Genomic DNA, 113,100 nt, shown 5'->3' on the forward strand with positions numbered 1-113,100 from the left:
CGCTCCTTCGTCCTCGACCTAGAGCATAATCCCGCTTCGATCGCGATCGTGCAGACGATCGTGGAGCTTGCCGCCAAGCTGGGCATGAAGACGGTCGCCGAGGGGGTGGAGACGCACGAACAACTCGAGCAGCTTCGCCGGACCCGATGCGATGCCGTGCAGGGCTATCTGCTCGCCGCGCCGATGCCCGAAGAGGATGTGGTTCGGCTTTTCGGCGCGCACCAATACGACCTCGGGCAAGGTCGTCCCCTGCCCGAGGCCGATTGACTATTTGCCAGCCTTTTCGCGCAACCGGGTCTGCGCGGCGACCAACCGCTCCATTCGTTTCAGGTCCCCATCGGTCAGGCGCAGCGCCGCGTCCGCCCACAGATCGACCACCGCCTCCAATTCATCCAGCGGCAGTGGATTGACCGCTCGCGATGCCTCGTAGATGGCGCAATGCGCGCTATGTCGCCGATCGTTCTGGCGGATGTAATCGGCGACCATGCGACGCCCCTCCCCCGGCTCGGCCAGGCCGTGGACCAGCCCCATCTCGTACAATTCGTCCGCGCTATAGGTCCGGCCGCTGAGGATCATCCGCTCGGCCCGCGCTGCACCCAGCCGCCGCGACAGGAAGCAATGCGCCCCCATGCCGGGGAACAGGCCGAACATCGTCTCGGGCAAGCCGAAGCTGGTGCCGCGCTCGGCGATGACGACGTGGAAGGACAAAAGCGCCTCGAACCCGCCGCCCAGGGCATCGCCTTCGACGAGGCCGATCGTGATGATGGGACGCTCCAGCCCGCGCATGTTGCGATAGAGGATGCGGACGCAGCGGTGGCCGTAACCGGCGAGCGCATCACGGTTGCGGTCGCGGATCGCCCGAGCAAAATGTTCGAGGTCTCCGCCTAGCGAGAAGACGCCCGGAAAGCGCGACCCGAGCACCAGATAGCGGATCGGCAGCATGCCCGTATCGACGGCCTGAACGATCCCGTCCTGCCAGCGTTCGAAATCGCCCAGAAGATCGGGGTTGAAACTGGGCCGCGCCCGCGGCCGCATATCGCTCCAGAGGGTTTGCGCCTTTCCGTCATAGCGCGAGGCGAGCTGGTCAAAGGACAGCGCGCGGCCGGCGTGAGCCAGGGGCATGGTTTGCCCGTCGCGAATGTCGTTCGCCAGGTTGAGGTCATAAGCGGTCATGGATCATACTCTCGACATGCAGCACCATGCTGCATGTCGAGAATAGCCCGGCCGCTTGGCACACCCGTTGCCAAACCGCGCGTCCCGTCGCCTTTTCGCGGCGAATTTCGTCAGTTAGCGGACGGCGGGGCCAGATATTTGCCGAACCAGGCCAGTTGCCGCTTCATCACGTCGGGGGCCTGGGTCGGCACGCAATGCCCGGCATCGGGATAGATGACGAGGCTGGTCGGCACATTCTGGCTCTTCAGGGCATTCCACCATTCGACCGACTGGGTAGGCGGCACCTCGATATCCCGCTCGCCGACATAGATGAAGGTCGGCGTGTGGGCCGACTTGACGTGATAGACCGCCGATACGTCCTCATAGGCCTGGTAATCGTCATAGACCGACTTGCCGAAGAACGGGATCATCCAGGTGTTGATGCCGTTGGTGCCGTAATAGCTGACCCAGTCGGACAGGCCCGCCCCCGCGACGATCGCCTTGAAACGGTCGGTTCGGGTGTTGGCCCACATCGCCATGAAGCCGCCGTAGGAACAGCCGGTCAGGCCCAGCCGCGCATCGTCGACCGGCGCCAGCTTTTCGACCGCATCGATCCCCGCCAGAATATCGCGCAGGTCGCCGCCGCCGAAGTCGCGCTTGTTGGCCGCAGTGAACGCCTCGCCCTGCCCATAGGAGCCACGCGGATTGGGCAGGAATCGGTAATAGCCCGCATCCTCGAACGTGCTGGCCAGCCCCTTTTCGATGAAGCGCGGGGTGCTGGCGGCCGATGGCCCGCCATGAACCTGCACGATCATCGGCGCCTTCCCATCGGGGTTGGCGTTCAGCGGCGACAACAGCCAGCCCTGAACCGTGAAGCCCTCATTGGTCCACGTCACGCTGCGGGCCTGGACGGCGGGTTGCACGCCATCATTGTCGTGGGTGATCTGCCGAAGGGCGGTCGCGCGCCCGGCATAGATGGCAGGCGCGTGGGTGAAGTCCTCGATGACGCTGGCGGCCATGTCGCCCTTCGCGTTCCAGGCGATCCGGCCGTCTCCGGCGGACAGGCCCACGGGACGCTCGAACAGCAGACGCGGGGCCCGGCCGGGCTCGATGGCGACGGCGCCCATCTCGTCGCCCCGCAGCGTCGCAGCGCGCAGGCCGCCCTTCGTCCAGGCCAGCGAGGTGAAGGTGATCGGCTGCCCCCGGGTCTGGTTGGTCGGCGTGCCCCCGGCCAGCGGCACCGTCCAGACGTCGCCACCGATCGACCCAAAATCGCTCATCAGCCCGCCGATATAGGCAACCGTCTTTCCGTCGGGCGACACGCGCGGCATGTTGAGCTGGGTCGATGGCTTGGCGATCGACGTGACTGCGCCGGTCGTCGCATCCACCCGGTCGAGCGTCGCCACCCACCAGTTCGCGTCGCCATTGCCCAGGGCCGAGGTCACGACCAGCGCCGAACCATCCGGCGTCCAGTCATATTCGTAGATGTAGCGGCCCTGCGGCGAGAGCGGCACCGCCTTGGTCGGCGCCCCCTCCCCCACGGGCACGATGGCGAGGCGCTGTTCGTCATTGGCGACGCCGATCTCGCCGACCTGCCGCGCGCCCGCCTGGGTCGCGCCGACATCCTTGGTCGCCCCCAGCGTGATGAGCATCGCCACCCGCTTGCCATCGGGCGAGAAGCGCGGGGTGGAGGCGAGACCGTCGACCGTCGCCACCGGGCGCACCGTGTTGCCCCGCGCGATCATGAGCGTCACGACGCCCTTGTCGCGCGCCAGAAAGGCCAGCCCGTCGCCCTGCGGCGCATAGGTCAGCCCAGAATAACTGCAGGTCGCACACGGATCGATCCGGCGAACGACATGCCCGTCGCGTGCGGAGCGTATCACGATGCCCGGGTGCATGGCCTCGCCTAGTTCGATCGCGGCGATCTCACCGCCCGATGGCGCCAGCGTCAGGGCGCCGTAGCGATGCACCGCCGCCTGAGCCGGAAAGGCGATGGCGGAGGCGAGGAGAAGGGCCAGAGGAAGACGCATCGGACATCCTTGATGAAAAACGATGGGAGGCAGATCGCGCGAGGCGACCGATGCCAAGGGCTTAAGCCACATTCCGACGTGCCGCCAGTCACGGCCCCGGATCGGCAGAGCTACGCCATAATCAGGCGTCTTCGACCACGCGTATGCCGCGCGCATCCAGCTTGGTCAGCCGCGCGGGAAGCGCCTTGCTGATCGCCAGCAGCCGAGGACGCGGTGCCTTTTTCCATTCGCGGCACTCGGGCAGCGTTCGCCCGCATGCGACACACCAGCCGGTGCGGCCGTCGAAGCGGCAGATGCTGATGCACGGGCTTTTCATGCGCACACCGTCCAGGTTTCGACCATCAGGAGTTCGCCTCGCACATCACCGCAGCTTCATGAAGGCGGCCACCGCGTTGCGGACGCCATCGGCCAATCGGTCGTAGATCATCCGCGAAACCTGGGCGATGACCGGCTGGCGATCGCGCCCGCCCCGGGCGAAGACCGCGATCGCGACACGCCGACCGTCGGGCATGGTGATGAACCCGACATCGTTGGTGATCCCGTCAAGCGTCCCCGTCTTGTCCTCGACGAGCGTTCCGACCGGCAGCAGCGCGCGGATTCGGCGGGTGCCCGTCCGGCACTGGCTCATCAGGCCCAGAAGATAGGCGCGGCTTTGCGACGAGAGCGCGGTGCCCCGGTCCAGGATCCGCAGCAGTTCGACCATGGCGACCGGGGTCGCGACATCCTTGATATCCGCCAGATGTCCGCGCTCCCGAAGCAGCTGGGCGATGGTCCGGTCGATCCGCATTCCGCTGATATTGTGCGACCGGACCCATTGCTGGACCTTGGCCGGCCCGCCAAGCGTGGCGAACAGCTGATCGGCGGCCAGATTGTCGCTGTGCACGATCATCGCCTCCATCACCCGGGCGGCGGTACGGCCACCGATGATGTCGTTCAGGCTGCGGCGCCCCTGATCCACTTCCGACAGATAGGCGCCCGCAATCGCCAGCTTGACCGTACTGGCCATCGGAAAGGGGATTTGCCCGTTGACGGCTGCGGTCGAGCCATCGTCCAGATCGATCGCAGCGATGCCATATTCGCCGGGGCGGGTCGCGAGCAGCGCATTCATCTCCCGCTGAAGCTCGACAAGCTCGAAGGACTGGGCGGCAGCCGGAGCCGGGACGGCGCAGCTTGTCGCGATACCCATCAGAAGCAGACGGGCCAGCGGAATCTTACGCATACAGATTACTCGATCACGAACGGAATCAGCGGCTCGACGCTAACCAAAAAAGTCGGGCCCGTCCCGCAGAAATTGCAGCGGTTGCGCCGACCTGTTCGGGCGCGCGACGAAGCGGTGGCTGGCCTGGAGCGGGTCACCCCTGTTACCGTCCGTCATGGCCTCCATGAATTTCGAGCTGCTGGACATTCGGGTGTTCGTCGCGATCGCCGATGGCAAGAGCTTCCTGCGCGCCGCCGAACAACTGAACCTGTCGCAACCCGCGATCAGCCGCCGGGTCCAGAAGCTGGAGGCGACGGTCGGCACGCCGCTCCTTGAGCGGACGACACGGACGGTGCGCCCGACCCCGGCGGGCAAGGAGATATTGCCGCTGCTCCGCCGTCTGCTGGAGGAATTGGACGAATCGCTGCTCGGCATGATGGCCTCGGGCGAGCGGCAGGCGGGGCGGCTGACCATCGCCAGCATCCCCAGCGCGACCGTCCGCTTCCTGCCGGACGTTCTGGAAGCGCTGGGCCGCGACTATCGTAACGTTCGGGTGCGTGTGCTCGACCTGACGGCGACCGAATGCGCGGAGGCGGTGCGGACGGGGCAGGCCGAGTTCGCCATCACCCTGCCCGTCTCGTCGGACGGCGACCTGGTCTATGAACCGCTGACCGACGATCCCTATGGCCTGGTCTGTCGCAAGGACGATCCGCTGGCGGCATTGGTCGATCCCGCCTGGAGCGATCTCGAAGGGCTGCGGCTGGTGACGGTGCATCCGGGCAGCGGCAACCGCACCGCGCTCGATGCCGGGCTGGCGCGCGCGGGGATTGAGCTGCGCTGGTTCTATGAAGTGACGCGGCTCACCTCGGCGCTGGCGCTGGTGCAGGCGGGGCTCGGCCCCTCGGTATTGCCGCGCCTGGCCTGCGAGGGGCCCGACGCGCGCGATCTGGTCTGGCGACCGTTGCGGGGGGCGGCGGTCACCCGGACCCTGGGCGTCTTGCGCCGCCAGTCCGCGACGCTGTCGCCCGCCGCCTCACGATTGATGGGGCTGCTCACCGACGCCTGGGCCGCCGAGCCGGGCACCGCCCCAGCGCGCGACGAGTAGAGACGCCGAGACATTGGCCGTGCCGCTGGTCAGCGCACGGATTTCGGACAGAAAGCGATCGACCGCGATCAGCATCGCCGCCGCACCCACCGGAATATCGGGCAGCAGCGACAAGGTGAGCAACAGCGCCGAGAAACCGCTGCCCGTCACCCCCGCCGCCGCCTTGGAAGTGACGAGCATCACGCCCAGATACACGACGATCCGGCCGGGCGTCAGCGCGATGCCCAGCGCCTCGCCCAGGAACAGCGTGGCGACCACCAGATACACCGCCGTCCCGGCCAGATTGAGCGAATAGCCGAGCGGCACGGTCAGCCCCGCCACGCTGCGCGGAACGCCCAGCGCCTCCAGCTTCAGGATCAGGCGGGGCAAAACGACTTCGGTCGACGAAGTACCCAGCACGATCAGGATTTCGTCGCGGAACACGCGCAGCAGGGTGCCCCCGCCGAGCCCGGTCGTCACCCGCACCAGCAGGACCAGCCCGGCGATCAGCACCCCGCACGCCAGCGCCAACGTGGCGAACAACAGCCCCAGCGAGCCCAGGAAGCCGACGCCATAGGTGCCGACCGTATAGGCGATTGCTCCGAACGCCCCCACGGGCGCAGCACGGATCAGGAAGCCGAAGATGGCGAATTGAAGCCGGGTCAGCGCCTCGATCCCGCGCACGATCGGCGCGCCCGCCTCGCCGATGCGCAGCAGTCCGAAGCCGACCAGCCCGGCGACGAACAACACCGGCAGCACGTCGCCCGCGGTAAAGGCCGAGAACAATGTGTCGGGCACGATCCGCACCAGGAAATCACCCGGCCCGGTGATGTGCCGCCCGGCCAGCTGCCGCTCCACCTCTGCCAACGCTTCACCATAAGGCGGCACGGGAAGGCCGCGCCCCGGCTGCATCAAGGCCGCGACGCCCAGACCGATGGCAAGCGCGGCGATGGTGATGCCCAGGAACACGACCAGGCTGCGCAACACCGTCGCGCCCGTATCGCGCGCGGCACCGTGGCGGACGATGCCCTCGACGATGGTGCAGAACAGGACCGGCGGAACCATCATCCGCATCGCCTTGACGAACGCGATGCCCAGCGGGCCCAGCTCGCGACCGAACGCCGGGGCCAGCACGCCGATCAGCGTCCCGGCGACGATGCCGATCAGCATCTGGACATAGAGGTGCCGCAAGACGCGCAAGACCCGATCCGCTCCCGATATATGCAAATTACGCATCAAGCGACCCGATCATTGCATTTGATCGAAGCGCCCCATGTGAGGCTTAGTGCCGCGCAAGGCACGATGGCTCAAGCCCCTGCCACGACGAGAAACCGTCACAACAAGAACCCGCAAGCGAGCGGGACGGCCAGAAGAGAGGTATGATGGAAGCCCGATCTCCAAGGTTTCGAACCGTGATGCCGCGCCGCGCCGCGCTGGGGCTGGCATTGCTGCTGGGGCTGAATGCCGTTGGCGCCCCCGCGCTCGCCCGCGATACGAAGCCCGCAAAAGTCCGCGAGTTGCATGTCGTCACGTCGGGCGGCTTCACCGCCGCCTTCCATGCGCTGGCGGCGAAATATGAACGCGACACCGGCATCCATATCGTCGCCGAGCACGGCCCCTCGATGGGCGAAACACCGCAGGCGATCCCCAACCGGCTGGCGCGGCATGAGGACGCCGATGTCGTCATCATGGCACGCGGCAGCCTGGACAAACTGGCCGACCAAGGCCTGGTCGCCAAGGGTAGCGAGGTCGATCTCGGCCTGTCCAAGATCGCCATGGCGGTAAAGGCCGGCGCCCCCGCCCCCGACATTTCCACCCCCGACGCGCTGCGCAAGACGCTGGTCCATGCCAAATCGGTCGCATGGTCGGACAGCGCTTCCGGCGTCTATATACAGTCGACCATGCTCGACCGGCTGGGCGTCACCGATCAGGTACGCCCCAAGGGGCGGATGATCCCCGCCACCCCGGTGGGCCAGATCGTCGCCACCGGCCAGGCCGAGATGGGCTTCCAGCAGCTCAGCGAATTGAAGACGGTCAAGGGCATCCGCATCGTCGGGCTGATCCCGGACTCGTTGCAGAAGGTGACGCCCTTCTCGGCGGGCGTCGTCGCTTGGTCGCCACACCAAGCCGAGGCCCGCGCTCTGATCGCCTATCTGTCCTCGCCCAAAGCCTATCCGATCATCCGCGACAGCGGATTGGAACCCGCCTCGCAAAAGGCCAAGCCATGAACGCCTCCACCATTCCCCTCCCCGCCGCCGACGCCGCATCCCCGGTATCGGCCGAGCGCCGCAAGTCCGCCTTCAAGTCGATTTTCATCGTTGCCAGCGGCAACTTTCTGGAGATGTTCGACTTCATGGTGTTCGGCTATTACGCCACCTACATCTCGAAGGCGTTTTTCCCGACCGGCAGCGACTTCGCCTCGCTGATGCTGACCCTGATGACGTTCGGCGCGGGATTCCTGATGCGGCCGGTCGGCGCGCTGGTGCTGGGCGCCTATATTGACAAGCATGGGCGGCGGCAGGGATTGCTCCTCACGCTGGGCCTGATGGCGCTGGGCACGCTCGCGATCGCAGTCACGCCCACCTATGCGCAGATCGGTGTGGCCGCCCCCGTCATCATCCTGATCGGCCGCCTGGTCCAGGGCCTGTCGGCGGGCGTCGAGGTCGGCGGCGTGTCGGTCTATCTGAATGAGATCGCGCCGCCGAACCGAAAGGGCTTCTTCTGCTCGTGGCAGTCGGCGAGCCAGCAGGCTGCGGTGGTCTTCGCCGCGCTGATCGGCCTGATCGTGTCGACCAGCCTCGATCCCGTCACCATGCAGGCCTGGGGCTGGCGCATTCCGTTCATCATCGGCTGCGTGATGATCCCGTTCCTGTTCGTCATCCGGCGCCACATGGAGGAAACCGAAGCCTTCCTGAAGCGCAAGGACCATCCGCCGCTGTCGCAGATCATGCGGACCATCGGCGGCAACTGGGGCGTGGTTCTTCAGGGCGCGCTGATGGCGGTGATGACGACCGTCTTCTTCTACATGATTACCGCCTATACCCCGACCTTCGGCAACAAGGTGCTGTCGCTGACGCCGGGCGCCGCACTGTTCGTCACCGCCTGTGTCGGCGTCACCAACTTCGTGCTGCTGCCGGTGATGGGGGCGCTGTCCGACCGGATCGGGCGTCGGCCGCTGCTCATCGCGGCGACGCTGTTGGGGGCGCTGCTGGCCTATCCGCTGATGAGCTGGCTGGTCGCCGCGCCCAGCTTTGGGCGGCTGCTGACGGTCGAGCTGCTGCTCGCCGCCATCTATGCCACCTATAACGGTGCGTTTATCGTGTACCTGACCGAGGCGATCCCGGCGCATGTCCGCACCGTCGGCTTCAGCCTGGCCTATAGCCTGGCCACCGCCATCTTCGGCGGCTTCACGCCCGCCATCAGCACGGCACTGATCGGGGCGACCGGCGACAAGGCCATCCCCGGTGCCTGGTGCGCCGCCGCCGCGCTGCTTTCGCTGCTCGCCCTGCTGATCGGGTCGCGCATCCGCCGCAGGGCCGACTGACCCCTTGCCCGCCGCGCTGCCGACGAGGTGCGGCGGGCCCCTTTCCTGACATATTTGAGGCGGCGGCCGAGAAGCCTCACGCCCACGCCCTGAGAGGATGCCGTCATGTATCGTAGAGCCTTGCTCGCGATGGGCCTTTGCGCGCCGCTGCCGGTTGCCGCGCAAGCCGCGCCCGCACAGCGCAATGACGATGTGGCGCGTCTGACCCGCCTGGTCGAACGGCAACAGGCGCAGATCGAGCGACTCGAAGCCCGACTGGCGGCGGTCGAAGGCGGCGGGCCGCAGGCCGTGGCTGCCGCCCCACCGCAGATCGCAGGGCAGGCTCCGCAGGCGGCACGCACCCCCGCGCCGCTCGGCCAGTCGCTACCATCCGACGCGCATCCCCCCTCGCTCGACGCGCGGCTGGCCCGGATCGAGAAGGCGCAGAAGGACGGCGTCCATGTCGACTGGTCGAAGGGGACGCCCGAATTTACGAGCGCCGATGGCCGCTTCTCCTTCCGCCCGCGCGGCCGCATCCTGGTCGACGCTGCCACCACGACCGGCAGTGCGCTCCCGACCCGGAACATCATCGCCACCACCGCCCGCTCGCTGCGCCTGGGTTTCGAGGGATCGATCGGCCCGCACCTCTCCTACCTGCTGGAGGGCGATTTCGCCGACAACGACCCGGCGATCAAATCCGCCTATCTTGCCTGGACGACGCGGTTCCTGGGTCAGCAAGCTGAATTCGCGCTCGGCAATCGGTTGAACGATCGTGGGCTGGATGGATCGAGCGGCACCATCTCGGTCCCCTTTCTCGAACGCAACTTCGTCGGGCAGGGTATCATCCCGGTGCGCGGCTTTTTCGGCCTGGGCGCGGCCGCCCGTATCTATGGCGATGGGTGGCATGTCGGGGTGCAGGTGTCGGGCGACGACATCAGCAATCCGGGCACGCAGAGTGATGGCCTGACCATCGCGGGGCGCGCGCACTGGAACCCGGTCAAGACCGCAGACTGGCTGGTCCATCTGGCCATCTGGGGTTTCCACGAACAGATCGCCGCCGATGCGACCCGCCCGACACGCAGCATCGCGGTCGGCGGCTTCTTCAACGACAATCTGCGCATCATGCCGGGCACGTTCACTGGGGCGAAGTCAGGCGACGGCTATGGTTTCGAGTTGGGCACCTTCCACAAGTCGCTCTGGGCTTATGGGGAATATGGCAGGCGGCGGATCGAGAACCGCGCCGGTGCCGCGACCGACCAATCGGCCTGGGCCGTTCAGGCGGGCTGGTTCCTGACCGGCGAGACCCCGCCCTATCTGACACACGGCGGCGTGTGGAGCCGCCCCAAGGTGCTGCGCCCCTTCACCTCGGGCGGACGCGGCGCAATCGAACTCGCCACGCGCTATGAGGAACTCGACTATAGCGACAATCCCACAGCGGGGCGCGGCACCGCGCTGACGCTGGGTATCAACTGGTATCTGAACAACTTCGTCCGGCTCCAGCTGAACGCGATCGACTGGACCCTGACCAATCCCGCCCAGCTTGGCGGGGCGACCGATCATGGTCAAACGCTGATCGGTCGGGTGCAGGTCGCTTTTTAAGCGGCTAAAGCCGTTCGCTATTGGCGAACGGGCAGCTTCGTACCGAGAAGGACCAGATGATCGCCCGTGATCCCGAACCAGTGGGGAACGCCTGCCGGGATCAGGAATACGTCCCCCAGGCCAAGCTGGCGTGTCGTGCCGCCCTCGATCTTCTCACCTTCGATCAGATTGCCCCCGCGCGCGACCGGCGCGATCAGGGTTCCGCCCGATACCAGCGTCCCTGCACCTTCCAGCACGATGACATATTCGGCCTCCGTCGGATGGACCGCTGGGCGGCCGGGCTTCTTCCAGATCTCAATGGCCGCGATACGCGGGCCGTCCTGCACGAGGGGCCGCCAGGTAAAGCCCTGGTCCGGCTTCATTCCCGCGAGCATCGCTTTCACCTGCGCGCGAACCGCATCGCTGCTCGCGAAATCACGGCCGCCCACCGGAGCCTGCGCGCATGCTGGCGACGCCGCTCCCCACAGCGCCACCACGGACGCCGTGACCGCCGCTTTCGATAATAATCCCTGCATCTTATCCCCCTGCGCCGGAACGCCCGTTCTCGCACCGACGGATCCCGGCGGCAACATGCGCCGATCCTATCAAGCCCCAGGCCGTTTTCGCCATGCCGATAGGGCTGCCATCGCGATGACGGCGGCGCCGAACGGACGGCCTCTGCGCAGCAAGGCCAGGCCAGCCGTCGCGATCGCCCCGCTACCCGCCAGCGAGGCCACAATGCCGACCGGCTCGGAGATATTTGTCGGCGACGGCTCCGTCCGCGACGCAACCGGAGAGTCCTTTTTGGGCGATCCCGCAACGGGCGCCTCACCCTCGACCTGCCGTTCCAGCTCGGCATTCAGTTCCGCGCCGAGCAGAAAGACATAGGCGCTCAGCCAGAGCCATGTCAGGGTGACGATGACGGCGCTCAGCGAGCCATAGGTCGCCCCGTAATTGCCGAAACGCGAGACGTAGAAGCCGAACGCCGCCGTCCCGGCCAACCACAACAGGGTTGCACCAACCGACCCGGGCGACAGCCATATCCATCGCGGATGCCGGTGATCGGGGCCATAACGAAACAGCACCGCCGCCGCCGTCACGACGATCAGCGCCAGTGCCAGATAGCCCCCTAACCGAAGCGCCCCCAGCACCAGACCCGGCGCGTCGGGGATCAGCCCGTTCAGGAACGCCAGCGCCATGGTCGTTCCCATGGCCACGAAGATCAGCAGGACCCCACCGGCCACCACGGCGAATTGCAGAAGGTTGAGCCGGACGAAGCCGCGCGTCTCCTCCGTGTCATAGGCGACGTTCAGCCCCGTGATGATGGCCGACGATCCCTTGGTCGCGCCATACCAGGCCAGGACCAGCGCCACGACCAGTCCGATGCCCTGCTTGTCCTTCGCGCTCTCGACCACCGTCAGCAACTGGTCGGTGATGATCGAGGCGGCGTCGCGTGGGAGAGACGCGAAGACCGCCTCGACATTGGCTCGCACCGTCTCCGCATCGGCAAATAGTCCATAGCTCAGCACGACCGCGCCCAGGGTCGGAACGATCGCGGCGAAGACGTAAAAGGCGATGCCCGCCGCGATGATCCCGATATTGTCGGCCCCGACCTCCTCCCAGGTCCGCTTCAGGATGGCGAGCCATCCCCTGGGCGGCACCTGAAGGGGCGAAGGCGCCCCTTCGCCCGCGCGGTGATCCGCCATTCCCTGACGCGTCGTCACACCCTGCCCCATCCCGTCATCCATCTGTTTTCCCTTCGCGAGAGGCAAACTCGCGCTGGACGAGTTCGGTCCCCGGACGAGGCGCAACCCTGGCCCCCTCGACATTGCGCTGCGCTCCGCTGTCGTGGCATGTCGGGCTCGTGGAAAACCGACCCCATATCCTCGTGGATGCCGATGCCTGTCCGGTGAAGGACGAAATCTACCGCGTCGCCTATCGTCTGGACGTCCCCGTGACGGTGGTCAGCAATGCGCCGCTGCGTGTACCCCAGCATCCGCTGATCGCGCGCATCGTGGTCGGCGATGCCTTCGATGCCGCCGACGACTGGATCGCTGAACGCGCCAACCGGATGGCGATCGTCGTTACCGCCGACATCCTGCTCGCCGATCGCTGCCTGAAGGCGGGCGCGACCGTGATCGGGCCCAATGGCAAGCCCTTCACGACGAGTTCGATCGGCAATGCGATCGCGGTGCGCGCGATCATGGCCGATCTTCGCGCGGGAGGCGATCGGATCGGTGGACCGGCCCCCTTCGGAAAGGAGGATCGCTCCCGGTTCCTCTCGGCACTGGACGAAGCGGTGACGCGAGTCTTGCGCCAGGCGAAAGCCTAACGGCCATTTCCCGACCGGAGCGGCTTGATCTATCAGACCAAGGACGATTACGACCGCGGCTATGAAATCCACCGCCCCCGCGCTTCGTCGGCTGCCTCTCGCGATCCTCATGTCCCTGGCGATGATCGCCCCCTCTACCGCCCTGCAGGCACAGGCCGGGAAGACGGTAAAAGCACCCGCCTCGCGGGCGGCCTCGGACGCCACGATCATCCCATTGCCATTGACGCCGATCGTTCCCGCCTCTCAGCGGTCCTGCGACATGCAGACGCCGTCGGGCCTTGGCTACACGATCCTGCGCGCCGCAAACGGCCCCAAGCCGGCGGCCGATGCGACGGTCCTCGTCAACTATATCGGCTATCTCAAGGCGACCGGCGCGGTGTTCGACCAGGCCATGCAGACGCCGATGCCCGTCGGCGGGGTCATTCCCGGATTTTCGGAAGGATTGCAGTTGCTGGCTCGGGGCGGCGTCATCCGGCTCTGCGTTCCTCCCGCGCTGGGCTATGGCGCACAGGCGTCCGGTCCCATCCCGGCCAGCGCCGACCTGGTGTTTCAGATCGAACTGCTGGACTTCAAGACCGCTGCCGAAATCGACGCATTACGCAAGGCAGGCAATGCGGCCCCCACGCCGCCAACCTCCCCCCAGCCTTGAGCCACCGCCGCGCTTCTTAACCGCTGCGAATGCCACTCCTCTATTAGGGCGCGACATGACAACCTCGCGCCCAACGGCGGTCAGACGCGCCGTGCAAACGCCCCCTGCGGCTCGACAACGTCGCGCGCCGACAAGGAGCCTGCAGGCGCGGAGATGCCGTCGTCAGCGCTTGCCGAGCTTCTTTCTGAACCACGCGACGACGTGTTCGATCAGAGCCGGTTGGAACCACGGGTCATCGCCGTGCCCGGCACCGTCGACCACCACATAATCAATATCCGCCTCGCGTTCACGCGATGCCGCGACCATCTGCGCACTCTGCACCGGGGAGACGAGATCGTCCGCGCTGCCATGCATCAGCAACAGTGGCGGCTTGTGCCCTGATAGATAACCGATCGGGCTTGCTGCCATGGCCTTGGCCGGATCGCTGCCGATCGTCGCACCGGCAAATTCCCCGAACGCCACGCCGTGAACCAGCAGCGCCTCCGTCGAGGCGGTCGAGGCATGAACCTCGCCAATCGCTTCGGAAAATCCCGCACCGATGTTTCGCAGGTCGGAGATGCCATAGAGGGACACCGCCGCCTGCACCGCGGCCGACATATCCAGCCAATCGCCCCGGTCATGGTCGGACGTATCGCCGGTCATCGCCAGCATCTGCGCCAGCCAACCCCCGGCGCTATCGCCCAGCACGCCGATCCGGTCGGGATCGATGCCATATTCGTCAGCGTGAGCCCGCAAATAGCGGACTGCGGCCTTGCCGTCCTCAAGCGGGGCCGGGAAGACGTCGGGCACGACGCGATATTCGGCGGCGGCGACGACGAACCCCGCCTGCGCGAGCGCGAGCCGCATCTCGATGAACTTGCGATGCGCGGCCGAGGTGAAGCCGCCGCCCGGTACATAGAGGATCGCCGGTTTCGGATCGCAGGTGCGCGGCACGAGCAGCGTCATGCGCAGCCCGCGCACCGCATCGATCCGCTTCACCTGATGAAAGATCACCTCCCCGACCTCATCGATGCGGGGCCGGTCGGTGGCGATGGTCAGTGTCCTGGCCTCTGCGCGGTCGCCGCTATGCGTGGGTATAGTATCGGAAACCATGCGCGCCCTTTCATCGGCCGCCCCCGTGCCAGGGCGATCGCGCTAAATCGTGGGACCGCGCCGCTGGTTCCGCAGGCCGCGCCTTACCGAAACATACGAAACCTCCACGCCTACCCGCCGTTGAGGCCTCGCCTCGCGATCACGCCGGATCGTGGGGGTGGAGGAAACGAACATGACCGATCTGCCGACCAAGGTGATCCTCGATAACGATGGCATCGATGCCGAGCGGCCGCCGGTGCTGCCGTTCCTCCACCTGTGGACCGGGGCGGATGGCGGCAGCCGGATCGACCTGTCGCGGATGACCGGATTTGGCCAGAAGAGTGTGGGCGGCGGGGCAGACCCGCAATGGATGCGCCCGTTCCCGGGTGAGGTCGCGGCGATCAACTTCGCGATCCTGCCGGTGGGCTGGGTCGGGGACTGGCATGAGAGCCCCAAACCGCAATGGGTCATTCCGCTGCGCGGTCGCTGGTTCATCGAGACGATGGACGGCAACCGGGTGGAGATGGGTCCGGGCGACATTCATTTCGGCCAGGACCAGGACACGACGGACGGCAAAGGACATCGGTCGGGCCAGATCGGCGACGAACCCTGCTTCCAGATCATGATCCAGTTCGCGACGTCGCCCGCCGCTCAGACTCGCGACCCGTTCGGAATATGACGCAGGCTCAGACGCCGCCGCTCGCTCCGCTGCTGATCCCGGCCCGGTTACGGCACCCCGGATCGCCCGAGCCGACCAGCGTGGCGCCACCTCAGATCCACGACGCCGACGCACATACGGTGCTCGGTAACGCGCGGCTCGTCACACTGTACGACCAGGCCAGTTGGAGCGAGGGGCCGACATGGTGGGAGCGCGAGCGGACGCTGGTGTGGAGCGACATCGTTGGGCGCCGTGTGCTGGGCTGGCGCGAGGACGGTGCGGTGGACGTACTGCTCGACGCGACGCCGTTCATCAACGGCAATGCCGTGCTGCCGGATGGGACGCTGGTGCACTGCGAACATGGTCGCCGCGCGATCAGCCGATCCGACGGCAAGGGCGTTGCGACCCCCGTCGCATGGGTCGCAGAGGGCAGCCGACTCAACGCCCCCAACGACCTGATCGTCGCCCCTGACGGGGCGATCTGGTTCAGCGACCCGACCTTCGGACTGGAAAACCCCAGGCAAGGCGTGCCCGGGCATGCGGAAAGCGGGCGCACCGCGATCTGTCGGATCGGCAATGACGGCATGGTTCGGCGGATGGTCGACATGGCCCAGCCCAACGGCCTCGCCTTCTCGCCCGATCAACGGACGTTGTACGCCTCCCAGACCCCGGAGCATGGCGAGGGAGAGGTCGCGATCTATGCATTCGACTGGGACGGCACCATGCTGTCCAATCGGCGCCGGTTCGCGACGGTGGCCGAGGGCGTTCCGGATGGCTTCACGGTCGACCGGCGCGGCTGGCTATGGAGCAGTTCGGCAAAGGGTGTCGAGATTTTCGATCCCGCAGGTACGCATCTCGCCACCGTGCCGACGCCCGAGACATGCAGCAATTGCACCTTCGACAACCGGGAAACACGGCTGTTCGTAACCGGCGGTGCACACCTCTGGATGCTGAATCTGACGTAGCCACTGCCGGATACACCCGATCGTCAGCCAAACTGGGATCGCCGAAAGCCTGACGTCCGACAAAAAGGCGCCATTCCGGCGATCGATGGCACGCCATCCCGTGCCGTTCGTTCACAGGATTCGATGGGAGATGCTCGTGATAGACCTGAATAGCGCGACGGCCGCGGAACTGGATGCCGTGCCCGAGTTGAAGGGCCATGGTTTCGAGATCGTGAGATACCGTGACGAGCGTGGCCGCTTCAGCGACGTCCGCCAGCTCGAGGAAGTGCCGGGCCTTGCTGGCAAGTGGAGCGGGGCCGAGGCCGCCGTATCCATAGAATGACGGCCATCCATCCCGTGAAGACCCGGAATCAGGCATTGGGGCTTGCTATCGAGCTCCCCAAATTCGGCGGCGCGATTGCTACCGCGTCGTGACTGATCTTTAGGGAGCGGGCGACCCAATTCCAAGCTTCATGCCCGGTGCGGTGCCGACGGCTTTGGCGGGGGGCAGTGGTACACGACGAACGGCCGGGCTATGGTGGATCGTAGATGCCGATCCGGCCTCCTCGTAACACAGGACCAGGATCGTACCCAGCGGCGCAGTGGTAAGGATCAGCAGGAAAAGCCCCATCAACCATCCGCTGGTCTCCAGCGGCTGTGAGTAGCTGCCACTGGGCTGCATGGACGGGTTTGGTCGCATCGATCGCCTGCTGGCCTTTCTGGGCTGGACCGGGCGATCTGGGGCAGCCTGATGAGGTGATGGCCCAGGCCGTGAGCGGTCGTAGGCGGCGCGAGCGTCCGCCTTGCCCAGAACGGCATACGCCTCGTTGATCTCTTTCGCGCGAGCAGAGACGTCCACGCCATGATTGGCATCGGGGTGATATTGACGAAGCAGCGCCTTCCACGCGGAGTGGATAGTATCGCGACTTGCCGTTGAGGGCACCCCGAGAACGGCATAATAGTCGGGCGATAGAGTCATCCGGTTTTCACCTGTCGCAAAAACGCCAGAACAAACGTCCACCTGGCGGTCGATCGCAATCGAAACCTCCAGGCACTCCGAAAAGCGGCCTTTGGCACCGACCGTCACATGGCCATCATTGCCATACGCAAATTTGGAGCGTTCGACAAAACTACAATCGCTTCTACGTGCGAAGAGGTGAGTTTCGGGAAGCCTGGGCGGGAAGCCGTTGCCGTCATAAGCTTGCCCCTCGCCCCGCTCGCCAACCGAATAGCGGCCGAAAAAGCAACATTCCCACGATCCTACCATGGTTCTCATGTCCGCGACCTCGAAGGCGATACGATCCGGATTGCGGCCGCGCTACGATACCGCTAGCTGTTGCACATGAGCAATACAGTTAGTGCGATCAAGGCGGCAGTCCGTGGCGGTTTAATGGTGCTGGCACCTTTCGCCTCCGTGGCGGACGCCAGAACGAACGCCGTGCTGCCGGATATGACAGAGGTTCTTCGGGCGCAGCACGTAGAGAGCGCGTCGGTCGCCTTGATCCGTGGCGGGCAGATCGTCTCGACGCAGGCTTGGGGCATGGCTGGCCCCAATCGCAAGGCCACCGACGCCACGCCGTACAATCTCGCCTCGCTGACGAAGCCGCTTACGGCGGAGGTCATCCTGCGACTGGTGTCGGCTGGCAAGCTGTCGCTGGACGAACCGATGGACCGCTACTGGAGCGATCCCGACCTGTCGCGCGATCCCCGGCGGATGAAGCTGACAGTTCGCATGGCGCTCAGCCATCGCACCGGCTTGCCGAACTGGCACGATGCCAAGGGGCTGGCGTTCGATCACGATCCCGGCACGACCACCGGCTATTCGGGCGAGGGATATCAATATGCGGCGCGCTATGCCGAGCACCGCACCGGGCAATCGTTCGAGACGCTGGCCGGGCGCTGGCTGTTCGCTCCGGCTCACATGCGCGCCTCGGGCTATGTTTCGGCGCAAGGCGAGACGGCGCCGATCGCCGTGCCCTATGACGACGCAGGCAAGCCGCTGCCGGTAGAGCGGGTGACGCGATACAATGCCGCCGATCTGGCCCATGCCACCGCGCGGGATTATGCCCGCTTCCTCATCGCTGCCCGCAACGACCGCGGTCTGACCAGGGTCATTGCAGCCGAACGCAGCAGGTCGCAGGCCGATCTGACGCCCGACCTATGTACCGGAACGAAAGCGACCACCTGTCCGCCCTGGACCGGCTTCGGCCTTGGCTGGCAGCTTCTGGGCTTTCCTGGTGGAACGACGATGCTCCACACCGGCAAGGATGCCGGGGCGTTCACCTTCGCCGCGATCGACCGGGCGAGCGGCGATGGCATCGTCATCCTGACCAACAGCGATAATGGTTGGCGGGTGATCCTGCCGATCCTCGAACGCACGGCCAGCGATCCAAAGCTGATCGCCTTCCTCCGTGGCCAGATGAGCTGACGGGACCGCAGCCCTGACGGCCGCGATCGAGGAACGCGAACATCACTTCTACGAACGGATGAAAGGACGATGTGCGGATATCTTTAGCTTTGCGATGGTATCGGCAAGCGGGATGGCGCTTGTCCGATGACCAGCGTCTTCAGTCGCCATGGCGAGACGATGGGTCAACCAGCCGCAGATAGGCGAAAGCGGCGTAGCCAACCGCCAGCATGACCGATGTCAACAACGGGCTTGCAACCTCGCCCAGCGTCGCGCGCATCTGATTGAGCGGGACGAAAGCATGCACCCCCGCCGTCGACGGGATCAGCTGCGCAAAGGCGGCAACGAAGCGCGGCATCTGATCGAGCGGGTAGGTGGCACCCGTCAGGAAGAAGAAGGGAACCGACGTCGGGCCGAGGATGTAGATCGCTCGCTCCGCCTGGTCGAAGGTGCTGCCCGCCAGCAGCCCCAGCGCGGCGACCGCAGTCGCGAAGATCGGCACCACCAGCAGCATGCCGGGCACGTTCCCGTCGATCGGCACCCCCTGGATCCAGAAGATCAGGCCGAACAGGAAATAGCAGCCGAGCATGCCGACCGAGGCGAAGGCGGCGAGCGTGCCGCCAAATTCCGCGCGTCCCATACGCCAGCAGCCCGTCCGCCGCCGGCCGCCCATGAAGGTCGCCGCGCCGAACAGCAGCGTCTGCTGGATGATGATGACGGCCACCGAGGGAAAGACATAGCCCTTGTAACCGCCGGTTCGGTTGAACAGCGGCTCCTCGACGACCGTGACCGGCGGGCCGGTGCGCCCGAACTGCCCGCCCGGCAGAAGGCGGGTCTTCGCGATGTCCTGGACGACAGCGGTCACCGCCTCGCCGATCGTGCTGGCGCGGAGCAGATAGGTGGCGTTGACCCAGACCGCGATTCCCGACCCGGCCGTCCCGGCCTGCAGCTGGCGTTCCAGACCGTCGGAGATCAGGATGATCCCGTCGGCCTTGCCGCTGCGCATGTCGGCGCGCGCGGCCGAGAGGTTACCGGCCACCGCCACGACGTGAATGGCACGGGTGGCATCCAGGTCGCGAATCATGGCGCGGCTCAGCGCACCGGCATCCTGATCGACCACCACCACGGGCAGCTTGCGCGGTGCCTCATGCGCATAGGGGGCGGGATAGTAAAAGGCATAGAGGACGACCGCGAGCAGCATCGTGCTGAGCAATGTGCGCGAGGTGAGGATCGCGCGCCAGGTCGCGAGGAACGCCGCAGAGAAGGTCATGCCCGCCCTGCCCGTGCCCGGATGACGGCGAGCGCACCGCCGCCCGCGATCCCGACATAGGCGATCAGCGCCAGGGTCGGCGGAACCGCTGCGGCGACCGTCTGACCGCTCACCTGCCCCATCTGGAGCGCGATATAATGGGTGAGCGGCAGCACCTCGCTCCAGATCCGAGCAAAGGCATTGCCGCCATTCAGGGGCAACGTCGCGCCCGAATAGGCGAGCGCGGAGCCCGCATAGACGGCGCTGGCCGACAGCGCGGTGGCGGTTTCGCGCGTGACCGCCACCAGCAAAGCGGCGATGGCGGCGGTCGCGACGTAGAATAGCGTCTGACCGCAGGTGATGAGGACAAGACTGCCCTCGACACGCCAGCCGCGCGCCAGGGTCAGGTAGAGAAGCCAGACAAGCCCCCAGCCGCTGATCGCCACGACATAGGGCAGCAACTTGCCCGCCATCGCCGCCCCCACCCCGCCGCTGTCCTTCACCCAGGCCGCAAGCGACTTATCCTCGAGTTCGCGGCCCAGCGCCATCGCGCAGACACAGGCCGCGATCAAATGCAGGACTGCGGGGAAGATCAGCAGCCCCAGAAACCATTCGAAGCTGACCGGCGCATTGCCCAGCGCCGTCGCCTCCACCACCAGACGCCGGACGCGACCCTCCGGCACGGCATGGTTCGGCAATTGGCTGGCGGCGATGGTGGGAAGCGCCGCCGTCACCGCATCTCCGGCCGCGCGCGCGACCTGCCCGCCAGCGGTCAGAAAGCTGCCATTATAGAGGATGCGGACGACCGGCTCGCGATTCCGGGCGATGCTTTCGCCGAGTCCTGCGGGAATGTGCACGAACCCCATGATCGTGCCGGTACGGACGGCGCGCACCGCGGCGGCCTCGTCGCGGAAGCTGCCGCCGGGGCGGATGAGGGGCGATGCGTCCAGAGCGCGGATGATCGCCCGGCTCGCGCCGCTGCCGTCGCTGTCGACGATGCCGAGCGGCAGTTGGCGAAACGGCCCCTGCCAGAACAGCGCGGCGACGATGAATATCAGGATGCCGGGCAGCAGCGTGATCCCCGCCAGATCCCAGCGATCACGGCGAAGGTGCCGCACCTCGCGGGCGAGCGCCCGGCGGAAGGCGGTCATTGCGGCCAGTCGAACAGGACGCTCATGCCTGGGCGCAGCTTGGGTATCGCGGATACGGGACGCAGTCGGATCTCGAAGGTGCGCACGTCATAGCCCGACGCCTCACGCGTCGCACGCCAGGTCGCGAAGTCCCCGCGCGGCGCGACGAGATAGACCCTGAAGGCGGCGTCGCGTTGCAGCGCGGGGATATGGCCGTTCAGCACCAACCCGACGCCGATCGCGTGATACCGATCCTCGCGCAAGTTGAGTGCGACCCAGGGATGGTCGATGTCGATGACCTGATAGGCGGGAATGACGGGGCTGACGACCTCCCCCGGCCGCACCAGCTTGCGCGCGACCTCTCCCGCGATCGGCGACACCAGCCGCGTTTCGCGCCCGAGGGCGTCGGCGGTGCGCAGCGCAGCCTCGGCGATGCGGACCTGCGCGTTGGCGGCCTGCCGGTTCTGCGGCCGCGCACCCGCCAGCGCCTTGGCATATTGCTGGCGGGCAGCCTCCGCATTGCGGGCGCTGCTGTCGCGGGCCGCAGCCGCTTCGTCGCGGCGCTGGGCGGCGACCACACCCTCGGCATAGAGATTGGCGGTACGTCGGCTGGTCACCGCCGCGAGATCCGCCGCCGCCTGCGCCGCCTGCCACGTCGCGCGCAGCGTCGCGATATCCTCCGCCCGGGCCCCCTCGTTGGTTTCGGAGGCGATGGCGCGCGCCGCGTCGAGCGCCCCTTGCGCCTGCGCCTGCCCGCCCGCGATCTCGGGGCTGGACAAGGTGGCAAGCAGCGCCCCCGGCCGGACCCGCTGCCCCTCCTCCGCAATCAGCCGATCGACGCGGGCGAGCGCCTTCGTCCCGACATTGACCTCGTCGGCATCGACCATGCCCTGCAGCTGCTCGGGCACCGGGCGGCTCGCCAGCCACAGGCCCAGCGCGATGACGATCACGACGATCAGCCCCGCGACGATCGCGAACAGCCGCTTGCCACGCGCTGGCGGGGTGGTGGCTTCGTCGGTCACTTCTCGTCCCCCAAACGTCGGTCGGCGCGCGCCAGATAGGTGGTGAAGTCGTCGACCCGGTGGCTGGCCGCGAGCAATCCGGCGAGCGCGAGATCATATTCATAGGCAGCCGCGATCCGCTGGCTTTGCGTCGTCGCCAGCACCGCCCGGGCATCGACGAGCGACGAGGACGGCGCCTCCCCTTCCGCGAAGGAAAGCTGCTGCACCCGCAGATTCTCGCGCGCCGCCGCGAGGTTGCTGTCGAGCAGCAGGAAGGACCGCCGCGCGGCCTCGACCAAATTCCAGGCGCGCACGATCTCGGCCGCGACGTCCTTGCGCGCCTGTGCCGCCGCATCGGCCGCGGCGCGTTCCTGCTCACGCGCCGCATCCAGCGACTTCTTGCGGTCGAAGTTGGACAGCAGCGTGTAACGCAGGCTGACGCCCGCGACCCAATCGGGTTCGGTCGGCAGCGCATGGTCGCGGTTGGCATTGTAGCTGCCGAACGCAAAGGCCTGGGGACGGTATCGCGACTTCGCCAGGTCGACGCCCGCCCGCGCGATGCCGCGTGCAGCGTCGGCACCCTGCGCGCGCGGCGAGGTGTCGATCCCGCCCAGGAAGGTGTCGACCGGCGGCAAGGGCGTCGAATTGACGAACAGCGGCGTCAGCGCCGTTATGCCCTGCGGCTGATCGAGCAGCCGCGCCAACGCATCGGCCGCACTCGATTCCTCGAGCTGCGCGCGCAGATAGGCCCGCTCTGCGGCGTCGCGGGCGACCTGGACCTGAAGCACGCGGGCATGCGGGATGACACCGTTCTGTTCGAGCTTGCGGGCGTCGGACAGATGGCGATCGAACCCCGCCAGCGTCTCGCGGGTCGAGCGCGTCAGCTGCGATGCCACCTGCCGCCCGAAATAGCTGCGGACCAGGCCGACGCGGGCCAGGTCGCGGCCCCCGGCCTGCTTGGCCCGCGCCACGTCGACGGCGGCATCGGCGCCAGCCTGGACCGCCGGGATCGCTCCGCCAGTGTATAAAGGCATGGCTGCGGTCACGGCAGGCCGGAACACCGTGTCGCGCGTCTGATACTGGAGGGTATCGGGAATGGCCCCGAAGATCGTCGGCAGCGCCGCACCGACCCGCTGGACCACCTGCCCGACGATCTGCTGCAGACCGACGGGGAAATTGCCCGGAAGCTGCGACAGGAAGTCGGCGGCCCCGGTCGCCGCATTGTCCCTCGCGCCGGTCAGATCGACGGACAGCGTCTTTTGATAGGCGATGACGCTGGCAGAAGCGCTGACGACCGGGCGGCTAAGACTGCGCGTGGCGTCGGCGATCAATTCGCTTGCGCGGACGGCATGGTCCTCACCCGAGAGACCGGGCGATGCGTCGTCGAGGCTGGCCAGGGCCGCATCGAAGCTGAGCCCCGGCGGCGGCTGCGCCGCATCCGGCGGCGCCACGGTCTGAGCCTCCGCCTGCACGATCCCGGCACAGGCGAATGATGCCAGCAGTGCCAGCCGTGCCGCCGGACGCCGCATCACGCCCTTGCCTTGCCGCCGTGCGGACGGACCCCGCACAGGCCGGTCATCGGGCGATCGCTCCGACAGGATTGCTTCCCGCCTTCGGCCCGCATGCGATCCCCCTCCACCTATCTGCATGACAGAGCACGAAATGTCGCAGATATCGACGGTCGTGACAATAGCGTCACGATCGCAGACCAGCGAACCGAACCGGCCTATTCACCACCGGCCCGGCCAACCGTTCCGGTGGTGGCGTTGTCAACGCCGCGTCAGCAGCACCGGCCCGATACCGACCTTGATGCGGAGTAGTTCATACGGCTTGCGACGCAGGTCGCGGCCGCCATGAAAGCCTGGCTGGCGGTGGAGCTGGTTCGCGGTGAAGTAGAGATAGCCATCGGGGCCGATCGACAGGGTATCGGGCCAGCTGATGCGCGGATCGCTGACCAGCGTCGACCAATGACCGCGATCGAGCACCCGGATCGCATTATGTTCATAGTCACCGGCGAAGATGCGCCCCCGATCATCTTCGGCAATGCCGTCCGACGCGCCTTTGCGCCCCATGCTGCGAACCGCTCGGCCAAGTTGCTCTTCCGATACGGACGGATCGCGCAGCATCGCCGTGGGCACGGCATGCAGGGTGCGGCCCGAGAGCGGCCCGTAATAGAGCATGCTGCCGTCGGCGCTCAGCGCGATGGCGTCGCTGGCGATGGCGACCGGCGTCGCAGGCCCGCTGGCCGGGCGGTTCATCAGCACCTCGCCGTCGACGACCGGCGTGAAGCCCGGCTCCGGGTTGGTCGTCGCGTGGCCCGACAGGCGGCGGATCGCCCGCCCGCTGGCGATGTCGACGACGATGATGCCGCCGACGCCCGCGTTGCTGCTGTCGGTGATATAAGCGGTGCCCTGCTCCCCCTGCCGCAGGTCGAAGCGCACGTCGTTGAGATAGGTCGTCGGCAGCACGACGCTTGGGGGCAGGACGATGGTCTTGACCACCCGGTTGGTCGCGAGGTCGATGGCGACCAGCTTCGCGCCACCGGCCTGGGGCGGCGCGAATTTCGGTGCCGCCGTGTCGAGCACCCAGAGGCGGTTCGCGCCATCGGCGACGACGCTCTGCACCGAGATGAAGTGACCGGCCGGGTCGGCAGGATCAGGGCGATTGGTCGCGGCGTCGGGATAGGGCACCGCCTTGCCGTCGACCAGCTCGGCGACCGTGAACGGTGCCTGGTCGCCCCATTGCGGGAAGTTGACGAAGATGCGGCCGTTGGGCGCGACGGTCACGCCGGTCGGCATCGCGCCGTCGAAGGCGGCGACCCGCTCGATCCGGGGGGCCGGAGCCGCATCGCGGGCCGCCGCGCCCGGCGCGACCGCAGCGACGGCAATCGTCGCGAGGAGCAATTTGGCGGGCCGTTTCATCGCGTCATCTCCTTCAGGATACGGCCCGCCTCATGCGGCTCGGATCGGAGATATTGCGGCGGCGCCTCGACCGAAGCGCCGAGCGCGGCGGCGGCGTGCCAAGGCCAGCGCGGATCCCACAAGACGGTGCGCGCAATGGCGATGGCGTCCGCATCCCCGTTCTGCAGGATCTGTTCGGCCTGCTGCGGATCGGTAATCAGGCCGACCGCGATGACGGGCATCGTGACCGCATCCTTGACCGTCCGCGCCAGCGGCACCTGATAGCCGGGACCGACCGGAATCTGCTGACGCGGATCGAGGCCCCCGCTAGAGACATGAATGGCGGCGCAGCCGCGCTGTTCCAGCGCCTCGGCGAATTGCGCGGTTTCGTCGGCCGTCCAGCCGCCCTCGACCCAATCGGTCCCCGAAACGCGGACGGTCACGGGTCGGTTGGCGGGAAACGCCGCGCGCACCACGTCGAAGATTTCAAGTGGGAACCGCATCCGATTTGCGAGACTGCCGCCATAGGCATCCTCGCGATGATTAGAGAGCGGCGAGAGGAATTCGTGCAGCAGATAGCCGTGCGCGGCATGGATCTGGATCGCCTCGATCCCGAGCCGCGCTGCCCGTCGGGCGGCGTCCGCGAAGGCATCGCGGATCCGCGCCAGTCCCGCCTCGTCGAGGGCGACGGGCGCATAATCGGTTTCGGCATAGGGCATCGCACTCGGCGCGACCGTCTGCCAACCATTTTCCGCATCCGGCGCGATCTGCGCGCCGCCATGCCACGGCTTGGCACAGCTCGCCTTCCGGCCAGCATGTGCCAGCTGGACGACGAGCGGCACGTCCGACCAGCGGCGCACGCTGTCGATCACGCGCCGCATCGCCTCCTCGGTACGGTCGTCGTACAGACCGACATCGCCATAGGTGATCCGCCCGTCCGGGCTGACTGCGGTGGCTTCGATCGTCAGGGCGCCCGCCCCCGCCATGGCGAGCTGGCCCAGATGAATCTGGTGCCAGTCGGTCATCGCGCCGTCTTCGGCGGAATATTGGCACATCGGCGCGATGACGATGCGGTTGGCGAGGCTGAGCCCGCCGACTGTCAGCGGTTCAAATAGTCGGGCCATCACGCGTCTCCCTTGGAGGTCAGCGACGCCGCAGGATCGACGACGCGCAGCATGGTCTGGAGGTTCCGCACGATCATGCCGCCTGATCCTTCAGAGCGTCCATCACGAGCTCCGCCGTACGGGTCGCGCTCGCCGGGTTCTGGCCGGTCACCAGATTGCCTTCGCGCAGGGCGAAGGGGGCGAAGTCCGGGCCTGCCTCATGCTGTCCGCCGAGTTCCTTGAGGCGGGTTTCGAGCAGGAAGGGCACGGCCTGGTCCAGTCCGACCGCGCGCTCCTCACTATCGGTGAAGCCCGCGACACGCCGACCGGCGACGAAGGGCGTGCCGTCCGCCTTCTTGGCCGAAACCAGCCCCGCCGGGCCATGGCACACGGCGGCGACGATCTTGCCCGCGCGGTCGAACCGCTCCACCAGCTGCGCCAATTCCGCGCTGCCGGGATAGTCGAACATCGTGCCGTGGCCGCCGGGCAGGAACAGCGCGTCATAGCCGTCGGGATCGATGTCGGTGAACACCGGCGTATCCGCGACCTCGGCCTTCAGCGCCTCGTCCTTCAGATAGCGCTCGACCGAGGCGTCATTCTCGCCGTCCGCATTGACGCTGCGCTGGTCGACCGGCACCGCGCCGCCTTTGATCGAGGCGAGCGTCACGTCGGCCCCGGCATCGCGAAAGACGTAATAGGGGGTGGTCAGCTCTTCCAGCCAGACGCCGGTCGGTTCGGTCCCCGGGGTCATGCGATCGGCGGACGTGGTCACCATGAGGATACGGGTCATCGTCAAAACTCCTGCTGCGCGGACGTCGCGAACATGGGGTGCCCGCCGCCGCACCCATGACCACGAGGCCGTAGGGTTGTGCGATCCGGCAACGGCGACCGGGCGTTCGCTTCCGTCCTTGTGCCCTTCAGATAGGTCATCGCAGGCATCAGCAAATCCAAGCGGAATGGCGATCGGCCATAATACAGGTTATGGAAACCAAATGTCCCTCTTACAGTTGCGCACCTTTGTCGAAGTCTACCGACGCCGGTCGCTGAGCGAGGCCGCCCGCGCGATCGGCATCACCCAGCCCGCCGCGTCCCAGCATATCGCCTCGCTCGAGGCGCAGCTGGGCCACCCCCTGTTCGATCGCCATTCGCGCGGCGTACGGCCGACGGCGATCGCCGACGACCTGGCGGCATCGATCGGAGGCAGCCTCGACACCGCGGAAGCGGCCCTTGCCTCGGCGCGGGCGCGATCCTCGCGGATGTCCGGCACGGTCCATATCGCGGCACCATCGGACCTTCTGGGCGAGATGATAACGCCCCGGCTGGCGCCGCTGCTGGATATGGGGCTGGACCTGCGCCTCCACATCGGCGGGCGCGACGCCCTGTACAGCCTGTTGCTGGAAGACAAGGTGCATCTGGCCGTGACGGCATCGCAGCCCGACGATGCCCGGCTTGCCTTCCACGAGCTGGGCGAGGAGGATCTGCGCGCCGTCGCCTCGCCTGCGGTGGCCGAGCGGATGGCGGGCCAGCCGCTGGCCGATGCGCTGACACGCATACCGCATCTGGCGTACGACCTCGATCGCCCGCTGATGCGCACCTGGCTAGAAGCCAACGGACTCGAACTGGCCCGTCAGCCCGCCCTGACCGCGCCCGACCTTCGCGTGCTGCGATCTGGGTTGTGCGCGGGGCTCGGCTGGACGGTCCTGCCCGGCTATCTGACCCACGCCGAGCGTGCCGCCTGCACGCTTGTCGAGATAGCCGCGCCGATCAGGGTGCCGCGCAATACCTTCTACCTCGTCTGGGCGCGATCGTCGCTGCGCCACCCGCGCGTCGCGCTGGCCCGTGATGCCTTGATCGCCGCGCTTCGGATGGGAGCCTGATTATCGCCCCCTCAAGTCGCTGACGACTGGTGGCCCACAGAGGCAGATGCGGTGAGGCCGAGACGCGGGCGTCCGCCGGGATGCCGCCCGGCGGAAGCTCCGACGCCTCAAGGCAGGCCGCGTCGGGCGAAGCGCCCCGGCGCATAGGCGCTCGGCTTTGGCGTACGCTGAAATGTCGCCCGGTCTACCGCGACCAGGCCGAATTGGCTCTTGAAGGCCCCCACCCGTAATTGTCGAGCGACATGACCGAGCCACCATCCGTCCAACCCCAACCCGATCGGTAGCCGACCGCGGAAAAAGAGCGAAAGCATACGTCATGTCCGATGAGAAGGACAAATTCGTCCCGGCACGCGCCGGAGAACCGCGATCCGGCGACAATGCAGACCATGCCGAAGCTCCGCAGACTTTAGGCACTCGCACACAGGCTTAGGTCGGATCGACATTCAGCGTAACCATATCATGGCGGCGGCGAGATGTACGAAGCCGGTGAAGTGAGCAGTTCGGCGGTCGTAGCGGGTGGCGAAGCGGCGGAAATGTTTGAGGCGTCCGAAGCATCGCTCAATCTGGTTGCGGTGCCTGTAGATGTCGGCGTCGTGCGGGATTGCGACCTTGCGATTGCGTTTTGACGGGATGACAGCGGTGGCGTTCATGCCTGCGATCCGGTCACGCAAGTCGTTGCCGTCATAGGCTTTGTCGGCCAGCACCGCCACGGCGTGCTGACCTTCGAGCAGATCAGATGCGGAGGCGATGTCGCTGGCTTGCCCCGGCGTGATGCGGAACCGCACAGGGCGACCGAACGTGTCGGCGAGCATGTGAATCTTGGTTGTCAATCCACCTCGGGAACGCCCCAGCGCCTGATCCTTGGCCCCCCTTTTCCGGTCGCAGCCTGCTGGTGTGCTCGAACGATGGTGCTGTCGATCATCAGATACTGGTTGTCCCGGTCGGCCGTCAGCGCCTCGAACACCTGCTCCCAGACGCCGGCGTGGCACCAGCGGCTGAAACGCCGATGCACCGTCTTCCACTTGCCGTAGCGTTCCGGCAGGTCGCACCAGTGCGCTCCCGAGCGCAGCACCCACAAACATCCGTTTACGAACAATCGGTTATCTGAACCCGTTCGGCCGGGATCAGTCGTCTTGCCCGGAACCAGCGACGCAATCCGCGACCACTGCGCCTCGCTCAACTCGTAACGCTTGATCCCCATCACTCCCTCCGCGCTTTGACACGGAGGCCTATGAATCAGCCTGCAGCGGCTTTGGGAAGCCTGAATGTCGATCCGGCCTAGGATAATTCCTTCAGCGCTTTGGCGAAGAGATCAATGTCGTTCATCGAGGTAAACAGGGAGGGCGTCACTCTTACGCAAGCGCCCTTGGCTGCCCCCACGCGATGAACAGTGAAGACGCGGTGCCGTTCGATCAGTCGCTGAGCAAGCGCGGCGTTGGCCTTTGCGGTAGTTTCGCCTTTGACCCGGAAGGACGTGATGCCCCCATGCAAGGTGGGATCGTCTGGCGTCAGTATTTCAATGCCGGGGAGCGCCCGTGCCTTCCGTACCCAGCCATCGCGAAGGGCGCGCAGCCGGGCGGCGCGCGCGGCCCGATCGACCTTGTGCTGGAATGCGAGCGCGGCGGGGACGGTCAGCCAGGAAGCGTAATCGAGCGTCCCGGTATGGACACGGGCCATGACGGTGTCGAGACCGTCGGCGTCTTCGGCGGGATCACGGTCGATCCGGGCGAGCGCGCCTTTGCGAATATGAAGAATGCCTGTGCCGAGCGGCGCGCCGAGCCATTTATGCCCGTTCAGGCCGACAAAATCGCAATCCAGATCGGGCAGAGCGAAGTCGAGCTGTTGCCAGCTATGTGCCGCATCGACGATGACATCGATACCACGCATACGCGCCATCGCCGCGATCTCCCTGACCGGGATCACCAGGCCGGTACGGTGGCTCATATGGGTGAGCAGGATCAGCTTCAGCCGGGGTTCGTCGGCCATGACCTGCGCATAGGCGTCGATCAGGCTGGCACGGGTCGCCGGTTCGGGCAGCGCGATGCGGCGGACCCGGACGCCGCGACGTTTCGCCAGGCTCTCCATGCACGCCTGCATGCTGTCATAGTCGAGGTCGGCATGGAGGATCGCGTCGCCTGGGCTCAGCCGGTTATAGCCGAGGATCAGCGCTTTCAGCGCTTCGGTGGCGTTGCGGGTGAAGGCGATCTCGTCCGCAGGCACCCCGAGCTCGGCGGCGACGGCGGCACGGGCGGCGGCAAGGTCGGCCAGCATCCCACGGCGGGCGTAATAGCTGGTGTCGCGGTTCACGCGCGCAACCGTCTGTTCGTACGCGGCGCGAACCGGGCGAGGCATGGCGCCCCAATTGCCGTTTTCGAGCTGGATGACGTCCCGCGGCACATCATAATCCGCCGCGACCGTCGCCCAGAACGCTTCGTCGTCCGGGGCGGGGCGTGCCGGACGGCCGGCACGCACGGGCAGCGGAAGGGTCGCGGCCATCCCGCCAGCCAATAGTGCACGCCGGTCGATCATCAGAAGCTCAACCCCAGCCGGACATAGTAACGACCGCCATCGGTGTCGTAGGGGGCGTTGCGCGAATAGATCAGGCCGCGATTGGCCTGGTTGGTCGCCTCGGCCGGATAGGTGCCGAAGACGTTCTCGGCCCCGCCACGAACCGAGATGTTCGGCGTCACGCGATAGGTAAGTGACGCATCGAATAGCGCCAGGCCGCCGAAGCGCTGGAACAGTTCGCCGGTCGCGTTGCCCGTCACGTCGGTCCACGGCCCGTAATAACGACCGCGCAGCATCACGCCGATGCGGCCTATATCATAACCGAGCGTGCCGGTCGCATTGTGCTGCGGCAGGCGTTCCTGGAAGATGCGGCGCTGCGTGTCGTTGGCGATCGCCGCGCTCGTGCCGCTGCGCACGGTGGTGCGGTTATAGTTATAGGCCAGCGTCGCGCTCGCCCGGCCGTTGCCCAGGGTGCGGGCATAGCTGACCACGACGTCGACGCCGCGCGTGCGGGTGTTGAAGTCGTTGGTGAAGTAGCTGATCGAGGTGAAGCGGTTGGGATTGGCGAAGCCCGCCGGGATGGGTATGGTTGCCGACTGGCTGAAACGGTCGTCGACATCGATCTGGTAGAGATCGACCGTCGCGCCCAGCCCGATATGCGTCTGCGCGACGAGCCCGGCGCTGATGTTGCGCGAGGTTTCGGGGCGCAGCGGCTTGGCGCCGAGCGCGACCGCGAGCGGATCGGTGGGGGCTAGGCGTCCCTGGTTGAAGACCTGCAGCGTCCGGGTGTCGAGGCCCTGGCTCACTACCCGCGTGTTGAGCTGCGCCGGGGTCGGCGCACGGAAGCCGGTGGAATAGGTGCCGCGCAGCGCCAGCCATTCGACCGGCTGCACCCGGCCGGAGAATTTATAGGTGAATTTGTCGCCGAAGCTGGAGAAATCCTCGTAACGCCCCGCCGCGCCGAGGGTGAGCATCGTGATCGGGTGCCATGCCAGGTCGACGTAACCGGCGTTGCTGATCTGCTGGAAACGGCCCGCCTGTTGCGGGCCGAAGCCGGGGAAGCCGTTGGAATTGGGAGCCAGGCCGGTCGCAGCGCCCGCACCGATCGCATAGGAGGCCGGATCGCCGACGCCGACCGCATAGCGTTCGATCCGCCGCTCGCCGCCAAAGGCGATGTTGAGCGGTTCGATGCCGCCGACGGGCAGGCGATAGACGAAGTCGGCGTTGAAGTTGGTCTCCCGCTGGGTCAGGCGACCCAGATAGAAGCTGGTCGGGCTGGCAGGCCCGAGCGAGGCGTTGAGCGTCTGGGCCAGCGTATAGTCGATGCGGCTGCGCCCCGCTGACGCGCTGAGGTCGTAGCTCAGCGCGTCCGACAAATTGCCGCGCAGGCCGCTGACGAGTTGCAGGTCGGCGAATTGCGTACCGAAGCGCGGCGTGAAGCCCGCCGGGTAGAGGCTGCGGAAGCCGAACCCCGGAAAGGCGCTGCTGGCATTGTAGACGCTGCCGGTATTGCTGGGGTTGCGCCAGTTGAAGTCGGTCACCCCTTCGCCCTGCTGCACCGTGCCGAAGGCATAGATGGTGGCGGCGTCCGCGAGGTCATAGTGCATGTCGAGCGCACCGCGCAGACGCTCTTCGTCGGGCTTGCCCCAGCGCTGCACGGGGTTGGGCACGGCCAGGGTCGGGTTCGCGGCCTGGAAGGCGATCGCATCGGGGCGCTGGCGGGTGCGCGAGGTCGCCTCGGCATGTTCGAACTGGCCGGTGAAGACGATGGCGCCCCTGTCGTCGAGGGCGATGCCGCCGCGCGCGCCGGACTGATAGTTGTTGCCGTCGCCCGCATAATATTGGCTGAACTGGCCGTAAGCCTCCATCCCGGGCTGGTCCTCCAGGATGATGTTGATGACGCCGGCGATCGCATCAGAGCCATATTGCGCCGAGGCGCCGTCGCGTAGCACCTCGATCCGCTTGATCGCCAGGCTGGGTATGCTGGCGAGATCGGGCGCTTGTGCGCCACGCGTCCCGAGCAGCGCCGACCGATGGTAGCGTTTGCCGTTGACGAGGACGAGGGTCTGGTCGGCAGAGAGGCCACGGAGCGTAGCCGGTCGGACGAAGGCCTGGCCGTCTGCGGCGGGGAGGCGCTGCACGTTGAACGAAGGCAGAAGCTGCGCCAGCACGTTATTGAGATCACCCGAGACACTGGACCGGACAAGGGCTTCCGGCAGTACGTCAACAGGTGCCAGGGTATCGAATTGCGTGCGACCACGCTCCCGCGTTCCGGTAACGACAACGTCGTCACTGCCAGCGACATCCGGTGCAGGCTGGCCGATAGCCGATTGGGCCTGGGATGGGTCAGACTGCGCCAATACAGCAGGAGCCAACAGAGCGTTTAGCACCACAACGGCGCCTGCGGTAACGAGTTTCATGGTGAAGCAATCCCTGCAGAGCGGCTCTTTCGGCCTCTGGGAAATGGGCGCTAGAGGCCCTTTGTTTCACCGCAATTGAGGTCCAGCGGCAAAGGCATGTCGTATCAATGAAGCTTTTATGTCAGCTCGCCTAATATTGGCAATTCGATGGAAGCAGCCCCCCTGCCCCATCCTCACGAAGACCCAGAAGCGGTTATTCGGACGAATGCGGCAGTCTCCCGGAAGCGGACGCTCGTTAATCGTCGCCTGATAACTCCCGAAGTTGCCAAGAAGGTCGTGCAACGCCGCCAAGGGGAAGATCACATTAACCCCGTCCCCCGTTTTGAGTTATACAGCCTTGGAAAGCACATCACGATGAACGGCAGCCATCAGCGAACGTGACAGCGCTACGATCCCGTTATCGACGGTGTGATAGTGGACCGTCGCCAGTCCGATGGCAGCCGCGAGCGAAGCAAGAATTATGAAGTCAATGATCGACAAATCGACACCTGGCTCAATGATCCAGAAATCAGTATTCGATACTACCTGTCGACAAGGCAGCTTGGTAAAAGCATTCTGTTTCTGTTTTGACTCGATCGCTTAATCGGGCCAAGATCGAATTCGCAGCATCAGAAAACCCCGGCATATCGTTGGCAATACAATCTTCGGTCCAATGGTCCAGGAAACCACTCCAATCGGCCTTGAGCTGCAGGAGAGCCGCCTCACCGTCGACCCAGGTCTCTCGCCATGCATCGGGTAATATTTCCAGGCGTGTATGCTGGATGACATCGGACTCTTCACGCAGATGCTTGCGGATGACGATGGCCAGGGCATCGAGCTGGACAGCGATGTCGTGAGGCGATGCGGGCTCTTCCTTCAAATCGTCCAACAGGGTCGAGATGCTCGACTCGATATGAACATGGTCTTCGACCAGCCGGGCAAATCCAACGCGCTGCGAATTGGAATATCGCTTAGAGCCCGACCGATAATTAGGTTGAGCGATTTCGGTCAGTTGTGATTCACCGGGGTTTGCGAAGACCTTGGAGGCCACATGGGCTGGACCGAAACCGCTCGTCGCGAGCATGACAGAAGAAGGCTGCGTTACACAAGCGACTGTACCGACGAGGAATGGGCGATCATCGCGCCGCTGCTGGCTCGAACGACGAAGGTGGGCCGCCCACGCCTGCACCGGGCACGGGATCTGTGGAACGCGATCCAGTACCTTGCCGCGACGGGATGCCAGTGGGCGCAACTGCCCCGCGACTTTCCGCCCTTCACGACTGTACAGTACCATTTCTACCGAATGCGCGACAGCGGCCTACTCGATGCGATCAACGCGGTGCTGGTAGCCGGAGTGCGGGTCGCGGAGGGGCGCGAGGCCGAACCGACCGCAGGCATCATCGACAGCCAGTCGGTGAAAACCACTGAAGCGGGTGGGCCGCGCGGCTATGACGCCGGCAAGAAGGTCAAGGGGCGCAAGCGCCACATCGCGACCGACACGACCGGCAACCTGCTCGACGGACTGGTTCTGGCCGCCGATATCCAGGACCGTGACGGCGCACCGAACCTCATCGAGCGCTGTCGCGACGCCTATCCCGCGCTTGACCGTTTCTTCGCCGATGGCGGCTATGCCGGGCAGAAACTGGCCGATGCCATCGCGCATATCGACCGCCTCGTCATCGAGATCGTCCGGCGTTCCGACGCCCACCGCTTCGTCGTCCTGCCCCGGCGCTGGGTCGTCGAACGCACCATCGCCTGGCTCAACCGATGCCGCCGTCTCGCCAAAGACTGGGAGGCATCCGTCGCCTCCGCAGAAGCATGGCTTGTCATCGCCTCCATCAGGCGGATGACACGCCGTATCGCTAAACTCGAATTATGAGTCGGGCTCTTAGAAAACATTGAGCATGTTTCCGTATGCCATGGTGATTTCCTTGCCTGGGGAAAGGGAGGATCTGCTGAGACATGGGCTTGCCGTCGCCATTCGTGGCAAGCCCCATGCCCTATTGGGTCACCCCGGAAAATGAATGCCGCAAAGCTTGTTGCCGTCCGGATCGCGAACATAGGCCAGTTCGATCGTTCCCATGGATGCCGTATGACGGGGTCCGGGCGGCGCTTCGATAGACGTACCCCCCGCTGCCACGGCGATGTCGTGGAATTTCTTGACCTGCTCGGGCGAGTCGCACTGGAAGGCGACGGTTCCGCCGTTCGAAACGGTCGCCGGTTCATCATTGATCGGCTGCGTGACGATGAAGGCGGTTCCGCTCTCGCCCCGATAGATCAGGCGCGTGTGGCCGCTATCGGCCACGTTCCGCATCGGCTCCCCAATGCCGAGCGCTCCCAGCACAGTGTCGTAAAAGCGCTTCGACCGTTCAATGTCGTTCGAACCAATCATCGTGTGAAACAGCACTTTTCGTCTCCTACCGGGGTGCCAGGGGCCTGCGCGACAGATTCCCCCCATTGCGTGGATGGAGCGACTACCTGCCGCCCCATCCCATGTCATGATCCGCCGTCGTTTATGGCATCATCACCGTATCGATAACATGCACGACGCCATTTGACTGCATGACATCGGCGGTGGTGATACGGCCGGTATCGCCCTTGCCGTCCATGATGGCCCAGCCGCCCATCGCCTTCTTGAACATGATCGGCTCGCCCTGAACGGTGGTGTAGGTCGCCGTCCCGCCGTTCGCCTTTGCCTTGGCGGCAATATCCCGGGCGGTGATCCGGCCCGGTATGACGTGATAGGTGAGGATCGACGTCAACTTATCCTTGTTCTCGGGCTGTACCAGAGTGTCGACGGTGCCAGCGGGAAGTTTTGCAAACGCCGCATTGGTCGGCGCGAACACGGTGAACGGGCCCGGGCCGGAAAGCGTGTCGACGAGGCCGGCCGCCTTCACCGCGGCGACCAAGGTGGTATGGTCTTTCGACTGCGACGCGTTCTCCACAATCGTCTTGGTGGGGTACATCGCCGCACCACCGACCATCGGGTTGCGCGGGGCAGCACCGGCGGCGCCGCCGACGGTGAGCGCGACAGCCATCATTGCACCACGGATCATCAGGGTCATCAGATCTCTCCAGCCGCATGAAGCGCGGCTTCCGGATTACGTCGCCAACAGCCCTTTGGACGCAGTGACGCGACACGACACCTTAAATTTCGGCAAGTTTACCCGCAGCCACCACCGGCCCCGTCGGTGTCGACTTGGGCGATCCCCCTAGCGGCTCGATGGATATCGCCAAGGTGGTCCCGGGAACGACCGTGACCTGCGGAGCGATCTTCAGGGGAGCCCCGCCTTCATGACGGATCAGACCTGCGGCGTGGGGGACGCCGTCGCTTCCGATCGCCCATAGCTGTGCGTCCTGCCCGCTCTTTACGGACGGCGCGTCACGCAGCTTCAACGTGCGGCTGGCAGGATCGAAGAACGCTGTGATCGGCGCGGCACGCTCGGGGGTAAGGACGGCAAAGAGCAAGGGGGCAGACTTGGCAGCACGCGGTGCAACGGCTGGCATATCGGGACGAATTACTACGACCGTCAGCAGGATCGCGGCCGCCAGACCGGCCATACCCGCAATCGCTCGCCAAGGTGCCGTACGGTGATTATCGTTGCCACCGACTGCCAGGATCCGGCGTTCCTGATCGGCGCTTGGCGCGATCGGCTCGACCTCGACATACAAGGCAGTCAGATGCCGCCTCCACCAAGCGACGCTGCGTGCAAAAGCGGGATCATCCAGCATCCGCCGCATCGCAGCGGTGCGCTCGTCGCCATCGAGGACCCCAAGTGCCAGTTCGGCGGCAGTCAGATCGGTCTCGTCAGATGTCATCGTCGAGACACTCCTTGAGCCGTTCGAGGCCACGCCGAATCCGGCTCTTCATGGTACTCGTCGGAACCCCGCGGACATCGGCGAGCTCGGCATAGGTAATGCCTTCGAAAAAGGCCGTCCGGATGGCGTCGCGCTGCGTTTCGCTGAGGCGGTCCATGCAGCCGTGAAGTTTGCGCTCCTCTTCGTCCAGCAGCATGCTTTCCAGTGCCAAGCGCTCCGAAGCGGCGGGTTCGGCGACATTGTCCAGCGGCGCGGTCGGGCGCCGACCCAGGGCGCGGTGATAATCGATGGCGCGGTTCCGGGCTATCGTGGCCAGCCAGGCGAATGGACTGGTCTGCCCCGGTTCATAGGCACCGGCGCGCCGCCAGATGATCGCGTAGACCTCTTGCAGAACGTCCTCCGCCGCTTGCCGCTCGCGACATATACGAAGGCAGATCCCAAAAAGCTTCGCAGACGTCAGGGCATAAAGTTGGCGGAAGGCGGCACGATCCTCACGCCCGGTCGCGACCAGGGCTTTGACAAGCTCCTGCCGAGCGTCAGGTTGGTTCATTGTCACCGTTGACGGGATACCGAAGCGCTCATCGGCACGCAACGGGGTGGGTCGGAACGGCGATGCGGTTCGGGGTCCGATCTGCGCGATGCCATTCGCCTTTTTGCTGACGCCCGTCGACGCCAAACCAAAACGCCCCGTATCCCAGCCGGTCGGGTAGCAGAATGACCCAATTACGCCCATTTCATACCGCTATTCTAAATTGCTGTCCCCCGCTGTCAGTTCATGGGAGCTATCTGCCGATCCCTTGAATTTGTGTTGCTAAAATGCGGAAGAATGGGAGTCACTAGGTGGGTTGGCCACCGGGCCTGTCTCCGCAAATCGAACGCGCGGCCATCACATGCCACCTTCTTCTGCGGCGCATCGTACTTATCCGCCAGGATCGGCCGGTCAGATCGAGAAAGCGTTGCTGTATCCCGGCTGCGTGCTGCACAAAGTCATAATAGTCGACTTGATGATGGGCGAGCACCAGTCGTCCGCCGGGGCGTAGCGCCTGGGCGACGCACTTGGCGACGTCCCTCATCGCCTGCGGGGGTAGATAATAGAGCAGTTCTGCGATCACGATCGCATCATACTCTCTTTGCGGGAGTCGCGCAGGCAAAGCCAAGCGGATGGCACGCGCGCGAGGCCAGTCCACGATGGCTCGGGCAGTCAGCGCCGTACCTTCGGGCGTTCCCTCTGTCGCGTGAAGACGCAAGGCACGAGCGGCCATGGCTCGGCTATTCGATCCGTTGCCGCTTCCCAGTTCCAGAACGCGGCCAAGGGGGCCTGGCCCCAAGGCATGCAGGATCGCCGCACGCTTCACGGCTTCGTCCCGGTCGGAGCAAGTCCGCCAAGGGTCATCATTCGCCGCGAATTTGTCGGCAAAATCGGTGAGGTCGATAGGCCTCATCGCGCGTCCTGGGCGAACTGTTCGACCGGGTGGGCGAAGACCACGAGTTCATGGCGTGCGATCGCAAAGCCATGAGGATCGTCGGTGATCGCGCCCAATTGGGTGCGATGCATCCGGATCAGCGATCGCTTCGCCGCCGCCCCGCCCGCCAGCGAAACGGTTCGGCATCGGGCAACCCTCGCACGATGTGGCGGCCAGACCTGATAGGTCATGCGTCGTCCGGCGAACCGAGTATCCCGAAGCACCGCCGCGACAGCCCGGTGATCGGGATGTGCGTCGGTCATGGCGGGTCCGACGAGCATATCCAAACCACGGCACTGACGGATCGCCCGGCCCAGCCGCTGACGACATAGCACCGCTTGAGCGGAAAGGCCGCCATCGGGCAGGTCCAGAAAGGTCACGTGATGACGCGACACGCCCAGACGACGGAGCGCCGACAGGCTTTCCTGCTGGCGCGCGGCAATCAACCGTTCAGGGGGCCATGCCCCACTGTTCGGATGCGAGGCAGCGCCGTTGCTGACCACGATGACCCGAACCGCGCTGCCCTGCCTTCGCAGGGCCTGTATCAAGCCAGCGGCACCAATGATCTCGTCATCGGGATGGGGCGCTACGACGACCGCGCGGCAAACGGCTTTGATATCCAACTTCACAAGCCGGGTACCAACAAACCCTGTCGAACCGCATGACCGACGCGGAGCCTTTGGGCGTCGGGGGCGGGCTGGCGGAGATAGACTGCCAAATCGCTGAGCATGGCCGAGAGAGGATGGCTGTGGAACTGGCCAGCCAGCCCCACCGCCTCGCGCGCAACGACCATCGCTCGTTCGGCTACATCGGCCACCGCCAATCGGGCCGCTGCCACCCGTGACAGCCGCGGCTCGTCCCCTCCTTCGGCATCCTCGAACCACAGCCGCGCCGTCCGCCGGACGATGGCGGCCGCGCCATCGGCCAATGCGAACAATTCGGCCATTCGGGCGGCCTGGAAGGTATCATCGGCCCGCCCCGTCTTAATCAGATGATCGCGACTGAGGTCACAAATACCTGCCATCCCGCCCGCATGAACCGCCACGAAACGCAGCGCGCCGCCGCTGAAAAAGGGTTCACGTGCATAGCTGCCGGGCTGGCCGATCCGATCGGCATCGGTGACGGGGGCATGATCCCAGCGCACCTGATGCGTTTCGGATCGCTGCATGCCGATCACCCGCCACCAATCGGCGTCGATCATCGGCGGCACGCGGGAAAGGTCGAGTAGGAGCAGTTGCACGCCTGCGGACGTGTCCGCCGTGACCAGCGCATGGCTCAGCACACCCGCCCCCGAGGCATAGCTCTTGCCACCGCTCAGCCGCCCGCCGTCCAACCGCAGCGCATCGCCCCGCAGCCCGGCATTCCACACCCCCAGCGTCGCGCCTTGTGCTAAGGCATGGCCCAGTCGGTCGAGCTGCGCGGCCGAGCCATAGCGCCGAACGATCTGCACGGCGTCGACATGCCCCTCGACCAGGCGGGCAAGCGGAAGGTCGCGGCGGCCAAGCTTATACAGACCCGACAACAATGCGATCAGTTCGTCCGCCGTCTGCGGATCGCCCGGAGGATCATCGGCCCTACCAAGACCAGCGATCGCGCCTTTCAGTAGATCGGCCATCATCGTCATGCCGCGACCTCGCACCACTGGCTTTCCAGTTCACGCAGAATATCTTCCGCTGCCGCTAGCGACACCATGACGTCTTGGCGCATGGGTGCGGGGACGATTCGCATGGCGAACGCCTCGCCATTGGGACAATCGCGCGCAACGCCAAGCACATGGTCCGCCGTCAGACCCAGACTTCGCCCCAGCGTCATGCGAACATCGATCTGATCTATCATCACGAAGCTGCGTCGCGCGGCCGCCTGTGCGCGCCATTGCCATGCCGATCCGCGCGGGTCAGCCATGGATGGCAATTCGCCTTGATCCAGCGCCCGCAACACATCGGCCAGGCCCCCCGCGGCCCGTCCGTCGCGCCGAGAGGATGTGTCGACCACCATCGCCCCGTCGCGGCGGACCCGAAAACCGGCCCGCGCCGCGTCATCGAGAAACCGGGCATCTTCGCCGGACGGCAGCGGCAGGAACCCGCCGATCGCGCGATAGGCAGAGGCGTGGACCGCGATGTTGGCGCCACCGCCGAAATGCTGGGTATCCCGCGCCTCCCAAGGCACCGGGTCGACAAGGCGCCGATAGTGGTGGAGCCGATCATAATAGCGCTCGATGCGGCACTGCCGGGGATCGCGGGCGGCATCGAGGCGAAGGATACGCCCGGACACCACATCCGCCTCTTGCAGGGCCCGGCGGCCCGCCGCGATCCAATCCCGATGCGGCATGCTGTCGGCGTCGGTCGAGAATAGCAGCCCTTTGCCGCCCGCCAGACGCTCCAGGCCCATGGCCAGCGCCGTGCGGCGGGCCGCGCCTGCGTTGGGCTCGGTATCCATGGGGCCCCGCGACAGGGTCAGTCCGAAAGGCAAAGCGGCGCGCATCCCCTCGAGCATAGCCAAGCTGCCATCCCGGCAATCATCGAGATAGAGACACAGGTGCAGACCATTTCCGTCAACCGCTTGTTTGGTGATCGCCGCCAGCAACCGAGGCAACAAGGCCGCCTCGTTCCGTGCCGGAACACAGACGATCACGGGGATGTCATCGTCCAGAATCAATCTCCCATGTGTGCGGCCTGCCACCACCGATCCAGATCAATTACGCATGCATACGACAGCCGCGTTCAATAAGACTTGATTAATATCAATCATTTAGCGGGCGGACGATTGCGTTAGCCGTGCGTTGGGAGGCGTGATATCTCTCAACGACGGAAGGCAACATCATGGCCGACAAGACCAAATCCTGCGCGGGGCAGACAAAGGGAGAGACACCCGCCAACGCCTCTGCTCTTCCTGCCGGATCGGACGCGCCGACCCATTATGCCGAGCCCCAGGGCCATGGCGGCGAAACCCACCAGACCACTCAGGATGCCGACCGCACGATGACGACCCAACAGGGCGTCCCGATTGCCGATGACCAGAACAGCCTTCGCGCGGGCGAGCGCGGACCGACGCTGCTGGAAGACTTCATCCTGCGCGAGAAGATTTTCCATTTCGACCATGAGCGCATTCCCGAGCGCGTCGTCCATGCGCGCGGTTATGGCGCGCATGGCGTGTTCGAGCTGACGGACAGTCTGGCCGACTATACCCGCGCCGACGTCCTCAGCGAGGTCGGACAACAGACCGAGGTGTTCGTCCGCTTCTCGACGGTGGCGGGCAACAAGGGGTCGATGGATTTGGCGCGCGACGTGCGCGGCTTCGCGGTCAAATTCTATACCAAGCAGGGCAATTGGGACATTGTCGGCAACAACATTCCCGTCTTCTTCATCCAAGACCCGATCAAGTTCCCCGATCTGGTTCATGCCGTAAAGCAGGAACCCGACCGCGCCTTTCCCCAGGCTCAGTCGGCGCACGACAATTACTGGGACTTCGCGTCCTTAAGCCCCGAAGCATGGCACATGGTCATGTGGCAGATGTCCGACCGGACGATCCCGCGATCGTTCCGCACCATGGAGGGTTTCGGCGTACACAGCTTCCGGCTGGTCAATGCCGAGGGCAAGTCGACCTTCGTCAAATTCCACTGGAAGCCGCGCCAGGGCCTGCAATCGGTGCTGTGGAACGAAGCGGTCAAGATCAACGGCGCCGATCCGGATTTCCACCGCCGCGACCTGTGGACCGCGATCGAGGGCGGCGACTTTCCGCAATGGGATCTGGGCGTCCAGCTGTTCGACCAGGAAACAGCCGATCGCCTGTCCTTCGACCATCTCGATTCGACCAAGCTGATCCCCGAGGAAGAGGTGCCCGTCCGTATCGTCGGTACGCTGACCCTGAACCGCAATGTCGACAATTTCTTCGCCGCCACCGAACAGGTCGCCTTCTGCACCCAGAATGTCGTGCCCGGCATCGACTTCTCCGACGACCCGCTGCTCCACGGGCGCAACTTCTCGTATCTGGACACGCAGTTGAAGCGGCTGGGCGGGCCGAACTTCACGCATATCCCGGTCAACGCGCCGCGCTGCCCGGTGATGAATTTCCAGCAGGACGGCCATATGGCGATGCGCAATCCTAAGGGGCGCGCCAATTATGAGCCGAACAGCTGGGGTCCCGATGGCGGGCCGCGCGAAAACCCGACCATCGGCTATCGCAGCTTTCCCGCCGAGGTGCAGGGTACCAAGCAGCGGATTCGCGCGGAAACCTTTGCCGATCATTACAGCCAGGCGCGACAGTTCTTCATCAGCCAGCAGCCCATCGAGCAGAAGCATATCGGTGACGCGCTAGTGTTCGAGCTGTCCAAGGTCGAACGGGTCGACATCCGCGCGCGCGCCGTGTCCCATCTGCGCCTGATCGACGGAGGACTGGCCGCGACGGTCGCGGATGGGTTGGGTCTCGATCTGCCGGAACCGGCAAAGGCCGCAAAGCCGACGCTCGACCTGCCGCCCTCGGCCAAGCTGAGCATCCTGTCCAACGGCCCAAAGGACTTCAAGGGGCGCAAGATGGGCATCCTGCTGACGGGCGGCAGCAGTGCCGATTTGTTTGCCGCATTGACCAAGGCGCTGGAGGCAGAAGGCGCCTTGTGGGAGATCGTCGCGCCGAAGATCGGCGGCGTGACGCTCGACGACGGCACGAAGGTCGCCGCCAAGCAGAAGATCGATGGCGGCCCATCGGTGCTATATGATGCGGTGGCGGTCCTGCCATCGCAAACCGGCGCAGCCATGCTCACCCGGGATGCGACGGCCAAGGACTTCGTCGCCGATGCTTTCGCCCATTGCAAATTCATCGGCCACAGCGACGCCGCCACCGACCTGTTCCACGCCGCAGGTGTGACGGATCGGGACGATGGGTTTGTCAGCCTCGCCAAGGCGAAGGATGCCAAGACCTTCGTTAGTCAATGCCGCGCGCTACGCGTCTGGTCGCGAGAGCTAAACGTAGATCTAGATGCAGCCTCGCTTCAGTCGGCGTTATAGCACTGCAGGGAACGGGCAGGTCTACTGCACCTTCCCGTTCATCACATCGTTCAGACAGGCGACTGCGCTCCGGGGGTCGATGAGGAGGACGCTTTGAAGTTGGCCGACCGAACGGACGTCCAACCCGACCCAGTATCCGACGTTCAAGGCGCTCTGCTCGCTTACCAGCATTCGCCATTCGTTAAGGTCGCATTTTTGGTCAACCGCTGGTCGACGTACCGCCGACGGGTCGGGCATTCTTTCGCCCATCGGCGAGTTCGACGCCGTATCACTAACAAGCGGCATCATATCAGGCGAACTGGAAGCTGGTGTGTGGCACCCGCCCAGGCAAGCAGGTGCCACACATCCTCGTCAGTACAGTATGCTATTCTGATCCGTGCGCGCACCGGTGCGGCGTGCTTCGGCCATGGCGTCGCCCGCGCGTTCGGCGATGATGACCTGGTTCACCGCGACCATCTGGTGTGTGTTGCTCCGGTCGTCGCGCGTATCGTTGCCGAAATCGCGAGAGCTATCGAGCCGCGATTCGAGTGGGGTGCAGCAATGGCCGTCGACGGAATAATACCCCGTACCCGGCTGCCCATTACGCCCGTAATGCTCGACCTGCGGGGAAAATCCGCCGATCGGCACCCCTGAAAAGGCCAGTACGGAGTCGAGCTTGAGCAACGGCCCATCGAAATACACGCCGCTCAAGTTGGAGCCCGAGGTGTTGCCGCACATCATCTTGTTGCGCAGCTCGAAATAGACAAAGCCCGCCGTGTGGGCATAGTCCATGGCATAGGCGCCGACACGCTCTGCAGGCGTGCTCTTTTCCTGGTGATAATGGTCGGCGATGGTATCCAGACTACCCGTCCCGATCACCGGCACGAAATACAGGCCGCCGGTCAGCGATCGAACATAGCTAGGGCTGGTGAGTGTGCTGTTGAACTTCAGGATCGAGCGGTCCTGGATGCCCAGCCGTCGGATCATGTCGGCCGTCTTGGAAATGCCGCTCGCCGTCTTGATATCAAAAATATAGACCAAGTTGCGATTCAACTGGTCCACCTTGTGCATCATAATTTCCAGCGGCAGAAACGCATAGTCGGTGACAGCCCCGAGCGGGTCGCGCAGTTTGAGCTTTTCCAACAGGGCGTCGCGTACCCGGCTGATCGCGGGATTGTTGTATTCATTTTCCTGCGACGTGGAATAGGTATCGAAAAGCCGACCGTTGAAACTGTAGTTGGTCATCCGGCCGAGCGTGGTATCGTGGATCGGCCACAGCGTTCCGTCTCCGGATTCCCGGACGTCAATCTCGACCGCTTCGACATTTTCGCGGGTCGTCTCCTCGATCGAGCAAATCGAGTTCTCGGGGCAATCCTGGTGGAAATAGCCGCGATGCTCGGCGATGATGCGCAGGCGCTTATTGTCCTTCTTCATCGCCTGAATGACCTTGGCGGGCTAATAATTGGTGGCGGCCATCGCGGCGGAGGTCATGGCCGTGGCGGCGAACAGGACGGCAAGCCGGAACTTCAAGAAACGCATCATACATTCCTTCCCTATTGGACAATCGGTGCCGGTGCCGGTGCCGTCAGTCGGCGCGGGCGATATATTGGGTGAAGGTCAGGTTGCCGCTGTCGTCGGCATTGATCGTCCCCAAACCCAATTTCGTCATGCCCGCATCGCCATAGCCATGGTCGAGCGGGCCGTTCTTGAGGAGCGCGACGGCCTGGTCGCGAGGGCGCGCAGGGGAAGCCGCAAGCCGCCCCTCGATGACGCAGAGGCGATCGGCGCAGGTGACGCCCGTGATCGAAAGTCCGTCCGCCAGCCCGGACAGGCGCTGGCGCAGCGCCGCCTCCTTGGCGCTTGCCCAGGCTTCGTCGCGCGGGTGGCTGGCGAAGATTGCCTGACGCTCGGGGTCGGACAGCCGATCGAAATCGGGGAGTGTCCCTGGGGAGGCGGGGGCCGTGGAAACCCCGGTGACGGGCGCTGCCGGAGCCGGTGCTTCCGGTGATGTACCCGCGACGACGGTGATCGCCTGCCCGCCTGTATCCGAACGGCTATGGTGCCACAGCGCCGCCGACAGGCCGAGTAATGCGAACAGTATCAGCACGGCGATCAGCGGCCATCGGCCGGACGAAAAGAAAATACGGGAGGACATGATGGACTCCAGATCAGTCGGCGGGGGGAACTGAGGGCGCGGGGGGCGGCGGCGCGACGGGCGACAGCAATTCGCCATTGTCGGTCGCGTAGCGGAAGGTCTCCACGACCCGGCCGGTGGTCACGGTCAGCACACCCCGCGCCAGATCGTCGCGCACGGTGATCGGCGCATCGGGCATCCCCGGACAGCGGACATGCGCGCCATCGGCAAAGCCGCGTGGCCCCATCGGCGCGATCACGCATGGCGCCTCGCCCGGTCGGCCAATCTCCAGCCAGCCCTGTTCGGTGATGCGGTGGCTATAGACCGGATGGTTGTCCGCACCGATGGTCACGAAGGTCTGTCCGCGATCGAAGCGCCGATCGGGCGCGCCCATCCCCTTGATGCCGACCATATTATGGGTCAGCAGCCCGTCCGCGCCGATATAATAATGGCCGATCTGCGTACCCGCATCGCCGGGCCAGCGCAGGTGCATGTGTATATGCGGCGGCGCGTCGACATGGCCGTGCGGGGCGTTGGTGTCGAAACCCATGATCTGGATGCGCCCGATCCCGCGCCGCTCGACCTCCTCCCCCAGTTTCAGGCGACGCACCACCTCGCGCTGCGCAAATTCCAGCGTGTTGGCGGCCTCGCGCTGGAGCGTGGGAAAGGCCCCGCTGGCATAGGCCCCCGCCCGCCGCGCCGGATCGGCATGTTCGAACCGCAACACCATGCCCGGCTCGACGATATGGGTCGCGACCTCGCCCGCCGTAATCGCGTCATGGTCGAGCGGCGGGAGTGCGACGATCAAGCGACCGTCTTCGCGGCGGAAACCGATTTCCCCGCTTTCCAATAGGACGCGCCGCACATTCGCCACCGCACCATCGAACCCCAGTTCCAGCGTCCGGCGGCGCGGCACCGTAAGCGCCACGACCGTTTCCAGGCGGTTGTCGGCATTCCAATAGGCATCGGTAACCGGCGCGCAGACCGGACAGGTCGCTGGGTCGAACCGCACGCCTTCGCCACCGTCGCGCTTCACGAATTTCAGGACGCCGCGCACCATATCACCGTCGCGCGGCGCGGCGATAGCCGGGACGGCGGCGAGCATGATGCCCGCCGCCGCCGTAAGGGTAAGCCACCTCACAGGAGCGGCTTCCACGAGAGGCCCAGCCAGAAGGTACGGCCAACCGGGAAGAAATAGTTCACATATTGCTGACGGACGCCTTGGCGGACGATGAACGGCTCCTTGGTCAGGTTCTGCAACTGCCCGACCAGTTCCAGGTCGGGCCGCACTGCAACGCGCGCCTGAAGGTCGAGCTGCTGGCGAGGCTGCTGATACAGGTCACGCGTCGGCGTATCGCCATCGGCCGACTGAAGCGCGCGGCCGATGCGGTTATAGGACGCGCGCAGCTCGACCGGGCCGGTGACGTAGAACACGGTCATGTTGGCGATATAGTCGGGCTGCTGGATCAGCCCCGACGTCGCCCGTGTCGCGGAAAGCCCGGCGGCCTGGCCCGCCGCACTAACCGGCTGGTCGAACGATCCGTCGAGCAGGGTGAAGTTCGCATTCACCCCCAGCCCCGGCACCACGGGAATCTTGACGAGCGTATAGCTGACCTCCAGCCCCTTCACCTTGGCCTTGGCCGAGTTCATCGGCGTGCTGATGAAGACGTCCTGATAGGTGACGCCCTGAAATGTTGTAGGCGACCCCTGCCGGGTCGAGGTGAAAATCTCGTTGCGGATGTCCTTCACGAATCCGGCGACTGAGATCATGCCCGTACTGCCCATATACCATTCATAGGACAGGTCGTAATTCCAGGCCTCGCGCGGGCGCAGATTGGGGTTGCCAGTGTTGATGGTCAGCACATTGTTCGTGCCGACGCCGAAGCTCGTGCGCGCGGCATATTGGTTATAGTCGGGCCGGCCGATCGTCTTGGAGACACCCGCCCGCAACCGCATCCCGTCGCCCAGTTCATAGGTGGCGAGCGCGGAGGGCAACCAGAAGCCATATTCGGCTCGACGGCGCACCAGCGTATAAGCGGTTGCCCCGCTGGTGGTCGGCGCCTGGTTGGTGTCGACGATCAGGTTCGTCTGGTCGTACCGGACGCCCGCCTGCATGTTGAAGCGGTCAGCGCGGAACAGCCCCTGGATATAGGCGGCGCGCACCGTCTCTAGATCGTGAAAATCGTCGGCGAAATTGTTGGCTATCTGGTTGGTGGTGGTGAAGGACGACCGCAGCGCGTTGAACCGCTGCCACGCGGCATCGCGGTTGATGAGCATGTAAGGGATGCCCGGCGTCTCATAGGTGGAGGGCATCTGCGGATAGGTCAGCCCGGACAGACCACCGATCCGGTTCTGGTCCGCCGCGCTCGCCGCGACATATTCGACGTAACTCTGATTGTAGCTCAAATCGGTGCGCGTCACCGCCGCGCCGACATTGACGCCGAAACCCAGGTCGTCGGCCCCGGCGTTATAGCCCAGATTGACCTTGGCATAGTCGACCGTCGAGTCTAGGTCGCGCTCAATGTTGCGGAAATACAGCGGACGATAACTGTTCGGATCGGCCGCGACGGCGGGGTTGTTGAAGGTCAGCCGCGGTCGCCCGTCGACGATCCGATAGCTGTAGCCGAAGGCGGGCAGATAGCCGACCGACGAACTGCCCGGCTTGGGGTTGGAGTCCCATTTGATCATCTGCCGGTTCTCGCGATAGGTCGCCATCGACCGCGCCAGCGTCGCGTCGAGGACCAGCCCGCCGCCGAAATCGTGATGCCCCTTGGCATCGACCAGATAGGTGTCGCGCTTCACGGGCTGGAAGGTCAGGCCCTGCTGGAAGTCACCGAGCGCGAATTGACCGCTATCGCGTGTGACATTGAACGGCGCTCCCGTCGGCAGTGCGAGCGTCTCGTACCGGGTTTCCGTGTCGGTATCGTGATAATAGCCCCCGAACAGCGACATTTGGGTGGCATCATCGGGCCGCCATTCGAGCTTCAGATTACCCGACAGGCGGGTCCGCATATTTTCGAAGAAATAATCCTGATTGCGGATCGGCACGAGATAGCCGGTCGACAGGTTCGGAAACGGTGTCGCCTTGCCCCCCGGCGTGTAATAACTCCACCCCGCCCCCAACGTGTCGCCGGGCAGTTCGGCCCGCGCGGTCGAGGGCAGCCGCTGATACTCGACCGAGGCGACCACGCCCAAGGTCCGATCCACACCGAACAGCGTCGAGGCGGTGGCATCGGCCCGAACCGATGGTCCGCCGCTGCGCACTAGCTTGCCGGCCGTGTCGTTATAGCCGCCATTGGCGTTCATCACGAAGAAGCGTTCGCCATGCTGATCGAAGGCGCTTTTCGACACGATGTTGATCTGTCCGCCCAGCGCGTGCGGGTTATATTGCGCCGTGACGCTCTTGATCGCCTCGATCCGCGAGACGAGCGAGGCGGGCAGCATGTCCAGCCGCGCGCCGCGATAGATCCAATCGGGCGAGGCGAGCGGAATACCGTCGAGGGTGACGAGATTGTAGCGCGGGTCGAGGCCCCTGATCGTCGCTCGCTGATAGATATCACGGTTCTTCGTCGGGTCCGCGCCGCCCACCACCGAGACACCCGCGATCCGGCGGCTCGCTTCGACGATGTTCAGATCCGGCAGGCGGCCGACATCGTCCTGCGCCACCGCGTCCAGAATGACGTCGGACTTCTTCTTCGCCTGTACGGCGGAACGCTGCGACGCGCGAAAGCCGGTCACGACGATGTCGCCCTGAGGGCTGGACTGCGTCTCGGACTGCGGCGTCGCCATGGCTTGCTGCGCGAGCGCGCTTCCAGGCCACAATCCGATGGCCGCCGTTCCCAGCGACGCCACTATCCGCCGCCCCATAAACCTTGTCACCACAGCTAACGCCCCTCTGCAAATTATTCGTTACATTCTGTATGCAATTAATTTGACAGTTTGACGATGGTTGGCGACAAGACCCGAGACGAGGTTAGAAGGACGACATGATGAAAGAGGCGCTGACCTCGCGCGCGCGCATGATCCTGGGAATGATCCGCCGCCACGGTGCCGTGTCGCGCGCCACGCTGGTGCGTGACACCGGTCTGTCGGGCACGGCCGTCTTTCGTGCGACCGAGGAGCTGGCCGCCGCCGGACTGGTGCGGATCGGCGATACCGTTGCGGCGGGGCGCGGCGCTCCCAGCGCGACCGTCCATATCGTTCCCGATGCGGCGTTCAGCCTGGGACTGTCGGTGATGACCGACCGCGCCGACATCATATTGGTCGATCTGGCAGGACAGATCCGCGCGCGCCGGGAACTCACCAGGCCCGATATGCCGCGCGACGCGATCCTGTCTGGGGCCGCGACGTTCGGCGAACAAGCGCTGGCGGACGCGGGCGCGAACCGCGACCAGCTGTGCGGGATCGGCGTGGCGGTGGCGGGTTACTTCGTCGCACCCGATATGCTCAACCCAGCCGACGAGATCGCGGAATGGGGTCTAGTCGATCTGCGCAAGACCATCGAGCAAAGGCTGGGCATGGCCTGCCAGGTCGAGAATATCGCCAGTGCTGGGGCCGTCGGCGAAAGGCTGCTGGGGGCCGGAGCGGGATTCGACAGCTTCTGCTACGTCAACATCGCGGCGGGCTTTGGCGCCGGGCTCGTGCTGGATGGACGGCTGTGGCGCGGGTGCCATGGCAATGCCGGGGAGATCGCCGGGCTGTTCCCGCTGTCGGGTCGCACCACGCCGAACCTGACCAACCTGCGCATGACGCTGGCCGAGCACGGCGTTGCCACCGAAAGCGTCGCCGATCTGGTCGCGCGCTTCGACCTCGACTGGCCGGGTGTGGCGCAATGGCTTACGGCCCATCGTGCGGATTTCGATTACTTCTTCAACGCGATGCGGTTCATGATCGACTGCGAGGCGATCATCGTGGGCGGCCGCATCCCCCGGGCGCTGGCGCAGGCCATCGTAGATGGCGCACGCTGGCCCGAAGAATCGCTGCCTGCCCGCCGAGGGCGCCGCGCCCCCGCTACCCAGCTGATTGTGGCCGATCTGGAACCGGAATGGAGTGCGCCGGTCGGTGCCGCTTCGCTGTTGTTCCAACAGACGCTGTTCGGGTGATCCCGCGCCGATATACGGCAAGTCCGATCGCCACCCCCGCCGTCGCGACCAACGCCGTCATCATTAACCGCGAGGGCGGTGAGGCGGGATTGGCCAAGGTCTGACTATACGGTGTCCTCGCCAATATCCGGCCAACGAGCAGCATGGCAGCGCCCTGCGCCAGTTTCGACATGCATGTGAAGGTACCGACGTAACGCAACGCCCGGCTAGATACGGCCCGCTGCGTCATCACGGCCCACAGGACCAGCCACAGACCACTGGTTCCCGCGCCGAAAAGCATGCCGATAGCCATCCCACCGATAGCGGACACCCGGATCGGATCGGTGAGGAGTAGCGCTGCCACCAGCAGGGTTGCTGCCATCCCGAGCAGAACGCGCGCCATGCCATGGCGGCCGATCCAGAGCACCCAAAGCGGCTGGCTGATCGGCGCACCGATCGCGGCCCATAGCATCAGCTCGATCCCGTGGCTGGCGAACGCCGTGAAATAGGGCTCCAACGTGCGGAATAACGTCACCATGAACATCATCGCCGCCAAAGCCAGCAGGATAATCGGCAAGTCGACGGGCCTTGCGCCCTCCTGCTGCGGTGGGTTCGGAGTCGGCCTTGCAGGCCAGGGCGCCCCCGCCGTCCACGCCGAAGTCCACCACATGGCCCCGGCGACGATGGCGGCCCAGAACGGATAGATCATAGCACTCCGCCCCGCTATCAACAGCGGGGCCGCGAAGGCGACGACCGCCAGAGCGGCCAAGCTCGACACGACGTTCCGAGCCGCCAGCCACCGGCGCTGCACGGCAGTATCCAGCGTCATCAGCGGCACCAGGGCGTTTTGCGCCACGTCGACCAGCGGATAGAGGAGCCGAAACCCGCTTAGCGTCACAAGCGCCCATATCACCCGCCAATCGGCCGGGATGAGAGGCGTGATCGCGAACAGCAGAAAGCAGGCCGCCACGGCAGGCGCGGCCCGCGCCTGCAAGGTCGCTGCGGTCGCCGCATCCGCAATCCGACCGTCGAGCTTTGTCCCAAGCGCGAGGTCCGCCAATCCGTTAAGGAACAGCGTCAGCCCCAGAACCCATCCCATGGCCTGCGGCGTCAAACCACAGGCTTCTGTCAGAAAAAACGCAAAGAGAAGGCCACTGGTGTGCCATAGCTGGCTCTTGGAGAAATGGGCACAAAGATACCGCAGCATGCAGCCCATTCGCTGCGGCGATCTGATCACTGCCAGGGCTCCATCCTGACATTCGTTGCACGTTCGAGCGAAAATTTTATGACGCCAGCCCCCCATTTGCATGTCCTGGAGGACCCAGATGCGGTCATTCGCGGCCTCTTTTTGGCTAGCCACCTTCTGCCATTCATGCATGTAGACAGCGGAGGAGGTGCCGAGCCTCAGCCCTGGCCGCGCCAAGTGTAATCGGAAGCGTCGCGACGATCGTGTTCAATTTCCCCGGTAGGTTGAATAGCCGTAAGGGCTGACAACTACCGGAACGTGATAGTGACCCGACTTGTCGGTGACGCGGAACGTCAGCGTGATCTCGGGGAAGAACGGCGAGGCCGATGCGTCCGGGTAGTGCGACATGTCGAACTGGAGCTGGTAGATGCCGGTGTCGTAGGCCTTCGCGTCTCCGAAGCTCCGAACGCGCCCGTCGCCGTCGGTCGCTGCCGATCCGACCTTCTGCCAGCTCCCGTCCGCGCTGCGCTTCGAGAGCGTGACGGGCACGGCTTTGCCGCCCACGCCGCGGGCAAGATCGAGCACATGGGTCGAGATGTCGGCAGCAGCGGCAGGCGTGGCGACGGCGCCGATCAGCAATGCGAGTGCTATGGTCTTCATGAGCGGGATCCTGACTTGTCGAAGGAGGAAAGAAGGGTCTCGAACCGGGATGTCGGCGCGGCGATGATCTCCCCGCGTTGTACGAGACGACGATTGCAGGGCGGCGCGGCGACGGCTGCGGAGGCATTGTCGGCATCAACGAGAACGAACGTCGCCTCATCTCCCGGTTCCATGCCGTAGTGTTCGCGACCCAGAACGGCAGCGGCGTCCGTGGTCGCCATGTTGAGAGCGATTGCGAGGTCGGCATCGGTGAAGAAGCCGGATCGGTAGCCGATCATCATCGCGCGGCCGAGCATGTCGGCATCACCATACGGCCACCAAGCATCACGGATGTTGTCGTTACCGGCGAACACTCGGACCCCGGCGCGGCGAAGTAGCGAGATGGGCGGGAAGGCGCGATTGCCTGGAGCGTTGGTCATGATCGCCACGCCAGCATCAGCCAGCAAATCGGCAGTACGGGCCGCTTCGTCCCGCTCCACATCGCCCAGCGCATAGGCATGGCTTACCGCAACCTTCCCCTGCATCGCTGCCGCTCTGGTGCGTAAAGCGATGCGGCGAAGCTGTTCGATCCCTTGCTGTCCGGGTTCGTGGAGATGAATGTCGATCTTGACGCCGTGGCGCTCGGCGACCCCGAACACCACGTCAAGGTGCGCATCGGCGTCGCCGTCAAATGCCGATGGGTCGAGTCCGCCCACGACACTTGCACCTTCCCTGACGGCCGCGTCGAGGAGATCGGCAGTGCCGGGGGAAGCGAGGATGCCTGCCTGAGGGAATGCGACGATCTCGACGTCCACTTTTCCGCGCCACGGCTCGCATGCGGCCATGACCGCGTGGAGATGGTCGAGCTTCAGCGAGGCATCGACATCGACGTGGCTGCGCATCGCGACGGTGCCGAGGCGATGGGCCTGTGCCAGCAAGGCATCGGCTCGATCCTGGACGGGTAACGCTCCCGCCAGAAGCTGCTTTTCGATGGTCAGCCGCTGACCAAGGTCATCTGCGGGCCGGTGCGGACGCCAGTTGTCCCCGACGAAGCTCTTGTCGAGGTGGATATGACCTTCGATGAAGGCGGGGAGCGCCAGCAGACCGTCCAGATCGATCATCTCGGCGTCGTTGTTCAGTTCATTCGGGTCCACGAAGCAGCCATCACGGACGGCGAGGTCCCGTGTCCTGCCATCCTTACAAAGGACGTTGCGGAACAGGCGGGTGTTAGCAGGATCGGGCACCGGGAAACCTCGTGATTACCGAGACCGCGATCTGGCTATCACCGGCCGCATTTACGAATGATATGTTTGAATGACTATCATTCAGAGTTAGAATGCAGCCGTGCTTGATCTGAAACTTCTTCGCACGTTCATCGCGGTGGCAGACACGGCGAGCTTCACGGATGCTGCCATGCGCCTGAACTCGACTCAATCCACGGTGAGTCAGCAGCTTGGGCGTCTGGAAGCGATGCTCGGTCAGTCGCTGATCGATCGTTCATCACGGCCGATATCACCATCACCGGCAGGCGAGCGCTTGTTGGGTTATGCCCGCCGGCTTCTCGTCCTTCAGGATGAGGCACAGGCCTTGCTCGCCGATCCGGCAGGGACGAGTACGATCCGGATCGGCGTTCCGGACGACATGGTGACATCTGCCATGAGTGCGTGCTTCGCACGGTTCGCGGGGCGCCATCGCCAAATCCGACTGGACGTTACGACCGGCCTCAGCCGCGATCTGAAGAGGCGATTTCGGGAAGGAGAGTTCGACATCGTCATCGTCAAGGAGGCGGTGACCGATGGGGACGCCCGGGCGAATTTTTCTGAGCCGCTGGCCTGGTTCGAGGCTGAGGGTAGCCAAGTTTGGCAGGATCCTATCCCGCTTGTCACGTTCCCACCAGGCGGCCTGTATCGCGACCTGATGATCGATCGGATCGAGCGCGAGCAGCGTCGATGGTACATCGCCTTTACCGGCAACAGCCTTGGCAGTGTCTTGTCGGCAGTCGAGGCGGGGCTTGGAGTGTCAGTTTTGCCGGTAAGCACCACCAAGGTGCATGCCGTCCGCGCCAGCACAATTTTTCCCCCGGAAACCGCGCTTTCGTTGTCGATTTATGCGTGGGAAGTCCGCGGCCCGGCTAGTGAGCTTTTACAGGATATGGTGGGTGTCACAGCTGCCCGATCAGATAGCGGAGGCACTGCCTGACGGGAACGCCAGCGTAGGCTTCTTTGGCATTCGCGCACGCCGTGCCGTTTCGCAACCGCCCGGTCGTGACCCAACGCCGATAGCCAACGCCTGGCCGCCCTGACCCATTCCCGGACGTTCAGGCGGCGTAGAGCGCTCCCAACTTCTGACGTTCATTCAAGTTTGGCTCCGGACCCGGATGTGCAGTGCAAGCGCCTTCCCTGCGCTGGTTGCAACGCGATCATTCCCTGTCAGCCTTTCGGCATCGGCAAGAGAATACGAAATAGAGATCGGTCGTTGGTTCTTTGATAGCTGGCATCTCCGCCATGTGCACGGGCGATAGCCTGAACGACGGAAAGGCCCAGTCCCGATCCCCCGGAGTTCTTTGTACCGCGTACAAATTGGTGAAAAGCGCTTCTCTCAAACTCGGGTGGCAACCCCGGCCCTTTGTCCGCAACGGTGATGACCGCCTCACTCCTCGTGAATTCAACCACGAGCCGCAAAGTACAAGGCGACGCATGGCGACACGCGTTGTCGACGAGGGCGACCACCGCCTGTCGGATACGCGCCGCATCGGCCCGGACGACGCCAGCCTCCAACGTCATCTCCAGTTCGAAACCCGCTGGCGACAGCATGGATGACAGGATCGGTCGCATATCCTCCAACTCGGCAGCCAGATCGACGTCCCCGATCACCAGCTCCAGTCGCCCGCTCTCAGCCAGGCTGACGCTACGCAGATCCTCGACCAGCCGGGTCAGGCCCTCGACCTGTTTCATCAGGCCGACGACCAGTGCGTCATCGAGCGGAAAGACGCCGTCCTTCGCGCCTTGCAGCCGCCCGCGCAATATGGTCAGGGGGGTGCGCAGTTCGTGCGCGATCTGGGCATTCCACAGCTTCACATCGTCCGACATGCGTTGCAGCCGGTCAGCCATGCCGTTGAAATCGGCAATCAGCAGCGCCGCCTCGCCATGCGCGGCGCGAACCGGCGCGATGCGGGTAGTCAGGTCGCCGTCGGCGATCCGACGCGCCGCCTCGCCCACTGCGCCGAGCGGCTGCACAATACGCCGCGCCAGCCGGATCGCAACTGCCAGCGCCAGCGCCACCCCGACGACGCAGGCCGCGAGGGTGATGCCGACATCCAGACCAGTGGTGTCCGCCACCCCAGGCGGCAGCGGCGCAACGATACGGAGCCGCTCCAGCACGGCATAGACGATGTAAAAAGCGGCCGTGCTGACCGCGACCGCGACGAAGGCCAGCGCCGCCATCGCGATCGACAATTGCTGGGTCAGGCTGTTCCGGTTCCTCATCCGCGCGACCACAGCCGGTATCCGACACCTCGAACGCCTTCGGGCATATCGGGCACGCCTGCCTGATCCAGTTTGCGGCGCAGCTTGCTGACATGACTGTCGACCGTTCGGTCGAGGGCATCCGATCCGGGCAGGCAGGCGTCGAGCAGTTCGCTGCGGCTGAACACCCGGCTCGGCGTGCGGGCCATATGGGCGAGCAGGCGGAACTCAGTCAGGGTCAGCGCCACGTCGCCGCTTTCCGTGCGGACCATGTGCGCGGTCGTGTCGATCTCGACCGGGCCGACACGCAGCACGCCGTTCGCCCCGTCGCCGCCCGCGCGCCGCAACACCGCCTTGACCCGCGCGACCACCTCGACCGGGTTGAACGGCTTGACGACATAATCGTCGGCCCCGATGCGCAGCGCCTGGAGCTTGTCGATGTCCTGGTCGAGCGCGGTGGTGACGACGACCGGCGTATGGCCCCGCCGTCGCACCTCGGACAGCACGCCCCAGCCGTCGACCAGCGGCATCGAGATATCGAGCAGCAGGATGTCGGGCTTCAACGCGAGATGCAGGTCGAGCGCGGTGCGCCCGTCACCGGCATGGACGGTTCGAAACCCTTCGCGCTCCAGATAGGCGCGGACGATTTCGGCGATATCGCAATCATCCTCGGCGATCAGGACGAGCGGGTTCATGCGGCGAGTCCATTGAGCATAACGCCGTTCCTATCAGCGGCGCAGCGCCCGCCGCCAGCCCGCCTCCACAAAGCCTCCACACAATCTCGACGCAGGCGCAACGACCTGCGCGGATAGGTGGCGGCATGATGGGTCGATCTCTTTCTTGCCGCGCGCTCCCCGCCCTGCCGATCGTCATGGTGATGACGGCCTCGCTCAGCGGCTGCTCCGCCGAAGCCCCCGCCGCCCCGGCGGACCCGGTTACGGTGCTGACCATGCGTGTCGCGCCGACCGAAGTCACCGCCGCTGATGAGTTGCCCGGCCGCGTCGTGGCTTTTCGCACCGCCGAAATCCGCCCGCAGGTCGGCGGCATCGTCCAGCGTCGCCTGTTCGAGCAGGGCGCGGCGGTACGCGCCGGGCAGATGTTGTTCCAGATCAGCCCCGCCCCCTATCGCGCCGATGCCGACACCGCGCAGGCGACCGTGCAAAAGGCCAGCGCCGCCTATGCCCGCGCCCGCGCCCAGGCCGATCGTCTGAAGCCGCTGGTCGCCGCCGATGCGATCAGCCGTCAAAGCTATGACGATGCCGTTGCCGCACGCGAGCAGGCGGCCGCCGAACTGGCCGAAGCACGCGCCACCCTTCGCCGCCGCCGGATCGACCTGGACTTTTCGCGCGTCACCGCACCGATCGCCGGACGCATCGGATCGGCCAATGTCACCGAGGGGGCGCTGGTGACGGCGGCCGATGCTACCCCGCTGGCGACGATCCAGCAGATCGACCGGGTCTATGTGGATGTCCGGCAACCGGCCGAACGCTATGCCGAATTGCGCGCGCAGAGTGCGGCGGCTGGGCCGGTCGAGATCCTCACCCCTTCGGGACGGCACCATCCGGTGCAGGGGCGCATCCTGTTTTCCGGGATCGCCGTCGATCCGGGCACTGGCGATGTGCTGGTCCGGGTCGAGGTGCCCAATCCCGGCGAGCGCCTCCTGCCCGGCATGTTCGTCCGCGCTCGCCTGCCGCGTCCCAGAATGGCCGCCGCGCTGACCGTGCCGCAACAGGCCGTGACCCGCGCGGGTGACGGCTCGGCGCAGGTCAGTGTGGTCGGTGGACAGGACCGGGTGCATCTGCGCCGCGTCACGCTCGGCCCGTTGGTCGATGGCCGCTATATCATCCAATCGGGGCTGCGCGCGGGCGAGACCGTGATCGTCGAGGGGCAGGACCGCGTCCAGCCCGGCACCCCGGTCAACCAACGCCCCTGGCGTGGCGGGGCGGCGAGCTGAGCCGTGGCGCAATTCTTCATCAACCGCCCGATCTTCGCCTGGGTGATCGCCATCGCGATCGTCCTGATGGGCGTCATCGCCATCCCGCAAATGCCGGTCGCCCGCTTCCCCAGCGTCGCGCCGCCGACGGTCAGCATCTTCGCCACCTACCCCGGCGCCACGCCGCAGACGCTGAACGACAGCGTCGTCTCGCTGGTGCAGCGCGAGCTGTCGAGCGTGAAGAACCTGCTCTATTTTGAAAGTTCGGCCGACACTTCGGGCTCGGCAACGATCACCGCGACCTTCCGTCCCGGCACCGACCCGGAAATGGCGCAGGTCGATGTGCAGAACCGGCTGAAGACGATCGAGCCCCGCCTGCCGCAGGTGGTGCGCCAGACCGGCGTCACGGTCGAGTCCGCCTCCTCTGGCTTTCTGATGATCGTCAGCCTGTTGTCGGACGGGCGTCAGGATGAGGTCGAACTGGCCGATTACATGACCCGCAACATCGTCGACGAGTTGAAGCGCATTCCCGGTGTCGGGCGCGTCCAGAACTTCTCTGCCGAGCGGGCGATGCGCATCTGGATCGATCCGGCCAAGCTGGCGGGATATGGCCTGACCGCAACCGACGTGACTGCGGCGATCGCCGAACAGAATGTCCAGATCGCCCCCGGCTCGCTTGGCGCCGAACCGACCGCCAATGGCCAGCGCGTGCTGGTCCCGCTGACCGCCGACGGACAGCTCAAGACGCCCGAGGATTTCGCCGGTATCATCCTGAAGGCCAATAGCGACGGGTCGTCGGTGACGCTGGACAAGGTCGCCCGCATCGAGCTCGGGCGACAGAGCTTCGGCAACGACACGCGCGAGAACGGCAAGGCGGCGGCTTCGGTCGGAATCCAGCTCACGCCCGGTGCCAACGCCGTCGCGGCGTCGAAGGCGGTACGCGCACGGATGACCGAGCTGGCCCGCGCGCTACCGTCGGGGATGAGCTGGTCCGCGCCGTTCGATACCGCACCGTTCGTCCGAATCTCGATCGAGAAAGTTCTGCACACCCTGGCCGAGGCGATGCTGCTGGTCCTCCTCGTCATGTACCTGTTCCTGCAAAAGGTCCGCTACACGCTGATCCCTGCGATCGTCGCGCCGATCGCGCTGCTCGGCACGATCGCGGTCATGCTGGCGAGCGGTTATTCGATCAACGTGCTGACCATGTTCGGCATGGTGCTGGCGATCGGCATCATCGTCGACGACGCCATCGTCGTCGTCGAGAATGTCGAGCGGCTGATGCATGAGGAAAAGCTCTCTCCCGCCGACGCCACGCGCAAGGCGATGAAGGAGATCACGCCCGCCATCATCGGGATCACGCTGGTCCTGTCCGCGGTGTTCATTCCCATGGCGCTGGCGGCCGGGTCGGTCGGCACCATCTATCGCCAGTTTTCGATGGCGATGGCCGTGTCCATCCTATTCTCGGCCTTCCTCGCCCTTACCCTTACCCCGGCTCTGTGCGCGACGCTGCTCAAGCCGCTGGACGCTGAACGACCCAAGAACCGCTTTTTCACCTGGTTTGATCGCCAGTTCGAGCAGGCGACGCGCGGCTATCAGGGCTGGGTCGCACGCCTGCTGAAGGCGAGCGGGCGGATGATGCTGGTCTTCGTCGCGATCGTTGGGATGCTGGCCATCGCCTTCGTCAACCTGCCGTCGTCCTTCATGCCCGAAGAGGATCAGGGCTATTTCATGACCAGCTTCCAGCTGCCCGCCGATGCCACCGCCTCCCGCACGCTGACGGCGGTCAAGGCGCTCGAGCGGCACATGGCCACTCGCCCCGGCGTCGAGACCACCGAGGCGATCCTGGGCTTCGGCTTCTCCGGCTCCGGTCCCAATGCCGCGATGGTCTATACGATGCTGAAGGACTGGAAGGACCGCGACGGCACCGATGTGCGCAAGGAAGTCGCCGCCGCCGATGCCGCAATGGGCAGGGACGTGCATGAGGGACTGGTAATGAACGTCATGCCGCCCGCGATCGACGAACTCGGCACGTCATCGGGCTTCGCGCTGCGGCTGGAGGATCGGTCGGGCAAGGGCCGCCACGCGCTGTTCACCGCCCGCGACATGCTGGTCGCCTATGCCCAGCGCAGCCCCAAGCTGACCGGCGTCTATGCCGAGGGGCTGCCGTCTGGGACCAGCGTTAGGCTCGACATCGACCGGGCCAAGGCGCGTGCACTCGGCGTGGCGTTCAGCGCGATCAGCGACATGATCGGCACCGCGCTCGGCAGTAGCTATGTCAACGACTTCCCCAACAAGGGCCGGTTGCAGCAGGTGATCGTGCAGGCCGAGCCGGCGCACCGCATGAACCTGGACGACGTCATGAAACTTCGCGTCAAGAACGCGACCGGGGGCACCGTCGCGCTGGCCGAGTTGGTCACGCCGGTATGGAGCAATAGTCCGCTTCAGCTCTCCACGTATAATGGCTACCCTTCCGTCAGCATCACCGGAACCGCCGCCCCCGCGGTTTCCAGCGGCGATGCGATGCGCGAGATGGAGCGGCTGGCCGCCGAACTGCCGCCCGGCTTCGAAATCGAATGGACCGGACAGTCGCGACAGGAACGTGAGGCGGGGGCGCAGGCGCCGATGCTGCTTGCCCTGTCGATGCTGGTCGTCTTCCTGGTGCTGGCGGCGCTCTATGAAAGCTGGTCGATCCCGATGTCGGTGATGCTTGTCGTGCCGCTCGGCCTGATCGGCGCGGTGTCGGCGGTGATGCTGCGGGGCATGTCGAACGACATCTTCTTCAAGGTCGGCCTGATCACCATCATCGGCCTCAGTGCCAAGAACGCGATCCTGATCGTCGAATTCGCCAAGCAGTATCGCGAGGCGGGAAGCAGCCTGGTCGACGCCGCCATCACAGCCGCGCGGGTGCGCCTGCGCCCGATCGTGATGACCAGCCTGGCCTTCACGCTGGGCGTGGTGCCGCTGATGCTGGCGGGAGGTGCAAGCGCCGAAACGCAGCATGCGATCGGGACCGGCGTGTTCGGAGGGATGATCACCGGCACCGTGCTGGCACTGATCTTCGTGCCGACCTTCTTCGTGGTCGTGGTGGGGTTGGCCGAGCGCTGGCGCGCACGCCGGGTGAAGGAGGCATGACGATGCGATACCTGCCCCTCACCCTGTTGCTGGCGACCACCGCCTGTTCGATGACGCCCCGCCTCGCCCTGCCGCCCCCGCCGGTCGCCGAAGCCTATCCGGCGCCGAGCGGCACCGAAGCCTTGCCCGAATGGCGCGGTATGTTCGGCGATCCCCGGCTGGAAAGCCTGATCGCACTGTCGCTCGACGCCAATCGCGACCTGCGTATCGCTGCATTGAACGCCGAAGCGGCGCGAGCCCAGGTACGGGTGCAACGCGCCCAGTCGCTGCCGGGCGTCAATGTCGACGCGGGTTATACCCGACAGCGTCAGCCCTCGAGTGTCGCTGGTGCTGGCGTCGGCCTGTCCCCCGGAGGCGGAGCGACCGGTTTCGAATTCGGCCAGTTCAGCGCACAAGCCGCGCTGACCAGTTTTGAGATCGATCTGTTCGGCCGCCTGCGCGCGATGAACGAAGCGGCGTTCCACCGCTGGCTTGCCTCGGCCGAGGCCCGGCGCGCGGTGCGTCTGGCCGTGATTGGCGCGGTCGCCGATGCCTATTGGAACGAGCGACTGGCGGACGAGCAACTGGCCTTGACCCGCTCGACGCTGGCCGACTGGCGCGCCTCACGCGACATCACCCGGCTGCGCAGGCAATCGGGCCATGCGAGTGGTGCCGATCTGGCTCAAGCTGAAGGGCTGGTTCGGCAGGCGCAGGCCGATCTGGCACAGCGCGAGCGCGAACTGGCGCAGGCGACCAATGCCTTGACGCTGGCGGTCGGTGCGCCCCTGCCAAGCGAGCTGTTGCCCCCCACCCCGCTGATGGAGCAGCCGATCCGCACCGCGCTGGCGGCGGGGACGCCGTCCGACCTGCTGACCCGCCGCCCCGACATCGCGCAGGCCGAACAGGAACTGCGTGCCGCCAATGCCGATATCGGCGCAGCGCGTGCAGCCTTCTTCCCGCGCGTGTCGCTGACCGCCGCTTTCGGTTTCGCCAGTCTGGCGCTAGAGAGTCTGTTCCGGGGGGAGAACCGGTCCTGGTCCTATTCGCCCGCGATCAGCCTGCCGATCTTTCGCGGCGGTGAGTTGCGCGGCAATCTCGACCTCGCCCGACTGCGTACCTCGACCGCCGTCGCCACCTATGAAAAGGCGATCCAGACGGGCTTTCGCGAAGTCGCCGACGGGCTTGCAGCGCAGCAAACCTATGGAAAGCAGCTGACCGAGCAGCGTGCCGTCGTCACCGAGGCGGAGCATCGCGCCACGCTGACCGACCTCGCCTATCGCGCGGGGCAGACCAGCCGCCTGGAATTGCTCGACGCCCAGCGCGCAATCTACGCCGCGCGCCAGACCACCCTGATCGTTCGGCGCGATCAATTGACCGCCGCCGCCGCGCTCTACTGCGCGCTCGGCGGCGATACTGAAACCCAAGGGACGCTGCGATGAATCGCCGTGACCGCTACACGCTGCCGATGCGGCTGCTCCACTTGACGCGCGCTGCGCTGATCCTGGGGCTTATCGCGCTCGGCTGGACGATGACGTCGCTGCTCGACAGCACCGCCGCCAAGTTCGAATGGATGTATCCCGTCCACAAGGAATTCGGCGTACTGGCCTTCCTGATCGGCGCCATCGCGCTGATCGTGCGTCGCCGTTCCGCCCTGCCCCATCATCCCGCCGGGCTCGCGCGGTGGGAAGTCATGCTGTCGAGCATAGTGCAATATGCGATGCTGGCGCTGGCGATCGTCGTGCCGCTGATGGGCTATGCCATGTCCAGCTCGTTCACGCAGAGCGACGGCGTGCCGTTCTTCGTCACCGACCTGCCCGAACTCCTGCCGAAGAACGACCGCGCCTTCGCGCTGTTCGCGCTGGCGCACAAGACGCTGGCCTACACCCTGTTGGCGTTGGTCGTGCTGCATATCATGGGCGTTCTCAAGCACCGTTTCCTCGATCGAGGACGGGCCGCCGACGTGCTGCCTCGGATGCTATGAGCCGGACCATTCCAATGGAGCAGTTCCCGGCGGGTATGGACCCGGGGCCCGGCTGGCAATGGCACTTCTGGTCGATCTTCGCCGGACAGTCGCTATCGCTGATCGGTTCGGCGATGACGCAGTTCGTGCTGATCTGGTGGATCACCATTTCGACGCAGAAACATGGCGGATCGGCCTACAGGCCGGCTTGGTCGATACTCTGCGCGATTCCGTTCGGTGATGCGGCTTCGGGCTTCGGCAGCAACCGATCAAGTGCCATCCGCACGCGCTTGCGCGCGACCTGATACGCCTTGTGGCGGATGTCATCCGTTACTGGTCAGCAATTCCCATCAGCCGTTAAGCCGGTAAGAGCCCGACCTTGCGGTAGCTGGTGATCATCGCATCGAAGAGCGCGATGTCCGATCGGCCCCTCGCGAAAAGTTGGGCGCCCGCGACCGCTGCATAGATGGCGCGTGCCCTGACTTCGCTTTCACCGGGTTCGACGATTTTGGCGTCGATCAGCAGCTTGCCCAACCAGGCGACATTGACGTCGGCAAAGCATTGCACCTCCGCCTTCACCGGATCGGGAAGGTCGTCATATTCCGCCGCCATGAAGCTCGACAGGCAGATGCGGTTGTCGTTCGACAGCGAAGCCCGAAAAATCTCCGGGTAGCGGCGCAGGGCTGTGATCGCGTCAGGCGCCTCCCCCGAGATCGCGTCGAGTTGCGCGACCGTGTCTTCCCAATAGCGCCGCGCCACCGCCGCGCCGAGATCGGCCTTGGTCGCGAAATGATGATGGATGCTGGGCGCCTTGATCCCGACTTCGGCCGCGATGTCGCGGAAGTTGAGGCCGTTATAGCCGCGCGCCATCGCCATCCGCCGCGCCACGGCGAGCACTGCCTCCTTGGATGTTGAAACCGCCACTGCTCCACCCGTGTTACCAACCCGACCAAGTGGTAGATAGACCTTGACGCCCATCGCGCAAGCGCGCATTTACACTCCTACCGATCACTTGGTAGGTGCATTTATGACACTCCAGTCGCCGCTCCCCACGAAGCTTCGCCTCTTCACCTCCCCCTCGGCGTTCCCCAATCCCCAGCGGCTGCGCATCTTCCTCCACGAAAAGGGCATTGCCGACCGCTTCGAAGAGCGGGTCTACGATATGTCGCCGGTGGGCGAGCAGCGGCAGTGGAAGCATCTGAAGATGAACCCGTGGGGTGAAACCCCGACGCTTGAACTGGCCGACGGCAGCTTCATCTCCGAAACCGCCGCGGTCGTGCGCTATCTCGACCAGGCGTTTCCGGGCCGCCGGATCATGGGCGAGACGGCCGAGGAGCAAGGGCTCGACGCCATGTGGGACAACCGCATCTGGGTGCACATCCTTTACCGCATCACCACCGCGTTCCATGTCCTGCACCAGGGACTTGGTCCCAAGCTCGAATTGACCTCGAACCCGGCATGGGGCGAGCATTGTCGCAAGGAAGCGCTGGCGCACACCGCGCTGGTCGACCGGCATCTGGCCGATGGCCGCGACTGGCTGCTCGGCGGTGCGGAGCCGACCTTTGCGGACATCACGCTGGCGACCGCGATCGCTTTTTCCAAGTTCGAGGTGAACGCGATGCCGCTCGACGAACGCTATGAACATATCGATGCGTTCTGGCAGCGGTGGCAGCGCCGCCCGACCTTCCTCGCCGCCTATGCCGATCGGAGCAGCGGCGTGCCGGAACTGGATAACCGCCCGTAGCAACCGCTCGCCCCCAAATGCGGTTTGTGAGCGTTTGAGAGACACCCTGAGCCGGAGAGAAAAAAATGCTGTTCCACACGATGGTTGGATCGAACGACATCGAGCGATCGAAGCGCTTCTACGACAAGGTGCTGGGCACGCTTGGCGTCGGCGAACCTGCGCGGAATATCGCCGACAGCGGCCATACCCGGCTCATCTACAATAATGGCAACGGGACCAACTTCATCGTTAGCCAGCCGATTAACGACGAACCGGCGACCGTTGCGAACGGCAGTACCGTCGCCTTTTCGTGCAACTCGCCCGAGCAGGTGAAGCAACTTCACGATATGGCGGTTGCCAATGGCGGCACCTCGATCGAAGCCCCGCCCGGCCCACGTCAGACTGCGTCCATGGGTACGATCGAACTCGCCTATTTTCGGGACCCCGACGGTAACAAGCTTTGTGGGATTCATTTCCCGAAATAATCGGGCGCATCGTATAATGGCCTGACCGTGTTGCCCGTCCCTGTCGTGGGCGGGCAACGCTTGGTCGATCTGCCGCGATGAGGATCAGGCGAAACCGCCTGCCAGGTCGATGGGTCTGGTCAACCGCAGCAATGCTTATGCTTCTTACCCGATCCGCAAGGACATGGGTCGTTGCGGCCGATCTTCGGCGCCGCAATCGCATCCACGACGATCGGCGTCGCCTCGCGGTCACGCGCCGCGTAGAGGCGCTGGACCGTATCCGTAAGCTCGGCGACGGCACGATCCTGGAAAGCGTTGACTTCGACGCTGTCGAGCTCGCTTTCGCCTCGCGCGATCGCGATCAGCGCTTGAAGTCGGTGCCATGGATCGGTCCATTCGGCAGCGGCGGCCGCCCCGCCCCAGGCGTCTGGCCGCAACGCGATGGCGTCGGAAAAGCCGTCGACCCAATATTCCCACAGAACCTCGCCATCCCGCTCGTCGACATCGAGGATCGGCTGCAACTTGCCACGGGACAGATCGCGCGCGATCTCGTCGCGTCGCGCCGCGACTGCCTTGACGAACCATTGCACTTCGAGCGGGTCCTCGAAGGGTGGGACGCCATCGGCCTCGACGCCCCATATGACCGTCATCCATTCATCGACGGGGATCGGTTCGGGACAGACGATAAGCCCGGTAAGGAAACCGTCGAGTTCGGTGAGCAGCATCGGCTCTTCGACCGGAAGTTCCGCCAGCGCGCCATCGAGCCGCCGGAAGCGGGACGGCATTTTCCTCACAGGCTGATACCGCGTCGGCGCATCTGTTCCTCCGCTATGGCACGCAGCGGCGTCGGATCACCCCTGATAAAGATGTCGGCGAAGTCGAGCAGATCATCATCGCCCAAGGCCGCCACCGCCGCCTCGATGGCGGCAAGGCGCCGAAGGTCGAGTTCCGTCTGGGTGGCGAGGCGCTTCATGCGGGTCTTGAGCATCACCGTCCGTTAACAGGATCGATCGCATTTGGCAGCGCCCGATCGCCTGGCAAGCGCGTTGCAGGTAAGATCGGTCGACACTTCCGCCCGCCACGGCGAACTGATCCAATAGCGCTCATTGCCCCCGAAAGCCGAATGGCGCGGACCTGACCTTGACGGATATCGACCGAATGCCGACGTCCATCCGCGACAGGAGACGTATGATGGTAGAAGCACGATGGAACGGCGTACGGATTGCCCAGAGCGACGATACGGTGATCGTCGAGGGCAACCATTATTTCCCCGTGCAGAGTGTAGACGCCGCGCTCCTGCGACCGAGCAGCATGACGACCATCTGCCCGTGGAAGGGAACGGCGCATTATTACAGCCTGAACGTCGCGGGCGCCGACAATCCCGACGCCGCCTGGTATTATCCCGATCCCAAGCCCGAAGCCGAGAACATCCGCGGACGCATCGCCTTCTGGAAGGGGGTCACGGTTAGCTGACCCGAGTTGCACCGTATCCTGCTTACGGCGATATGGTCCTCCGTGTCGGTGTAGTCGGTCAAAAATCGTACGTTGGCCCGATACACCGGGTCGAACGTTGACCGCCCCATGAAAACGATCCGCTTTCCGGACGGGACGACCGTCCCCGCGCTTGGCCAAGGCAGCTGGATGATGGCGGAAGATCCCGCCCGTCGGTCGGACGAGATCGCTGCGCTGCGCGAGGGGCTGTCGCTCGGCCTGACCCTGATCGACACCGCCGAGATGTATGCCGATGGCGAGTCCGAACGTCTGGTCGGCGAGGCGATCGCGGGGGTGCGCGACGAGGTGTTCCTCGTCAGCAAGGCCTATCCCCAGAATGCCTCGCGCGACCGATTGCCGCGAGCTTGCGAGGCGAGCCTCGACCGGCTGGGTACCGACCGGCTCGACCTGTACTTGCTGCACTGGCGCGGCAACGTGCCGCTGGCCGAGACGGTCGAGGCAATGGATCGGCTGGTCGCGACGGGCAAGATCTTGCGCTGGGGCGTCAGCAACCTCGACGTTGACGATATGGCGGAACTCGTCGCCAGTGGCGGCGAAGGATGTCAGACCGACCAGATCCTCTACAATCTTACCCGGCGCGGCCCCGAATATGATCTGATCCCATGGCTCGCGCAGCATCAGATGCCGGTCATGGCCTACAGCCCGGTGGAGCAAGGCCGCCTGGTGGCCCATCCCGGCCTTGTCCAAATGGCTGGCGAGTGCGACGCCACGCCCGCGCAACTCGCTCTCGCCTGGCTGCTGACGCGGGACGGCATCCTCCCCATCCCCAAGGCCGGGTCCGTCTCCCATGTGCGGGACAACCGGGCGGCGTTGGACCTCACACTATCCGAAGCCGAGCTACGACGCCTCGACGACCTGTTCCCGCCGCCACGCGCCCCCGAACCGCTCGCGATGCTCTAACCGCGGATGAAGTCGAGGAACGCGCGCAGCGGCGGCGGCACGAGACGGCGACCGGAATAATAGAGGAACGGGCCGGAAAAGGACTGCCACCAGTCGGGCAGCACCGGTTCGAGCGCGCCGCTTCCCAACGCTGGCGCGAGCCAGTCCTCGAACAGGTAGATGATCCCTCCGCCCGCCACCGCCACATCGACCAGCAATTCCACCGCACCGGCGACACCGGCGATCAACGGCCCTTGCGGCTCTATCCGTACGATCTCACCATCGCGCTCGAACTCCCACGGGCTGGTGAGCGCACCGCTGCTGAACCGGCCGCGCAGACAGGCATGGTCGAGCAGGTCGCGCGGGTGGTCCGGCCGCCCGCGCGCATCGAGATACGCCGGTGCCGCCGCCGTCGCGAAGCACTGAACGCGCGGGCCGATCGGCACCGCGATCATGTCCTGCTCCAACCGCTCGTCATAGCGGATGCCCGCATCGCAGCCCGATGCCACCATATCGACGAAACCATCCTCGGCGACGATCTCGACCTGAATATCTGGATAGGCGGCGAGAAAGCCGGGCAGGATTGCCGGCAGCACCAGCCGCGTCGCGCTGACCGGCACGTTGAGCTTGAGCGTCCCCGCCGGCCGGTCGCGGAACAGATTCACGACATCAAGCGCCGCCTCCACCTCACCCAGCGCTGGTGCCAGACGTTCGATCAGCCGGGTCCCCGCCTCGGTCGGTACGACGCTGCGCGTGGTGCGATGGAGCAGCCGGACGCCCAACCGCGCCTCCAACCGCCTTACCGCTTCGCTCAGCGTCGAGGCGCTCGACCCGACGGTGCGCGCAGCGTCGCGGAACCCCCGCGCCTGCGCGACCGCCAGGAACGCATTGAGATCGGCAAGGTCAGCCTTCATCGTTCGGTTTTCCGTACAGCCCGTGCGGATCACTCCGGCTTATCGCTATGATCCGCAAGCCGTATCTCGGTGCCAGCACAGGAGATAAGATGATGACGATCGATCAGGCAGGCACCTATTCCTTCGCCGGACGCGCCGTGAGGCGGCTCGGCTATGGCGCGATGCAGCTCACCGGTCCCGGCGTGTTCGGCCCGCCGCGCGACCATGATGCGGCGCTCGCCGTGCTTCGCGCCGCTGTCGAGGCTGGGGTCAACCACATCGACACCAGCGACTTCTATGGCCCGCACGTCACCAACCGGCTGATCCGCGAGGCGCTGTCCCCCTACCCCGACGACCTGCTGATCGTCACCAAAATCGGTGCGCGGCGTGGTGACGATGCATCCTGGCTGCCCGCGTTCGCGGCGGACGAGCTGGCCCGTGCGGTCGAGGACAATCTGACGAACCTCGGGCTCGAGACGCTCGACGTCGTCAATCTACGCCTGATGTTCGATGTCCACGGGCCCGCCGCAGGATCGCTCGCCGCGCCGCTAAACGCGGTGGCGGATCTCCAGCGCCAGGGGCTGGTGCGGCATATCGGCCTCAGCAACGTGACGCCGACACAGTTCGAGGAAGCCCGCGACATCGCCGCGATCGTCTGCGTGCAGAACCAGTACAACCTCGCCCACCGCGACGACGATGCCTTTATCGACGCGCTGGCGGCGGAGGGTATCGCCTATGTCCCCTTCTTCCCGCTTGGCGGGTTCAGCCCGCTCCAGTCGGCGGCACTCTCCGACGTGGCGGCGCGGCTCAAGGCCACGCCGATGCAGGTGGCGCTCGCCTGGTTGCTCCAGCGCTCGCCCAACATCCTGCTGATCCCGGGCACCTCGTCGGTCGCGCATCTCCACGAGAACCTCGCCGCGGCATCGCTGACGCTGCCGGAGGATGCGGTGGCCGAACTCGATGCGATCAGCGGGTGATCAGGCCGGTTGGTTGGCGAGCACCGCGTCGAGCAGACCGGGAAACCGCCGCTCGAATTCGGCGCGGCGCAGCGTGTTGATCATTTCACGGCCAGCCTGCGTCGTCTCGATCAGTCCCGCCGCGCGCAGCAGCTTCAGATGGTTGGACAGCGTGCTCTTCGGAATGGACTCGCACGGCGCGGCATCGGTGCAGCTCAGCCGTTCGGTCTCGGCGAGCCGCGCCACCATGGCCAGCCGATTGGGATCGGCCAGCGCGTGCAGCGCCAGATCGAGCGGAACGTCCTCCAGCCGGGGGTGAGTGAAGCGGGCCATACAACCCATATAGGGCACCACCTCCATTTTAATAGTTCGGTATTCTTGAACTGTTGAAGCGTCATCCCATTTACCGCCTGCCGACAGCGCACGATGGCGTGATCGCGGGCCAGCATTTTGGGAGACTATGTATGTCGATTCAGGGCAGGACAGCGCTTGTCACCGGCGGATCGCGCGGCATCGGCTCGGCCATCGCCAAGCGGCTGGCGGCGGATGGCGCGACTGTGGCAATTACTTATGCTGGCAACAAAGCCGCCGCCGACGCTACCGTGTCAGCGATCGAGAGTGCGGGCGGCACCGCCTTCGCCTTCCAGGCAAACGCCGCCGATCCCGCCTCGCAGCGGGCGGGTGTCGAACAGGCCGCCGCCGCTTTGGGCGGGATCGACATCCTGGTCCACAATGCCGGCGTGGCCGAATTCTCTTCGATCGCCGAGGATACCGACGAGACGTACGATCGTCAGTTCGGCGTCAATGTGAAGGGCCTGCACGTCGGCACCCGCGCAGCGCTGCCGCATCTGCGCGACGGCGGCCGGATCATCCTGATTGGCAGCATCTCGGGCGAAATGGCCTTCCCCGCGACCACCGTCTACAGCGCGACTAAAGCGGCGGTCGCGGCGTTGGCCCGGGGCTGGGCCAAGGACCTCGCCCCGCGCAATATCCTGGTCAACACCGTGCAGCCGGGGCCGATCAACACCGACATGAACCCCGCCGACAGCGAATTCGCCGGACAGGTGCTGCAGGCGATCCCGCTCGGCCGCTATGGCAAGGTCGAGGAGATCGCGGGCGCGGTCGCGTTCTTGGCCGGGCCGGATGCAAGCTACATCACCGGTACGACTCTCAACATCGATGGCGGTGCAACAGCTTGAGAGCGGTGGTCGCCCAGCCTCGATAGTTGGGACCCGCTGAAGCACGGGCGAGTATGACGCGGACGCCTGTACCCGATACTCGCCCGTCCCTCGCGGTGATGACCGAGGTCATGGGATTTCGACACGCGCCCCTGTCATTGCGACGGCGGGCCGCGTCGAAATCATATCCAAGCCCCCTCCCCCGTGGCATGTGGCGGACACGTACGGCGTGCGCCTCGTTTATAGGCGACATTGCCTGCAAAAGCCGGAGCGCGTCCCATCTTCAATGTCGTCTTTGCCGTACCGACGCTGATCGTCCTGGCGCGCTGGCTCTGGCCCTTGCCGTTGCCGCTCTGGGCCAAGATTCCCACAGGCATCCTGATGCTTGCGGCGTCGCAGTTCCATTTCTGGAGTCGATTGTCGTCGGGCTCGGTCTTCGCGCCCGAGTTCCCGCGTCTGGTCGTGATCCTCTTCAACTGGGCGTTCGGCGCGCTGCTTCTGCTTGCATTGCTCCAACTGGTGATCGACGTGGGAGCACTGTTGACCGTGGTGGTGCGGCGGGAGGCGATCCGGGAACCAGACGCGCTGCGCTACACCATTGCCGGCTTGGCCGCGGTGCTGGCCGGGATCGGGGTCGCCAACGCGCTGCGCGTTCCGCCGATCAAGGACGTGACGGTGGCGATCCGCGACCTTCCGCCATCCTTCGACGGATATCGGGTCGTCCAACTTACCGACTTGCATATCAGCCGCCTCTTCACGTCCCGTTGGGCGCAGGCAGTCGTCGATCGAACCAATGCGTCCGGCGCGGACCTGATCGTGGTGACCGGCGACTTCATCGACGGGTCGGTCGAAATGCGTCGCCATGATATCGCGCCACTGCGGCAGCTGCGTGCACCAGACGGAGTCTACGCAATCCCAGGCAACCACGAATATTTCTTCGATTACGGCGCCTGGATGCGTCACCTCTCGGGCATGGGTTTCCGCATGTTGCCTAATGCGCATGCGGCGATCGAACGCGGCGGCGACGAGTTGATCGTCGCCGGTGTCACCGACCTGTCGGCACCGAGCGTCGGCGAGCCCGGGCCCGACCTTGCCCTCGCGCTGAGAGGTGCACCCGCCAAGGCGCCGATCCTTCTTCTCGACCATCAACCCGGAAAGGCACGCGATGCCGCCGCACGCGGTGTCGCGCTTCAACTGTCCGGACACACCCATGGCGGCATGATCGCCGGGCTCGACCGGATCGTCGCGCAGGCCAATGCCGGGTTCGTGTCGGGACAGTACGAAGTCGGCGGCATGACGCTCTACGTCAGCAACGGCACCGGCCTGTGGCCCGGCTTCGCGCTCCGGTTGGGCGTGCCGTCCGAAATCACGCGGTTCACGTTGCGGCCGATGAGATAAGTTTGCAGGATTGGGCATTAATATCGGGAAGACAGGATTCCTGACCTATTTCTTCCGCGCACTAAGTCATTGATTTCGCGTCGCCGCGCAGCCCGTCTGTCAGCGAGTTGCGCAGCGAGGGGTACAATAGGGGGTACAAAGGCGCAAGTCGGTAGCCCTACGTGGGCGCCGCAGGCATCGTTAATTGGCCTCGCTATCCCGTGCCCTATGCGGCTGGCCATCAGTCTGGCCGCTGCCAGCGGCCGCCAAGGCACAGTCGCCTGTCAAAGCTTAAGCAAACTTGCCGCCAACTGGTCAGTTTTCTCGCACAAATCCACCGCGTCTGTTACGCAGTTTGATTTCTTCAGAGCTTGAAGCAATGCTCCCGATGCCATCGTAAGAATTGCGGATGCGGCTGCTCTCCAACCCGCGTCGGCACGATCGCCTGCCCGCTCGTGTTAATGATCGATCGGATGCTGTCCGGATCGTTGGCCTGTCGGGAAACTAGGATGTGCATGTCGTCGCTTAGGCCGATGAGGCCGCGGTCGAACATCCAGTGCGCCGTACCGGACAGCGCCAGGCCGTTACTGAGGATGTCCGGTCCATTGGCCTCGACTGGCCGGATGTGTGCCGCTTCTACCTCCGCGCGGCCGCCGCCGTTGATCAGCTTCAGGCCAGTGACGGCGCAGCGCTCGTCATATGCCCGCAGGACGATCCGCCGGAAGACGCGGTCGCGAACCACGCGCGATACCAGCATGTCGACTCGCTCGCGAACTTCGTCGAAGCCGAACGGCGTGCGCTCTTCGCGGACGACGGACGCCGTTTCCTCGATTCCGATGCGAGGCAGTAGCGGATCCGACTCGGCCAGTCCGGCCTCGACGATGCGGTTGAAGTCAGACGGCGACAGGCCGCGGACGGCAGCCTGGGCACGGCCGGAGATGCGGCCGGCCTCGTTGAGCACACCCTGCTCGATCACCGCGCCGTCAGCATCGGCGAACGGGACCGGGCTCGCAAAATCGAGATAGCTGCCGGGCTCGATCAGGGCGAGATACATGCCCGGCGCGCTGGGATCGGGGACGATGCGTTCCACCCGCGCCACAGCGAAATACCCGCGCGTGTTCGGCACTTTGCGCGGTTCGTAATAGACGATCCAGTCGCCGATGCAGGCGCGGGCACGGCTGAGATATTGGGGCGGGAACTGGTACCGCTCGGCCGGCGTGTCGTCGTAAATCGAATCCGAGCGGTGGATAAAAACGCCAAAAGCCATGGAGATCCTTTATCGGCCCGCCGGACCCGCATTCAGCAGGTCATCGAGGAATTCCGAGCCCGGCGCCACGCCGGACAGCATCAGCCGGTCCCGCCCGCGGGTCGCCGCAACATACAGAAGGTGCCGCTCCGCATCCTGGATCGCTTCCAGATCGGCAAGGTCACCAATGCCGGTCAGTCGCTCGGCATCGGGCAACACATCCTCGTCCAGCGCCATTACTGCGACCGCGCGAAACTCCAGGCCCTTGGCGTCGTGCATCGCAATAACGGGTGCGGCCACGCCCGCTGCCTTCGCCGCAGCCCGGCCCCGCGCCAGTTGCGCTTCACCGCGGACTAGGATCGCCAGTTCGTCTTCTGCCATCCCCTCGGCCACGAGCCCCGACAGCCAAGCCGCCACCGCACCTGTTTCCGCATCAGAGTCGTCGAACAGCTGTACGATTGGCTCCGGCCCATCGAACACCGAGACGGTGCCGCGCCGGCTTTCCTCGATACCATCCTGATCCGCGATGTCCGGGGCGAGCAGACGATCGGCCGCGCGGCGGATCTGGTGCGAGGTGCGGTAGCAGACTTTGAGCACCTGCGCCCGGCCGCGTACGTCGAGGCCCAGCTTTGCCCAGGAGAAGGGCAGATGGAAGATGCGCTGGCCCAGATCGCCGGTGAAGAACAGCGCATCGGCGCTGCCCGCCTGCCCTACAGCCGCCAGAAAGCGCGCCTGCGCAACCGACAAATCTTGCGCCTCGTCCACCACTACATGGGTGAAAGGCAGCGCGCCGCCCTCGGCGACCCAGCGGGTCAGCCGGACATAGACATCGGCGGTCGTCACGACGCCGCGCGCTGCCAGCCGATCGCGAACGTAGGCGAACACCGCCCAGGCGCTTTCGCGCTGCTTCGGGCCCAGCCGGGTCCGGCGGCCGATCCGGGGAACCGCGGCATAGGCTTCGGCGTCGTGCAGCCCCCAGGCGTCGACCAGCTCGTCCCATTCCTCGTACAGGAACGCCGGGCCGTGCCCGCTGCCATGCCCGGCATCGACCGCCGCCTTAATCGCGGCGCGGACCTGGCTCGCGGTCGCCAGGTTCGGCTGCTGGCCGAAGGCGTTGGTGTACAGCTCGTACGCCGCCTGATCGATCGCGCACACAGACAGCCGCTGGCGCAGCGCCGGGCGCGCCTCTGTCATCAGCGCGGCCTTGTCGGCGAGGCTGGCGGCTAGCGGCTTCGAGAAGGTGGTGAGCAGCACCCGTGCCTCGGCCGGCTCGGCCAGATGCACCGCGCGGTGCAGGGCGACGATCGTCTTGCCGGTACCCGCCGAGCCGGAGACCCGTGCCGGCCCCTTCCAGTCGCGCGTCACCGGCGCCCGCTGCGCCGGATGAAGGAACACCGCCCATTGCGCGAAAGGCGCATCGAGCGCGGCCTTGAGCTCCTCAAGCCCGTCCACCGCGCGGAAGCGCCGCTGCGCGTCCGGATGCGCGAAGGGATCGGCGCCCGGCAGCGCCCGCATCGCGACATGGTCCTGCAGCCGCCCGCCGGTGGCATGGTCGAGCAGCGCCTCTGCCGCTTCGTCCGGCAGCGCGGCGAACAGGCCGTCGACGCTCGCCTCGTCCGCTGCGCGCACCGCCTCCAGCCAGTCGCGCGGCACGCCGACGTTGAGTAGATCGTCGTCGGAGAGCATGGCGAAGGGGCGATGCGCCGCGGCGGGCGCAGGAGCGGCATCGTCAGCCCTCTCGGTGTAAACGAGACGCTCTTCGGCGCGCTCGACAATTTCGACCAGCTGCATCGCCCCGGTGCGTTCATGCGGCACCAGCCGCCGCCGCTCGGCCCAGCGATAGGCATCGTCATGATGCCCCACCCAGGCGAGCAGCGTCCGCTCGCCTTCCTTGTGCAGGACGACGCGGATGTCCTGGCTGACGCGGGCGGTCCAAAAGCCGGGGGCGGCCTCCACACGGTGCAATTGCAGCCCGTTGCCGCCTTCGTCCTGCGCAAGGTCGAAGGCGGTGATCTTCACCTGCTTCTGCTCGGCAGCGGTCAGGCGATCGAGTGCTTTTGTGAAGGTGGATGCATAGAGAAGCATTTACAACCGCGCCACAATGCAGTCGATGCGCCTCTTTCCAAAATTCATTCTGCGCTGCAAATCGCGCTCATACTTCCTGGAGAGCTTCTTTCCATAAGTAATACGCCGCTTCAAAGATTTCATACTTGGTGAAACAAGTTGATATAGCTCTGCAGCTTTACACGAAAAATACTTGTTTATAACGGCGGGGTGACCCGCTAGGCAGTCCGAACTCTTGAGGTGACCGTCTTTTGCGTTACAGTCAGAGCAAATTGCACAAGTGCGAAACCTCATGTATCGAATAGCCGATTTCACAAAATATTCAATGACTATTTGAGTGTCTCGGTGCGACAAATTTAGAGAATTGATGTAGTCTCGAAAGTAATCCAATACGTGATCGTGATGGTAGCCGTGACCTTCATCAAGCGCAGCGTTGCAGCTGAAGCATCTTTTTCCTTCTAAATACGGGATTTTTCTGCCGAAAGGAATGGCGCTCATTCTTTAAACCCCCACCACCTTCATCACCTCGTCCCCGAGGTGGTTGATCACCTTCACCGCGACACGCCCGCCCTTCGGCCGTGGGAAGGGCCGCGAGCGGGTGCGCTTCAGGCTTTCCCAGGAGTCGCTATCGATCTCCGCCTTCAGCGTGGTCTTCAGCGCCTTGTAGGGATCGTTGGCGCCCGGGAAATAAGCGTGGCGGACGAAGAAGCTCTCGTAGTTATAGTCCGTGTCGATGAACCAAACGGCGATGTCGTCCGGGTCGCTCGCGACGATCTCGCCGCCCTTGTACATGTCGACGCCGGCCAGCTCGATGCTGATGCAGCCATCGCCCTCGTCGTGCACCTGGATGTCCGGCTCGCCAAACACGGTGAACAGGTTGCCGGCGCCGGTATTGGCGAGGTCCGGCATGTGCAGGTCCGGGTTGATCCGCGCCTGCAGCACGGTGAGCGCGCCCATCCGGTCGAACTCGCTGGCATGGGCGTCGAAGTTGAACGAGACGGCGATCAGCAAGTCGAAACCCGCCTCCATCGCCTCGCGCGCAGCGGCGGTGAGGTCGGCGCGGGAGACGGTGCCATATTCGGGGCCGACCAGGATGGCGGCGCGGCGCGTGGGGCTGTCGGCCAGCGTATCGCCTTCGCCTTCGCTCGCCTGGCGCACCGCGCCCTCGGCGCAGACGAACTTGCCCGGCCAGGGCTTGAGCGAGGAGAAGACCAGCCGATCGGCCTTGTGCGCCTGCTGCACGCCAGAGCGCTTGAGGTTCTCCAGCACCATCTCTGCGAAGTCGGCGCTTTCCGCCGCGGCGGCGTTCTTCTGGCGGCGGCCCTCGGCAGCCTCCAGCTCGTCGAACAGGCTGTCGTCGATGTCGACGGCGGGCACGCGGTGCGGCGACAGGCTCTCGACCGTGAACGGCCCGGCGACGCGCACGCGGCCCTTGTCCTCATAGGGCTGGTCGTAGAGATATTCGGTCTCCGCCTTGGCGGCGATCGAGGCGTCGATCTCCTTCTGGCGGCCGATGCGTAGCGCCCACCACGTGGCGTGGAGTCCTGCCGCCGTGGCCGGGGGCGTGCCCGGCCGAAGGCGAGCCGCAGAGGTGGCGTGGGCCTGTTCCCACGCTTCTGCGAGCGTGAACGGCAGGCTGCCGACGATAGCATTGGAGGCTGGAGCTGCGTTCTGCTGCTCGCTCAGTTCACGCGGGATTTCCCACTCCTTCCAGCTGGTGCCAAGCGCGGCGTTGATCGCTTCGCGCAGCGGCTCCAGTTTTTCCTGCCAAGCGGCCCAGATCGTGTCTATCTCGACGTTGTTAGCGATCGACTTCAGCGTGATGTGCGGCACGCGCTTGTAGACGAAGCCCTGGCGGATGCGGCCATAGGTGGGTGTGTCGCGCGGCACGCTGCGGGTGACCTCCGCCTCCTTCAGCTGCCCGTCACGGCTGTCGGCGAGCAGATACCAGGGATAGCGCGCGCCCATGATCCGCGCACGGGCCAGCGCCAGCGCGACACGGCTGGTGTCGATGGTGATCCAGCGGCGGCCCCATTGCTCGGCGACATAGGCGGTGGTGCCCGATCCGCAGGTGGGGTCGAGTACGAGATCGCCGGGGTCTGTGGTCATTAGGATGCAGCGACCGACAACCCGCGAATTAGTTTCGACGACATACCGTTTTTCGGATGCATCAAATCCCCAACGCAAATCAGTCCAGACATTGTTGATGTCCATCACAGGGTAATCGGACAGCGTGCGGAGGTATGACACGGATGTTTTACGAGGAATGATGCGCCCCGCCTTCCCGAGCCGGGTGAGGCCATCGACGCTTGTTTTCCAATACTGAGATTTGTTCGGCGTGTATGTTACCCCCTGATATTCGAACGGATCGGACCCAGGGGGGCGCTGAGACGTGGTGGCGCTAGGACGGAACAGCTTGGCTCCTTCTGGGAGATCGCCTTTCAATTCAGACGGGGACGCAGGGCGGGTCTGACCGTCTGCGAGCAACACCGACCGATACTCGCCGCCACCGCTCTCGAAGTCTTTGTCGAGATACAATTGCCTGTATTTCACTGATTGGATCGAGCGAGCATACCAGAGAATGTAATCCGAGATTGGGGCAAGGTGTTCAGAGGTGGCCCCTGCTGTCTTTGCCACCATAATCTGCCCGCAGAAGTTCTCGTCCCCAAACACCTCGTCCATCAGCGCTCGCACGCGGTGCACATTCTCGTCGCCGATCTGGACGAAGATGCTGCCGCTTTCGGTCAGCAGGTCGCGCGCCACGGTTAGCCGGTCGCGGAGGTAGGTGAGATAGCTGTGGATGCCGTCCGCCCAGGTGTCGCGGAACGCTTTCACCTGTTCGGGCTCGCGGCTGAAATGATCGGCTTTGCCGTCCTTCACGTCGCGGCTGGTGGTGCTCCACTGGAAGTTTGAGTTGAATTTGATGCCATAGGGCGGATCGATATAGATGCACTGCACCTGGCCCTTCAGCCCTTCGCGCTCGGCCAGGCTTGCCGTCACCTTCAACCCGTCGCCCAGGATCATCCGGTTCGACCAGTGCTGGTCATGTTCGTAGAATTCAGTGCGCTGGTCCGGCTCGATGCCGTTGAAATCGGCGAACAGGTCCGGCGCCGCCTCGGGCTCGCGACGGCGTTCGCTTGCGCGCTTCAGGTCCTCGATGAGCGCCTTGGGGTGGATCTTCTCCTGGATGTAGAGCGGCGGCGCCTCGACGATCAGATCGGACCAGTCCGCCACATCCTTGCCGCGCCACACCAGCTGCGGGTCAAGATCCGGATTGCGCCGTTCATAGGCGGCGCGGATCGGCGTCTTCACCGCGGGCGGGACGAACGCCTCCAGCTCCGCCGTCGGCGCATTCTTGCGCGACGCCTCGTTGTGAGTGAGCGTGTCGACGGTAAGCGACTTCTTAGCCATTAGGCGATCTCTCTTTTCAAAACTCTCAGCGCATCGAGCTGCTTCTTCAGCTCGATGCGATCGGTCCGGGTTTCACGGTGAAGCAGGCGCGATGGTTCGAGGATCGATGCCACTGCCTCACCAGCCCGATTAATCGTGTCCCGGTGATCGCCAGGCAGCGCGTTGAGAAAACCGTCGATCCGACGAATCGCCGTTCCTCCCTCCGCGGCGCCCGAACCTTCGAGAAACAGGTACTTGTCCAACGTGCGCTCCGCCAACAACGCGGGGCAGCCGAATTCAGACATGACATTGCGAAGCTGTCGCAGCGCATCGTCCCACCCGCGCATCGCCAGAGCTGCGTAAAACCGCTCCATTTTGGCGAGGCCGCTTTCGGCGGGCGTCCCCACCACCGCTTTCGCCGCATAACGGTCATACATGGTCCAGCCACGCGGCCAGACGAACCAACTGACCTTACTGGCAGCGGACGCTGGAGTATCAGCTTTTAGATCGGCGTGCCGCTCAAGCGCCAGTGACAACCTGATCGCGCGTTCAGAGATAGCCATATCGCTGCCTTGGCCCGAATGCAGGATGAGCTGCGCGAAAACGTCCTCGGCACCTTTCGCGATGGTTCGATTCACCAAATAGGTTTCGCCGATATCGCGCACCCAGCCGGCATTGAGCGCCTGTCTGCCTGCAAGCTCCGCGACATAATACGAATCGCAATTCAGCCACCACTGATAGGCGAGCGCGAATGAATAGTGCGCAGCCGCACTCATGCCGCCACGCCATCCAGCCATGCCTCAACCTTCGCTGCGAACTCGGTGGCAATGGTCCAAACGTCAGTGAACTCGGCGAAGCCCCAGCGGCCATGTTCGCCCAGCGCGTTGACGCCCGGCACCCAAAGCGTGCGCATCGTTTCGGCCTTGTCCTTGTCGTCCTCATCGCGCGCGCCCTTAATCTCGACGACCAGGTTGAGCGGGTCCTCCGGTCCATGACCGTCGTTGATACGCAAGATGAAGTCCGGGCGATATCGGCGCGCCTCGCCACCAGCGCTGTAGGGCACCTCGAAGCCGAGATTGTGGTTCTTCACCCAGGCGAGCACGCGGATATGCTGATCGGCAACGCGGCAGAACTCCGCCTCCCAATCGCTGTCGATCACCGCATAGTTGATATGACATCGCTCGCTGGTCGCATACCGATCCTTGCTCGTCATGAAGCTGACGTGGCGGGTGCTGCCCTCGCGATTATAGGGATCGAGCATAGCAATTACGCGACCACCGCCCTCCTGCCCGCGCGTAATCGCCGACATGAGGCGGTCGGCGACGCGGTCAGCAATGTTGTAATAGAGCAGCTTCGCGGGCTGTGTGCCGCCCGCCAGCACGAGGTGGTCGGTCATCCATTGTCGGACGATCGACTTAGCCTGCAGGATCAGACCAATATTCGGTCGATCCCCAGCATTGGTCATCCTGCGCTTCACCAACCATTCCGCAAGCTTGAGGTGGATCGTCGCGGCGCGGGTATCAGCCAGGTGGGCGATGGTCAGGTCAGCAGATTCGCCGATGATGCCGGAATTGATCGTCTCGGTCGCGCCGACTAACTCGGGCGTGAGTTCCAGCGTCGAATCATCGGTGAAACTGGCAGTCAGCTTTTCACTGGGTAGTTCGGTGCGATACCCTTCAACGCGTGGATAGCGGATTTCAGATGCGTCGCGCGCCGGGCTGATCGCATGGACACGTTCCATATTCTCTGGCGGCGAGGGCTTCGACACGACCGGCTGGGCGGTGAAGTCGAAGGGAATGCCGAGCACGTCGGCATATTCTACTTGGAACTTACCCGCGTCCGGTCCCTCTGTTTGGAGCTGATAGGATTGGCGCCGTAGAGCACGACCGATAACCTGTTCACACAGCAGCTGGGTACCGAAGGCCCGGATGCCGAGCACATGAGTGACGGTATTAGCGTCCCAGCCTTCGGTCAGCATCGACACCGAAACCACGCAGCGGATGCCTTCGCCGAGCTGCCCCTTTCGGCCAACGGTGTTCATCACCTCGCGAAGGATGGCGGCGTCATCGACCTTTTCAGCTGCGGCACGGTCACCAGTGCGCTGGATCAATTCGTCCTTGAAGCGGGCTATCTCCTCGCTGGCGGCATCGCGAAAATCGGTGCTGATCGCCTCGCCGCTTTCCAATTGCTGGCTGTCGATCAACAACGTGCGCATACGGGGCAGCGCGGACCCTTCTGGATCAAAATTCCAGAACAACGGGCATTTGCCCTTGATCGCGGTCACATTACCGTCCGCATCCTCGATCGTGTAACCCGCGATATAATCGTGGACTAGTTTCGAGGTCGCCGTGTTGTTGCATACCACGATGAAGACCGGGTCGACACCGACACCAGCTTCCTTCCAGATCGCATATGTTTTGGCATAGTGACCGTAGAGTGCGTCGATTGCGGTCAACAGCTCATTGGGCAGCTTCTGCGGATCCAGGCCCTTTGCGTTGCCGCGTCCCTTCTTCGGCAGGTGCTTCCCGACATGGTCCCACAGGTTGCGAAACATCGGCGTATCGCCGCCAGGAACATTATCCATCACCGGTACGCGTGGCAGTTTAACGATCCCGCACTCGATTGCGTCCATTAGGCTAAAGTCGGATATCACCCAGCCGAAGAGCGACCCCTCGCGATAGCCCGAGCCGCGCAGGAAGAAGGGTGTTGCGGACAGGTCATAAACCATCGACACGCCCAGTTCGCGCTTCACCGCCTCGATGCCTGAAATCCAAAGGCGCGCGGCTTCATTGGCTTCCTTGGCGGCAACGAGCTCGTCGCCCTTCAGCAACTTTTGCTCTTCCGCCGTTAGCGGACGTTCGCGATAGCAGTGATGCGCTTCGTCATTGAGGACGACGATGTTTTTGAGACCCATCAACTCGCCCGCGACACGGCGGATCATCGCGCCGTCGCTTTCGGGCTTCGGACGGGTACGCAGCGCGGCCTGCTGGACCTTATTAAGCGGCACCTCGTCCTTCTTTTTAAAGGCGTGATAGTTGGTAATCACGATCTTGGCACGGCCAAGGTCAAGCAGCATGTCCTCGGGTACAATCTCGCGATTTCTGTAATAGCTATCTGGATCATTGGGCTGGAGAACGCGCAGGCGGTCCTTGATCGTTATGCCCGGCGCGACGACCAGAAACCCTTTCGAGAAGCGCTTCGCATTAGGGTGGCGGACGGCGTTTAACGTCTGCCACGCGATCAGCATCGCCATCACCGTCGTCTTGCCAGCGCCGGTGGCGAGCTTCAGCGCCATGCGCATCAACTCTGGATTTGATGAGAGGTTAGCGGCTTCCAGATGGGTCCAAAAACGTCGGCCTTGGGAGGATGATCGAGGCGCGACCTCGGTCAGCCAGATCACCGTTTCCACTGCCTCGACTTGACAGAAAAAAGGGCGCTGATTGGCAAAATCATGCGCTCGCCAGTGGCGGAGGAGACGTGCAGTCGTAGGCGTGACTTGCCACTGACTCTCGTGCAGCTTGCGCCAGCTATCCACCGCCGAGCGAATACCGTTGATTACTTCAGTAGGATTATACTCCTGGCCGCTCTCGTCTGAGAGTAAATCCGGTTGAACGGCTCTACCGCGTACCGTTCGCGCCTTGGGAATAGGCGAGATCAGCGCGCTTTGCCGACGACGCGGCACAATGACGCTGGTCGGCTGACCGCTATCATCCAATTCCCAATGTTTACTTGGTTCGTCGTACGGCGAATTGAGGATCGGCGATTGAAAAAAAATGTCACTCATTTCGCCGTCACCCGTATCGCTTTTCGGTATGCCCCGTGATCACTCTTGCATGGTTCCACTTGCGGGCCGGCGTCAAGGTCTTGACGCCACAAACCAATAGGTCGAGCGATCATCAGCGCGAGCTTAATTATTTGGCATCGTCAGATCGGGTTCCGATCTCCATGCTGCAAGGCCTGTCTACCCCATCTAAGAGTCCGTTAGAGAATAGATCAGGCGCATGCAGCCCGGTCGTAGATGACAGTTCGGTTCGTGGCGGAGGGTGGGAGAGCCACCACGTCGCGCCATTGGCGGTCGAAACCGGGTAAGGCCTCGAAAACCTTCATAGCTGTGTCGAAGCCGAGCAATTCTTCGTGTATGGTGCGTATCTGCTCACCGTCGGCTGCCCCCGTCACGACGTCGCAGCAGACAAGATCGGTCGTAAGTTCGTCGAGCTTATAGGCTACGATCGCGCGCACCTCGTCCAAGGACACGGCATCAGTTTCTTTGGCCGTGATGATAGCAAAGCCGTTATCGGTAGTGAAAATTTCGGGCGTCTGCATGGCATATCCGTTCAAGGAGCGAGCCGCCGGAACAGGTTGCTGCCATGGCAAAATGGATCATCACCTCCGGCACGTCGAGGCGCTTCTAATTGTCGCGGACAAGCCTCAACCAGCGCGTCATCCAGCCTAGAAGGCCGACTCATAATTGGAGCTTTGCAATACGTTAGGTCATTCGCGTGATGGATGCGATGACGAGCCATGCGCTCGACGACGCAGCGCCGTGGCAGCACCTCGAACCCAGAGACCTCGTCCAACCGCCGGATGATCTCGGCGGTGAAGTCGCGCATAGCGGCCGCATCCAGCAGCTTGGTACGATCGTGGGTTTCATCGCCGACCAGGTGCTTGAGCCACAGTCAGCGACGCAGGATGGACGCCTTAAATGGTTTTGATCACCCGCATCGTTGACGATGGCGCAGGCGGCGTCGCGATCATCTTCGACACCGCCGCGCCCGATACGGTGCTGCGCGAGATCGTTGCGGCGGTAAGTACTTACGGCACGACGCCGGGGGCGGCGATCAAGGCGTTCATGCCGCGAAGCGTTGTAGCGTTGTCGACCAGTGAACAGGGTAAGGTGCTGATGGTGCCGCGCTCTTCATTAGGTCAGGACTGGCTTAATTTGGCAATGTTTTGCGACTAATAGATAGAGTGATTGAGGAAATGTCATGCATTGTGAATGACTCAACGTTCGACACCCGCGGCATCTTTCTACCCTCCTAATGTCATACTTTGTTTGATACCGCCGGAGCCCGGGTTGGGCGGCTGTTTCTGGGACAAAGCCGTCGTTCGCAAGACGCACGGCGAACGACGGCTTCCGGCAGAAGCTGTCATTCCCGGAGCTTCCGCGATGCTGTTCAGTTTCGCATGATCGCTCGCTGCTGGCCTAACGCTTTGCGTGTTCGCTTCAACTCATCCTGAAGCGGCGGCGCACCGGTCGTTTCAGCTTCGAACTTCTCCTACCACCGCCAGATGGATTGGCGCGCCCAGCGTCGCGAACAATCTAATCTCCGCCACCAACAGAACGCGATCACCGACCCTGAGTGTGCGGAGCGTCAACCCATGCAGTTCTTCCGAATCATGCGGTGTCTCGGCGCGCCCCCCGATGAACTCAAAAGCCTCAGGTCCGGCCTCGTGCAGGATGATATGGCGCAGAAAGGGAATGAAATGGTGCAGTCCGTAGCGAGATACGGCCAAAGCATGCCCGATCTTCGCGATCATCCTGACAAAGGCGAACACGTCCATCTGGTTCGTGGTGAAATTCGTGATGCCGTGCTTCGCCATCTTGTCATGGTCGAGGTTGATTGCCGTCGACCAAGGCGGCGGGTTTCCCGTCGAAACGTGACCGGGCGGCCTGAGCGCGCCCGGAAGATCGAAGCGCGGGATCATCCACATCACCGGATAGTCATCGATCGGCACCATGACCTTGTTACCCTCGATCCGGTTCACGTTGAACAGCGGCAATTCCTGAGGCCGCTTCTTCGTTCGGGACCGAAGCTGAAGATACTCCCTGACGGCCCGGAAACCGCCGCGCATGATCAGGGCCTCGTTACGGCCAGTGATTTGCTCGCAATCCCGGCAGCTCGCCTCAGGCAGAACATAGTTCCCATTGATCGAAAGTGGCACGATATGCTCATCATGGAGCTTTCCACCCTCCGCCGTGTAGGTCGACGCGCCGCAATAAACGCACAGTCCCGCTGGCGCGGATCGGACCTCGGGTCGCATCGGGAACGGGTCGAACGTAACCCAGGTCTCGGCGTCGCGATCCCAGCGCGCTAGTCCATCTGGCCCGAACCGATCAGCCAGGGGCATGGCTCTCGTGACCTCCTACCTGTCCTCTACCGTGCATGCCTCACCTTCCGCTCGTCACGTTTCATGCGCTCAGGCGTCGTCGGCCAGCATAATCGACGCGTCTAGCCTTACCGATCAAAATCTCCGACCCGCACAAAGCGCTCTCAAGCATCGAGACTTTATCTCTCCACTTGCCGTGATCACGCCGACCAGTCTGACGTCAGGCCTTCCCTGCAGGCGCGGCAGCAATGCCGCCTGCCGCGGCGAGCGGCCTGAAGGCGAACTGGGATTCACACTTATCGTGTGCGCAGACCGGTTTGTTCAGACCGAACGGCCGCTGATATTTTGTGCGGCCGCACACGCATTGGAATTGGCTGCGGAATGCCTTGAATTCGTCCCAGCGCGTCTTCTCGTCGCCGATCGAGCCGTCGCCATAGGGAGCGTCCTGAAAATGGCTGCCGAAATTCTCGATATCGCCCTTCACCAAGCTGGCGATGAAGCGATTGTTGACACCGGGTACGTTGGCCGGCGTCAATTTGATGTCGCTAAGGAAGCCGCCGATCGCAGAGGCCAATTCGGATCGCTCGTAGGAATAGGCCTTCTCGAGCTGACGGATGCGGACGTTGACGCCGAAACCTCGAGCGATGCCGAGCAGCCATTCCTCCTCGGCCTGACGCATCTCGTTGGCAGCGGATTCGCCCTTGTCCCAGCGATCGGCGATCATCTCGTCTGTCACCTTATGGTCGGCGAAACGCGGGCCGTATGCCGGGTCTAGCCCGATGATGCGCGTGAACTGCCAGTCCTTCGCGGCGAGCTGATCCTTCAAGTGATTGAAGAACCGCTCGTCATGGGTGACGAGGATGATCTGGCAGTCGGTGAACATCTTGGCGAGCAGCGCGCCAATCGCGCGGCGATGGTCGGCGTCATAGGAGGTGACGACATCGTCGAGCGCGATCACCGGGGCGGCGCTGTTGAACTTTTTGATCGCCGCGAGGCGCAGCGCCAGTGCCACCGAGTGAATTTGGGAGTCGCTTAGATAGCCGCCGGGCGCGACGCCCTGACGATTGTCGGCGAAGTCGATGACCAGCTGCATGCGCTGCTGATTGGTCTCGTCCTCCCTGGGCAGCTCGAGCCGGATCGGCCTAGCCTTGTCGCCCTGGATTTTCTTGTAGATGTCGTTCATCGGCGCCTGGAGGGCGTCGAGCAGCGACTGAATCTTCTCGCGAATCTTGGCCGAGACGAGCGTGGCCTGGGTGCCGAGAGCCTCGTGCAGCGCGGTGAGTTCCTCGGTTGTCCGTGTCGCCAGCGCCACATCCGTCTGGAGCTTCACCAGTCGGTCGATGCTCGCATTTGCTTTCACCCAGGTATGTTCGCCCTGCTTGTCCTCGATGTCGGCGATGTTCTGGTCGAGACCGACGAGGCGCGCCTCCAGCTCGGCGGTGATCGCGGCTGAGGCTGGAGCGGCGGCGGCCGGCCACGCGGCAACCCCGGCCTGATACTCGATGAGTGCTGACCTGAAGCCGTCGGGATCATCTTCGGACAGATGATCGATCATCGCGGGAATCAGCGCGATCAGCTGGTTATGCGCCTTGGCGGTGGCTTTGCCGGCGTCGTCCAGCGCGGTTTTGGCGTCGTTGTAGCTTTGCAGATCGTCGAGGTGGGTCTTCAGAAGATCGCGGATCGCGGGGGCGCTTCCGGCAGCGGTATCGCCGATCGCCGTCGCGCAGACCGGACATTTTTCCGGAGCCGCAGCATCGTCGGCAAACAGTTCCTCGGCTTCCTTCCATACCGAGCGAAATACCGTGCCCGCCGCTTTGTCGCGCTCGTCGGCTTCGATGGCCGTGGCATCGGCCAGCACCGTCAGCGCTTCGTCGAAGGCGGCAATGGCGCCCGAATATTCGGGGTCGCCGCCATCCTCGGGCACAATCTTCTGCCACAGCGCCATAATCGAATTGCGGACCTGTCGCAGACCGGCGAGGCCGATGCTTTTCTCCTCGGCCGCGACGCGTTTGCCGATCTCGACATAGCCGGCGTCCGCAGCATCGAGCGCCGCCATCGTCAACGCAGGATCGAGCGGCGCAATGACGTTTGTGTTGACGAAGTCGAGCACGGCCGCGTCGTCCCAAGCCTGGACGGCTTGGGCGGTTTCGGTGCGTAGCTGCCCGGCGAGACGAACCTGTTCAGTTGTGCTCTCGGCAGCGGCTTTGACCTCGCGGCGCAGCAGCCGAAGATTCTTCTGGACTTCGACCAGCGGCGAGAGCTGCAGCCAGCTCACCACGTCGCTGTAGCGGGTCTCCGCCTTATGCTCTTCGACGAAAGTCCGCAGCGTATAACCGCGGATGATCGGGGCGACGACGAACCCGGCTTTCATTGCGATGGCTGCTGCATGGATCGGGCGTGAATTGCCCACCGCCGTGCGGCTTCCCGAAGTGGTGGCCTTGCCGGTGATGGTCGTGAACTTGACCACCGGCGCGATCCCTGCCGCCTGCGCGCCATTATGGACCAACGCGGACGGGCCGGCCTGGTTATTGAGCGCACGCTGCCCTAGCCGATCGAGCGTGCCATGTTCGGAGAAAAGGAATTCAAGCGCGTCGATGACACTCGACTTGCCGAGACCATTGGGCGCGAAGACCGCGAGGCTCGGCTTCTTGCTTAAGTCGAAGGTCTTGGGTTGAAGATAGGCGCGAAAGCCTTCGAGCGTCAGCGAGTGGAACAGCGTCGGATCAGCCATCGGCCTGCTCCTCGGCCGGGGTCGCGCGCGCGGCGGCCAGCGTCAGGATCGCCGCCTTGGCATTGGCGATGACATTGTCGTGCGGCGTGACGGTCAGCAGATGATCGGACAGGATCGCGGCCAGATCGGCATCGACATCTTCCGACGCCTTGAGCGCAGCCGCGACGCCGACCAGAAACATTTCGGGCGTTTCCACTACATCGGCTACCGGAGCCGCAAGGGCCGCCGTTATGTCGAGCGCCACTGCATCCTCGGGTGCTGCGTCCTCGTTCACCAACCCCCTCCTCCAACCTGTCCACGAATCGGTTGCGCCAACCCAGTGCGGCGCGTTCTCGTTGATCGCGAGATTAGCCAAGTAGAGCCGAAGCGGAAACGATGGATCACGACATCAAGCCGGATTGGATGGAATACCAGCACGCTAAAGCGACAACGCGCGGCAAGCATGCACATGCCTAGACCGGCGGGATGCCGGCGTGGCGTAGCACGCGACTGAGATCATCAATCCAGCGCTGACGCAGGTCATCGAGCTACCGCGCCAGAGCGGGTACGCTAGGACCAAAGGGGTCGGGATGATCCTCGAACGGCCATAGCGTCGGAAAACCATCGCGAAGCTCGATGGCCGCAGCAGCCGTCTGCCCGAGCAGAAAGCGGGGTTTCGGACCATAACCGGCGGACACGCCGTAGCGACACGCGACGTTGAGCCAGGCAGCGGCGCAGCGTGCCAAATAGGTCGCGGCAATCAGGAAGCCGTGCCGCTCGACCGGATCCTTATGTCTCGCCAGCGCTCGTGCCCTTTTCGCAGGTGGCGCGCCCATAAAGTCGCGTAGCTCCGCGCCCTGATTCTCGAGGATGGCGTGGATCCCGGCGGCGCCGAGCACGACGCCCGAACGCCACAGCGCGTCCGCGCCTTCGGCACGGAGCCGTTCGACATACCAGACTATCTCGCGCCACGCGGCGTCCTGGTATCGATCAAGATCCATGGCTGCGCATCAGCTCGACTCGACGGCTCGGCCACGCGCGGCCGCCGTATCGTCGGCCGCGAGCTGCTTGATCGTCGATATCGCGCGCAGGAGATAGTCGGCTGCAAGGATCGCGTTGATGCTGCTTTGCGGGGAGGAATAGGAAACGATCCCATGCAGTGAGGCATGCCGATTGGGCACAGGATCCGCGGATGCGATCCCGACCGCCGCTTCATCCTTCATATGCATGTAGAGATGCTTGGTGAGCTTCTTATAGAAGCGCAGGCCGGCGACACCGGTCGATGACATTTCGGCGGGGGTCAGACCGCCGATCGCTTCCATCAGGCGCTGCTGGCTCGCCATTTTGTCGAGCGCGCCGCCATAAATTTCCTTACGCGACACCCGCTCGATCTCGGGAAACAGCAGGCGCGGCGCGCAACGATACAAGCCCGCGCCATGGGCTGCGACCGCTTCGGCAAAGGTCGCCTTTGCCTCGTCATCCAATGCGCTGACGTCGATGTCGGCGCACAGCGCACGCGCGATATTGGACCAGTGGATCGTATAATGTTGGTGGATCGCGGCATTGACCGCAGCGGGATCTTCCGGGTCGTCGGCGACGAGATCGAGCGGCGAATTGGCGTGTGGCAACCAGCCGAGCGCTTCGAGGCGGCCGCATTGCGCATCAATGACCTGAAGACGGCGCAAAGGCTCGCTCAACCCGGCGAAGGGCTTCATGATCTCGGCGTAACGGTGGCGAAACTCTTCACCGATCTTCGTCAAGGGCGCGATCGCCGTCTGCCAGCGCTGGATGGCTTCGGACAGCTCGGCGGGCACGGCGAGGACCGGCAGTTCAATGCGCGGGATTTGCGGCAGGTCCAGCGTGAGCGAGGGGAATGCCCCCTTGATCGACTCACCATGATCCCACGCGCGGTTCAAGGCGTCGAAGATCGCAGGCGAGCCACTGGTCCCTCCGTGATCGTTTTGATTGTCGACCGAATCGTTTGCCACTGCCCTTGTCCCTTACCTCGACTCGATCACGTATGGGCATTTTGCCCGGCCCCGAAAAGCGAACCGGCTGACGTGTCGTGACGTCTGCGGAAATTACCCAGCCTCAGCGATGATCGCCTGCGCGCGCATTCCAAGCTGGTTGTAGTTTATGATGCTCGAATCGTCGGTGATCACCGCGAAGCGGCTGACAACATGATGTCGAATTTTGTCTCGCGCGAGCGTTTCGGTCAGCAGCCCCTCGCGACGGCGCTCTTTCCCGAGCGCACGTTTGTAGTAGCGCACCAGCCGCCGGTTATAGCGCGCGTAGAGCACGGGATCGCGCTCGACCCTGGCGAGATCGATCCAGTTGTTCTTGCACTGGAAGTTGTGAATCACCTGCCCGAGTGTGGTGACGACGTCGAATTCCTTGCGGTTAATCCGCTTGATGTCGGTGACCGTGAACCCGGCTTTGGCGAGGTCGCGCTTGACCATATCCTCGAAGATGAAGCCGGCATTGGAGAGGAAACGTCGCCGACTGCCAAGGTGGAGGTTTTTAAACATGTTGGCGAAGCGCGAAAGCAGCACGACGTTGCTGATCAGTCGGTCCCCAAGCGCGAGAAATGGTGCATAATCGTTCGAACAATCGGCATAGCTGCCCGACGGACTGATCAGCAGCGCCTCCAGCTCGGGCGCCGGGATCACATCCTGGCAGACGATCGCCGCGTCGAACAAAGTCCGCGGTAGCTCGACATAATAATCGTCGCGGCAGTGACGGGAGCACAGGATCAACAGCCGCTTGATCGCGCTATAAGCGGCGTCGTCCACCCCGAACTGCGTGAAGACCGCTTCAAGCAGCCGGACATTGTTACGCAGCTCCGCGGCCGAGAAGACCAGACGCGGATCCTGCGGTTCGCGCCGCGGCGCCCCGATCTGCTCGCCGCGATGGTCGATCATATCCATGATCGAGACCCGCTCGGGCTCGAGGAACATCGGCCCAAGCGGGTTGAAGGCCTGGCTCGCCATTGCCCCGACCCCATCCAGTTCGAGCGCGAAATCGGGCAGGCAAAGCAGCTGGATTTTCTTCCAGCTCCATCCGGTCACGCCATCGCAGCAGTATTCGAGGAGCGGCAGCATCACACGCCAGGCCAGCTCGGGCGCGAGCGCCTGTGTGCCAGTGCAGGCCTTGGGTATAGCGTAGAGCAGCGAAACCATATGGCGCCGCCGCGACTGGAGAAAATCGATCCCCGCCGCGACGGTGTCGAGCACGAAGCCGCCCGCCAGCGAACGACCGGACTCGCGCAGGCCGACCGAGGCGATGGTCAGCTGGATCATGGAAAGCATGAAGCGGCGGGCTACGGCTTCGCCGAGCAAAGGCTTGAGCAGATCGCGCGCGGCAATCGCGGGACTGGGGTCAGCCGCCAGCGCGTCGCCCAGTGGTAGCGACAGCAGCTGGTGTTCCACGGCACCCGGGACCGCGAACTGCGGTATGTTGATGAACTCCTCGGCCGAACGGATAGCGGCATGCCAGGTCGCGATTGCGCCCGCCGCTTCGAACGGCGCGAGGTGCGCGATAACCGCGTCGCCGTGGTGCATGATCTCGCGCTCGACGATCGCCATTGCTGCGTCACCACGCAGTGTTTCGCGACTGTTCATCGCTCGCCCATCCCGGTCGAGCGATTGGCCGGTGGAACATGTCTCGAACCGGGCGTCGCGGCCCGCCTGTCAGGCACCGGTCTCGACCCACGGTTCGATAGTCAATTCAAACGCGCGCGTTGACGGGCGGGTCACGAAGATCTCGACTTCGGGATTGAGTCTCCGGGCGAGGTCGGCCAGCTCGGCCTGCCTCGCTGCGTCCATCCGACAGCCTAGGATCAGCCCGGTGAGCTCTTCGGCCCCAAAAGGAAGATCCTCATGCGCCGCATCGCGATCGCGCCCGAAGCCGAACTGGATGCGCCATTCGCGCTCATAGGCCCAGTCGATCGCCTTGGTATAGATTTGGGCGTCCGTAAGCGCCTTGGGGTCCTGCAAACGACCGGTGATCATGCGAGCCAGTGTCGCGCTGTCCCCGAAGCGTGGCATGGCTCGGGCGTAGCGGACCGGTTTCGCCATCCCAAAAGCATTATTGTCGCCTTCGCGGGTGAACCGCAGAACGGCGCCCTGATGCTGCTGACCATAGTGCGCCCACATCAACATATTGCCCGGCGTTTCGGTCAGGCAGAGCAATTTGGTGCGCTGAAGATGAAATTGAAGTTCGGCGTTCATTTCGACGATCGAGGCGGTGGCGGCAATCGACTCATCGATGATCGGCGCGACCATCTCTGCGAACGCCGCACGAGTGAGATTGGGTTGCGCCGCCTTGGTGACCCGCTTCCACTCCTCGAGCAACGCCTGCGGCGCCGGCACTGAATCGTTGCGCCAATCGGCCCACAGGAGATCGATCGCCGCGTCGCGCACGCTGTCGTAATGAAAATCGAGATGGAGGTCGAAGCTCAAATCATAGGGATCGTTGAGCAACGGCGGCGTGGTCCAGCGCAGCCGGCCCGATCCGAGCACGATGCGCGCGGTCTCGAAGGACGTGTATTGTAGAGGTGAGGATCGGCGTCCCGTTGGACCCGAGCTGGTTGCCGCCCCTGCAATATGGTCCGCAAGACCTGCCCGGAGCGGAGCGCGGTGTGCGCTACTTCGTCGGCAACCGGCTCGATGGCTTCAAGGGCAACGAAGCTGGTCGCAAGCGAAGATTTGGCTGGCCGCCAAGGAACCGGCGGCCCCGAACGAATCCAGTGCGGTAAGTCATCCGCGAAGACCGCCGTGTCGAGATAGAGCGCTGGCCCAGGAAGTCCGGCAGCGGTGCCTGCCGTTTCGGCCTCATAGGCGCGGGTGAACGCAAAATTAGCCTGGAGCTGCGGAATGATATCGAAAACCCGCCGGACCTTGCGCGCGTCGGCGAGCGCCTTTTTGCGGTCGATCGTCCCGGCAACGAGCTGCTCGATGATCCCGGTCACGGCTTCGTCTTGTGCGAGAATGCCGCGATTGCTGCCCTTGGCGCGCAACCCAACCGCGATCACACCGCGCAGCCCTGGTCCGCCATTGGCCAGATCGATTTCGGTCGCTGCTTGGTAGAGCGCCCAGCAACGGGCGATGAAGCGCCAGGCCTTGTCGCTGCGGCTCGGTTCGATGTTGCTGTAGGCCACAGCGCCATCGTTCATCACCAGAGTCGGGAATCCGCCGCTGCTATGTTCAGAGACGACCGCTTGGAACTCGCGCAGGCGGCGCAGCGGCGCCCTTGCATCCGGATGAGTCGGATCGAACCCGGCTTTGTCGATCTCGCCGCCGTAGCCGAGCAGGTCGAGCCAACAGGCGATCGCGACATAGGGCGGCGTCGGTGTGGTGGCCGTTGCACGCCCCGATTTCCTGCGCCCGGTTTCCATTGGTCAACCCCTGCCCAGAATATCGAGCGTTGCCTGATCCGACCCGCCAAACCAGCGCGTCAGCGCTGCCCCAAGCAACGGCCCGCCACCCGCCTTTACGAACAGGGTCAGCGACGATCGCAGCTTCACCGCATCGATGCTGCCGAACACAGCTTCGGCGATGGTGCCGGTCAGATTCTGGAGTGCGGCAACACAGGCCTGCAGTCTTGCTCCGAGCATTGGATGCGCGAGATAAGCGCGCGCTTCGTCCAATGAACCGATCGCATAACGCTGTGCCATCGCCGATGAACCTAGCCCGGCGACCTGCGGAAAGATGAACCACATCCAATGGCTGCGTTTGGCGTCGCGGCGGATTTCGGTGAGTGCCATGTCGTAGCTTGTTGCCTGTACATCGATGAATCGCTGCAGTTCAAAAGGATCGTCCTGCTTCATAATTCTGTTCATCGCCTGCGTGTCCCACTGCTGCCAGCAAATATTTATCGTCCCGCTAAAGCCTCAGATTCCCGAGCGAGAGCAGCGCCTGCCGCCGCGAACAGAAACAGTTGCCCACAAGCACCCGGCTTGACTCGCAAACCGACACAATGGAACAAAGGGGGAAATAAACAATCAAACCTGGGTCTTGAATTGTGCCATGGCCTCCCATGCCGTCCTTACCGATCTGCGCGCGCGCATGATCGATAGCCCCGCGCGGTGCTTTCAGTTCAACACCAACTAGTCCTTGGCAAAGGTATCTCAGGCTCGGCATTCGGCCGCCACTATCTTGGAGAACGGTAGCTCTCAGGATTCGGGGGGACTGTCGGAATGACCGCTGTTTGGGCGCTAAGCCGACCGGCCGGTTTGTGCTACCCGAATGGCGGGTTGCAGCGAAAGCCGACGTTCGCGTCACGGACGCTGAATGTCTTGAGCTGGTCGAAACCCGCCGAAGGCGGATGTCAGGAGCTTCAAGGTTTACTCACCGCATGTAGTAATCAGCGCTCCTCAACCTCGGCCAAGAGAGATGACGACTAACCTCTTTTCGTCGATCACCGATGCTCCGCCAGACTGCGAAACGTAATCGACCATCGCGGCCGTTCCATTGGAGCGATGCTGTGCTCCCATTCATGCCGAGCAGGTCCGCTCATGTGATAGCTGCCACGCGGGTCGAGCGGCACCGACACCCGGTTGAAGCCGTCGGCGCGCCGCTGCCGGAAGCGCATCGTTGCCGCTTCGCCGAGGGAGATGCCGAGGACATGGCCATAGACTGGCCGATCGCGATGCCAGCCGATCCCGGCGCCTGGGTCATAGCGGATGAGCAGCGCCTGGATCAGCGCCTCGGACGCTAGCCCGGCAAACTTTGCCGCCCTATCGCGAATGGGGAGAAGCCAGTCCGGCATCGGTGACGCATCCTTCGGGCGCCCGACCTCGAAGTCGTAACTCCATCCGAAGGACGTTGTCAGCCGCTTGCCTGTCCAGCCCTGAAAGCGGAACGGCTCGAGCTCGGTCGCGTCGATCCGGTCAATCAGCATGCGCTCCTCGTCCGCGGTAATCAGGTTCGCCCGCGTGGCGAGCCCCGGCAGGAGCGGCGCGTCAAAGAGGTCAAGCATCACGCCGCCGCCTCCGCGAAGATCGGCAATTCGGTCGGTGCCGCTGCCCCGGCCTCGACGAAGTTCGATACCGTTACGCCGACCAGTCGTATCCCCTTCTGGGTCGGCAGAACCGATCGGATCAGGTCGAGCGCCGCGCGACGCAGGCCTTCGCGACTGATGACCGCCACGGGCTGGCTGCGGCGTCTAGTGATCTGATGAAAATCGGCATATTTGACCTTGACCGTCACGGTCCGGCCGAAGGCTTGCCGTTCCTCGCACCAGTCCCAGACATCGTCCGCCATCTTTAGCACGCCGGCCTCGATCTCAGCGGCTTCCGTCAGGTCGCGGTTGAACGTCGTTTCCGACCCCGACGACTTGCGCACGCGGTTCGGATTGACCGAACGGTCATCTTCCCCGCGCGCGATGGCGTGATACCATTCGGCCGAACTGCCGAAATGCTGCTGCAGGAACGCCAGCGGTTTGGCGCGCAGATCGGCCCCGGTCTCGATCCCCAGCCGCTTCATCTTCTGCGCCGTCACCGGTCCGACGCCGTGGAAGCGGCTCACGGGCAGCGTCTCGACCCAGGCGGCGCCCATGTCTGGCGTGACCGCGAACTGGCCATTCGGCTTGCGATGATCCGAGGCGAGCTTGGCGAGGAACTTGTTGTACGAGATACCTGCCGATGCGGTCAGCCCGGTCTCCGCAAGAATGTCGGCGCGGATCGCCTTGGCGGTCAGCCATGCAGTCTCCAGGCCGCGCTTGTTCGCGGTGACGTCGAGATAGGCCTCGTCGAGCGACAAGGGCTGGATCAGGTCGGTATAGCGCGCGAACACCTGATGAATCTGGCGCGAGACGTCGCGGTACACCTCGAAGCGGGGCGGCACGAAGATCAGGTCGGGACAGCGCCGCAGCGCGGTGACCGAGGGCAAAGCAGAGCGAACGCCGAACGTGCGCGCCTCGTAGCTGGCCGCCGCCACCACGCCTCGTGCGGCGGCATGGCCGACCGCAACCGGCTTGCCGCGCAGCGACGGATCGTCACGCTGCTCCACCGACGCGAAGAAGGCGTCCATATCGACGTGAATGATCTTACGCACCGCCATGCGCACCTTTTAACGCATGCAGAACAGGATGTGAACATACTGTGCAAAAACGTCGGAAACCCGTCGCTTATCCCACATGCCCATCTCTTGGCGTACATCCGAGTACGACGCCGTTCGAGCGATGCCGCGAACGTCGCCGACGCATCAGCCGGATGATCACCGCCGCGCGAAGAGGTCCATATTCGCATCACCCCAAGCCTTTAGCGCCGCGATGATCGGCGACAGGGATCGGCCGCGATCGGACAGGCTATATTCTACCCGCGGCGGCACCTGAGCGAAGACCTCGCGCTCGATCAGGCCATCGGCCTCCAGCTCGCGCAGCTGGTTGGTCAGCATGCGCGGCGTCACGTCCCCGGCACGGCGGCGCAGTTCGTTGAAGCGCGTGCATCCGTCCTGCAGATGATAGAGGATCACCGCCTTCCACTTTCCATCGATCAGGCTCACCGCCGCCTCGACGGCACAACCCGGGGTACAATCGAGGCGGGAGTGACGGGCTTTCGCCATCGGGGCGGTATCCTTTTCGACACTATGAGCGTTTTTTGTGCCTACGACATAAGCTGACACCGTCCCTATCTCGCGTGCGTCAGCAAAAGGAGCAAGACCCATGCGCGCCATAGCCTATCGCCAGCCCGGCCCGATTGACCGGGACGAAGCCCTTGTCGAGGTCGAACTGCCACGACCCGTTCCAACCGGGCGCGACATTCTGGTCGCGGTTCGGGCGATCTCGGTGAACCCGGTCGACGCGAAGGTTCGCACCGGAGCCGCGCCATTCGACGGGCGTGACGAGCGCATTCTCGGCTGGGATGCGGCGGGCGTGGTCGAAGCGGTCGGTCCGGAGACCACCCGCTTCAAGGTGGGTGACGAGGTCTTCTACGCGGGCGACCTGATGCGCGACGGCAGCAATGCCGAATATCAGCTGGTCGACGAGCGGATCGTTGGCCATCGCCCCCGCAGCATCGGCTTCGCGGAGGCGGCGGCGTTGCCGCTAACGGCCATCACGGCCTGGGAAACCCTGTTCCATCGGTTGAAGGTCGACGACCAACCGGCTGGCGGCGCCCGTGCCATCCTGATCATCGGCGGCGCGGGTGGTGTCGGTTCCGCGGCGATCCAGATCGCGCGTGCTCGGACCGACCTGACCGTGATCGCCACCGCCTCACGCGCCGAGACGCAGGACTGGGTGCGCGACCTAGGTGCGCATCATGTCATCGATCATTCCCGGCCGATGGCACCGCAGATCGCCGCGCTTGAGATCGGCGCGCCCGCCTTCGTCTTCTCGACCACCCATACCGATCGCCATCTGGCCGATATCGCCGAGCTGATCGCGCCGCAGGGGCGCTTCGCGCTGATCGACGATCCCGCCAGCCTCGACATCGTCGCCTTCAAACGCAAGGCGGTGTCGGTGCATTGGGAATTGATGTTCACCCGGTCGCTCTTCGACACACCGGACGTCGGCGAGCAGGGTCGAATGTTGGACGCGGTGGCCGAACTGGTGGACGAAGGGCGCATCCGCACCACGGCGACCGACACGCTCTCGCCAATCAATGCCGCCAATCTAATCGAGGCACACCACCGCATCGAGAGCGCCACCACGCGGGGCAAGATCGTCCTGGAAGGCTGGGACAGGCGGCAGGCGTAAGCTCGACGCGGGTTCCTACGAGCTAAGCGCGCGGGCGGGTCAGGCGAATGCCAACTCGCCCGCGACGATCGCCATGGCATGGTCGACGAAGCGCGCCTTCTCGCCGACCGGCGCGACGTAACGAAGTGCCTCGCGCGCCAGTTCGGGCTTGCCTCCGCGCGCGATCAGCCATGCGGCGAGATAGGGCGCGGCAAGACAACCGCCCGCCGTCGCGACATTGCCATGAGCGGCGAACGGTGCTTCGATGACCGTCACGCCGGCCTCCACCACCAATGGCTTGGTGGTGAGGTCGGTGCAGGCGGGCAACTCGCCGATCAGGCCGAGCGTGGCCAGCAGCAGCGTTCCTGAACATTGCGCCGCGATCAACTGCCGCGTTGGATTGAGGCAAAGCCGGGCGAGCATCGCCGGATCGGTGGAAATCTCCCGCGTGCGGACACCGCTGCCGATCAGCACCGCATCGGCTTCCTCGACGAATTCGAGCGGCCGTTGGCGGTGGACCGTGACGCCGTTCAACGACGTCACCGTTTCAGTCGGGGCGGTGATGTGCGCAGCCCAGCCATGCGGGCGCAGCCGGTTGATGATCGCGGCGGCCACGAACGAATCCAGTTCGTTGAAACCGTCGAAGGTCAGGACCGCGACCTGCATCACCCTTGCGCCCGCCCGGAGAACAAAGTCCGCGTCGCCCCGGCGACCCAGACCTGGCCGGTCTCATCCTGCGAGACATGGATACGCCCGCTCCGCCCGAGGCGCGTACCCTGGGCGGCGACATAGCTGCCGCTGGCCCGACCGCTGGCGAACAGCCACTGGCCGACCGAGGCGTTGAGGCTGCCGGTCACCGGGTCCTCGATCAGCCCGCCATGCGCGTCGGTGAAGAGCGCACGCAGTTCGAACGCGACCTCGCTGCCGGGCGCATATGGTCCGACGATGCCGATGTCGATATGCTCGGGGTGGTACCGCGCCGGCTCGACCGCCAGCACGGCCTCCGCCGACTCCAGCATGACCGCGATCCAGCCGGGGCCATTGTCTGCCCAGGCGGCATCGACGATTGCCGCGCGGTCGATCCGCAGCAACTCGGCGACCTGAGCGATCTCGGCCTCGGTCGGCGTGCCCCCGCGCAGCAGCGGTGGGGCGGCAAAAGCAAGCTGATCGCCATCGCGCCGGATCGTCACCAGCCCGACGCCGCATTCCTGCACGATCACGCCGTCCTGCTTCGGCTGCCCGCCCGCTTCCGCCCACGCATGGGCGCTGCCCAAGGTCGGGTGCCCGGCGAAGGGCAGTTCGTGCGCCATGGTGAAGATGCGTACCCGATAATCGGCCGATGGATCGGTCGGCGGCAGCAGGAAGGTCGTCTCCGAAAAGTTCAGCCAGCTTGCGATCGCCTGCATTTCGTCCGTCGTCAGGCCATCGGCATCGGCAATGACGGCCAAGGGATTGCCGGTCAGCGGATCGGTGCCGAATACGTCGACGAGGCGAAAGGGGCGGGTCACGGGCATCTCCTGTTGATGATGGCTCGTCCTATCGCGGAGCGACTGGCGCCGACAGATACACATCGGTACAATCACGCCGAACTGTATTGGCGAGAATGGCAGTACGATGGCGAGCGCCCCAGACGAAACCCGCACCGGCATGGTGGTTCGCGCGATCCGCGACCGGATCGACGCTCGGGCGCTGACGCCGGGCGCCCGGCTGCCGTCTATCCGCGCGATGGCCGAGACGAGCGGCGTCGCACGCTCGACAGTGGTCGAGGCCTATGATCGCCTCGCCGCCGAGGGCGTGATCCGGTCGCGACCGGGATCGGGATTTTATGTTGCCGCGCCCTTGGCTCCGCTGGCGCTGGATCGGCTGACCAGTACGAAGGAGCGCGAAGTCGACCCGCTCTGGATGCTGCGCCAGTCGCTGGGCGAGCGACGCCATGAATTGATGCCGGGATGCGGCTGGCTACCCGATGATTGGCTGGCGGGCGATGCCCTCCGCAAGGCGATGCGCGGGGCGGCGCGATCCGACGAGAACGGCACGCTGGCGGGCTATGCTTCCCCCTTGGGTTCGCCTCCGCTCAGGGCTTTGCTGGCGAGGCGGATGGCGGATCAGGGGATTGAAGCCGGCCCCGACCAGATTCTGCTGACCGACAGCGGCAGCCATGCGCTCGATCTGGTGTGCCGTTTCCTCCTTCAGCCCGGCGATACCGTGCTGGTCGACGACCCGTGCTATTTCAACTTTCTGGCGCTTCTGCGGGCACACCGTGCCAACGTCGTCGGCGTGCCGATGACACCGACGCGCCGCCTTCGCTGAGACCGCGGCAAAGCATCGACCACGCTTCTACCTGACCAACTCAGGCATCCACAATCCGACCGGCGCGACGCTCGCCGCCGCCAGCGCGCACCGGCTGCTCAAGATCGCCGAGGCGCATGACATGGTCGTTGTCGAGGACGATATCTTCGCTGACTTCGAACACACGCTGTCGCCACGGCTGACGGCGTTCGATGGGCTCGACCGGACGATCCGTATCGGCAGCTTCTCCAAATCGCTGTCCGCCGCGGTACGCTGTGGCCATATCGCAGCGCGACCCGACTGGATCGAAGGGTTGGCAGACCTGCGCATCGCGACGTCGATGGCAGGCAGTCCGCTCGCCGCCAACCTGCTGCACGCGGTGCTGACCGATGGCAGCTATCGGCGTCACGTCGACGGCGTTCGTACCCAGCTGGCCCGGGCTACGGCCCGGGTGGCGAAGGTTCTGCGGGCCATCGGTATCGAGCCGTGGACCAATCCGGCGGCAGGCATCTTTCTTTGGGCGCGATTGCCGGATGGAATCGATGCAGTCGACCTCGCGCGCAGGGCGATGGACGCAGGTATCGTCCTGGCACCAGGCCCGGTGTTCAGTACCAGTGGCGGCTGGCGGGATCACATGCGCTTCAACGTCGCCATGAGCGATGACGACCGGCTGTACGCCTTTCTGGAAAAGGCCGTCTCGCGCCCGTTACTGGAACCGGCTGGCTAAGCGCTTGACCAGAAAGTCGACGAACACCCGCACTCTCGTAGGGGTGGCAGAGCCGCCGACGAAGACGGCGTGGATCAGCTCGACGTCGCCTGGATTATAGTCTTCGAGCAACGGCACGAGCCGCCCGTCCGCGATCTCCGCTGCGACGCTGAAGCGGCCGACGCGGGTGATGCCAACCCCGGCAGCGGCGATATGTCCGAGCGTCTCACCATTGTTGGCGACGATGCCGTCGTCGAGCAGTGCATGGAGCGCGGCTATATGGCCATTGTCGCGCGCACCGCTGGGATCGGAGGTCATGACGACCGTCAGCTTCAGGTCCGGTACGATGAACGGCATCTGCCCGCCATAGCCCCAGGCGAAGCGCAACGGATGGTCGCGACTGGTGCCAACGAACCAGCCATAGCCATATTGCCCACCGCTCCACGGCGATACGGTGCGCGGGGTCCAGCTTTCTTCGATCCAGCGGGCGGGGACGATCCGCCGCCCGTCGATCACCCCACCCAGGCGATAGAGTTCGCCGAACCGCGCCAGGCTGCGCGGCGACATCATCATGTCGTTGCCGCCGAAAAAGATGCCCTGCGGATCGCGCGACCATGCCGGGATGGTGATGCCGAGCGGCTCCGCCAGCCAGTCGCGCATCAGCGTGTGGGTGTCGCGTCCCGAAGCGCGGGTCAGCATCGCCGACAGCAGATGCGTGTTGCCGGTGGAATAAAGCATCGCGCCGCCCGGCTCATCGACGAATGGGCGCGCGAGGGCGAAGCGGACCCAGTTCCGGCTGGACACCCAGCGCCCGTAATTCTCACCCGACGTCCGCTCCAGTCCGGCGCGCATCGTCAGCAGGTCCTCGACGGTCAGCCGGGCAAGACGCGGGTCGGGATCGGGCGGCGCATCGCTGCCGAGCACCGACAGCACGGGCTGATCGACGCCGGTCAGCGCGCCTTTCGCGATCGCGATGCCGGCCAGCGCGGACAGGACCGACTTGGACGCGGACTTGATATTGACCGGCCGGTCGAGCGGCGGGCCGCCGTTGAAGCGCTGCTCGGCCAGCACCTGCCCGTCGCGGAGGACCAGCAGCGAGCGGAGCCGGGGAAGACGGCTGGCTTGGGCAACGGTGTCGGCGAGTATGGCGCCGTCCAAACCACGCGTCTCGACCGGGCGGGACACGGCTGCTTGCCGTGGCGCAGGCGCGGCATCGCAACCGCTGGCGAGGAGGAGCGCCAACGCGCTGGCATATCGCTTCACGGCGTCATCGCAGAGCGAAGCGATTGCAGGAACTCGGCAGGCGCCTCGACCTGTGGCGAATGGCCGAGATCGTCCAGGCGGATCAGGCGGGCGCTTGGGATGCGCTTTACCGCGTCCTCGGCGGCCTGCGGCACGGTGCGGACGCGGGCGCGCCGGCCCTCGGGCGCACTGTTGGCCCGAAAGGCCGTCAAGTCGCGCTGGCCGATGATGAGCGTGGTCGGGACCGCTAAGCGCGGCAGCTCTGCCGCGACCGGCTGGGTTTGGATCATATCGGACAGACGGGCCTGTGCGTCGCGCACCGTGTCGCCATCGGGGCTGGCATATTGCCCGGCCAGCATGGCGACCCAGCGATCGTAATCCGGACGCCAGACCCCATGATAATAGTTGCGGAGCTGATAGGCCTTGATCGACGTCGCATCCGTCTTCGCCTCTTCGGCGCGCAGCTTGCCGAGGTCGGTATAGGGCACGCCCTCGCTCAGCGTGTCGTTGAGGCCGAGCGGGTTGACCAGCACCAGCTTCGCGACCCGCTCGGGATAAAGAAGCGCGAAGCGGGTGGCGAGGATGCCGCCGGTCGAATGACCCACCAGCACGACCTTGCCGGCCCCGGCCCGGTCGAGCAGCGCGGCAGTCAGCGCGGCCATGGCGTGGAAGCTGTACTGATAGCCACTCGGTTTCGACGATTTGCAGAAGCCGATCTGGTCCGGCGCGATGACGCGATAGCCCGCGGCTGCCAGTCCGCGCGCGGTGTCGCCCCAGGTCGCGGCGCAGAAATTCTTGCCGTGGAGCAGGACGACCGTTTTGCCGTTGGGCGTGGCGGTCGCCGGCCAGTCGAGAAAGGCCATGCGAACCGGATGGCCCTGCGAACTCGCCTCGAACCAGTGCACGGGGGCAGGATAGTCGAACCGCTCCAGATCGGCGCCGAGCGGCACCGTTTGGGCAGCCGCAGTGGTTGAAAGCAGGGCCGAGCAGGCCGCGGCGGCAAAAAAGCGAAAAGGCATCGATAGGTAACACCAGCCGCGACACCAATATCCCTGGCGCCGCGATGACGTCGTCAGATGGTTCGCCTTGTCTCCGCACGGCTGGTGACCATGTCCCACAATCGGTAGGCCGCGTCTTCATCCTCCCGGGATGGCGCATGGAGATTGAAGCCAATATCCTCCCAAGGCTGGCGGGCCTCCCAGTCCGGATTGAGCGACCAGTAACAGACGCTCGCCTCGAACATCGCCAGATGCTCGATGGGGGTTTCCAGCGGCGGCAGGCCCTTTGTCTCGACGTGACTGTGAATGGACCGCGCCAGATCATCGAGCCGCTTGTTGATCATTTCGCTTTCCGTCAGCCGTAGGGGGCGTGGCGACATGATCGCGATGGGCGCCATGGCAGCGCGTCCCAGAACCTGCTCGGTCGTGCTGGGGCCAGCGGCGATCGGCATGAATTGCCGCAGCAGCTCGGTCGGCATGGGTGACCCGCCACCGGGGTAATCTGCTGGCACGGGGTGCCCCGGCATGTCGCGCAGCCAAGCGTAAGCCGGTTCGTCACGGAGAGCATCAAGCACGGCGTCAATCGTTGGATCGTCGTATCCGCTGTCGCCGGACAACAGGATTTTGCCGAACGCGATCAGCGCGCTTTTCCGTCGCTCCTCGGAATTCGCCTCACGGGCAAAATGCTGCTCGATGTCGGTCTGCGGTGCCTGGCTGTCTACCTGCTTGTTCTTCGGCAGGACCTTGCCCGGATGGCGCTTCACCCAGTCGATCACCGAACGCTGGATATCAGCGGCGAGCTGCTGTCGAAACGATTCATCGTCTCCATAGCTGGCGATGAACCGACGGAGTTCCGCATGCGGTCGCCCGGAGACGGCGCTGACGAGCGGCCAAGCACTGCCGAGCGCGGCCCGTTCATTGGTGACGTTGTGCAGTTCTTTGAGCAGCGACGTCGCGATCAGGATACCCAGCGCGGTCCGCAGATCGGCAATTTCTCGCGCGTTCGGCGGACGATGGCCCGCCGCTTTTTGGTATCGCTCAAGCAGACGGGGCAGGAAATTACCTGGCGATCCGATCGCGGGCTGCTTACCGTCGATCGTCTTCGGCCGCTTGCCATAGGCCTTGTACCCGGTGAGGTCGAAGCTGCCACGGGCGATGGCCTCCATCCAGGCCTGCGGATCGGGGGCTGGGCCGAGCAGTACCGCGATCAACTCCGATAGGATCGAGCCGCGTCCGGGGCCCAGGGCTCCAACGGCGTTTCGTCCCTCCTTCGTCACCAGAAGCTTCAGCATTCTGGTGATGCTCGCGGCGGCGGCCTTCTCCTGTTCGGGACTGCCGTCACCGTACTGCCCGCCCGCCATGTGACGCCGATACACTTCCAGCTCGGCCGGGGTCAGCAGGGCATTCAGATCCATCCTCGACGCTCCATCAATGCGGACGGCCGACGCTCGCCGCTCGCGACACCATGCAGGCATAGCCTTGCAGACCCTCACACGCAGTAAACGCCGCCGTAAGGGCGGCGTGCACAGCCTCACAAAAGGTGGAGGAAAGCTCACAGAAAGAAGTGGGCGCCCTCACAGAAGAAGGCAGAGCGGCCCCATGCAGGGCCGCACAGAAACTGCGGCGCAATACCGCTAAAATGTGGCATTTCATATTTGTGTCATTTTAGCTGCGTCGGCGCGTGCGCGCCGGGAGCGCAAGCGCTCCTGGTGGAGGCGTCGCCTCCAGGTCCGCCGGCACCGCGATGACGGTGCCTCCGGAAGGCGGGACCGGTCGCATGGCGGGGGGCATGCTCCGCCAAGACCACCCAAGCGCTGCGTGGCGGCGAGGTTGGTGATGAAAGGCCGGAAAGCGGATCGGCTGAGCCGAGAGGTGAAATGACCAGGGAGGATCGCCGCGAACAGCCCGCGGCCCCCATGGATAGAAGTCGACCATGCACATCAAGACACTGGAGGCGGTCGCGATCGCCGCCGCCCTGACCCCTGCGCGTCTCGCCGGGCTGCGCTTTCCTGTCGATCCGGATGCGGGTTCAATACCTGCCACTCGGCTGCGGCACTATCTCCACGCAGCCGCGGCGCGGTTGCTGATCGTCCCAGCGATCGTGCCGCCCACCCGCCGAGACGTCGAGGAACTCGCCCGAACATCTGACACCGATGTGCTGATCGCGCTCGCATCGCGTGGTAACGTTGACGGCATTACCTTCGCGGTCATGCTCGCTGGCAACGATCCGGTTTACTCATCCGGACTGAACCTCTTCCTCGGTGCCGGGGCATCATGTCATTTCGTGCCCCCGGAGCCGGGAAGCACGTGCTTCGCCCTGCTGCCTGTGGGACTCCGCAGTTGCGAATGCGCGCCATGGGATAGCGAAGTCGACCGGCGAGCGGGACTGGCCGACGGTCGCGCGCTTCTGTCCGGCATCTTCGCGGGAGGGACGAAGTGATCACGCTTCCCGAATGGCTGGCGCCTGGCGCCGTCGCCGACCGGCTTTTCGATGTCCGTGCCGAGGCCGGTCGCGCGATCGGCTTCGGCCTCGTCCGGCCGCGGCGCAGCGGACTGGATAATACGATGAGCCAGATCGCCTTCGCCAAGCTCAATCCCGTCAAGCCTGTCGGGGATACGCCGAGAACGGCGTGCGGCTGGCCGGTGACGGCCCGTGATCACCGGATCATCCCGGCACCCGGCGTGCCGGACGTCACATCCATCGGGCGGCTGTTTGGCGACTACGACGCGGCGGTTCAGCCGCATCAGAAGCTTCTGGGCGCGGTCTTCACCTTCCCGTTCGATCGTGACGTGCCCGTGCATGACGCGTTCGGGGCTGTGCTGTCCTACGTGGCATTGCGGCTCGGCCGGGAACGCCGCCTGACCAGTCTCGTGGTCGCTCACGCGCCGTGCGATCAGCTGGCGGAGGAAGCCCCGCACGCCCATGCCATCGTGCTTGCTCGCACCCACCGGGCGTCGGGTTGGGGGCCGACGCATCCCGATCTTGCCGAAAGCAAGCATGCCATGTGGGCGGAGGATTGGGCGGATTTTTCCGCACGCTGGGCGCTGACGCTGGGGCAATGAACAGAGTGGCATTGCGGTGTCGCTTCATGCAGCGTGCCGCATCGATCCGTTGCGATGGACGGGACGACCCAGCGTCCCGTCCATCGAATTGACCGTCGGCGGGTACGGCTCGTCAGAACGATGATTTCGCGGCCGTACCTCCGCCGACGGCGCGGGCAACCGCATTCTGCCACGCCCGCTCCGCCGCCACGCCTTGCGACAGGGAGATGTTCAGCTTGCCATAGACGTCGAGCTCGGCCGCAAGACCCTGATGCGGATTGCCCCAGATCTGGCGGCACCGGTCGCCGCCCGTGCACCAGTTCGCCTCGTAGATGGAGGCGGCAACCTGCGAGGTTTCGGGCTTGCCGTAGCGCTTGACCATCTCGGCGGCGATCTGCTCGGGCGTCCGTCCGGCGGCGGGGGCGACGTATTTTACCAACTTGACGGCGTCACCGGTCGGCATCGGCTGGAACTCGACGGTCAGGCGCTCGTCGCCTTTCGTCGCGTTCATCACCGCAATGCCGTTCTTCGGCTCCTCGATCGGGAAGACGTCGCGCTGCCGCTTGGCCTCGTGGTCGACGGTCGCGGCCCAATCCTCGCCCGCCGACGTCTCGACCTTCCATCCGGTACGGGCAAGCGTCGCCTGCACCTCGGGCGCGGCCATGCCGATACGGATGCCCGCGATCGTCAGCGGTGCGGCCGCGGTCTTCGTCTGCGCCGCGGCCTCCTGCTCGGCAACCGAGGCCGATCCGCAGGCGGTGAGCAGCGCCAGCGCGGCGGCGGCGGTGAATTTCGTCATCATGTCATGTCCTTCTTCTGGACGCGCGGGTTCGTTCGCCGGGATGCGTCCCGGCGTGGCAGGTCCGTTGGGGGTGTGTTTCTAGGGGTGGGCTGTGCTTGCCGGTGGCGAGCGGGCCCGTACGGCGAGCCTCATCGCAGCACCAGCGCGACGAAGCCTGCCGTGTCCCGCGCGCCGGCGACGTGGCCGGCGTCGAAGGCATGGGCGATGCCGAGCCGCAACGACGAGCTGGGCGACAGCGCGGTCGACCAGCCGAGCTCGACATCCATCTCTCTCGCGGTCGGTGTCAGGTCGACGCTGGTCAGGCGAGTGGCGAGCACGCCGGTCATCAGGTCATAGGCGACGGGCGCCTCGACTACTGCGCGGGCGCGCTCGAGCCGGAGCGGTGATGATAGACCGAGCGTGACGGTACCGCCGCCGAGGCGATGCGCGGCGTCGAGCGCGAAGGCCGTCCCGGTCATCGGGCCGGTGAAGCGCAGCAGGTCCGATCCGCCAGCGATCCGAGTGGCGGCGGCTGTGGCCCGAGCCGACAGCAGGACGCCTGCAACGCTGCGGCTGGCGGTCAGGGTGGCCAGCGTAGTCCGGCTGCCGGAGAGGGCAAATCCAGCGGGGCCGCGCAGTCCCAGCACCTGACCGCGTTCAGTCAGGTCGGACAGCTCGACACCAAGTCCCAGCGGCGTCGCAAAGGTGACACTGCGCAAAGCAGAGCGGCTGTCGCGCGATGCGCCGGAAGCAAAGCTCGCCGACCAGCCGCCGCCGCTCCACGAGGAGGACGTGCCGACCGGCGCGGCGACGACACTGCGCAGGGCAGAACCGGTGATGCCCGCGCCTTGCCCGATCGCGGCATTGGCGCTGAAGCTGATCGTCTGTCCCGCAGCAGGCGAGAAGGAGAAGGTGGCCGGGCGGCCGGAACGCGCCGCGGCCCAGGGACCGGTGGCAGCGGAGGCGAACCCCAGTTTTGCGTCGTTGGCCGTGGTGGCCAGCCACGGCGTATCGATCGTCCCCAGCATCGCACCCGCTAGCAACCCCGAACCCCGGCTGCGCGGTGAGGCGCTGCCGGTCATGGAGAAGTCGCGGCCATAGCGGTCGAACACCGTCATTCGGGTGACGGCGGCGGACAACTGCCCGCCGCTGCCGAACGGGCTCGACAGGCTGAGCGACGAATAGCGCGCCAGCACCATGTCGGCGGCGGCGAAGGCGCTGGCGGGGGCCTGCGCCTTCATCGCCGCCTCGATGTTGAGCAACCCAGCGCCGAAGATTTGGTCTGCACCCTTATCGCCGAGGTCGGTCGCGGTATCGAGCAGGATGCGCGAGATCGCCTTGCCGCCGAGCTGCGGCCAGTATTGCTTGAGGAGCGCAGCGGCCCCGGCGATCGCGGGGGCGGCGAAGCTGTTGCCCGTGACCGTGGTGATTTGTCCGTCCTTGCCAACGACGCTGACGTCCGTCGCGACCACCGCGAGCGTGCGGTCGGCAAGCTCGCCGGGCAGGCCATTGCCGCTCGGCGGTCGCAGCGCACTGTCGACGCGGATGCCGAACAGGAAGTTGCCCTTGTTTTGCAGATCGCCGCCAACGAGATTGCGGGTGATGGTGCCGGGGGCGGCGCTCTTGTCGTCGACGAAGTTGGAGACGGACTGAACCAGCAGCCGGTCGGCTTTGACGACGCCGTCCATGGCGGTGCGTTGGTCGGTCGCCACCTGACCGGCTGCCTCGCCGTTCAGGCTCAGCGAGATGACAAACGCGCCTTTCTCCACCGCATAGGTGATGGCCGGGGCGATAGCCATCGGATTGGCGCCATCGGCCTCCTTAATGACGGAAGTGGCGGTGACGTTCTCGAGATTCGGTGCGGCGATCTTGAGCGCGAGCAGCGTCGCGTCATAGGCGACGCCGTGCATGCCGTTCCCATTCCTGGCTGCCAGCGCGACCGAGGCGACTTCGGTGCCATGGCCTTGCACATCGTCGAGCGGGAAGGTCACCGTCTCCGGTGCACAGGTCGCGCAACGTGCGATCCGGCTCTCGAATGTCTTGCTGTCGGGCGAAATGCGGCCGGCGAACTCGGCGCTGCTGGTGGCAATGCCGGTATCGATGACGGCGATGGTCACGCCCTTGCCGCTGATGCCCTTGTCATAGGCATAGCCGGCCTTGGCACCGACCACGGCAGCGGACGCCTTATACTCGGCGCTATCGGTGGCGCTGGGCGGCGGTGTCGGTGTGGGGGATGGCGACGGTGTTGGGCTGGGTGTCGGCGTGGGTGCAGGCGTCGGGATCGATCCCGACGAATTAACGCCTCCACCACCTCCGCCGCCACAGGCCGCAAGCAGCATGGCTGCTGAAATCACCGATGAAGTTTGAAATGCTTTCTGCCACTGGCGGCCTAGTCCCGCAACCATACGCACCCCCGTGTCGGGCGATGCTTGGCTTCCCCAGCCGACGGCATCGCCCCTAATGACGAGGCGATGCCGACCCGAAAGCCGGAAGTTGGAAACTCGCTATTAGACGAGCGCGCACGCCTTTAGGCCCCCGAAGGAGCCCTGGACATCCGCGAGCGCCTCCCGGCCGAAACTGGTTCGGGCCGGGTACACGGCTACTAATAGCGAGGTTTCCACGCCTCGGTCCGCCTGCTGGCGAACGGGGCATGTGTAGGCGGAACCCGTTAACGAACCAAGTCCCGCCGTGCAGGAACGCCGTTCGGACTGCTGCAACATGCGGCAAGCTGGGCGGCTTCCGTCTGAACAATCTGGCGTATTTCGAGATGTTTACCCTCTCCAGCATCGTCAATCTGCTGGAGGAAAGAAAATGAAGCGACGCCTTCCGTTGATGTTCCGCGTGAGCGCCATCCTGCTGCTGACCGCCCTGATCGCCGGGCAATGGTGGCAACGCCAGCCCGCCGGCAGCATCGCCGGCTGGGTGCCGGCCATGGCCGAAGCGTACTGCCCGGCCGCCGCGATCCACCGCTCCGGCACCATCGCGGACAGCGCCCGTACGCTCGATAGCTGGGCCTATGCCGTGATCGGCAACGCCGTCTTTCGCGATGACCGCGATCGCTGCCGCGTGAGGAAGGGAAGATCGGCCGGGGCCGAGCGAAGCCCTGACGAGCAATGAAAATCGAAGGGGCCTGATCCGGACCAGCCGGTCCGGGGATCATGCTGTTGCGCAGGTACCCCATGCATTCGACTATCCATGACACGCTGCCGACGACCTCGGTCGCGCTCCTCAACTATATTCTGACCGCACTCGCTCCCGACGAGCCGTACCCCTACGCGGGCAACACCGGTCTGCCGGGGGGCGTGGAGTCGCTCGAGAACAACCTCATCGTCGTGGCGACCCCGGTCGCCGAGCGTCTCTATGACGACGCAGTGATGCGCTGTGCCGCGACCCGCAAGCGTGACGTCGTGCTGGTGCGGCATGGATTTCACCCCGAAATCCTCGAACCCGTGCGGGCCGATGTCGCGCTGCACTCGGTCACCGGACCGATCCTGGTGCCCAATCTCAGCTTCTTCCGCGATGCCGATGGCGGCCTGCACCTCGTGCCGGCGCGTCCGGACCTCTTCATCGGGATCACCCGGCACGGATTGGAGGTGTCGATGCCTGCTCCCTGGAACAGCGGGTGGGAGCGGGTGACCGGGCTCGAGCGCGCCGCCGCCGAGATCGTCCGCGCCTGCCGGCGGACGGAGCAGGGTTGAGATCAGCGAACACAAGAATGTGCCCCCGGAAATGGGGGATGAAACAAGGAGATATCGAGATGAACACCCCGAACTTCGAAGCCGCCGTCACCCGCGCCGTCGTGAAGCTGTTGCTCGGCAACCGCAAGCTCAAGCCCGGCGTCGTCATCACCGGCGGCGACGCGCTCGAGATCGAGGACCAGATCAAGATGGGTCGTCACGCGGTCGAGACCGACGCCGACGTCCTGCACCTCGAATATCGCGACCGTCCGACCCCGGCGCTGACCGGGATCACGATGTTCCTGCCGCGCGATGGCCGTTGCCACATCCAGAGCGGCTGCCGCCTGTGGGTGTCGAAGGCGGGCAACCGTGGGCTGATCCTGCCGCAGGACCATGTGCGCGGGCATTTCCGGCTCGCTCCTCGTGAGATCGTGCACATCGACGGCAAGCCCGCCGACGATCTGAGTGAGGGCATCGAACGTGCCAGCGCGTGGCTCACGCGGCAGGTCATGCGGCCGGGCGTCCAGTATGACGACGCGCAGTGCACGCTCTGGGCAAAGGCCGCCTGACGGATCGCGTCGAGGTCTATCACCCTATACGGACGAGCCAGCCAATTCGGACACCCGCTCGAAACTAATAGCGGTCCTGCCCGAATATGGCGGCTCGTCCGATATGCCGACACTCACCTCAACCGCACCTTCGCGGCTCGCGTACGATGCTGCCGTCGCTCGGGCGGCCTTAGCCGAATGGGGAGCGTCGCAGGGATGTGCGCGGTCAGCGGCGTCAGCAACTTCAGGGCATCAAGCTTGAGGGAAAGCTCGGCTTCCTCGTCATAGGTCCTTGCGGTCTCCGTCTCGCCCTCGTGGCCGAAGATGTCGCACCGCACTTCGCTGGGAACACGCCCTTTCATGGTCGACGTTGCCAAGCCGCGGAAGCTGTGGACGTCCTTGTCCTTCCATGCCCCGCCGACGCGATGCCGCCATGACGTGCCTTCGGGGAAAGCCCAGTCCCGCAACGGCCTGAACACGGACTTGTAGAACGTTCCGGCGAATGTCGTGGAGTTCGGCGACTGCATTTCCGGAAACAGCATCGTGGACCCTGCGGCGCGCATCGCCTTCACATAGTCGATAAAGCCCAAGCGGATCAGTTCGGGATGGATCGGCAGCCGTCGAATCGACTGGATGTTCTTGAGCGAGCGATCCTCGGTATATTGGATCAGAAAATAGGGGATCGGATCTTGTTCGAAGACCTCGGCCAAGCCCAGTCCGGCAAGCTCTGAACTGCGACCGCCATAAAGTGGGAGCATCAACGGCAGCCAGTACCAGGCGTCATGGAAGATTTCGGTTCCGGGTTTGAAACGCCCACCGATACCGGCGCACCCGGTCCAGATCGGCGCGGACAATAGCGTGGCGACTTCCTGCTTGGTCCAATTGGCGCGCTTGTCCCGGTCTCGCTTGCGCTGCTTGCGATCGGATTTGCCAAGGCCGGCCCGCGCAATCTTGAAGGACAGCGGCTTGGCCGGTCGATGCGCTTTGGGGTCATCCTCTTCGCCCGCCGCATAGGCCAGGACGGCAGCGACCCATGTCAGATGCTTGTTGATGGTGACCTGACTGATGCCGATCTGGGCGGAGTCCATGCCCTTCGCTCGCTCCAGGCTGGCGGCGATGCCACCCGCTTGTTCCTCGCGGGTACGGCCCCAGCGGTTCGGCAATGCCCGGCACAGGGTCGTGAAGGCGCGAACATGGGATTGGTCCAGATCCTCGATGAAGGCGTCGCCGCCGCAAGCGTGATCGAACAGGCGGATGGCGGTCCGCACCTGCTTGATCGAATCCGTGTCCCAGCCGCCCTCCTTGCTGTACGCGGCGATGCAGTCCTCAGCCGCATCGACGATGCGTTGTTTTGGTCGCTCGGGCTTTGGCGGCGGTGCCGGGGGCGGAGCCGGCGTGACGATGTCATCCGAGAATGGTTCTGTAGGCGCAGGGCGCGTGCCTTGTGGCGCGATCTGCTCGAAGGCGAATGGCGCGTCGTCCGCCAACGCGTCGTCGACCCATGCGGCCGTCTCGTCTTCGGTGTCGGGCAGCAGCGCCGTCGCTTCTCGGCAGGCGGCTGCCCGCGCGGCGCAGATCGTCTTGCCCATACGGGCGACATTGTCCTGCGTCGGCATGATGCCGAACGCGGTGACGTAGTTGTCGATCTGGGCCTTGGAGACGGGGTCGTTGTTCTGGAATTCGAACACCAGATCGGCGACCTGCTTCGCGCGCGCCGGCGACCAGCCGGCCGCGATCAGGCGGTCATGCTCGTCCAGCGTCCATTGCGCGCCGACCCCGCGGCGGCCCAGAAAGCCCCAGGCCTCAGCATAGAGGCTATTGATCGACGCGTGATGATCGGACGGCGCGGTGGTGCCTGCCTGATCTTCCAGGATGCGCTGCAACTGCCAGCGCAGCGCATCGCTGAACACCTTCTTCAGTTGATCCGGCCTCATCCCCGTCGATTGGCCATAGGCCATGCGCACCCCCTCGACCGCCACATTCAGACGATCGGCCATACACCGCGCATGTTTATAATTTCCCGTTCGAAGGGAAAAGCACAGGGGCACGTGCGTGCCCGCCACCGTGATCTTGCGTCGCCAATGATAGCTGCCGCCGCGCAGCCGCAGGTTCCGTAATCCCATTCCGTCACCCCCAATGGGTACAGCGATGGGTACAGCCGTGGGTACAACGGTTCCCGATCGCCAGTTAAGCGACGTGAAATCAACGACTTAGATGCGGATGGTCGGGGAGACAGGATTCGAACCTGCGACATCCTGCTCCCAAAGCAGGCGCGCTACCAGACTGCGCCACTCCCCGACAGGGGGTTGCCCTTAGGGGAAGCGGGGCGGCGGGTGCAAGGGATATTTCAGAGGTTGGCCTGTTCGTCTTCGGGCAGATCGGCGTCGGGCGGGTAATAGAGCGCGGCGCATTCTTCGCGCAGGCAGCCCCCTTCGATCACGATGTCGTCGCGATAGGCGTCGGCAATGAAGCCCAGCGTGTCGACGTGCCGCGCCTCGAAATACATCGGATGGACGTCATCGCGGCCCGCGCCATAGACGACGCGGCCGACCTTCGACCAGATCGAGGCCATGGTGCACATGCCGCAGGGTTGAAGGGTGGAATAGAGCGTCGCGCCGCGCAGTTCGAGTTCGCCCTCCCCTTCGCAGGCGCGACGGATCGCCATCATCTCGGCATGGGCGGTGGCGTCGGGCAGTTCCTCGGTCTGGTTGCGTTCGGCAGCGATCACGCGACCGTCGAGCACGATCACCGAGCCGAGCGGCGAGGTCGAGGGATCGGAACCCTTCGACCGCGCCACCTCGATCGCCATGCGCATCCATTTTTCGTCGTCCTGGGTCATGGCGGGCTCAACGCCCTGCCCCGGCTTTCGGGTTCAAGTATCTGATATTCCACCTATCGCTGAGCTGCCTTCGTCGCATAATAGTCGCTCAGCACGCCGAACGCCTCCTTGCGCTGCCCGGTCTCGGAGATCAGGCCCTTGCGGTTCCAGCCCTGCTGAAAATCGGGATTCTGGCGGCGGGGCGAGCGGAAGTCCTTCAAGATCCAGGGTGACATGCCGCGCAGCGTGGGGACATGGTCCG

The 113,100-nt window shown here is 64.8% G+C and carries 108 protein-coding genes, 1 tRNA gene and 1 pseudogene (2 of these 110 only partly in view); 38 read left to right on the top strand and 72 right to left on the bottom strand.

Features of this window, described 5'->3' with window-relative positions; genetic code table 11:
* Positions 1–267 carry the end of a putative bifunctional diguanylate cyclase/phosphodiesterase gene (locus AC1GI4_RS02925; RefSeq protein WP_479628477.1) on the top strand. The gene continues 1,686 nt to the left of window position 1, outside the view, so 267 of the gene's 1,953 nt are visible here — the last part of the coding sequence; its start codon lies off the left edge, out of view; it ends in the stop codon at positions 265–267.
* Here the strand turns inward: AC1GI4_RS02925 and AC1GI4_RS02930 are convergent, their stop codons facing one another.
* The 4 genes from AC1GI4_RS02930 to AC1GI4_RS02945 form a co-directional block, all read right to left on the bottom strand.
* Positions 268–1,173 carry a crotonase/enoyl-CoA hydratase family protein gene (locus AC1GI4_RS02930; protein WP_294270806.1) on the bottom strand — a complete coding sequence of 302 codons (906 nt, stop codon included), beginning with the start codon at positions 1,171–1,173 and terminating at the stop codon, positions 268–270. It abuts the gene before it with no gap.
* A gap of 110 nt (positions 1,174–1,283) precedes the next feature.
* Positions 1,284–3,182 (bottom strand): prolyl oligopeptidase family serine peptidase, encoded by a 1,899-nt coding sequence (locus tag AC1GI4_RS02935; RefSeq protein WP_479628478.1) that lies wholly within the window; start codon positions 3,180–3,182, stop codon positions 1,284–1,286.
* 121 nt (positions 3,183–3,303) lie between these two features.
* A complete protein-coding gene (locus AC1GI4_RS02940) occupies positions 3,304–3,498 on the bottom strand; it encodes a DUF1289 domain-containing protein (protein WP_294270800.1) in 195 nt (64 codons plus the stop codon).
* A gap of 45 nt (positions 3,499–3,543) precedes the next feature.
* Positions 3,544–4,401: a serine hydrolase gene (locus tag AC1GI4_RS02945; RefSeq protein ID WP_479628479.1), complete on the bottom strand. Its 858-nt coding sequence runs from the start codon at positions 4,399–4,401 to the stop codon at positions 3,544–3,546.
* Between the two features lie 154 nt (positions 4,402–4,555).
* On the opposite strand from AC1GI4_RS02945, the gene AC1GI4_RS02950 reads away from it, so the two are divergent.
* Positions 4,556–5,485 (top strand): LysR family transcriptional regulator, encoded by a 930-nt coding sequence (locus AC1GI4_RS02950; protein ID WP_479628480.1) that lies wholly within the window; start codon positions 4,556–4,558, stop codon positions 5,483–5,485.
* Here the strand turns inward: AC1GI4_RS02950 and AC1GI4_RS02955 are convergent.
* On the bottom strand, positions 5,414–6,664 hold the full coding sequence (locus AC1GI4_RS02955; RefSeq protein WP_479628481.1) for a cation:dicarboxylate symporter family transporter: 1,251 nt from the start codon (positions 6,662–6,664) through the stop codon (positions 5,414–5,416). The two genes, AC1GI4_RS02950 and AC1GI4_RS02955, sit on opposite strands and share 72 nt — an antisense overlap.
* 215 nt (positions 6,665–6,879) lie before the next feature.
* Here AC1GI4_RS02955 and AC1GI4_RS02960 point away from each other — a divergent pair, with 215 nt between their 5' ends.
* The 3 genes from AC1GI4_RS02960 to AC1GI4_RS02970 all read left to right on the top strand — a co-directional run bounded on the left by AC1GI4_RS02960 (position 6,880) and on the right by AC1GI4_RS02970 (position 10,586).
* Positions 6,880–7,692, top strand: coding sequence for a substrate-binding domain-containing protein (locus AC1GI4_RS02960; protein WP_479630337.1), 813 nt, complete (start codon positions 6,880–6,882; stop codon positions 7,690–7,692).
* Complete coding sequence (tcuC, locus tag AC1GI4_RS02965) at positions 7,689–9,008, top strand: tricarballylate/proton symporter TcuC (protein ID WP_479628482.1); 1,320 nt, start codon at positions 7,689–7,691, stop codon at positions 9,006–9,008. Before AC1GI4_RS02960 ends, tcuC begins: the two co-directional genes overlap by 4 nt.
* A gap of 105 nt (positions 9,009–9,113) precedes the next feature.
* Positions 9,114–10,586, top strand: coding sequence for an OprO/OprP family phosphate-selective porin (locus AC1GI4_RS02970; protein WP_479628483.1), 1,473 nt, complete (start codon positions 9,114–9,116; stop codon positions 10,584–10,586).
* A gap of 17 nt (positions 10,587–10,603) precedes the next feature.
* Here the strand turns inward: AC1GI4_RS02970 and AC1GI4_RS02975 are convergent, their stop codons facing one another.
* Positions 10,604–11,101 (bottom strand): cupin domain-containing protein, encoded by a 498-nt coding sequence (locus tag AC1GI4_RS02975; RefSeq protein ID WP_479628484.1) that lies wholly within the window; start codon positions 11,099–11,101, stop codon positions 10,604–10,606.
* Positions 11,102–11,170: 69 nt separating this feature from the next.
* Positions 11,171–12,313 carry a YihY/virulence factor BrkB family protein gene (locus AC1GI4_RS02980; protein WP_433910789.1) on the bottom strand — a complete coding sequence of 381 codons (1,143 nt, stop codon included), beginning with the start codon at positions 12,311–12,313 and terminating at the stop codon, positions 11,171–11,173.
* Positions 12,314–12,429: 116 nt separating this feature from the next.
* Here AC1GI4_RS02980 and AC1GI4_RS02985 point away from each other — a divergent pair, with 116 nt between their 5' ends.
* Together AC1GI4_RS02985 and AC1GI4_RS02990 are read left to right on the top strand one after the other, a co-directional pair.
* Entirely contained in the window at positions 12,430–12,897 is a 468-nt protein-coding gene (locus AC1GI4_RS02985; RefSeq protein WP_433910790.1) for a YaiI/YqxD family protein, read from the top strand.
* A 61-nt stretch (positions 12,898–12,958) separates the two neighbouring features.
* Positions 12,959–13,546: an FKBP-type peptidyl-prolyl cis-trans isomerase gene (locus AC1GI4_RS02990; RefSeq protein ID WP_433910791.1), complete on the top strand. Its 588-nt coding sequence runs from the start codon at positions 12,959–12,961 to the stop codon at positions 13,544–13,546.
* A gap of 162 nt (positions 13,547–13,708) precedes the next feature.
* Here the strand turns inward: AC1GI4_RS02990 and AC1GI4_RS02995 are convergent, their stop codons facing one another.
* Positions 13,709–14,638 carry a prolyl oligopeptidase family serine peptidase gene (locus AC1GI4_RS02995; RefSeq protein WP_479628485.1) on the bottom strand — a complete coding sequence of 310 codons (930 nt, stop codon included), beginning with the start codon at positions 14,636–14,638 and terminating at the stop codon, positions 13,709–13,711.
* A 172-nt stretch (positions 14,639–14,810) separates the two neighbouring features.
* Here AC1GI4_RS02995 and AC1GI4_RS03000 point away from each other — a divergent pair, with 172 nt between their 5' ends.
* From AC1GI4_RS03000 to AC1GI4_RS03010, 3 genes are all read left to right on the top strand, one after another.
* Positions 14,811–15,296: a hypothetical protein gene (locus AC1GI4_RS03000; protein WP_479628486.1), complete on the top strand. Its 486-nt coding sequence runs from the start codon at positions 14,811–14,813 to the stop codon at positions 15,294–15,296.
* Positions 15,293–16,240: an SMP-30/gluconolactonase/LRE family protein gene (locus tag AC1GI4_RS03005; protein WP_479628487.1), complete on the top strand. Its 948-nt coding sequence runs from the start codon at positions 15,293–15,295 to the stop codon at positions 16,238–16,240. Before AC1GI4_RS03000 ends, AC1GI4_RS03005 begins: the two co-directional genes overlap by 4 nt.
* Positions 16,241–16,376: 136 nt before the next feature.
* Entirely contained in the window at positions 16,377–16,562 is a 186-nt protein-coding gene (locus tag AC1GI4_RS03010) for a helix-hairpin-helix domain-containing protein (protein WP_479628488.1), read from the top strand.
* A 99-nt stretch (positions 16,563–16,661) separates the two neighbouring features.
* On the opposite strand, the gene AC1GI4_RS03015 is transcribed toward AC1GI4_RS03010, so the two are convergent.
* Positions 16,662–17,495 (bottom strand): J domain-containing protein, encoded by an 834-nt coding sequence (locus AC1GI4_RS03015; RefSeq protein ID WP_479628490.1) that lies wholly within the window; start codon positions 17,493–17,495, stop codon positions 16,662–16,664.
* Between the two features lie 174 nt (positions 17,496–17,669).
* Between AC1GI4_RS03015 and AC1GI4_RS03020 the strand changes: the two genes are divergently transcribed.
* Positions 17,670–18,647, top strand: coding sequence for a serine hydrolase domain-containing protein (locus AC1GI4_RS03020; protein ID WP_479628491.1), 978 nt, complete (start codon positions 17,670–17,672; stop codon positions 18,645–18,647).
* Positions 18,648–18,786: 139 nt separating this feature from the next.
* Here AC1GI4_RS03020 and AC1GI4_RS03025 read toward each other — a convergent pair whose 3' ends face one another.
* From AC1GI4_RS03025 to AC1GI4_RS03055, 7 genes are all read right to left on the bottom strand, one after another.
* Positions 18,787–19,896 carry an ABC transporter permease gene (locus tag AC1GI4_RS03025; protein ID WP_479628492.1) on the bottom strand — a complete coding sequence of 370 codons (1,110 nt, stop codon included), beginning with the start codon at positions 19,894–19,896 and terminating at the stop codon, positions 18,787–18,789.
* Positions 19,893–21,026 (bottom strand): ABC transporter permease, encoded by a 1,134-nt coding sequence (locus AC1GI4_RS03030; protein WP_479628493.1) that lies wholly within the window; start codon positions 21,024–21,026, stop codon positions 19,893–19,895. The genes AC1GI4_RS03025 and AC1GI4_RS03030 overlap by 4 nt, the downstream gene beginning before the upstream one ends.
* Positions 21,023–22,027: an HlyD family secretion protein gene (locus AC1GI4_RS03035; protein ID WP_479628494.1), complete on the bottom strand. Its 1,005-nt coding sequence runs from the start codon at positions 22,025–22,027 to the stop codon at positions 21,023–21,025. The genes AC1GI4_RS03030 and AC1GI4_RS03035 overlap by 4 nt, the downstream gene beginning before the upstream one ends.
* Entirely contained in the window at positions 22,024–23,574 is a 1,551-nt protein-coding gene (locus AC1GI4_RS03040) for a TolC family protein (RefSeq protein ID WP_479628495.1), read from the bottom strand. The genes AC1GI4_RS03035 and AC1GI4_RS03040 overlap by 4 nt, the downstream gene beginning before the upstream one ends.
* Before the next feature lie 201 nt (positions 23,575–23,775).
* The gene (locus AC1GI4_RS03045; RefSeq protein WP_433910801.1) at positions 23,776–24,927 is read right to left on the bottom strand and encodes an L-dopachrome tautomerase-related protein; all 1,152 of its coding nucleotides are present in this window, start codon (positions 24,925–24,927) and stop codon (positions 23,776–23,778) included.
* On the bottom strand, positions 24,924–26,030 hold the full coding sequence (locus AC1GI4_RS03050) for an NADH:flavin oxidoreductase/NADH oxidase (protein WP_433910802.1): 1,107 nt from the start codon (positions 26,028–26,030) through the stop codon (positions 24,924–24,926). The genes AC1GI4_RS03045 and AC1GI4_RS03050 overlap by 4 nt, the downstream gene beginning before the upstream one ends.
* 73 nt (positions 26,031–26,103) lie before the next feature.
* Positions 26,104–26,799 (bottom strand): type 1 glutamine amidotransferase domain-containing protein, encoded by a 696-nt coding sequence (locus tag AC1GI4_RS03055; RefSeq protein ID WP_479628496.1) that lies wholly within the window; start codon positions 26,797–26,799, stop codon positions 26,104–26,106.
* Between the two features lie 202 nt (positions 26,800–27,001).
* Here AC1GI4_RS03055 and AC1GI4_RS03060 point away from each other — a divergent pair, with 202 nt between their 5' ends.
* A complete protein-coding gene (locus tag AC1GI4_RS03060) occupies positions 27,002–27,886 on the top strand; it encodes a LysR family transcriptional regulator (protein ID WP_479628497.1) in 885 nt (294 codons plus the stop codon).
* Positions 27,887–28,329: 443 nt separating this feature from the next.
* On the opposite strand, the gene AC1GI4_RS03065 is transcribed toward AC1GI4_RS03060, so the two are convergent.
* The 4 genes from AC1GI4_RS03065 to AC1GI4_RS03080 all read right to left on the bottom strand — a co-directional run bounded on the left by AC1GI4_RS03065 (position 28,330) and on the right by AC1GI4_RS03080 (position 33,877).
* A protein-coding gene (locus AC1GI4_RS03065) for an IS5 family transposase (protein ID WP_479630338.1) occupies positions 28,330–29,081 on the bottom strand; the annotation gives its coding sequence in 2 pieces (ribosomal slippage) (positions 28,330–28,751 and positions 28,751–29,081; 753 coding nt in all).
* A gap of 83 nt (positions 29,082–29,164) precedes the next feature.
* Positions 29,165–30,415, bottom strand: coding sequence for an aminotransferase class V-fold PLP-dependent enzyme (locus AC1GI4_RS03070; protein ID WP_479628498.1), 1,251 nt, complete (start codon positions 30,413–30,415; stop codon positions 29,165–29,167).
* On the bottom strand, positions 30,415–32,814 hold the full coding sequence (locus AC1GI4_RS03075) for a TonB-dependent receptor plug domain-containing protein (RefSeq protein ID WP_479628499.1): 2,400 nt from the start codon (positions 32,812–32,814) through the stop codon (positions 30,415–30,417). The genes AC1GI4_RS03070 and AC1GI4_RS03075 overlap by 1 nt, the downstream gene beginning before the upstream one ends.
* Before the next feature lie 508 nt (positions 32,815–33,322).
* Positions 33,323–33,877: a hypothetical protein gene (locus AC1GI4_RS03080; protein ID WP_479628500.1), complete on the bottom strand. Its 555-nt coding sequence runs from the start codon at positions 33,875–33,877 to the stop codon at positions 33,323–33,325.
* Between AC1GI4_RS03080 and AC1GI4_RS03085 the strand changes: the two genes are divergently transcribed.
* Positions 33,845–34,672, top strand: a complete 828-nt coding sequence (locus AC1GI4_RS03085; RefSeq protein WP_479628501.1) for an IS5 family transposase — start codon at positions 33,845–33,847, stop codon at positions 34,670–34,672. The two genes, AC1GI4_RS03080 and AC1GI4_RS03085, sit on opposite strands and share 33 nt — an antisense overlap.
* Before the next feature lie 129 nt (positions 34,673–34,801).
* Here the strand turns inward: AC1GI4_RS03085 and AC1GI4_RS03090 are convergent, their stop codons facing one another.
* The 8 genes from AC1GI4_RS03090 to AC1GI4_RS03125 form a co-directional block, all read right to left on the bottom strand.
* The gene (locus AC1GI4_RS03090; RefSeq protein ID WP_479628502.1) at positions 34,802–35,200 is read right to left on the bottom strand and encodes a VOC family protein; all 399 of its coding nucleotides are present in this window, start codon (positions 35,198–35,200) and stop codon (positions 34,802–34,804) included.
* Positions 35,201–35,306: 106 nt separating this feature from the next.
* Positions 35,307–35,858, bottom strand: a complete 552-nt coding sequence (locus tag AC1GI4_RS03095; protein WP_294275453.1) for a fasciclin domain-containing protein — start codon at positions 35,856–35,858, stop codon at positions 35,307–35,309.
* Between the two features lie 82 nt (positions 35,859–35,940).
* Positions 35,941–36,612, bottom strand: a complete 672-nt coding sequence (locus AC1GI4_RS03100) for an anti-sigma factor (protein WP_479628503.1) — start codon at positions 36,610–36,612, stop codon at positions 35,941–35,943.
* Positions 36,602–37,288 carry a sigma-70 family RNA polymerase sigma factor gene (locus AC1GI4_RS03105; RefSeq protein WP_479628504.1) on the bottom strand — a complete coding sequence of 229 codons (687 nt, stop codon included), beginning with the start codon at positions 37,286–37,288 and terminating at the stop codon, positions 36,602–36,604. Before AC1GI4_RS03105 ends, AC1GI4_RS03100 begins: the two co-directional genes overlap by 11 nt.
* A gap of 160 nt (positions 37,289–37,448) precedes the next feature.
* Positions 37,449–38,054 (bottom strand): SAM-dependent methyltransferase, encoded by a 606-nt coding sequence (locus AC1GI4_RS03110; RefSeq protein ID WP_479628505.1) that lies wholly within the window; start codon positions 38,052–38,054, stop codon positions 37,449–37,451.
* Entirely contained in the window at positions 38,051–38,704 is a 654-nt protein-coding gene (locus tag AC1GI4_RS03115) for a PIG-L deacetylase family protein (protein ID WP_479628506.1), read from the bottom strand. Before AC1GI4_RS03115 ends, AC1GI4_RS03110 begins: the two co-directional genes overlap by 4 nt.
* Positions 38,701–39,699, bottom strand: a complete 999-nt coding sequence (locus tag AC1GI4_RS03120) for an acyl-CoA dehydrogenase (protein WP_479628507.1) — start codon at positions 39,697–39,699, stop codon at positions 38,701–38,703. The genes AC1GI4_RS03115 and AC1GI4_RS03120 overlap by 4 nt, the downstream gene beginning before the upstream one ends.
* Entirely contained in the window at positions 39,696–40,757 is a 1,062-nt protein-coding gene (locus tag AC1GI4_RS03125; RefSeq protein ID WP_479628508.1) for a glycosyltransferase family 2 protein, read from the bottom strand. Before AC1GI4_RS03125 ends, AC1GI4_RS03120 begins: the two co-directional genes overlap by 4 nt.
* Before the next feature lie 137 nt (positions 40,758–40,894).
* Here AC1GI4_RS03125 and AC1GI4_RS03130 point away from each other — a divergent pair, with 137 nt between their 5' ends.
* Positions 40,895–43,075: a catalase gene (locus tag AC1GI4_RS03130; RefSeq protein ID WP_479628509.1), complete on the top strand. Its 2,181-nt coding sequence runs from the start codon at positions 40,895–40,897 to the stop codon at positions 43,073–43,075.
* A gap of 351 nt (positions 43,076–43,426) precedes the next feature.
* On the opposite strand, the gene AC1GI4_RS03135 is transcribed toward AC1GI4_RS03130, so the two are convergent.
* The 4 genes from AC1GI4_RS03135 to AC1GI4_RS03150 all read right to left on the bottom strand — a co-directional run bounded on the left by AC1GI4_RS03135 (position 43,427) and on the right by AC1GI4_RS03150 (position 48,977).
* A complete protein-coding gene (locus AC1GI4_RS03135; protein ID WP_479628510.1) occupies positions 43,427–44,488 on the bottom strand; it encodes a glycerophosphodiester phosphodiesterase family protein in 1,062 nt (353 codons plus the stop codon).
* Between the two features lie 151 nt (positions 44,489–44,639).
* A complete protein-coding gene (locus AC1GI4_RS03140; RefSeq protein ID WP_479628511.1) occupies positions 44,640–45,209 on the bottom strand; it encodes a hypothetical protein in 570 nt (189 codons plus the stop codon).
* A 13-nt stretch (positions 45,210–45,222) separates the two neighbouring features.
* Positions 45,223–46,329: a hypothetical protein gene (locus AC1GI4_RS03145; protein ID WP_479628512.1), complete on the bottom strand. Its 1,107-nt coding sequence runs from the start codon at positions 46,327–46,329 to the stop codon at positions 45,223–45,225.
* A complete protein-coding gene (locus AC1GI4_RS03150; protein WP_479628513.1) occupies positions 46,326–48,977 on the bottom strand; it encodes a TonB-dependent receptor in 2,652 nt (883 codons plus the stop codon). Before AC1GI4_RS03150 ends, AC1GI4_RS03145 begins: the two co-directional genes overlap by 4 nt.
* A 197-nt stretch (positions 48,978–49,174) precedes the next feature.
* Between AC1GI4_RS03150 and AC1GI4_RS03155 the strand changes: the two genes are divergently transcribed.
* Positions 49,175–50,290 carry an ROK family transcriptional regulator gene (locus tag AC1GI4_RS03155; RefSeq protein WP_479628514.1) on the top strand — a complete coding sequence of 372 codons (1,116 nt, stop codon included), beginning with the start codon at positions 49,175–49,177 and terminating at the stop codon, positions 50,288–50,290.
* Here the strand turns inward: AC1GI4_RS03155 and AC1GI4_RS03160 are convergent.
* From AC1GI4_RS03160 to AC1GI4_RS03170, 3 genes are all read right to left on the bottom strand, one after another.
* Positions 50,199–51,647 (bottom strand): MFS transporter, encoded by a 1,449-nt coding sequence (locus AC1GI4_RS03160; RefSeq protein WP_479628515.1) that lies wholly within the window; start codon positions 51,645–51,647, stop codon positions 50,199–50,201. The two genes, AC1GI4_RS03155 and AC1GI4_RS03160, sit on opposite strands and share 92 nt — an antisense overlap.
* A gap of 75 nt (positions 51,648–51,722) precedes the next feature.
* Positions 51,723–52,115, bottom strand: coding sequence for a hydroxyisourate hydrolase (uraH, locus tag AC1GI4_RS03165; RefSeq protein ID WP_479628516.1), 393 nt, complete (start codon positions 52,113–52,115; stop codon positions 51,723–51,725).
* The gene (locus AC1GI4_RS03170) at positions 52,112–53,338 is read right to left on the bottom strand and encodes an amidohydrolase family protein (protein WP_479628517.1); all 1,227 of its coding nucleotides are present in this window, start codon (positions 53,336–53,338) and stop codon (positions 52,112–52,114) included. Before AC1GI4_RS03170 ends, uraH begins: the two co-directional genes overlap by 4 nt.
* Positions 53,339–53,438: 100 nt before the next feature.
* Here AC1GI4_RS03170 and AC1GI4_RS03175 point away from each other — a divergent pair, with 100 nt between their 5' ends.
* A complete protein-coding gene (locus AC1GI4_RS03175; protein WP_479628518.1) occupies positions 53,439–54,293 on the top strand; it encodes a LysR family transcriptional regulator in 855 nt (284 codons plus the stop codon).
* A 230-nt stretch (positions 54,294–54,523) separates the two neighbouring features.
* Here AC1GI4_RS03175 and AC1GI4_RS03180 read toward each other — a convergent pair whose 3' ends face one another.
* Together AC1GI4_RS03180 and AC1GI4_RS03185 are read right to left on the bottom strand one after the other, a co-directional pair.
* A complete protein-coding gene (locus AC1GI4_RS03180) occupies positions 54,524–55,579 on the bottom strand; it encodes an ATP-binding protein (RefSeq protein ID WP_479628519.1) in 1,056 nt (351 codons plus the stop codon).
* Positions 55,576–56,253, bottom strand: a complete 678-nt coding sequence (locus AC1GI4_RS03185; protein ID WP_479628520.1) for a response regulator — start codon at positions 56,251–56,253, stop codon at positions 55,576–55,578. Before AC1GI4_RS03185 ends, AC1GI4_RS03180 begins: the two co-directional genes overlap by 4 nt.
* 128 nt (positions 56,254–56,381) lie before the next feature.
* On the opposite strand from AC1GI4_RS03185, the gene AC1GI4_RS03190 reads away from it, so the two are divergent.
* Genes AC1GI4_RS03190 through AC1GI4_RS03210 form a run of 5 tightly spaced genes read left to right on the top strand, consistent with a single transcriptional unit; the run spans position 56,382 to position 62,867 of the window.
* The gene (locus AC1GI4_RS03190) at positions 56,382–57,512 is read left to right on the top strand and encodes an efflux RND transporter periplasmic adaptor subunit (protein WP_479628521.1); all 1,131 of its coding nucleotides are present in this window, start codon (positions 56,382–56,384) and stop codon (positions 57,510–57,512) included.
* A 3-nt stretch (positions 57,513–57,515) separates the two neighbouring features.
* Positions 57,516–60,623, top strand: coding sequence for a multidrug efflux RND transporter permease subunit (locus AC1GI4_RS03195; protein WP_479628522.1), 3,108 nt, complete (start codon positions 57,516–57,518; stop codon positions 60,621–60,623).
* A gap of 2 nt (positions 60,624–60,625) precedes the next feature.
* Complete coding sequence (locus AC1GI4_RS03200; RefSeq protein ID WP_479628523.1) at positions 60,626–62,041, top strand: efflux transporter outer membrane subunit; 1,416 nt, start codon at positions 60,626–60,628, stop codon at positions 62,039–62,041.
* Positions 62,038–62,583: a cytochrome b gene (locus AC1GI4_RS03205; protein WP_479628524.1), complete on the top strand. Its 546-nt coding sequence runs from the start codon at positions 62,038–62,040 to the stop codon at positions 62,581–62,583. The genes AC1GI4_RS03200 and AC1GI4_RS03205 overlap by 4 nt, the downstream gene beginning before the upstream one ends.
* Positions 62,580–62,867, top strand: coding sequence for a hypothetical protein (locus tag AC1GI4_RS03210; RefSeq protein ID WP_479628525.1), 288 nt, complete (start codon positions 62,580–62,582; stop codon positions 62,865–62,867). Before AC1GI4_RS03205 ends, AC1GI4_RS03210 begins: the two co-directional genes overlap by 4 nt.
* A gap of 52 nt (positions 62,868–62,919) precedes the next feature.
* On the opposite strand, the gene AC1GI4_RS03215 is transcribed toward AC1GI4_RS03210, so the two are convergent.
* Positions 62,920–63,555, bottom strand: a complete 636-nt coding sequence (locus AC1GI4_RS03215; RefSeq protein WP_479628526.1) for a TetR/AcrR family transcriptional regulator — start codon at positions 63,553–63,555, stop codon at positions 62,920–62,922.
* Between the two features lie 34 nt (positions 63,556–63,589).
* Between AC1GI4_RS03215 and AC1GI4_RS03220 the strand changes: the two genes are divergently transcribed.
* Together AC1GI4_RS03220 and AC1GI4_RS03225 are read left to right on the top strand one after the other, a co-directional pair.
* On the top strand, positions 63,590–64,306 hold the full coding sequence (locus AC1GI4_RS03220; protein ID WP_479628527.1) for a glutathione S-transferase family protein: 717 nt from the start codon (positions 63,590–63,592) through the stop codon (positions 64,304–64,306).
* 65 nt (positions 64,307–64,371) lie between these two features.
* Positions 64,372–64,770 (top strand): VOC family protein, encoded by a 399-nt coding sequence (locus AC1GI4_RS03225; protein ID WP_479628528.1) that lies wholly within the window; start codon positions 64,372–64,374, stop codon positions 64,768–64,770.
* Between the two features lie 119 nt (positions 64,771–64,889).
* On the opposite strand, the gene AC1GI4_RS03230 is transcribed toward AC1GI4_RS03225, so the two are convergent.
* Positions 64,890–65,534 carry a UPF0149 family protein gene (locus tag AC1GI4_RS03230; protein WP_294269386.1) on the bottom strand — a complete coding sequence of 215 codons (645 nt, stop codon included), beginning with the start codon at positions 65,532–65,534 and terminating at the stop codon, positions 64,890–64,892.
* A 5-nt stretch (positions 65,535–65,539) separates the two neighbouring features.
* Positions 65,540–65,722 carry a hypothetical protein gene (locus AC1GI4_RS03235; RefSeq protein ID WP_294269383.1) on the bottom strand — a complete coding sequence of 61 codons (183 nt, stop codon included), beginning with the start codon at positions 65,720–65,722 and terminating at the stop codon, positions 65,540–65,542.
* Positions 65,723–65,940: 218 nt separating this feature from the next.
* On the opposite strand from AC1GI4_RS03235, the gene AC1GI4_RS03240 reads away from it, so the two are divergent.
* Positions 65,941–66,222: a DUF427 domain-containing protein gene (locus AC1GI4_RS03240; RefSeq protein ID WP_294269380.1), complete on the top strand. Its 282-nt coding sequence runs from the start codon at positions 65,941–65,943 to the stop codon at positions 66,220–66,222.
* 108 nt (positions 66,223–66,330) lie between these two features.
* Positions 66,331–67,161, top strand: a complete 831-nt coding sequence (locus AC1GI4_RS03245; RefSeq protein ID WP_479628529.1) for an aldo/keto reductase — start codon at positions 66,331–66,333, stop codon at positions 67,159–67,161.
* Here the strand turns inward: AC1GI4_RS03245 and AC1GI4_RS03250 are convergent.
* Complete coding sequence (locus AC1GI4_RS03250; protein ID WP_479628530.1) at positions 67,158–68,054, bottom strand: LysR family transcriptional regulator; 897 nt, start codon at positions 68,052–68,054, stop codon at positions 67,158–67,160. The two genes, AC1GI4_RS03245 and AC1GI4_RS03250, sit on opposite strands and share 4 nt — an antisense overlap.
* 89 nt (positions 68,055–68,143) lie before the next feature.
* On the opposite strand from AC1GI4_RS03250, the gene AC1GI4_RS03255 reads away from it, so the two are divergent.
* Positions 68,144–69,010 carry an aldo/keto reductase family oxidoreductase gene (locus tag AC1GI4_RS03255; RefSeq protein ID WP_479628531.1) on the top strand — a complete coding sequence of 289 codons (867 nt, stop codon included), beginning with the start codon at positions 68,144–68,146 and terminating at the stop codon, positions 69,008–69,010.
* On the opposite strand, the gene AC1GI4_RS03260 is transcribed toward AC1GI4_RS03255, so the two are convergent.
* Positions 69,011–69,322: an ArsR/SmtB family transcription factor gene (locus AC1GI4_RS03260; protein ID WP_479628532.1), complete on the bottom strand. Its 312-nt coding sequence runs from the start codon at positions 69,320–69,322 to the stop codon at positions 69,011–69,013. It abuts the gene before it with no gap.
* 131 nt (positions 69,323–69,453) lie between these two features.
* On the opposite strand from AC1GI4_RS03260, the gene AC1GI4_RS03265 reads away from it, so the two are divergent.
* Complete coding sequence (locus AC1GI4_RS03265) at positions 69,454–70,188, top strand: 3-oxoacyl-ACP reductase family protein (RefSeq protein WP_479628533.1); 735 nt, start codon at positions 69,454–69,456, stop codon at positions 70,186–70,188.
* Positions 70,189–70,419: 231 nt separating this feature from the next.
* Complete coding sequence (locus tag AC1GI4_RS03270) at positions 70,420–71,565, top strand: metallophosphoesterase (RefSeq protein ID WP_479628534.1); 1,146 nt, start codon at positions 70,420–70,422, stop codon at positions 71,563–71,565.
* A gap of 343 nt (positions 71,566–71,908) precedes the next feature.
* Here the strand turns inward: AC1GI4_RS03270 and AC1GI4_RS03275 are convergent, their stop codons facing one another.
* The 7 genes and pseudogenes from AC1GI4_RS03275 to AC1GI4_RS03305 form a co-directional block, all read right to left on the bottom strand.
* The gene (locus AC1GI4_RS03275) at positions 71,909–72,811 is read right to left on the bottom strand and encodes an HNH endonuclease (RefSeq protein WP_479628535.1); all 903 of its coding nucleotides are present in this window, start codon (positions 72,809–72,811) and stop codon (positions 71,909–71,911) included.
* Positions 72,812–72,820: 9 nt separating this feature from the next.
* Complete coding sequence (locus AC1GI4_RS03280; RefSeq protein ID WP_479628536.1) at positions 72,821–74,875, bottom strand: 3'-5' exonuclease; 2,055 nt, start codon at positions 74,873–74,875, stop codon at positions 72,821–72,823.
* Positions 74,876–75,355: 480 nt separating this feature from the next.
* On the bottom strand, positions 75,356–78,265 hold the full coding sequence (locus AC1GI4_RS03285; protein WP_479628537.1) for a site-specific DNA-methyltransferase: 2,910 nt from the start codon (positions 78,263–78,265) through the stop codon (positions 75,356–75,358).
* A complete protein-coding gene (locus AC1GI4_RS03290; RefSeq protein WP_479628538.1) occupies positions 78,265–79,041 on the bottom strand; it encodes a hypothetical protein in 777 nt (258 codons plus the stop codon). The genes AC1GI4_RS03285 and AC1GI4_RS03290 overlap by 1 nt, the downstream gene beginning before the upstream one ends.
* Positions 79,017–82,028 (bottom strand): BPTD_3080 family restriction endonuclease, encoded by a 3,012-nt coding sequence (locus AC1GI4_RS03295; protein WP_479628539.1) that lies wholly within the window; start codon positions 82,026–82,028, stop codon positions 79,017–79,019. Before AC1GI4_RS03295 ends, AC1GI4_RS03290 begins: the two co-directional genes overlap by 25 nt.
* Before the next feature lie 209 nt (positions 82,029–82,237).
* Entirely contained in the window at positions 82,238–82,567 is a 330-nt protein-coding gene (locus AC1GI4_RS03300) for a hypothetical protein (RefSeq protein ID WP_479628540.1), read from the bottom strand.
* A gap of 200 nt (positions 82,568–82,767) precedes the next feature.
* Positions 82,768–82,917 (bottom strand): annotated as a pseudogene (locus AC1GI4_RS03305) (IS5/IS1182 family transposase); the annotation flags it as partial.
* Between the two features lie 29 nt (positions 82,918–82,946).
* On the opposite strand from AC1GI4_RS03305, the gene AC1GI4_RS03310 reads away from it, so the two are divergent.
* The gene (locus tag AC1GI4_RS03310; RefSeq protein WP_479628541.1) at positions 82,947–83,204 is read left to right on the top strand and encodes a hypothetical protein; all 258 of its coding nucleotides are present in this window, start codon (positions 82,947–82,949) and stop codon (positions 83,202–83,204) included.
* Positions 83,205–83,503: 299 nt separating this feature from the next.
* On the opposite strand, the gene AC1GI4_RS03315 is transcribed toward AC1GI4_RS03310, so the two are convergent.
* From AC1GI4_RS03315 to AC1GI4_RS03370, 12 genes are all read right to left on the bottom strand, one after another.
* Positions 83,504–84,373: a hypothetical protein gene (locus AC1GI4_RS03315; RefSeq protein ID WP_479628542.1), complete on the bottom strand. Its 870-nt coding sequence runs from the start codon at positions 84,371–84,373 to the stop codon at positions 83,504–83,506.
* 199 nt (positions 84,374–84,572) lie between these two features.
* The gene (locus AC1GI4_RS03320; RefSeq protein WP_479628543.1) at positions 84,573–87,083 is read right to left on the bottom strand and encodes an AAA family ATPase; all 2,511 of its coding nucleotides are present in this window, start codon (positions 87,081–87,083) and stop codon (positions 84,573–84,575) included.
* Entirely contained in the window at positions 87,076–87,357 is a 282-nt protein-coding gene (locus AC1GI4_RS03325) for a hypothetical protein (protein WP_479628545.1), read from the bottom strand. The genes AC1GI4_RS03320 and AC1GI4_RS03325 overlap by 8 nt, the downstream gene beginning before the upstream one ends.
* A gap of 253 nt (positions 87,358–87,610) precedes the next feature.
* Positions 87,611–88,063, bottom strand: a complete 453-nt coding sequence (locus AC1GI4_RS03330) for a hypothetical protein (RefSeq protein ID WP_479628546.1) — start codon at positions 88,061–88,063, stop codon at positions 87,611–87,613.
* Between the two features lie 9 nt (positions 88,064–88,072).
* Complete coding sequence (locus AC1GI4_RS03335) at positions 88,073–89,050, bottom strand: hypothetical protein (RefSeq protein WP_479628547.1); 978 nt, start codon at positions 89,048–89,050, stop codon at positions 88,073–88,075.
* A 93-nt stretch (positions 89,051–89,143) separates the two neighbouring features.
* A complete protein-coding gene (locus AC1GI4_RS03340; protein WP_479628548.1) occupies positions 89,144–90,646 on the bottom strand; it encodes a hypothetical protein in 1,503 nt (500 codons plus the stop codon).
* 105 nt (positions 90,647–90,751) lie between these two features.
* Positions 90,752–91,522, bottom strand: a complete 771-nt coding sequence (locus AC1GI4_RS03345) for a DUF2971 domain-containing protein (protein WP_479628549.1) — start codon at positions 91,520–91,522, stop codon at positions 90,752–90,754.
* Complete coding sequence (locus AC1GI4_RS03350; RefSeq protein ID WP_479628550.1) at positions 91,519–92,457, bottom strand: hypothetical protein; 939 nt, start codon at positions 92,455–92,457, stop codon at positions 91,519–91,521. Before AC1GI4_RS03350 ends, AC1GI4_RS03345 begins: the two co-directional genes overlap by 4 nt.
* Before the next feature lie 3 nt (positions 92,458–92,460).
* Complete coding sequence (locus AC1GI4_RS03355; RefSeq protein WP_479628551.1) at positions 92,461–92,889, bottom strand: DUF1810 domain-containing protein; 429 nt, start codon at positions 92,887–92,889, stop codon at positions 92,461–92,463.
* A gap of 590 nt (positions 92,890–93,479) precedes the next feature.
* Positions 93,480–94,040: an alpha-ketoglutarate-dependent dioxygenase AlkB gene (locus tag AC1GI4_RS03360; RefSeq protein ID WP_479628552.1), complete on the bottom strand. Its 561-nt coding sequence runs from the start codon at positions 94,038–94,040 to the stop codon at positions 93,480–93,482.
* Entirely contained in the window at positions 94,040–95,122 is a 1,083-nt protein-coding gene (gene dinB, locus AC1GI4_RS03365) for a DNA polymerase IV (RefSeq protein ID WP_479628553.1), read from the bottom strand. The genes AC1GI4_RS03360 and dinB overlap by 1 nt, the downstream gene beginning before the upstream one ends.
* 156 nt (positions 95,123–95,278) lie before the next feature.
* Entirely contained in the window at positions 95,279–95,626 is a 348-nt protein-coding gene (locus AC1GI4_RS03370) for a winged helix-turn-helix transcriptional regulator (protein ID WP_479628554.1), read from the bottom strand.
* A gap of 100 nt (positions 95,627–95,726) precedes the next feature.
* On the opposite strand from AC1GI4_RS03370, the gene AC1GI4_RS03375 reads away from it, so the two are divergent.
* Positions 95,727–96,758 carry a zinc-binding alcohol dehydrogenase family protein gene (locus tag AC1GI4_RS03375; protein WP_479628555.1) on the top strand — a complete coding sequence of 344 codons (1,032 nt, stop codon included), beginning with the start codon at positions 95,727–95,729 and terminating at the stop codon, positions 96,756–96,758.
* A gap of 39 nt (positions 96,759–96,797) precedes the next feature.
* On the opposite strand, the gene AC1GI4_RS03380 is transcribed toward AC1GI4_RS03375, so the two are convergent.
* Positions 96,798–97,403, bottom strand: a complete 606-nt coding sequence (locus tag AC1GI4_RS03380) for a DJ-1/PfpI family protein (protein WP_479628556.1) — start codon at positions 97,401–97,403, stop codon at positions 96,798–96,800.
* Entirely contained in the window at positions 97,403–98,245 is an 843-nt protein-coding gene (locus tag AC1GI4_RS03385) for a PhzF family phenazine biosynthesis protein (protein ID WP_479628557.1), read from the bottom strand. Before AC1GI4_RS03385 ends, AC1GI4_RS03380 begins: the two co-directional genes overlap by 1 nt.
* A 106-nt stretch (positions 98,246–98,351) precedes the next feature.
* Here AC1GI4_RS03385 and AC1GI4_RS03390 point away from each other — a divergent pair, with 106 nt between their 5' ends.
* Together AC1GI4_RS03390 and AC1GI4_RS03395 are read left to right on the top strand one after the other, a co-directional pair.
* Positions 98,352–99,047 carry an aminotransferase-like domain-containing protein gene (locus tag AC1GI4_RS03390; protein ID WP_479628558.1) on the top strand — a complete coding sequence of 232 codons (696 nt, stop codon included), beginning with the start codon at positions 98,352–98,354 and terminating at the stop codon, positions 99,045–99,047.
* A 94-nt stretch (positions 99,048–99,141) separates the two neighbouring features.
* Complete coding sequence (locus tag AC1GI4_RS03395) at positions 99,142–99,753, top strand: aminotransferase class I/II-fold pyridoxal phosphate-dependent enzyme (RefSeq protein ID WP_479630339.1); 612 nt, start codon at positions 99,142–99,144, stop codon at positions 99,751–99,753.
* On the opposite strand, the gene AC1GI4_RS03400 is transcribed toward AC1GI4_RS03395, so the two are convergent.
* From AC1GI4_RS03400 to AC1GI4_RS03410, 3 genes are all read right to left on the bottom strand, one after another.
* A complete protein-coding gene (locus tag AC1GI4_RS03400) occupies positions 99,733–100,995 on the bottom strand; it encodes a serine hydrolase (protein WP_479628559.1) in 1,263 nt (420 codons plus the stop codon). The genes AC1GI4_RS03395 and AC1GI4_RS03400 overlap by 21 nt on opposite strands.
* The gene (locus tag AC1GI4_RS03405; protein ID WP_479628560.1) at positions 100,992–101,924 is read right to left on the bottom strand and encodes an alpha/beta fold hydrolase; all 933 of its coding nucleotides are present in this window, start codon (positions 101,922–101,924) and stop codon (positions 100,992–100,994) included. Before AC1GI4_RS03405 ends, AC1GI4_RS03400 begins: the two co-directional genes overlap by 4 nt.
* A gap of 122 nt (positions 101,925–102,046) precedes the next feature.
* A complete protein-coding gene (locus tag AC1GI4_RS03410) occupies positions 102,047–103,387 on the bottom strand; it encodes a hypothetical protein (protein ID WP_479628561.1) in 1,341 nt (446 codons plus the stop codon).
* 518 nt (positions 103,388–103,905) lie between these two features.
* On the opposite strand from AC1GI4_RS03410, the gene AC1GI4_RS03415 reads away from it, so the two are divergent.
* Complete coding sequence (locus tag AC1GI4_RS03415) at positions 103,906–104,412, top strand: hypothetical protein (RefSeq protein WP_479628562.1); 507 nt, start codon at positions 103,906–103,908, stop codon at positions 104,410–104,412.
* Entirely contained in the window at positions 104,409–105,035 is a 627-nt protein-coding gene (locus AC1GI4_RS03420; RefSeq protein WP_295563254.1) for a hypothetical protein, read from the top strand. The genes AC1GI4_RS03415 and AC1GI4_RS03420 overlap by 4 nt, the downstream gene beginning before the upstream one ends.
* 112 nt (positions 105,036–105,147) lie before the next feature.
* Here the strand turns inward: AC1GI4_RS03420 and AC1GI4_RS03425 are convergent, their stop codons facing one another.
* Together AC1GI4_RS03425 and AC1GI4_RS03430 are read right to left on the bottom strand one after the other, a co-directional pair.
* The gene (locus AC1GI4_RS03425) at positions 105,148–105,816 is read right to left on the bottom strand and encodes a hypothetical protein (protein ID WP_294313307.1); all 669 of its coding nucleotides are present in this window, start codon (positions 105,814–105,816) and stop codon (positions 105,148–105,150) included.
* 128 nt (positions 105,817–105,944) lie between these two features.
* Positions 105,945–107,966, bottom strand: a complete 2,022-nt coding sequence (locus tag AC1GI4_RS03430; protein WP_479628563.1) for a S8 family serine peptidase — start codon at positions 107,964–107,966, stop codon at positions 105,945–105,947.
* Between AC1GI4_RS03430 and AC1GI4_RS03435 the strand changes: the two genes are divergently transcribed.
* From AC1GI4_RS03435 to AC1GI4_RS03450, 4 genes are all read left to right on the top strand, one after another.
* Positions 107,953–108,162, top strand: coding sequence for a hypothetical protein (locus AC1GI4_RS03435; RefSeq protein WP_479628564.1), 210 nt, complete (start codon positions 107,953–107,955; stop codon positions 108,160–108,162). The two genes, AC1GI4_RS03430 and AC1GI4_RS03435, sit on opposite strands and share 14 nt — an antisense overlap.
* A gap of 444 nt (positions 108,163–108,606) precedes the next feature.
* A complete protein-coding gene (locus AC1GI4_RS03440; RefSeq protein WP_479628565.1) occupies positions 108,607–108,912 on the top strand; it encodes a hypothetical protein in 306 nt (101 codons plus the stop codon).
* Between the two features lie 62 nt (positions 108,913–108,974).
* Positions 108,975–109,493 carry a hypothetical protein gene (locus tag AC1GI4_RS03445; protein ID WP_479628566.1) on the top strand — a complete coding sequence of 173 codons (519 nt, stop codon included), beginning with the start codon at positions 108,975–108,977 and terminating at the stop codon, positions 109,491–109,493.
* 59 nt (positions 109,494–109,552) lie between these two features.
* Positions 109,553–110,041 (top strand): hypothetical protein, encoded by a 489-nt coding sequence (locus AC1GI4_RS03450; protein WP_479628567.1) that lies wholly within the window; start codon positions 109,553–109,555, stop codon positions 110,039–110,041.
* A 113-nt stretch (positions 110,042–110,154) separates the two neighbouring features.
* Here the strand turns inward: AC1GI4_RS03450 and AC1GI4_RS03455 are convergent, their stop codons facing one another.
* The 4 genes from AC1GI4_RS03455 to AC1GI4_RS03470 form a co-directional block, all read right to left on the bottom strand.
* Entirely contained in the window at positions 110,155–112,017 is a 1,863-nt protein-coding gene (locus AC1GI4_RS03455) for a site-specific integrase (protein ID WP_479628568.1), read from the bottom strand.
* Between the two features lie 224 nt (positions 112,018–112,241).
* Positions 112,242–112,318, bottom strand: a tRNA-Pro gene (locus AC1GI4_RS03460).
* A gap of 49 nt (positions 112,319–112,367) precedes the next feature.
* On the bottom strand, positions 112,368–112,859 hold the full coding sequence (locus AC1GI4_RS03465; RefSeq protein WP_294269255.1) for a nucleoside deaminase: 492 nt from the start codon (positions 112,857–112,859) through the stop codon (positions 112,368–112,370).
* A 53-nt stretch (positions 112,860–112,912) separates the two neighbouring features.
* Positions 112,913–113,100: the 3' portion of a glycoside hydrolase family 2 protein gene (locus tag AC1GI4_RS03470; RefSeq protein WP_479628569.1), read on the bottom strand. The gene runs 1,648 nt beyond the window's last position; the window shows 188 of its 1,836 coding nt (coding positions 1,649–1,836); its start codon lies off the right edge, out of view; it ends in the stop codon at positions 112,913–112,915.

Source organism: Sphingomonas sp. 77B (assembly GCF_056497825.1).

Bases quoted from the DNA above. Each gene is read 5' to 3' on its own strand.
- AC1GI4_RS02930 (WP_294270806.1), bottom strand. From the start codon at position 1,173: ATGACCGCTTATGACCTCAACCTGGCGAACGACATTCGCGACGGGCAA.
- AC1GI4_RS02935 (WP_479628478.1), bottom strand. From the start codon at position 3,182: ATGCGTCTTCCTCTGGCCCTTCTCCTCGCCTCCGCCATCGCCTTTCCG.
- AC1GI4_RS02940 (WP_294270800.1), bottom strand. From the start codon at position 3,498: ATGAAAAGCCCGTGCATCAGCATCTGCCGCTTCGACGGCCGCACCGGC.
- AC1GI4_RS02945 (WP_479628479.1), bottom strand. From the start codon at position 4,401: ATGCGTAAGATTCCGCTGGCCCGTCTGCTTCTGATGGGTATCGCGACA.
- AC1GI4_RS02950 (WP_479628480.1), top strand. From the start codon at position 4,556: ATGGCCTCCATGAATTTCGAGCTGCTGGACATTCGGGTGTTCGTCGCG.
- AC1GI4_RS02960 (WP_479630337.1), top strand. From the start codon at position 6,880: ATGCCGCGCCGCGCCGCGCTGGGGCTGGCATTGCTGCTGGGGCTGAAT.
- tcuC (WP_479628482.1), top strand. From the start codon at position 7,689: ATGAACGCCTCCACCATTCCCCTCCCCGCCGCCGACGCCGCATCCCCG.
- AC1GI4_RS02970 (WP_479628483.1), top strand. From the start codon at position 9,114: ATGTATCGTAGAGCCTTGCTCGCGATGGGCCTTTGCGCGCCGCTGCCG.
- AC1GI4_RS02975 (WP_479628484.1), bottom strand. From the start codon at position 11,101: ATGCAGGGATTATTATCGAAAGCGGCGGTCACGGCGTCCGTGGTGGCG.
- AC1GI4_RS02980 (WP_433910789.1), bottom strand. From the start codon at position 12,313: ATGGATGACGGGATGGGGCAGGGTGTGACGACGCGTCAGGGAATGGCG.
- AC1GI4_RS02990 (WP_433910791.1), top strand. From the start codon at position 12,959: ATGAAATCCACCGCCCCCGCGCTTCGTCGGCTGCCTCTCGCGATCCTC.
- AC1GI4_RS02995 (WP_479628485.1), bottom strand. From the start codon at position 14,638: ATGGTTTCCGATACTATACCCACGCATAGCGGCGACCGCGCAGAGGCC.
- AC1GI4_RS03000 (WP_479628486.1), top strand. From the start codon at position 14,811: ATGACCGATCTGCCGACCAAGGTGATCCTCGATAACGATGGCATCGAT.
- AC1GI4_RS03005 (WP_479628487.1), top strand. From the start codon at position 15,293: ATGACGCAGGCTCAGACGCCGCCGCTCGCTCCGCTGCTGATCCCGGCC.
- AC1GI4_RS03015 (WP_479628490.1), bottom strand. From the start codon at position 17,495: ATGAGAACCATGGTAGGATCGTGGGAATGTTGCTTTTTCGGCCGCTAT.
- AC1GI4_RS03020 (WP_479628491.1), top strand. From the start codon at position 17,670: ATGACAGAGGTTCTTCGGGCGCAGCACGTAGAGAGCGCGTCGGTCGCC.
- AC1GI4_RS03025 (WP_479628492.1), bottom strand. From the start codon at position 19,896: ATGACCTTCTCTGCGGCGTTCCTCGCGACCTGGCGCGCGATCCTCACC.
- AC1GI4_RS03030 (WP_479628493.1), bottom strand. From the start codon at position 21,026: ATGACCGCCTTCCGCCGGGCGCTCGCCCGCGAGGTGCGGCACCTTCGC.
- AC1GI4_RS03045 (WP_433910801.1), bottom strand. From the start codon at position 24,927: ATGAAACGGCCCGCCAAATTGCTCCTCGCGACGATTGCCGTCGCTGCG.
- AC1GI4_RS03050 (WP_433910802.1), bottom strand. From the start codon at position 26,030: ATGGCCCGACTATTTGAACCGCTGACAGTCGGCGGGCTCAGCCTCGCC.
- AC1GI4_RS03055 (WP_479628496.1), bottom strand. From the start codon at position 26,799: ATGACCCGTATCCTCATGGTGACCACGTCCGCCGATCGCATGACCCCG.
- AC1GI4_RS03060 (WP_479628497.1), top strand. From the start codon at position 27,002: ATGTCCCTCTTACAGTTGCGCACCTTTGTCGAAGTCTACCGACGCCGG.
- AC1GI4_RS03070 (WP_479628498.1), bottom strand. From the start codon at position 30,415: ATGATCGACCGGCGTGCACTATTGGCTGGCGGGATGGCCGCGACCCTT.
- AC1GI4_RS03075 (WP_479628499.1), bottom strand. From the start codon at position 32,814: ATGAAACTCGTTACCGCAGGCGCCGTTGTGGTGCTAAACGCTCTGTTG.
- AC1GI4_RS03085 (WP_479628501.1), top strand. From the start codon at position 33,845: ATGGGCTGGACCGAAACCGCTCGTCGCGAGCATGACAGAAGAAGGCTG.
- AC1GI4_RS03080 (WP_479628500.1), bottom strand. From the start codon at position 33,877: ATGCTCGCGACGAGCGGTTTCGGTCCAGCCCATGTGGCCTCCAAGGTC.
- AC1GI4_RS03095 (WP_294275453.1), bottom strand. From the start codon at position 35,858: ATGACCCTGATGATCCGTGGTGCAATGATGGCTGTCGCGCTCACCGTC.
- AC1GI4_RS03100 (WP_479628503.1), bottom strand. From the start codon at position 36,612: ATGACATCTGACGAGACCGATCTGACTGCCGCCGAACTGGCACTTGGG.
- AC1GI4_RS03110 (WP_479628505.1), bottom strand. From the start codon at position 38,054: ATGAGGCCTATCGACCTCACCGATTTTGCCGACAAATTCGCGGCGAAT.
- AC1GI4_RS03120 (WP_479628507.1), bottom strand. From the start codon at position 39,699: ATGACGATGATGGCCGATCTACTGAAAGGCGCGATCGCTGGTCTTGGT.
- AC1GI4_RS03130 (WP_479628509.1), top strand. From the start codon at position 40,895: ATGGCCGACAAGACCAAATCCTGCGCGGGGCAGACAAAGGGAGAGACA.
- AC1GI4_RS03135 (WP_479628510.1), bottom strand. From the start codon at position 44,488: ATGAAGAAGGACAATAAGCGCCTGCGCATCATCGCCGAGCATCGCGGC.
- AC1GI4_RS03140 (WP_479628511.1), bottom strand. From the start codon at position 45,209: ATGTCCTCCCGTATTTTCTTTTCGTCCGGCCGATGGCCGCTGATCGCC.
- AC1GI4_RS03150 (WP_479628513.1), bottom strand. From the start codon at position 48,977: ATGGCGACGCCGCAGTCCGAGACGCAGTCCAGCCCTCAGGGCGACATC.
- AC1GI4_RS03155 (WP_479628514.1), top strand. From the start codon at position 49,175: ATGATGAAAGAGGCGCTGACCTCGCGCGCGCGCATGATCCTGGGAATG.
- AC1GI4_RS03160 (WP_479628515.1), bottom strand. From the start codon at position 51,647: ATGCATGAATGGCAGAAGGTGGCTAGCCAAAAAGAGGCCGCGAATGAC.
- uraH (WP_479628516.1), bottom strand. From the start codon at position 52,115: ATGAAGACCATAGCACTCGCATTGCTGATCGGCGCCGTCGCCACGCCT.
- AC1GI4_RS03180 (WP_479628519.1), bottom strand. From the start codon at position 55,579: ATGAGGAACCGGAACAGCCTGACCCAGCAATTGTCGATCGCGATGGCG.
- AC1GI4_RS03185 (WP_479628520.1), bottom strand. From the start codon at position 56,253: ATGAACCCGCTCGTCCTGATCGCCGAGGATGATTGCGATATCGCCGAA.
- AC1GI4_RS03190 (WP_479628521.1), top strand. From the start codon at position 56,382: ATGGGTCGATCTCTTTCTTGCCGCGCGCTCCCCGCCCTGCCGATCGTC.
- AC1GI4_RS03200 (WP_479628523.1), top strand. From the start codon at position 60,626: ATGCGATACCTGCCCCTCACCCTGTTGCTGGCGACCACCGCCTGTTCG.
- AC1GI4_RS03205 (WP_479628524.1), top strand. From the start codon at position 62,038: ATGAATCGCCGTGACCGCTACACGCTGCCGATGCGGCTGCTCCACTTG.
- AC1GI4_RS03210 (WP_479628525.1), top strand. From the start codon at position 62,580: ATGAGCCGGACCATTCCAATGGAGCAGTTCCCGGCGGGTATGGACCCG.
- AC1GI4_RS03215 (WP_479628526.1), bottom strand. From the start codon at position 63,555: ATGCGCGCTTGCGCGATGGGCGTCAAGGTCTATCTACCACTTGGTCGG.
- AC1GI4_RS03220 (WP_479628527.1), top strand. From the start codon at position 63,590: ATGACACTCCAGTCGCCGCTCCCCACGAAGCTTCGCCTCTTCACCTCC.
- AC1GI4_RS03225 (WP_479628528.1), top strand. From the start codon at position 64,372: ATGCTGTTCCACACGATGGTTGGATCGAACGACATCGAGCGATCGAAG.
- AC1GI4_RS03230 (WP_294269386.1), bottom strand. From the start codon at position 65,534: ATGCCGTCCCGCTTCCGGCGGCTCGATGGCGCGCTGGCGGAACTTCCG.
- AC1GI4_RS03235 (WP_294269383.1), bottom strand. From the start codon at position 65,722: ATGAAGCGCCTCGCCACCCAGACGGAACTCGACCTTCGGCGCCTTGCC.
- AC1GI4_RS03240 (WP_294269380.1), top strand. From the start codon at position 65,941: ATGGTAGAAGCACGATGGAACGGCGTACGGATTGCCCAGAGCGACGAT.
- AC1GI4_RS03245 (WP_479628529.1), top strand. From the start codon at position 66,331: ATGAAAACGATCCGCTTTCCGGACGGGACGACCGTCCCCGCGCTTGGC.
- AC1GI4_RS03250 (WP_479628530.1), bottom strand. From the start codon at position 68,054: ATGAAGGCTGACCTTGCCGATCTCAATGCGTTCCTGGCGGTCGCGCAG.
- AC1GI4_RS03255 (WP_479628531.1), top strand. From the start codon at position 68,144: ATGATGACGATCGATCAGGCAGGCACCTATTCCTTCGCCGGACGCGCC.
- AC1GI4_RS03260 (WP_479628532.1), bottom strand. From the start codon at position 69,322: ATGGCCCGCTTCACTCACCCCCGGCTGGAGGACGTTCCGCTCGATCTG.
- AC1GI4_RS03265 (WP_479628533.1), top strand. From the start codon at position 69,454: ATGTCGATTCAGGGCAGGACAGCGCTTGTCACCGGCGGATCGCGCGGC.
- AC1GI4_RS03275 (WP_479628535.1), bottom strand. From the start codon at position 72,811: ATGGCTTTTGGCGTTTTTATCCACCGCTCGGATTCGATTTACGACGAC.
- AC1GI4_RS03280 (WP_479628536.1), bottom strand. From the start codon at position 74,875: ATGCTTCTCTATGCATCCACCTTCACAAAAGCACTCGATCGCCTGACC.
- AC1GI4_RS03285 (WP_479628537.1), bottom strand. From the start codon at position 78,265: ATGGCTAAGAAGTCGCTTACCGTCGACACGCTCACTCACAACGAGGCG.
- AC1GI4_RS03290 (WP_479628538.1), bottom strand. From the start codon at position 79,041: ATGGCTGGATGGCGTGGCGGCATGAGTGCGGCTGCGCACTATTCATTC.
- AC1GI4_RS03295 (WP_479628539.1), bottom strand. From the start codon at position 82,028: ATGAGTGACATTTTTTTTCAATCGCCGATCCTCAATTCGCCGTACGAC.
- AC1GI4_RS03300 (WP_479628540.1), bottom strand. From the start codon at position 82,567: ATGCAGACGCCCGAAATTTTCACTACCGATAACGGCTTTGCTATCATC.
- AC1GI4_RS03310 (WP_479628541.1), top strand. From the start codon at position 82,947: ATGGTTTTGATCACCCGCATCGTTGACGATGGCGCAGGCGGCGTCGCG.
- AC1GI4_RS03315 (WP_479628542.1), bottom strand. From the start codon at position 84,373: ATGCCCCTGGCTGATCGGTTCGGGCCAGATGGACTAGCGCGCTGGGAT.
- AC1GI4_RS03320 (WP_479628543.1), bottom strand. From the start codon at position 87,083: ATGGCTGATCCGACGCTGTTCCACTCGCTGACGCTCGAAGGCTTTCGC.
- AC1GI4_RS03330 (WP_479628546.1), bottom strand. From the start codon at position 88,063: ATGGATCTTGATCGATACCAGGACGCCGCGTGGCGCGAGATAGTCTGG.
- AC1GI4_RS03340 (WP_479628548.1), bottom strand. From the start codon at position 90,646: ATGGCGATCGTCGAGCGCGAGATCATGCACCACGGCGACGCGGTTATC.
- AC1GI4_RS03350 (WP_479628550.1), bottom strand. From the start codon at position 92,457: ATGGAAACCGGGCGCAGGAAATCGGGGCGTGCAACGGCCACCACACCG.
- AC1GI4_RS03355 (WP_479628551.1), bottom strand. From the start codon at position 92,889: ATGAAGCAGGACGATCCTTTTGAACTGCAGCGATTCATCGATGTACAG.
- AC1GI4_RS03360 (WP_479628552.1), bottom strand. From the start codon at position 94,040: ATGCTTGACCTCTTTGACGCGCCGCTCCTGCCGGGGCTCGCCACGCGG.
- dinB (WP_479628553.1), bottom strand. From the start codon at position 95,122: ATGGCGGTGCGTAAGATCATTCACGTCGATATGGACGCCTTCTTCGCG.
- AC1GI4_RS03370 (WP_479628554.1), bottom strand. From the start codon at position 95,626: ATGGCGAAAGCCCGTCACTCCCGCCTCGATTGTACCCCGGGTTGTGCC.
- AC1GI4_RS03375 (WP_479628555.1), top strand. From the start codon at position 95,727: ATGCGCGCCATAGCCTATCGCCAGCCCGGCCCGATTGACCGGGACGAA.
- AC1GI4_RS03380 (WP_479628556.1), bottom strand. From the start codon at position 97,403: ATGCAGGTCGCGGTCCTGACCTTCGACGGTTTCAACGAACTGGATTCG.
- AC1GI4_RS03390 (WP_479628558.1), top strand. From the start codon at position 98,352: ATGGCGAGCGCCCCAGACGAAACCCGCACCGGCATGGTGGTTCGCGCG.
- AC1GI4_RS03410 (WP_479628561.1), bottom strand. From the start codon at position 103,387: ATGGATCTGAATGCCCTGCTGACCCCGGCCGAGCTGGAAGTGTATCGG.
- AC1GI4_RS03415 (WP_479628562.1), top strand. From the start codon at position 103,906: ATGCACATCAAGACACTGGAGGCGGTCGCGATCGCCGCCGCCCTGACC.
- AC1GI4_RS03425 (WP_294313307.1), bottom strand. From the start codon at position 105,816: ATGATGACGAAATTCACCGCCGCCGCCGCGCTGGCGCTGCTCACCGCC.
- AC1GI4_RS03440 (WP_479628565.1), top strand. From the start codon at position 108,607: ATGAAGCGACGCCTTCCGTTGATGTTCCGCGTGAGCGCCATCCTGCTG.
- AC1GI4_RS03445 (WP_479628566.1), top strand. From the start codon at position 108,975: ATGCATTCGACTATCCATGACACGCTGCCGACGACCTCGGTCGCGCTC.
- AC1GI4_RS03450 (WP_479628567.1), top strand. From the start codon at position 109,553: ATGAACACCCCGAACTTCGAAGCCGCCGTCACCCGCGCCGTCGTGAAG.
- AC1GI4_RS03455 (WP_479628568.1), bottom strand. From the start codon at position 112,017: ATGGCCGATCGTCTGAATGTGGCGGTCGAGGGGGTGCGCATGGCCTAT.
- AC1GI4_RS03465 (WP_294269255.1), bottom strand. From the start codon at position 112,859: ATGACCCAGGACGACGAAAAATGGATGCGCATGGCGATCGAGGTGGCG.